Genomic DNA, 115,343 nt, shown 5'->3' on the forward strand with positions numbered 1-115,343 from the left:
GTTCTTAACTATTGCTCCAATTTCTTATGATCAAGATAAATATTTAAATCCAGAAATGGATTTTCTTAATGATGAAATTAAAGATTTATTATTTAGAAAAGTGCTTTTGGGTGTCGATGAGGCTATAAAAAATAAATCTCATATCATAGTTTTTCCAGAGTTAACTCTTTCAGAAAAAGGATTATCTAAAATTATTGATTATCTAAAGAGAAAAGGTAGTAGATTAGTTGTTATAGTTGGATTGGAATATAAAAAGAATAGATCATATATGAGAGCGAGTAATGTAACTGCTATATGTATTCCAATTAAGAGGAAATTTAACTTGTTTGGAGAATCTCATCTTATTATTAGGCAAATCAAAAACTTTCCTATGGCAGAGGAATATCAAATTCTGCATGAAAATGGGTATAATTATGAAAGTGGAAATGCATTGTACTTATTTAAGTCGTCTTCTTGGAAAAATTTTTCAATACTTACTTGTTCCGATTTTCTTTCATTGACTTTGAGGTGGTTATTACAAAGACAAATACAGACATTATTTGTTCCAGCGGCAAATATAGATACTTCTACCTATGAAGTTGTATCGGAAAGCTCAATACGTGAACTGTATTGTATCGCCGTTGTATGTAATAATCAAATGATGGGAAAGAGTTATGTTATTGCACCATATTATAATAGCTTTGACAGAACAGTTTTTTCACATACTGGAGAGACAATATCTGAATTTCATTCTTTTGGAATTAAACCTTCTGATTTTTATAAAATTCAAAAGGATTATCAAGGTAATATACCATTTCGTAAAAGAAAGGAAAAAGAAAAGAATAGCAGTGATCTCGAAAATTTTGATATTAGAGAATATAAACAACTTCCACCTGATTGGTTAAATTTATGATTGGATTATCTATTGATATTGAGACTTCGGGTTTAGATATTCTTCAATCATCTATCATAGAAATTGGTGTTGTCCAGTGGGATTTTATAGGAAATAAGCCACTTAATATGTTTAGTAAATTAGTTCGGCATGGCAAGAATGAACAAAATTTTTCATCAGAAATTGAGAAAATAACTGGAATAGCCAATTCAGATTTGAATCATTTTGGTTATAATTTAGCTGAAGTTCTATTTGAAGTAAAAGAACTTATAAAATATTCGGACTTCCTTTGTGGTCACAATGCGATTTTATTTGATCGTGAGATTTTATATAGGCTATTTCTTAATCAAATTAATTACCGACTAGAGTGTCATTGGATTGATACAATGTTCGACTTGGAAACGAATGATGAATTCGGATCACGAAAATTGCGTGATTTAATTAAAATTTTTGATATTCCTTCTTTTTTAGATCATAGGGCTTTTTTTGATGCTCTTTCTGTTATTTTACTAATTTCAAAAACTGGATTTGAACAATGTTATAAAAATTCATTATCAAATCTTATTCGTATTTCAATAGAACTTGAATACGAAAATAGAGAACAAGCAAAGAGGAAAGGTTTTTTTTGGAACAAAAATCTTAAATGCTGGGAAAAAATAATTAGAAGTCATAAAAAAAGTGGGTACATGATGTCGAATTTGAAAGAGGAGATTATTTATTTTCCATAGAAATTTGATTATTGTAATCTATTCTTAATATGAATAGCTAAAGCTAAGGTCATTTTACACAAATCGTAGTTGCGTATATTGGATTTCTAACATATTTTGAAAGGTCCTTTGACATTATGAATGGAAACTTCAAAATTGTCATTTATGTTAAAGTTAACAAACATTGACGCTAATCTGCCAAGTAGACCTCAATATAAAGTATGTGTGTCCAAATTCGTAAATTGGATAGGTCGGAGACCTATCAGTGAAGAAACGCTTCGTGAGTACTTCCAATTTTTGTTGAAGGAAATGTCTCCTGCTTCAGTTCGATTAGCAAAAACTTCAATAAAACTATGGATATTAAAAAGTCATCCTAGTCGAAATAATATTGTGTTTAAGAATGGGATTCAGATGCTTTTCCACGAATTGAAGGTTCCTAAACCAAATGTCTCTGTTACAGACTCAAAGCTTCTGACAGAAAAGGAGTTGAAACTTATGGCAAAGAAGCTCCCGAAAAAGTATTCTTTGATTCTGCGGATTTTGTATGGAACTGGTTGCAGAATTAGTGAATTGTTGTCGGTCAAAATTTCACAATGCAACGATTTGCAATCGCATATTGAAACTAAGGTCATTGGTAAGGGAGGAAAGGAAAATATTCTAATAATTTCAAAGAGCCTCTACATGAAAACTAAAGAGGTTTTCGGAGGAAGTGAATATTTATTCGAGAATTCACTGACTGGTAAACCGTACACTAGGCAAATGGTCCATCGAAATTTCAAAAGCATTGGATTAATTGAATTGAATCGACGAGTTTATCCGCATCAGACTCGTCACAGTAGAATTAGCCATTTATTGCGGCAAGGGAAGCCCTTAGATGCAGTTTCTCGATTCGCAAATCATTTTAGCAGTTCGTTCACTGCTACCGTGTATGGACAAAATAAATTAGATACAAAGGAAATTCTTAAATCGTCATATATTTAAATATTCTAAAGTATAGTATGTTTTCTCTTTCCTTTATTTAAAAATAAAGGAAGAGTGAGATAAAATAGGATCAGAATTTACACTCTAACCAAGGATATAAATTAATTATAGCTTTGTTGAAGTGTAATTTTAAAATTTTGAATGCTTTTTTTCTGCCAACACGACCGTATATATTTAACAGATGAATTCGATAATCGCTTAATTCATGGCGAATAAAATTCCTCATAATTCTCTTCAGAAATTCATCATCCGATTCTAGTGTTGCCCAATTGAAATTTCCGTTTTCAATTTGTCTGATATTGAAATGATTAACAGCCTGTTCTAAAAGAATAGATTTTTCAATCAGAGGGATCGAAATCTCAATATTTTCTACATCTTTCATTATTTTTTTTACTTTTGTATTTAATGCTTTTTTTGAACCGTCTCGCCGTTTTTTATTTTCTTCACGATACTTTAAAAAATCTTCAGAGTTCTCAATTTTAATCACATTTTCTTTATTATACAGTTTAATTGAATGTTCTGTTTTATAATTATTATTTTTAACTTCTTTGTCTGGACTGGGAAAAAACATAGAGATCATTTTTTCTGTCCAAAATCTCGACTTTTTTAATTCTTGTTTAGTTATGAAGATTTCCTTCTGTTCTTCATCTACCTTGACCCATTTTCCATGTATAAATTTGTGCAAACCAAGCCTCCTAAGATAATCATCTCCTTTAAATTATACTCCTTTTTCGAAAATTAAGAGTAAGGTTGAATATTTTGCCTGAATTTTCAAAAAAAAATTAGGAAGAAACTGAGTTCCGAAATGGTTTTGATCTCTTTTTTTTATATAACAAAGTTTGGTTAAGATTAGTAACTCCATCCCGATTCATATGTTTTCACATATAAGAATTTATCGACCAGATTAATAGTAATTTTTGCATAGATTGATTTAAGAATTACTTATATTACGATCTTGAGCATTCCAAACTTTAGTTAGCATTTGATTGAACGCAGAACTTGGTTTCACATATTTGTTGGCGATTACATGGACGAATTTTTCAATACTGCCAATCTACATGTGCAGTGGGCAGCTGATTTAACTTTTTTCTTAATTCCCTCCAATTTGGTAGATTTTTAGATAAGATCGATTTAAACTTGGCACTATGAGTTTTTTCAAAGGCATGGGTTAGTTCGTGGTAGATGATATACTCGATACAATCAATTGGCTTCTTTGCCAATTCGGTATTGAGCCAGACTTTCTTTTTTCCAGGAACATAGGAACCCCATCTCGTTTTCATTTTACGAATCCCGTATGTTATGTTTGATAAGCCCATTTTCTTTTGGGCACTAGCCATTATTTTATCGGTTTTCAATTGAAGTTCTGATTTGTAGTAGTCTTCAAATAGTTTTTTTACTTTTGGTTTTGAGATTCCTTTGGGAATAGATAGAATGATTGAAGTGGATTTTAATTGGATCGAAGGTTTCGACTTTGTTTCGACCAATTTAAGCAGGTATCTTTTTCCGAATAGATAATGAGATTCTTTGTCTAAAAATTCTCGCTTTGGCTCTCGTTCTTGTTTCTGGAGTTTTTCTCTTTGTTTTTTGATCCAACTAAGTTTCGAAATCGTGTATACTCGGACGATATCCTTACGCATGCGGAGCGGAGCAGAGATCACTACTTCTCCGTTAGGTGGATAAACGGAAAGATGGATATTCTTGATATCCTTATAGGTTACAGAAATCTCAATATTTTGAAGTGTAAACTTATCTGTATTCTGGCTGTTCGGCAATGATTTTAAAGATTCTCTCTACTTCTTCAACGTTCTTGTCCATTAAATCATAAATCGTCTTTTTTAAAACATTTTCTTTAGTTGGGTTGCCATGCCAATCATCAGGTCGATTAAAATTAATTGCCTCATGTAGTTTTAGGGCAAGCTCTAAGTTCTGATTGAGATTGTTGTAAAGAGCTACTTGACCTGGGGTTTTGAGTTGGGAAGGGGCATCGGATTGATTGCCTTTGGCTACTCTTTTTGCAAGTTCCATTACTCTTTTTAGGTAATTTTCATATGAAGTGGCTCCTTTTTTTCGTTCCATAATGATTTCTTGGAGGAGTTCACTCATTTTATTATAGAAGGCTGGGTCGAGTAGGTGGTCACGGATGATTTTTGATCGGATGTTGTTTTCAATTGTTTCGGCGGAAGCTTCTCTATTTCTTGGAGTATTGGCACTCTCTTCCTTTAAATGACTCAAACTCTCTACGAGTTCTAAAAGTGGAAGGTTTTCAAATAAGGAAATAATTTTAGATTCATCAGCTTGGATGTAATGGTCGATTAAATGTCGCATGTCTGCTTCATAAGATTTTAAATCGATTACATCACCTGATGCGATTTTGATTTCCTTACGAAGTTTCACATAGAACTCAAATTTAGTTTTGTAATAGTTTTCTTCTTTCAGAGTGTACCCAGCTTCTTCAAATTCGTTAGCAATATTGGCAAACGAACGAACGAAAGTTGCTGTGAGCTTGTAAAGATTGATTCGTAAAAATTCAGTATCTTCTAAATCCTCAGGTTTTTCTGTGTTTCCACAAAAGTAACGTCTATAAGATAAACTATCCTTTGGTGGTTCAACTGCCTCGCACAGAGTTTCCAAAGCTTCTAGATGTTCTTCTAGTTTTTCTCTTGCAGTCTTTAGGCGATCTTTTACGGCAATGGATCCATCTTCGTGACTGGTTTCATTTTCATCACTAGCAAGTTCGGAAGTATAGACCTCTATGGCATTCTCTACCTTTTTAAATAGGTCTTTATAGTCGACTATGTATCCAAAGGGTTTTGTTTCCCCATTCAAACGATTCACTCTGCAAATCGCTTGGAAGAGTCCATGGTCTTGCATATTTTTATCAATATAAAGAACTGAGCAAGCAGGTGCGTCAAAACCAGTTAACAATTTGTCTACGACAATGATGAGTTTCATGAGTGCAGGTGTCTCGATGAAAGTTTTTTTTACTTCTTCTTCGAATTGATCTGCATCTTTACCACCAAGCATCGCTGTGTACGTATTGTATATAAATTCCTTTTCAGTGTCTGTTCCTTCTCCAATGTCCTCTGTTCGAATATCACCCTTGTTTGGTGAATAGGAAGTAATGACCGCACATTTTCCTCTAAGGTTTGTATCTTGGAAGAGTTTGTAGTATTTGCATGCCTCGTAAATACTACCTGCAACTAACATCGCATTTCCGTATTGGCTACTCAGGGCGGGTCGATTGGAAAAATCGAGTAAGATGTCCGAAACAATCTTTTCCATTCGGGATTTGGAACTGAGAACTTTTTGCATGGTTCCCCATTTTTTCTTTAGTTCCTTTCGTTGGTAATCGTTTAGACCTTTGGTTTTGGCATTGAACCATTCGTCCACTTTTTCGGGACTGCTAAGTCGTTGATCGATGTCTCTTGCTTCGTACATCAAATCCAAAACTACTTCATCTCTTACTGCTTCATTAAATCGGTATTGGTGGATGTATCTTCCAAAGACTTCCTCGGAGGTTTGTTTGTCCTTTCGGAGAAGAGGAGTTCCCGTGAAGCCAATGAAGGTTGCACCTTTCAGGATGGCTTTCATCAATCGATGGAGTTTACCCGATTGGGTTCTATGTGCCTCATCAATGAAGAGAAAGATTTCTCCTTGGGTTTGTGGAGGATTCTTCTTTATGCTTTCTAAGTAGGCATCAAAGTCATCCACATTGTTTTTTCCAAATTTATGGATAAGGGAGCAAAGTAAGCGAGGAGTTGCCATCGAAAGTTGCCCAATCAAATCCTTACCACTTGTGGTACGGTAAATCTTGTCACCCGATTGTTTAAATACTTTTTCGATTTGGGTATCTAATTCATCTCGATCGGTAATGACAGCAACCCTTGCATTGGGATTGTTTTCTAGGATCCAACGAGCAAGGATCACCATTACGAGTGATTTGCCACTGCCTTGAGTATGCCAAATGATACCACTTTCCTTTCTACTGACAAAATCCTGAGCAGACTTGATTCCAAAGTACTGGTGGTAACGTGGTAGTTTTTTGATTCCACCATCAAACAAAACAAAGTCGTAAATAATTTCGAGAAATCGTTGTTTGTTGCAAAGTTTTAATAAGTATTTATCTAAAAGATTTCGTGAGTTATCTTCAATCTCTTCTTTCCAATTGAGAAAGAACTTTTCTCCTGTTCCGACTGTTCCATAACGGAGACCTTCCGTATCATTCCCTGCAAAGACAAATTGGATTGTCGTAAAAAAATCTTCGATGGCATCTTTACTTTGGTTCCGAATGTTTTGTCGGATCCCTTCAGAAACAGATGTGGTAGCCTTCTTCAATTCTAATACGGCAAGGGCAATTCCATTCACATACAAAACCAAATCAGGACGTTTTTCCGATTTGCCAACAACGGTTACTTCTTCAGCGATTCCAAAGTGGTTGTTTTCAGGATGTTCCCAATCGATGAGTATGATCGTCTCGGCATTCTCACTAGCGGATTCTTTAACTGGGATGCCGTAACGAAGTAGGGAATAGACCTCCCTGTTCCTTTCATACAGCGATTTGCCAAATTGGTTGTTGGTTTGGTGGAGGAGGTCGAGAGTTCGGGATACTTTGGTTTCCGAAATGCCTCGCCTGGATAGGAATCGGGCGAGGAGATTCGGGACAATATTTTTGTTAGATTGGTCTCGCCAATCTCCTAGATAATCATAACCCAACTCGTTTTGAAAGAGTTTTATGACTCGGTTCTGCGTTGCCCTTTCGATCTCGCCTATTTTCATACTTATTTTTCAAGTATTGAAAGATCGTCAAATAGCCGTCAAATGGAAAATTTAAAGTTGAATCTTATATAAGGTTCGTTTGGGATTGCAACTTTCATTAAAGAGCAATTTAAGATATAAACTTTTCCTAAAGTTTACATAATGTCAAGATTTCACTTCATTTTAGAAACTCATAGAAAAAATGCTTCACTTTTAGTTTCAACAATATTACTTTTCCATTGTATGGGAGTTATAGATTCTTTATGAAATCACGATTGTTTTTATTTGTATTCCTTTTTTTTAATTTACCAACAGAAGGCTCGCCATCCAACGAAAAGTGTCCCGTTGAATATAACGAAAAAGTTGTAGAAATTGACGATCAGTCTTTCATCCAGGTTTCTTCCAATTTGAATTCAACATTAATTCAGTATGAAGAAGCGGGGTTATATTCAGAAGGATTGGCACTAGTTAAAAATGGATACACTCAACAATTTATAGATCAATCTGGCAAAGTCGCAATAGATTTATCAGATAAATTCTTTTTCTTTCAAAAGCCTTTTTCCGATGGGAAGGCAGTATTCTTTAACATTGAAAATCAAAGGGGAGCTATCAATAAATCAGGCGATGTTCTTTTCTTAAAAGATTATGATCAATTAATGTCCTTTAGTGAAGGGATAGCTCCATATATGAAAGATAATAAGCTTGGTTTCATTGATGAAAAGGGAAATGAACTTACTAAGCCAATATTTGAATATGACCACAAGATTAAATTTGAGGAAGGCTTTTCTGTAATAAAATCTCGTGGAAAATACGGATTCCTAGACAAGAGAGGAAAAATAATAGGAGATATTATTTACGAAGATGCGAATCCATTCCGAGAAGGATTGGCTTCAGTAAAGCTAAATGGTAAATGGGGATTTATAAATACGAAAGGAAAATTGGTCATTCAAAACAAATTTGAAAACGCAGATTCATTTTCGAACGGTTTGTGTACAGTGAGGATAGATGGGAAGGTTGGTTATATAAATACCAATGGCGAAATCGTCATTAAACCTCAGTATACGGGTGGTCGTGATTTTTCTGGAAATGTTGCTTTTGTAAGTACAGGATTCGATTTAGGGTTAATCAACGCAAAGGGAGAAACGGTGTTTAATCCGATCTTCGATATAGACATTCGCTCAAGATTTGAAGGTGATGTAGCACCAGTACGGATAAAATCGAAATATGGAATTATAAAGAACGATGGAACTTTTGTAAGAAAGGCTGAATTTGATAACATTTCTGAGTTTTCGAATGGATTTGCTTGGTTTGAATTAAATCAGCTTTATGGCGTAATTGATAAAAATGGAAAAATAGTGATCAAAGCTCAATTTAAAAAAATGCCCAGGATGACGGCAGGATTCTTAATTGTAGAAATAAATGGTCTATACGGGTATATAAAGATTCCTGATTGTGTATAACAAGTGCTAAGTTATTCATGTGAAATCAATTCTTGCTTTTGAACTGCCTCGTCAAAGTAACTCTGAGTGCCTTCGAAATTGCTACTTTTGGTTCGTTCTTTTTGTATTTGCAATTTGATAAAAAAATCCACATTAGGACTTAACTGCGAGAAGACGTTGAGTTGGCTTTTTCTATGGTTCAAAACTTTTGTATTAGTAACGTTGGACTTAGGTTCCTGAGACAAATTGGGAACTGGGAATCTTTTACACTCTGTAGTTTCCTGCAAGTAAGGAATTTTATAATTGCAGAAAATCGGTTAAATGCAATTAAAGAAACGGAAAAGCTCGGTTATGAAGGTATATCCTTCTTATTAACTATTCCATGGCTTCGTTTTCTGCGAGGGATTTTCCTTTATCATCCTTCCATTCAGTCATCCCATTGGCATTTCTTCCCATCACAATCACAGCACCTGCCGAAGGAGAAGAAAAAAGAAAATCGTGAGTGAAGATATAGTGATCGCCTTCTACTCTTAAGGTTCCATCGGCAATCAGCTTTTCACGAAGTCTCATGTATCCTTTTGCCCATTTCTCCATAGATGGAACTAATTCCATCATTGCTTGGCTTCCTTTTTTAACTACGAAACCTTCTGTTGTGAGAAAGCCTGTTGCTTTAATGCCTTTCGTTAAAATTGTAAAGTCCTTCGACTGAGAAGATATTTTCTCGGATTCCCTTTTATCTATTCGTTCGAATAATTTGAATCCTAATGTGTGAACTGTTAGTTTGATATTTTCAAGGAACTCTTCCATCTCCGCTTGGTCTGCTTCGGATATGGATGTTTTTGCGGGCACTGTAGAATTTTCCAATTCATAGCGATTTGCCTCTTTTGCTAATTCAAAAAGCCTTTTCTCTAGATACTTTACATGAGCTTTGTTTAGGTTCTTACTAAAAACACAAACTGCTTCAATCCAGAATTCTTTAGAACCTAAATGTTGTTTGAGCCTGTCTAGGATACTCTCTGCTTCGCCAATATAAACTAAGTCTTTTTCTTCATCTTCTGGATTCTTTCCGAATAGAAAATATACACCCGTGGAATATAAATCTTCCCTATTGATGGATTCCTTGATCAGAGTTCTTGGAATTTTATATGTGATTCCATTCCAATTGGAAAGTTCCGCAGAGATCCTTCCGCTGGCGTCTCCATCAATGAGGAAGAGGGTGATCTTTTTGGGAAAGGGTTTCATGGGTTTACTGTCTCGTTAGTATTTCAAATTCGTCAAAGATAGTCTTGTAAGCTTTTTCTTTGATTTTTTTAACAAATTCGCCTCGTTTAATCCAATGATTTAAATTCCTCAGAAAGGCAAACTTCCTTTAACAAAGCATAAGCCATGGCTCTTGGAACTCTGTAAGAAGGGTGATAGAAGCTAACAAATTTCATATTCTTTTCTTTCCCAATCAGAATATCATATCCAGAGGATTTTAACTTAAGGTTCGGATATAAAAGATTCAAATACTCATCTTTTGCAATTCCAGTGATGATCACATCAGGTTCTATAATTGCGATTTGTTCTAGGATAAATTCTTTGTCTCGATTTAGATAATGTTCTAATTCTGCATCGTTTGCTGTTGAGCCTCCAGCAATTTTTTTCACATTCATGAAGGCAATTTTCCGAATTGAATCAATCAAGTTTTCTTCAGATATAGATTGCACAGGTGGAAAGTTATTCAGTATTCCGTAGCTCCATTCAGCGATTCTCCTCGAAAAGCCAAATTTTATGCCATATTTCCACCAATCTCGGTAATCCTCTTCGGATTGCTCTGGATTGTTTGATTCTTTGGTGAGTACTAAAATTTTCACCTTAGCTTTTAAATACTCTTCTTCATTTATTATTCCATCGGAAACAAAGCTATTCTTAAATTCAGGATGCGAGTTTTTCCATTTTTCGAATAAAGCGTTCAGTTTTTCTGTTTTTGACATTGTTCCTCCTTTGTTTCTAACGATTGTTTTAAGTATGAATTGATTTCAAATTTAAGAGCTGTAAAATTTTCTGTTTTAATCGAAAATTAATATTATGAGTATTTAGGTATGATTGTAGGTAATATGATAAAACTTGTTCTGCCCATTTATTCTTTTTTTCCTCATAATTTTTCTTTAAATCAGAAATGAATTTAAAATCGATATCCCCATGTTTTAAATGCACTTTCAATGATAAAAGTTCATAGGCAGGGTACATATTTGCAGATGTAATTTCATCTACTATAGGCAATAATTTATCAGAACCAATATAATCTGCAATTTTATCAATCATGCTTACAGTTATAAGAAAGGCGAAAAATCTTATCGATTTTTCTATAAATTGCCTTTTCTCATCTTCTGATAATTCCTCTTTTTCAAGTTTTAAATCCAATCTTTCAGACAACCACTGTTTATATTCTTCGGATTGCATATCTTCTAGAAGAAAATTTAGCACTCTTAAACCTAATTCTTCAGTAGATAAAACTATTTCCTTCAGCTTCTTCTTTTCATAGGAACCTGCACGATTTTTTGCAATTTGACCTAGAACTTCCATAATCTTTAAAGATTTGCTAAATTCTCGAAGTATTGGGCTTTCATTAAGATTATCAGAAAAAGGTTCATTCGCATTCTCTTCGATTTTTCGTTCAATCTTTCTGTTTTCTTCTGTAGATTTTTCGGAAAGAATGGACTTTGGTAGTTCATGTATAAGTTGAATCATGAAATCGGTTTCTGATTTTAATAATTTAGCTGGCTTTATTTTATCAAACGTTAGCAAAGAATGCAAAATTACATCGTCGATTATACTTAGATTTTGTGCGTGATGAACCGTAAAAATAATCGTAAATGCACTTTCTTTCGTATAAATTGTATCGCATAATTCTTTAATTAATTCTTTATCATTAGTTTCTGCTAAGTATTTTCCCAAAAAAAAGAAAAAAAGGTAGTGATGTTCAAACTCGATGACATTCTCTTTAATTCGAAGAATTGGGTATTCGTTGTTTCTAATTTTATTAATGATACTATCCGCAACTAAGAACCTTTCTTTGTACACTCTATTGAAATTACTTAAATTTTCACTTTCAGTATATTCCGCCTTGTGTTTGTAGATATCAAATGATAATTGAGTGAGGTAGTTAAATGCTGTATCAATTTCATCTGGTTTTAAATTTTTTCTTAAAAGGTGGGCTGTAATCAACGCTTGATAGCAATGTCCGTATGCTGTAATTTTGTAATCATTTGGCATAAATGCTTCTAATGATTGTAATATGCTGAGAATATAAAATGGATATCTAGGTACAATTTGATTTTTGCTGATTATTGTATTAACTTTATCTTCTAGTAAATCGACGTCTTTGTCTGATATTTGATTCCCTCCGATAGTTTTCCACTTCCGAATAAGGTCTTCTTGTTTATCTAACGTGAATTTTTTTATTTTGATTAATTTACAATCATCTGATAGATTATCATCCTTAAAATAAGTTAGATATTCATCAGAACTCATTAGTATTATGATTTTACTATAGTTTTGTTCGAGATAAGGCAATATATTTTTTGAAATTAAATGATGAAAGTCATCTATTATGACAACTTTGTTTTGTTGCGATTTCCATAGCTCAAAATTTCCATTATACTGTTTTTGGAATTGATCTTTGAAATATTTCTCAAAATTGATAGTTTTTTTGATCAGTTCGCCATCAAGCAAGAGTGAATAAACGTTTGATTTTGCTAATTCCAAAGCGATGTTTCTGGCTATTGTTGTCTTTCCTGAAAGTTTATCTCCTTCAAATAAATAAAATTTATTAGTATTCTTCGGATTAAAAAATAGCTCATTCCAATTCGTTATGGATTCTTCTTTCGAAGAATCAAAGTTTTCGCCCAGTAATTGGGGAAAAATGAAAATGTCATCTAAAGTTAGTTCTTTTTTATTTTCTGAAAGAAATTCTATATTCGTTAATTCTTTCTTGAAATCTTCATTTATTAAAATGGAATTTTGATATTCTGTAATTACTTTTTTAAGTTCTTCGTAGATATTAAGCCAAGCCTTCTCTTGAGTATCCCATTCTGAAACTGGCTTCGCATCTTTTGGGATAATTTGATGGGAAGAACACTTCGCATCCTTCCATGTACAGGGTTTAATTATAATTGGGATAAATTTTTTTCCCACAGATTCAATCGCATATTCCATTTCCTTAAGACATGCTTGAGAAGATAGGAAGTTTTGAGAGAGCAGACCAAGTATTATATGTGCTCCAGAAAGATTGTAATCAATCTCTTTTTTCCAGTTTTCGCCTGCGAGTATTTTTCTGTCATGCCATTCATCAATAAGATTTTCGTTTCTTAAATTGGTTAACCATTTCTCAAGTTCAATACGAAATTCTTCATCCTGATGACAATAACTGTAGAATAATTTAATTTTATACATGTAAGTTCCTTTTTATTTTTGAAAAAAATCGCATCATTGCGGAATTATTACTCACCCCCATCCCCCCTCACACCAACCTAACTTTCCCTGTCAGCAACACCTGCATTAACCCCTGTTTGATCCCCTTTGTTTTCTCCAACTTATTCTCCAATCCCTCAATCTCCTCATCTATTTCCGAATGCACCATCGCAATAGCTTCTTGTTCGGTGAGAGTGGGGGGAATCGGAATTCTGATTTGAGAAAGCTGTGTCGCTGATATATGTACTACTGCATCTCCTTGTCCTCGACTTGCTTTTTGTTTCTGAATATATGGTGTATTCAACAAATAACCAAGGAACATAGAGTTACACTTATATGGTGAAAGTATCACGATATCACCTCCAGCATATGCTTCAAATGAGTTGATATATGCTACGCATTTACCGATATCTTCTTTCGTTTCTCCAGAACCAGCGAACAAGATATCTCCACTTTGTATTTTTTTTGCGGTTTTTGCTACAGTAGTTGAAATATAGGAGTAGAAGGATTTAATATAATCTTTATGCTTTGTATAGATTTCTCCATATCGAATGCAAGGTATATCTCCTGAATTAGACTCATCTTTACGAACACCTTGACCTTTGGTAAAAACCCCCACTTCCCCCAACTTCTTCACCTCCCAATCCTCAGGAATCCTTCCCACCTCCGTATCCTTCATTCCTCCCATCCCACCAAACCCAGGCAAACGGCGTTTCCCCGTAAGCAACTCTTGCATGGCTCCTTGTTTCAGGAGTTTTTTCTTTTCGATGGTGGTTTCCAGGGAAGTGATCAGTGCATCGGTATCGGAGAGAACTTCGGCAATGGCTTCTTGTTCGGCGAGAGTGGGGGGAAGGGGGATTGTTAATAGTCTACATTCTGCTACATTAAGATGTTGCTGAGCTAAACCACCTTGTGCTCGTAGTATTTGACTTTTTGCATATTCAGAGTTAAACCAATAAGATATGTAGTTGCTACTTATATTTTTTTTAGGGCGGGAAATTAATAAATCTATACAATTGGACCCAGAATATTGTTTGGAAATTACTGCACTAGTACCTGGGTAGCCAGTTCGAACAGTTACTATATCACCTTCTAGCAGAATACTTTTCTTATTTACTTTATTACCGTAATCACTAATGGAGATTAGGTTATTTTCATCTATTTTATTTTCTTTAATATTTGCCGATCTAAAAGCAGGAATTCCATTTTCGATATAATATTTTGCAGGCTGAATAACGATGCCTACAGAAATTTTATCGCATATTCGATAATACTCTATTTCTGACCAATTTTCTTTAATCATACCTCAAACCCCATCTTCGCCAAATGCCCTTTCACCTTTTTGTCCAGTGCCTCGGTTTCTTTCTCCAAAGTTTCCAGCGGACTTTCATACCGTTCCGCAAGTTCTTTGATCCGTTTGGTCAAGGTTTGGCTAATGCGGTTCAGTTCTGATTGCACATCTTCCGAGAGTTTGGCGAACCATTTGGATTCTACCACAAGGGTTTTGATTTCCTCTTCCTTTAAGGTTTTGTATCGTTCGCTCACTTTGGTTTGTAAGTCCGTCTGTGCCTGTTTGATTTTGGAATTGAGATCCGTGACTTGGTAGGCTACGTTTAGGTATTCTTGGAGGAAGTTGATTTCTTCCTTGGCATCTTTATCCGATTGGATTTGTTTCAAGCGAGCTTGTACCGATTTAGGTGTAATGGTGTCCTTATCGGTTTTGGCATCCGAGAGAAGTCCTTCGTCTCCACCTTGTTCTTCGACCATTTCTTCTAGTTTTAAGTCCAGGCTATCTCGTTCGGACTCCAAGGTTTCGATGGATTCCTTTTCCTTGGCAAAGTAGGCTTGGATGAGGAGGGCTTTGGGAATGAGCCTTCCTTCAAACTCTTTGGATTTGCCAATGGGTTCGATTTCCTTTCCCACCTTCCAACCTTCATCCACAACCAAATACACATCATCTTGCATCACCTCAAGCCAATAGGTCATCAGATGTTGGTAGATATCATAAGCATCCACAAGAGGGGTTTTGGAAAAGGCAGTGAGAAGGCTTTCGCTAAAGTTATGGATAAACACCTTAGGTTTGGTTTTGCTCCCAATCGACTTACATGCATCGAGTCCGCTTTCTTTCCATTTGGCGAACGTGTTTTCGATTTGTTTTCCAAATTTCACAAATTCAGGATGAGAATAGATGGTAGTTTTGATCTCTTCCTTCGAACATTTGAGATCATAAAATCCTTTTCGTTTGTTGGTAGTAAAAAGAGTTTCTTTCAGTCCTTGATACACCTCCCAAAAAGGAGAGAGGGCATCCACATCCAGTTCAGGAATCCCGCCATGCAAATGAGCTTCGATGTTTTGGATGTCTTCTGGTTCACTGCTATCAATATAACGAGGGATATTGAGATTGAATTCCTTCTCTTCAATCTCTTTGAATGTCACCTTACGGCTGTATTTTGGAATTTGAATTTTATTGGTAAACACATCCACAATTTTGTGAATGTCTTGTTCCCGAAGTCGGTTTTTATTTCCATCCTTCTCAAACCCTTTCGACGCATCGACAATGAAAAGTTCCTTACGTGTTTCAGCTTCTTCCTTATTGATCACAATGATACACGCAGGGATGCCCGTTCCGTAAAACAAATTGGCAGGAAGACCAATGATCCCTTCGATATAACCTTTTTGGATCAGTTTCTTTCGAATCTCTGCCTCCGCATTCCCACGAAAGAGAACACCATGGGGGAGAATGATCGCCCCCTTTCCATTGCTTTTCAAACTACGAACCGCATGCAGTAAAAAAGCAAAATCCCCATTCTTTTGGGGAGGAATACCAAAATCCTGAAACCTCCCATAACGATCGTTTATGGGATCTATTCCATTGCTCCAGGCTTTAAAAGAAAACGGAGGATTGGCGACAAAAAAATCAAACTGTTTGAGGTCTCCTTTATCAGTAAGATACAAAGGATTGGCAAGTGTGTTCCCTTGTTTGATCTCTGCCGTTGGATTGTCATGGAGGATCATATTCATCCGTGCCAAAGAAGACGTTGCCACATCCATCTCTTGTCCATACAGAGTGATCTTACCCGCCTCAGCCGATACCTTCAGAAGCAAGGAACCAGAACCACATGTGGGGTCATAAGCCGTCTTACTAGATTTATCAGCCGAAGACACATGGATGATCTTTGCCATAATGCGACTCACTTCGGCAGGAGTATAAAATTGACCCTTACTCTTGCCACTTTCCGTAGCAAAATGCCTCATGAGATACTCGTAAGCATCTCCTAAAATATCATCACCTTCCGCCTTGTTACCCGAAAAGTCGAGGGATGGGTTTTCAAAGATTGCAATGAGATTGGTGAGACGTTGCACCATCTCTTTTCCACTGCCAAGTTTATTCACATCGTTAAAATCGGGAAAATCTGAGATTTTGTTGGCTTCTCCAAGTGGTGCGAGTATCTTTTTGTTGATGTCATCGCCAATGCTCGTTTTTCCCTTCAAGGCAACCATATCCTTAAAGGAGCTACCCTTTGGCACGGTAATGGGCGAAAAAGCTTCCCCTGCATATTTATCCGAAATGTATTTGATAAATAACATCACGAGAACATAATCCTTGTATTGTGATGCATCCATCCCGCCCCGTAGTTCGTCGCAAGATTTCCAAAGAGATGAGTATAATTCCGATTTTTTAATTGCCATATTGTCTCGCCAGAGTCTTATTTTTCTTAAAATTATGCAATTGTTTCATGCTAGCAGATGGGTGGGACAAATGTTTGGGAGATTGCATTTTTAAAAAAAATTAGCCAGGATTTGCAATAAAATAGGCTTTTGCAGACACCTAAATCATGGGACTTGTATCGAAATCTTCTACCGAGTTTTACCATCCCAAAACCCATCAATTCAGAAAAATTTCAAATTCGCATATTCAAATAGAAAGAAATGTCCCACACCCACATGATAATACCAAAGGAAATCCTATGAAATCAAAATTAAATTATCGAATCCTTCCTGTTATACTATCGCTAGGCATTTTCGCAAGTTGCAACTTCGAAAGTTATATATCGATCTCCTTTTTGGAGATCCAAAATTTGCTTCGATCAAAAGAAAAAAAGGGAATTCTTTTTCCCGCCACCATCCGTTTGGAGGTAAGCGGATCCGAAAGCTGTGAAAAAGACAAAGGCAAAATCACAGACTATGTAAATGATTATCTCATCGAGCCAGGCGAAGGAGTATGCATAAATGATTCAGACAAAATGAAAACCTACCTCCAAATCGAAGGAAAGGTAAAAATGGTAAACGACGAATCCCTCCTTCAAAATGACATCCACTTAGTTAGTTTCTCTACTTTTGAGAAAGATAAAGAGATAAAAGTCGCTCTCCATTTGAATAGCAATAGCTTCTATTCGATCTCTGCTTTCTCACAAAGGGAGTTTTGGTCTAAATTATAAGCCAAAGATTTCTCCGTTCAAATCAATATAGAAAACAATTCCTCCCAAGATTTAATGATGAACTGTCGCAGTTGTTACTTGAACGGAACTCCAAAACCATTCCGAGGAACCACCGAATTCACAAAAGGATCCTATGTAACGGTCAAACTCTCCACGATCTTTGTGGAATCCATCCTAGAGAATGGGGAGGATACAGTGGTTTCCTTCTACAAAAAAGAAAATACAAACAATCCGCAAAATGCCAACTAACAAGGAACAAAAAATGAAATTATTTAGAATCTTAGCAATCTCTCTCATCTGGCTTTCCGTCACAGGCTGTTTGGATATATTTCAAACAATTGAAATTGGGAAAGAAAATGTATTAACCAGTTTTATTAGGATTAAGGCTTATCTACCAGAAAATAAAGAAAAAGTTTTCACTCAAAATTCAACATTAGGTTTTTATGATTACCCTGATTTAAAAGTAAAAACATCAGTGAATACAAAAGACAACTAACAAGGGATGGATATCCTATATTCAATACCTTTAGCAAAATTGAAATCAGGTTTAGCAGAGAGTAAAAAAGAAATTTTACAACCTCCATTTATAGACAAAAATGGTCAGCTAATCTTTGTTTTTATGCCAGACAAAAATAAAGTTGAGAAAGGAAAAACCAAACAAGATGAAGAAATGACTGAAAAAATTCTTGGAATGTTTTCTTATAAGATCTATTTCCCATCGGAATGGAAACCAAAATCTGGAAACATTAGGTTGGTGAATTCGAATCAAAGTATGTCAATTGAAATCATCTCCACTGGAAATGGTGTTCTGATTGATTTTCCAATGCGATACGTAATTGCAGGTTCAATCCTGACCCTTTCAAAAACAGAAAATGTCGATTCCAAAGTTGCAAATGACTATATCGAAAAAATGATCAAAGAAAAGGAAGTTGCTCGAAAGAAAGAAGAGGAAGAACGAAAAAAGCAAAACGAAATTGAAAGGAAAAAACAAGAGGAATACGAACGAGAAGAAGCCAAAAGGAAAGAGGAAGAGAAAAAACAGCAAGAGCTAGATGATAAGAATGACGGGGAAGAGGAGTGAGATTTTCTTTCAAATCATAATCATTTCATAAGATTCAAACTGGGTGTATAACTCTTTGGTGGACAGATCAATGTTTTGGAATTGTTTCTGAATTTTAATGACAATTTCTGATTTGAACATCGGGAAAAAATATTGAACACGAAGATCATCCAAAAGCTGAATGCTTGATTGAATGGAATCTCGTATTTCGAAGAGGGAAGCATGCACGATAGAGCCTAAATCGTAACCATTTAGATTGATGATCTTTTTTCCATTGATTGTAACTGTAGTTTGATTTTCATCGAAGACAATCATAGAGAATAAAAGATCAAAAATGAATTTAAGTTCTCCAAATGTGGATACCAGATCATTGGTATCTTCCTCACTAAACTCATCTCGTAAAAGAATCCAGTTTGATTCTTCTATGATCTCTCTAGAATGTTTTAGATATTGCTGAAAATCAGAGGAAGGAGCAGGATCCATTTTGAAATCTTAATTTTATTTCTTTTGCCTGTATAGAATTAAAAAAGGTAAGTGAATTTTTTTGAAAAAAATAATCCAAATGCGGGACAGGATGGAAAAGGCAATCGAAAAGAGAGGTGAGGAAAACTAGATTTTACAAGTGAACTTTTTATGCTTCGAAAGTTGAAATAGAAAAATGAAAGAAACTCAGCGGAGGGAATGATTTTGAATCAGAATGAGAAGAGGTTTACTGCCATTGATTTTGAAACTGCCCAAGGATACCGATGGAGTATTTGTCAGGTGGGAATAGTAATTTATGAAGATTTCCAAATTAAGGAAGAACATGATTTTTTAGTCCAACCACCTTCCAACTACTATTGGAATTCGTTTTCGGATATCCACGGATTGACCGCTGATCATACTAAAGATAGTCCAACGTTTGACATCGTTTGGAAATTCAATGAACCATATATAGTGAATCAGATCGTTGTTGCTCACAATGGACTTTCATTCGATTTTCCTGTCTTACGAAAAACATTAGAGTTTTACCAAATCGAAGAACCAATATACGAAAAGGCTGATACTTACAGACTTTATGGAGAAAAGCTTTCCAGTCTATGCGAAAAATATGAAATTATGTTAGACCACCATAATGCTCTAAGTGATGCACGGGCATGTGGTGAACTTTATAAGAGATATCTTTTGAAGCGAAAGGATAGTGTATAATGAATGTGGGAAAAATGTTACGAAATCAATAAAATCTCTACCATCCAAGTATTGTTTGGTTGGTAAAGATTAAAACTTCTATTCTCAATATTAAATCTTGATAATCAAGATTTAAATACTACTGTAATCTATTCCTTCCTAATTTTTGAATCAATACCAGCGTAAAAAATGCATATTGATGCTAGCAATGTTGTTATACCAGCAAATGGAAAAAAGTAAATGAATTCAACTGCACTTAATGAAATAGTAATTGCTGTTGATAGCCAAATTAGAAATAACGAAATCTCTTTGTTCTTATTTAGATGATAAGATAGTATTAATAGAATTAAACTAGTATATATTAATAATATGGAAGTGATCAAACCATAACCGTAATAGTATTCTCCCATACTTCTGTTTGTTCCCATGAAGTAGAATTTATGATCTATCATGCCTCGAATGACGCTCTGTTTTAATGGGTCATCGCTTTCATCCCAAGTAGCATTTCCAAATGAATGTCCGATTAAATGAAATAGTAACAAACCTGCTGAAATTCGTAGTAAAATAATTTTTTTCATATTATTATTAATCCTTAAAAATTTTGTAATCCAATCCTGTTTCCCTCTGAATCTAAGAACAAACCAGTGTAACCAGCCTCCTCACCAAAATAGGTTTTAGGCATAAGTACTTCTCCTCCAGCATCTATTACTTTTCGTAGTATAATATCTAAATCTATTCCACCGTCTAGATAAGGTATTGTGCCTTTAGATGCTGGTGTATGATTCTCGCTTTGTACCAGTGCACCTGAGTTATGATTATCCTTTGTCGGGAAAAGTGCATATTTTGCATTACCCATTTCCATTTTTTGCAAATTGACATTCAAAATAGTTTCATAAAAATTGATAGCTCTTTGAAAATCTGAAACCGAGATTTCAATCCAATTAATTAATCTGTCCATTAATTACCTCCAAATTTATCTCTAATGGTATATTAATTGCGTTTGGATGTATTGTAAAAATGGGAACACTTAAAAATATTTGCTAAACTCATTTATTTTTTGGTAATACCGATCAGGCGAGAATCCCGTAAATTTCCGAAATTCTTTAATAAAGTGTGACTCATCGAAATAACTTTCATAAATTAGATTTCTATTCCAATTGTTTTCCTCGCCAAATTGAATCGATTTATAGTATAATTGAAATCTTTGAATGGTTGCAAATTGCTTTGGTGAGATACCAAGATTATTATGAAATAGTTTATTAATGTATCGTCTAGAGAATCCTGTGTCAGATTCCAAATCGTTTACTTTTATGATCCCATTTTGTTTTTCAATCAAATCGAGACAGTATTCAAAGATTTTATTTTCACGATTATTAATTGAGATTCTACTTAATAAGAAATTTTCTATTATTTTTATTTTATCCACTGGATCTCCGTAGTTCGATAAATTACTTATTATTCGATTCCCTTCACCTTCACCAAAAACTTCATTAAAACTATAGAGGTTATTGGAAATTACAAACAAATTTAGATCTAAAAATTTATAGCTATACAATGGGTTTAATTCAAAGCCGATTGAGCCATTTTTTTTTGAACCTTCAATTTTAGTAACTTTATCTCTTACACCAATTAGATAAATTCGATTTTCCACGCATTTCTCAGTTTTATTTTCTGATGTGGATATTAGATGACCACTATAAGGAAGCATGATTTTCAGCTTTCCATTCGGTGGTATAATACTTCCTTCTTTGCCGCCTATGCTAAATGGACTTTCATGAATCCAAATTTTATTTATGTATTTTTTAAGCTTTGGATTTGGCTCTATGAATTTTAAGATCAAGTTAATTAACCTAAAGTAATAATATTTTTTTTATATTATTTTAGCGAAATTTGATTAATCAGACTACTATTTTATTTCTTATTGAGTGGTATTTTGATCCTTTTTTATTGAAATTCAATATAATCTGTATTGGTTTATTTCGAAGTTGCTCGGAACTTTTAAAATGGTAAAAGGATAATATAAATTCCATTTAAGGAGTTAGTTTTAATTATTGATTATCTAAATAATCACATTGACCCTTGCATCCACATTTTTTTCGCCCTTGCGGTAACTGCTTTCGAGGCATATCGGCAAAATCGAAATACAGTAAGATCTGTGCTTGTATTATTGGAAAAATTGACTGATAATTCTAAAGCAAAACTTGTCTATTCCCTATATCTGGTAAACATGGGTCACTCACTAGCCATGAATGTCGTATGCAAACATGATCTAGATAAATTTTTGAAATCGGATGCGATTTAAAAAAATGTTCGAACGGAAATAGCAGTTGGGAGAAGGGGAATTTTAGGCTCAGGTTACCAGGAACCTATCATGGATAGAATTACTTTATCTGTTTCTTATACGGATATAAACAATCGTATATATACAACTAAATTTATAAATGGAAACCATAACTTTTACAAAGGTAATAAAATATAAATATGAAAGCTAATTCAAAGTCGAAACTAGGAAAAAAATTCAATGAAACTCTTGTGTTTGCTTCGGAACTGCATGCTGAACAAACAAGGAAAGGATCCGAAATTCCTTACATAACTCACTTGCTAGCAGTTGCTTCTATCATAGGTGAATGCGGAGGAACAGAAGTTGAAGTAATTGCAGGTCTCTTGCATGATTCCGTAGAAGACCAAGGCGGACAAGAAACCCTTGAACTAATTAAACAAAAATTTGGTAACGAAGTAGCCGAGATCGTTATGGAATGCTCCGATACGGACATTGTCCCAAAACCTCCCTGGAAAGAGAGAAAGACAGCCTACCTAAATCATCTGAAGGAATCGAAGAATCAATCTGTAATTCTTGTCTCCTGTGCGGACAAACTCCACAATCTTAGGAGTATAAAATCAGATCTCTCAGAAATCGGAGATTTTGTTTGGAATCGTTTCACTGCTCCAAAGGAAGAAACGATCTGGTATTATAGAGAACTTCTGAAGATTTATAAGATGAAAAATGCTCCAAAAAGGCTGACAGTGGAAATGGAAGAGATAATCGGATTTATTGAGAAATAGATTCCAGGAAGCTAACTTTTCAAATGATCTTGTAGCTTTCCTTTGATAAAATTATGAAGACAATCATCATAGTAGCAGTAGAGAAGTTTTACATTATTTAAGATACAAAGATTTAGCTTAAGTTTATCCCTTTTAATCTGTTTCCGAAACGCTCGTTTTCCACCAAAGTAATCGATCGGACGCACGTGCTGTGCTCCTTGATACTCAATTGCAAATTTAATTCCATTTATCTCAAAATAGAAATCAAGTTCGAGTCCACAGAGCCATTCAGGTCGATACCATCGTTTAATTCTTTTTGGTTCGATAACTTTTATTAGTTCTTTGTAAAGGGTGTGCTCTTGGACATTTCCTTCACCAATTCGTTTGTATCCGAGTTTTTCTCGTAGTTGGTTTTCTGATTCCCTTAAGCAGTTTTTAAGTTTTTTTCTTAAGAATAGATAGTAGAAGAATTTGCTATTCTCATACGATTCGAGTTTTGGTGCAAAGTAGTCCTCGTTCTTAACCTCAAAGATATAATGTTCAATGAGAGGTTTTTGGTAATTTGTTTTGAATTTAGGAAGATTCTTTTTTAGGATTTGTATGAATAAATCTAAATTTGAAATCACAAGATCTGAGAGTGGATAAAGATCCTTGAAATAGAATAAAAACACTCTGTAGTCTAGAGGATTCCTTTTTTTCACATTTCGTTTGAGGAATGCAAAGGCATCTATGTTCAAGCTATTGATTCCGACTTTTCCATTATTAAGGATATAGCGATAGAGATAAGATTGGAATAGCCTGTTTGAAAAAAATGGTTTTAGCACATTGAAAACATACTGGGTAAATTCTTCTCTGTGGGATAAAGGAAACTTTTTTAAATATATTTTAAATAGTTTGATTTGAATAAATTCCAATCCATTGTTCCATAATCCCATTTCTGGCGTATATTCTCCTGAACGACGCTGAAGATTTATCTCGTAAAGTTTGGATCTGAATTCTTCTTTTGTATAACAAAGTGGAAGTTCTTTTTTGTAATCTTTTTCAATGCTCTCTAGTTTTAGTTTGTCATTTAATGTATCGATAGAATTACCCTCTCTTTTATTTAATACTTTTCCGAAAAGAAATCGAAGCTTCCCTACCTTACTATTAAGCGGATTCCCTTCCTAAATCGTATTTATTTTCAATGAAATCGGAGTATTCTTGAAGTTTATTTCTGAAAGAAGTGCAACCCAGTTCATATAGGATTGACATTGAGCTAAAACCAAATCCGTTATCGTTACTCGATTGATTTAACTCTTCGGCAATCCGATCTTTATTCGCCGATTGTAGGCTTTCAATGAGTCTTAGCCATTCATCCAAAAGTTTTTTTACGAAAAGTTTAGTCTTAGGGATCAGGTCGTTTCCATCGCCGATCTCTTGCATTAGATTGTATAGTTCAAGGAATGCAGGTTCCTCAGTGTATATCATTCGTTTTGAGAAGTCTGGTTTCGGATATTTATTTAATAGTTCCTTAATTTTGATATAGATAGCTTTCTGTGATTCGGTTAGTTCTTTTTTCATTAGTGGTCTCCTAGCCTCGCTTGTTTCTTTGTTTGAAACGGGGGCAGGGATAATATCACGATGTGGAGATTTTTGTCAACTTAAAAATAGTCTGCACACTTATTATGAGAGAAAATTATAGCAAAATTTTACATCAGTATGGGATACCTAAGCTCGGCTTTTACAAATTCTAAGCTTGTAAATTATAAGTAAGGTTTAGATGATTTGGCTAATAGTAAGTTAAGTGACTTTCATATAGTTGGGAATTACCATATGTTATTAATCCAAGATTATAAAGTCAAAAAGATCGTTTTTCAGATTGTGGAAGCAAAATAAGGTCAGGAAAATCATTGGAGCTATTCTATTTCAACTAATTGTTATTTTGGATATCCATGGGAAAAGATCGAATAACTGTAAATTGGAAATCCATTAAGTATCTATTCAATGTAGAAGAATGTAAGTTCGAGAGTTTAGATGATGGCATGGGAAGGCATTACTCTACAGTATGTACTTCCTATTGTAAGATTGAAATTCAAGAACCTAGAATCATTCCTGATAAGAGTTATAAACTCTAATCATTTTCTGTCACATTGAGCAAAATGTTTTTAAGCAACTGTTTATCTTCTAATATGGCTTGATTTTTTATATTGGCTTTAATATCAATAGTACCAGAACCTTGAATTAGTTTTCCAAGAACGTTGTTTTCATTTTGTAATTTACTGTCCTTTTCTATCGATATATTCCCATCTCTCTTCAATAATAGAGCTTGACCATTATAAACCTCCTTTCCGTTAACAGAATTATGAAAATAAGAATAGACTTTATGTTCAGGAATACACTCTACCAAATACAGGTTATCAGTAATTCTTAAACCTATTCTACCGATGAATACTTGAAATCGATTAAATGGAATTATTTTCTTTCGGTCTTCTAAATATGAGACGAACTCATACTCATTCAATCTTTCTTCACTTTCCATGATACGCAAGTTTTCAATTCGCAAATACCTATTTAATTCGTTTAATAAAAAAGAGTTTATTGCTATCGATTTTTCAATAGATTTATCATTTTTTCCTACTGAATCGAGGTATAGCTTTTCAAACTTATTTGCTTTATATTTATATATTTCACTTTTCTCCTTTTCTTTCATATTTTTAATATCACCATCTGTTTTTTGCTTAAAATATGAAAACCAGTAATTAAGTCTATTGTGTATCCATAGAGGAAAAGCAAACATCATAACAAAGGGAATAAATAATCTATAATACCATTCACCATAAAGAAAACTTTTAAAAAAAAGTACTGCGTATGGATCTTGGATATTTACTATCAGATCAATTAGAATATCATAATTTAAACAAAAGAATGTAAAAATGAAAGAACCCATGAAAGGGTGACCAATTTTATCTTTCATGATATTAATAAAAGTATCGCTTGCCTCTTTAATTGCCGACATTTAGAACTCCTTTGAATATATAAAACTAGTGGATTTAAGCCTCGCTCCCACAACCTAACAGTATGTTTATTCTGTCTAGTTAATTATTGTAATATACTGACAATTGATCTTCATGGGATTCAGCTTCTGCTTTCCTGTATTTTTCTCTAGCTTAAAAATGCTACTTGGTTAGATACTCCAAAAAGAAGTCACAATGAATGGAATTGAAACAATTTAGATCTCTTGTCTATTTTCTAGAGCTACTTCGCCATATTAGACAGTTTGGTTTTGCTAAGTTTTCTTAGCCTTAAGCCTATGATTATAATCTCCTGGAAGGGATTCTCCCTTAGAAGTCTAAAGTCCTAAATCAATAAGAACTGATGGATTCACTTTAACTCTTCTCCATCCATGTTTTGATGCCTTAGCTTCGAATCCCATTGGTAATGGAGCGTAGTCATAACTTTCTCGATATACAAAGTAATAGTTTTGATTGGCTGGGATCTCCTTAGACCATATGAAGAAATATCTTTTTTACTGTAGATTAGCAGTGAAAAGTGAGTAAGAAAGGAAGTAGCGTAAGAATTGTATTCAACTTAATTTGTAAGCACTTTTATTTGTGTTACTTTAACTAGAAGAATTCGAACTAAACAAATGAATTGTACATAGAAGACATTAAGTATTTTTTCCAATAAATCTTATCAAATGAATAGTAGATTCGAGAGCAAATTGACTCAAAAATCTTGACGGAATTGATTTTCACCGTATAACATATATATCTATGTCACGTTCTGGATTAGCCGAAAAACAGTTCAAAATTGAGAAAGCAGAAAAGCCTACAGAATTGCGTGGATCTCGTTCCAAAAAGACAAGACTTTTCTCAACTTCCCCCACAAAATCCACTTCCCCAAAACTAAAAAACCCAAAATCAAGCCCAACTAAGGAACAAAGCGATAATCGACAAGGAGAGCGTTCTAACTGTGTAAAGATAAATGAAAGGCTCGCTTCTTCATGCGAAGATACTGACAAAATAAAAAAAAGAACGCATAATATATTATCTGATCCTAAGCTTAATCAGTTCTTCAAATTAAAAACCTTAACCATCCTTAACGCTCTCTATCCAAAGTCCTGTGGATGCGAGAAACCTAATCTAGTTTATCTAAAGGTGAAGGGTAGGGAATCCATCGCTAGGTGTTCTTCATGCCATAAGATGGTCTCTCTCACTGCCAACACTCCATTCCAAGGCTACAAATCGAATCTAGCCTACATCAGCTTCATCATTTGGGATATGGTGAATCAATACCCTAAGATTATGACATCAATGGAGATCAGTAGGAAACTAAATCTATCTTACAAAACTTCATACTTCCTTAAGAAGCGATTACAGGTTATCTTCTCACAGCTCAATGAATCCCTTAAGAAGAAACTCTATGAAGAGCTTCAAAACCCTGTAGAATCAGATAAAAAACCTATAGCTGTAGCTGACTCAGTAGTTCTTTACTCTTCTTCCTTACGAGCCAATAAGCATCGATCCAGAAGATACAAAACAGGAACAGCTTCTATCTATTTGAGTAACTCACTTGGAGGAGAACAGAAGGGAGTATTGGTTCACACTGTAGGGATTAATCACGGAATGAGTTTTTACAAATCGATTCCACTTAATAATCAAGAATATCTAGGGAAGGACTTAGATGAAAAGATTCCTAAGAACGTAACTCTCTACACTGATGAAGGATATACATTTATCTGGGATAGACCTAACCACAAAATGGTCAATCATTCAAGACGTTCTAATGATCCAAGGTATAACCTAAGTCGTGAAAGGTGGGTAACTAAGGAAGGTGTGAGTTCTAATGGTGCTGAAGCTCGCAATAATATACTTAAGCAGTCCTTCAGAAGTTATGGATATGTAAGTCCTAAGTGGTCACAGTTATACTTAGATGAGATAAGCTTCTTAGGGAACGTAAGGTTCTCCAGTGAATTGAGAAGTTTACTGAGTTTGGGTGAAGTGAATTTTGTGGGAGTAGGTAATAAGAGCTAACTGGTGCCCCAGGAGGGAATCGAACCCCCACTGTCGGTTCCGAAGACCGATGTTCTATCCGTTGAACTACCAGGGCATGGAGACGGGATGTATTGTCAGGATAAGGGGACCCTTTCTTCGGGCAAATGATTTTTTGGAAAAGAAAAACTCATCCTTACGATGTACCAAAAGAGTAAAATGGTCCAAAACACAAGGGACAATCGTAAGAATAAAAAAACAAAGTAGATTGGTTTGGGTTTTCCTGGAACTAAGAAGATGGTTAGGTCATTTGTTTGGAACAATTGTGAACCTGGGATTTTTTTGCGGATGGCATCAAAGTTTTTTCGAAATTCGCCCAATCGTTCTGATGGGTCCAAAGCAAAATCATTTGTGTATCTGAGTGACCCTTCGTCTCCAAAAGCATAGAAAGTTGTTTCCCAACCTAGAAAATCAAAATGGATTGGGAATGATCCGGGTGGGTTTCTTAGGAAAAAATAAATGGTTCCTCCATCATATACAAAAGAAGGGATCTGACCTTCTAACCTAATTTTTGTTTTGCTAAAACCATCTTCGTAAAAGTCGGACCAATCCCCCCACTGGAAAATTGTGCCTCGGTCATCTTTCCAAAGCAATCCTCCGAGATTTCCCAAAGTTTCTAATTCTCTTTCCCATGCCAAACGGACGTTTATTTTTTCAGCCAATGTATTTTTTTGAATGGAATGGTAACGAAGTGAGTTTTTTAAACGAATGCGAAGTTCTCGAATTTCTGTTTGGTTTGTTTCAAGCAATCGTTTTCGAATTTCAATTTCTTCTTTTTGGAATGGATCTGAAAATACAACCTCAGAAATAGTAAGTATAAATTCAGTGAATGGATCTTGAGAATCCTTCATCGCGTCTGCATAGGTATTTGATTTTGGAACCAAAAGAAAGACGAGGAACAGAAAAAAATAGATTCTCATCTCTTTGAGTATCGGCAAAATTGGGAGGAATGATGACATGTCCTATCTGCCAAGCGCACAAAAATCCTTCAGAGATAGTTTTTGAAAACGAATTTTGGATCTTAAGAAAGGCGAGCCAAAACCTCGAAGGGTATCATTACCTCGAAATCAAAGGCCATATCGAATCTTGGAACCAATTGACTTTGGAACAATTTGAGGCATATGGTCGAGCACTCCATAAGGGAACAGAAATCATAGAAACCTCACACCCCAAAAAAATATATATGACTGCCATTGCAGAGCGAGTGCCTCATTTGCATGTCCATCTTATCCCAAGGTTTGAAGGACAAACCCCCGGTATCGAACACATCGCCATGGCAACAGGACCAGGATTTCCGAAACCAATGTAAAAAGTGGTTGGATGATTGAAAAATCTTCCTACTATTTTTGCTTGTGATTTTAGACAGACATCCATCGAACCAAATCCCACGTTCTTCGATTGAAGGAATTGAGACTTTACAAGAGCGTTTTTTCCTCCTTCAACGGGAAAGTGCACACCAGAAAATTGCACATATATTTATTTTAGAAGGATTTTCTTCTTCAGGAAAAGGATCCATTTTACAGTCCCTCACCATTCGCCTTGATCCAAGAAAATTCAAGGTTTATTCTCCCTATGTGGGCCAATCAGAAGATAGAGGGTATCCATTTTTATGGAATTTTTGGAAAGTATTACCTCGTTATGGTGAATTTTTGTTTTACTTAAATACGTATTACAGTCGTTTGGCGTATCTTAGGTCTCAGAAAAAAATTGATTTAAACGAATATGATCACAGATTATTATCCATCTTAAATACGGAAAGAATTCTATCGAAAGACAAAATCATTGTTCATAAGTTTTTTCTGCATCTTTCCAAAAAAGAGCAGAAAAAACGATTGGAAGAATCCAAAAAAAAGAAAAAGGATTGGGAATTATCAGCTTACGACAAAGACCAAGGCGAACATTATAAACGTTATTTTGAAATTTATGATTCTATCTTGAGTTCCTCTCGAACAGTCGATTCTCCATGGATAGTGATCACCAGTGACAAAAAAGAAGATACAAAACTTTTAGTGTTCGAAGCGATTTTAGATCGTCTTGAAAAAACATTAAATTATGATTCCAAAACAAATTTAAAAAAGATCAACCACGGAATGGAACTCATCCCATGAAACAAACTTTGTTCAAAACAAGAATACTAAATGTAACACAATTGGATCTAAACCAGTCATTACAAAGTGAAGAATACCAAGTTTGTATGAAAGATCTCAAAAACCAAATTAGAGATCTTACTTTTTTAGCCAAAGCAAAAGATCGCCCCATACTCATCGTATTCGAAGGGTGGGATGCGGCGGGTAAGGGTGGTGCCATTCGTCGCTTAACATCTGAAATCGATCCACGTTTATTTGAAGTGCATAATATCTCTGCCCCCAATGGAGACGAAATCCAACACCATTACCTTTGGCGTTTTTGGAATCGAATCCCCAAAAAAGGCCATGTAGGAATATTTGATCGTTCTTATTATGGAAGAGTGCTCGTGGAACGAGTGGAGGGTTTTGCTACTGATGTCGAATGGTCAAGAGCCTATGAAGAAATCTTTTTATTCGAAGAACAACTCCAAAGTTTTGGTACGATCATCATTAAATTTTGGTTGCATATCAGTTCGGATGAACAACTCGCTCGATTTGAAATGAGAAAAAATGATCCTCTCAAACGTTGGAAACTCACAGAAGAAGATTGGCGTAACCGTGACAAATGGCATTTGTATGAGGATGCTGCCAATGAAATGTTCCAAAAAACAGATTCACCCAAAGCACCTTGGCATTTGGTTCCTGCAAATGATAAATACTTTGCACGGGTAATGGTTTTAGACGCTGTAAAAAAAAGGTTAGAAGAAGAATTGAGGTGAAGAATAGCTTGTGAGTAAGTTCTACTGACATTGCTATTTTAATTCAGAAGAAGTCAGAATTAAAAATTACTTATGATCAATTCTCGATTTTGAATTTGATAGTCACTTGGTTGATTCAAGGATTGTTTCGAAATTAACAATTTATCGTACCTATTAGAGATGTGGCATATTACAAGTTTGAACAAAGCAGGAGATACATTCTTGGAAAATAATTTCGTCTGATTTTTCAGGACCATTGTTTTTTTGAACTAAATAACAGTTTAGAAACGATTCTTCCTTTCTTTCAGTGGTTTTATCTTCTTCCTTTTTTTTAACACAATTGGCAAAGAAAAATATTACAAAAACAATATAGTAAAAAATGATAGTAGATTTGCTCATACAGCGCATTCGATATCCACATACAATTATATCAAAAATGATTTAAAAATTTCGCATTCACTTTTCCTTGTAATTGTATTTAATATAATACTAGAAATAAATTCTCCAATTTTCTTACTAATTTAAATAAGTTTGGTGATTATTTTTAGTATTTTGGAAGTTCTTAATCATTAATTTCCTTGACAATAGTTTCCTAGGAAACTATACTTAAAATGTGCCAAAAAAACAAAATCTAGAGCCTAGTCACTTAAAATCCCATTTAGGATATCATTTAAGAGTGGTATCCAATGCAGTTTCACATTCTTTTGCAGGGAAACTTGCAAGTTTGGACGTGACTGTTGCAGAATGGGTGATTCTAAGGGAGATGTATTCTCATGACACCAACACCTCTCCTAGTGTCGTGGCCGAAATCACAGGTCTAAGCCGAGGTGCTGTTTCCAAACTGATCGACAGACTATTGAATAAAGGACTAGTGAGTCGAGAAGAAGCAAGTGAAGATAGACGTTTCCAAGAAATCAAACTTACAAAAGAAGGAATTAAACTTGTTCCAAAACTTTCATTCATTGCTGATGAAAACGATTCCTCATTTTTTTCTTTGCTTTCTCAATCAGAAAAAGACCAACTCCGAAAGACTCTCGTGAAACTAGCCGAAGCACACAAATTAAACTTAAATCCAATTGAATAAGGTTAAAACAATGACAAACCTAACAACAAAATTAACGGAAGCACAAAAATTTGGAATGTCCATTCGTCCGAAAGTCGGTGGTTTTCCAATCCTTGCTGAGGTACTTCGCAGTGCAGGAGTGCAAAGTAACCGATGGTCACTGCCATCTTGCCAAGCTGTGTATCGAATGAAAGAAGGTTCTGTCGTACTACAAGGAACTCCTTTAGTTACTGGTGTTTTTGAGATTGGAAACTTTGATCGAGATGCACTCATTACTGCTCTTCGCACCGACCAAGAAGGCCGAAGTAGTTTCCCCGAATTTCTAAAGGCAGCTTGGGAAGCAGGAGTGATTGGTTACGATGTTGATTTCGAGACTCGTAAGGTAGTATACTATGGTATCAATGGAGATAGTTATTTAGAAGAATACACTGCTGTGACAGTTGAGACACCATAATTTTAAAGTAAAGTTGTAAAGATTTGAAGAACATTGCGGGGTTCTCCTCGCACTTCTTCTTTTGCCATATTATTTATATGGTTTTTGTTTGATTTGAAACGTATACGTTCTATCTTCTGAATGGATAAACACTTGCGCATAAAATCCTAAATCCAAAGATCGAAATTTAGAACGAAAGATCGAAGCTTCTTCGTCAAAAATTTCTTTCCGACAATCTGCGACTAAGGACTTCCATTTATCTTTAGAAACCGAATGGTATAAAAATCCATTTGCATTTGCTGGAATGATTCTTTTTTCCCAAAAAATTTCTTCCTGGAAACACAGAACCCCTTGTTTTGTTTTGATTCGAAATTCCGACTTCCACTTAGGGTTAGGAATCTGAATTTGATTTTTAGTATTATTTTCTATAAATAAAAAATAACCTTGGAACTTTTCATCTTCTTCTCTTGATAAACTCAAATAGGTAGGAAATCCATCAACGATCTGTTTCTCGGATTGAGTTGGATTTTGAAAATTGCCTGGGTTTAATGCTTTAAATCCAATGTAAAAAATAAGGATGACAAGAATCAAATCGATGAAGAGTACAATTTGTCTCCATCTAGTTTTTTTATGTTTATCACCAATTTGTTTTAAATAATCTCGAAATTCTTCAGGAGAACGTGAATGGTATCCTTTTCCCATTAGAGTAACTCCACTAACGAATTCAAAATTTGGTGTGCCGAAGGATAAGGTTCGTCCAATTGTTTGGAATGATCTAAAAACGAAAGTGCTAAGTGAGCTGCTTCTGGAATGGAGAGTTCCAAATCCAAACTCAGATAACGCGTTATGATTCCAGATAACAAATCACCTGTTCCCATGGTAGCAAGTTTTGGATTTGGAGATTCCCAAACAAAGGAAGATCCATCAGGACATACAAGTAAACTCACAAATGATTTAAGTAAAACATATACTTGGTTAGCTTTTGTGAAAGGTACAAGGGTTTCATAAGCTTCTTGGATGGAATTATGTTTTTTTCCTGTCAGTCGATTGAGTTCTCCTACATGGGGAGTGAGAAGGACTCTGTCACCTATAGGAAGTTTGGTTCCGAAACTAGGAATGGCTCCTGCATCTAAGATACAGGTTTTTCCTTTTTTTACTTCCCAAGATTCTAAATCCTTTGGATAATTCGAAAGACCAGGACCAATGAGTATGGTTTTTGTTTTTTCAAAGAAGGGATCCTGAACCATGGATAAAAAATCGGAAGTCACCACCATTTTCGATAGGTCTTTTTGCAAACCCAATTGGTTTATCTTTGGTGAAGGTGAATAAATTTTGCTAATCCCTCCACCTAACCTGGAAAAAGCATTTTCTGAAAGTAAAATAGCACCTTCCATTCCTTCGCCACCACCGTAAAACATCGCTGAACCAGCACTGTATTTATGGTCTTTGTTTTTTCGTTTTAAAACTTGAATGGCTTTTTCTGGGTCTGGCTCTAAATAATAACGGTTGGAAAAGTTTGTTTCTGTTAGGTGGGTTCTCGTTGGAAAGCCGATGGACTCGTAATATCTTGGTATCAGATTATCTTTTTCGTAAATATATCCAATATTCTCCCATTTCCTTGTGCCAAGTTCCTCAATGGAATCAGCAAAAACAAATGGTTGGCTTTTTGATTCTGAAGTTTCTAAATGATTTGGGTTCCATCCGCTGGGAGTATCCAGAGAGAGTCGATAAAAAATGACTTCACTTTCATTGATAGCATGGATCGTCTGAGTCAATTCTTGAGAAAGGGGGGATTGGAAACCAGTTCCAAGAAGAGCATCAACGAGTAAAACGGAATCAGTATCTGCAGTTTCCAAATGGGAGAGCAACTGATCCAATGTTTCAGGCAAAGCGACAAAAGACTTAACAAGGGATTCATAAAATATGCCAGCCTCATTTTTGTTAGGTGAAGATTGGAAGACTCGAACGGGGTATCCTTCTTGGAACAAGAGGTAGGCAAGTGCATACCCATCGCCACCATTTCCACCGCTCCCACAAACAATCCAAATGGATTCTGCCGTTTTCCACAAATCTTCATTCGCATGGAATACGGATAAAGCAGCCATTCCCATTAACGTTTGTTCTGAAAATCCAAGTTTGTTTTTTGCCAATGAATCTATTAATTTGGATTCATTGTTTGTAAAAAGTGGAATGAGTTTCATTTAAATCCAGCGGTACACTTCGAGTGCACCAGACCGAATGCGAACAGAATAAATGGTATCAAATGCATCGGTATACGTTTCCCTCCACTGCCCACGAGGACTGGAAAAAGGGATACGTTTGTTATTGATATGGTTTCCTTCTTTATCATGGACTTGTAAACGAACTGAGTTTCCACCATCTTCGGTTTCCCAGATGTAGAATTCTCCATTATTTCGAATGGAAAATAAAATTTCGGAAGGGTCTTGGATTTCTTTTAGTAACTCCACTTCTTTGGAGTCAAAATGGAATCGATAGATCCTTCGGAATTTAAAACGTTTGTCCTTTTTGGAATCATAACTAAAGGAACCTAAAACGTATTCTCCTTCTGGGTGAGGTAAAAGTTTGTCTAAGGTGATATCATATTCCTTTGCGTCGGCGTTTGAAAAAACTTCGAGAGTTGATTCTTTTAGATTTCCTTTTAATTCCCCTTCTTCAAAATAAGAAAGTCGCATTTCTTCTGCAATGCGGTGGTAAACAAATAATTTGTCTCCTTCTCCTGGCAAAATGTATTCAATGTAACGAAAGGGTTCGGAGTTCTTTCCTGAAGCCCCTAACATAAACTTGACGACTCCTTTTTGTGTGATTTGCACAAGAAAGGAAGGGAGTACAGTTGTCCCCTGGGTGGAAAAAGCACCACTGTACGTTTTGTACAAATTTTCTTGGCCGGGGGGAAGTTCCATACCTTTGGAAGAAATTCGGTTTTGGACCACAAGATCACCGTCTTCGTTCATGGCGACAATGCCAATCCCTCCAAATCGGAACGGGTAGTGGGGGATCCCGGCAACCGATTTAAAATCTGGATTCCCAATGGTAGCATCAAGCCTTCCATTTCGATCAAATAATTTGATGACTGCCTGTTTGTTGTCGGGTAGTGCCGAGATATTGGAAGAAGTTGGGATAGTTAAAGGAACATTGGTCAAAACTTGGTTTACCACCACACCCTCGAAGGTTTCATTCGTCGCTCCAAGTGGGATACGAAAGAGGATTTCTTCTTTGAGGTTCTCGACGCGAAACCTTAGGCAGGAAGTGGAAACGATTAGGGTGAGAAGGAAATAAAGAGTTCGCATGGTGCAACATCCATTCCCTAATTTTTTATTTACAGGACAACTCGCTTTTCCTAGCCTGTCTAGAGAGATGCTAAATTTTAGCATAAGCTTTGGTCTCTTATACAGATTCCTATGGGAATCTTTGGATATGGTTTGGTATATACCGAGGAAAACATCAGAGAACTGATTTTACGAGTTCTCGCTCCACCTCTAGCGCTTTTTTCGCTCCAAGTACAGAATCGGAAAAACCACGCCCTCATTGAGATTGAACTGGATCATCTCACAGACAAAACTGGCTCTGCTAGTTTGGAAGACTGTGAGACTGTGTCTAGGGGACTCAAAGAGGAGCTGGACCAATGGGGAGAGGAATTTGATTTCACTCTCCAAGTCTCCTCCGCAGGAGCAGAACGTGTATTACGTTTGCCGGAGGATTTAATTCGTTTCCAAGGACTTTTAGCAAAACTAGAAGTGCCGCTGGAATCAGGAAAATGGGACAAACGAGTGTATCGTTTGGGACCGGTTTCGGGGGAATCCGTTGAGCTTACGCTTTACGATCGTAAAACTCGACACAAAAAGAACCAAAAATCGGTATCTATGCCCATCGCAGAAATACGAAAGGGAAATTTGTATTTAGAAATTTAAGACTATGGCGACAAAACAAGCAACGAAAGAAACTGGGCTATTCGAAGCCATCCAACAATTCTGTCAGGACAAATCTCTTGATAGAGAACTCGTACTCGGCGTCATCCGCGACTCCCTACTTGCCGCCTATCGCAAAAAAGTCGGTTTAGAAGCGGAAACTGATGACCGTTGCCAAGTTGAATTTGGCTCTGATAATAAAAATGAAATCATCATCTCTGTGTTACGCGATGTCGTAGCAGAAAAAACAACAAACCCTCTTGAAGTTTCTTTGGAAGATGCTCAGAAGATTGATCCAAAGATTGAAGTGGGAAGCCAAATCAGAGTGTTTGAAAAACCACAAGACTTGTCTCGGGTACTTTCGAGCCAAGCCAAACAAATGGTATTCCAACGCCTCCGCGATATGGAAAAAGAATTACTCTACCAAGAGTACAAATCCAAAGAAGGGGAGCTCACACACGGTTACTTCCAACGTTGGAAAAAGGACATCATGTCCATTGATCTTGGAAAAGTAGAAGGCATCATGCTGAAAAAAGACCAAAACCCTGGGGAAAAATACCGCCAAGGTGACCGTCTGAAGGCTATCATCTCTCGTGTTGAACTGAGACCTCGTGAACCAATGCCTGTCATCACACTTTCTCGTGCTTCTGGTGACTTTGTCAAAAAACTCTTCGAGATGGAAATTCCAGAAGTGTATGATGGCATAGTGGAAATCAGAGACGTGGCACGAATCCCATCTTACAGAACGAAGGTGGTTGTTACCACGAGTAAATCTGATGTAGATCCTGTGGGTGCTTGTGTTGGGATGAAAGGGGTTCGGATCCAAGCCATTGTAAGAGAACTGGGAAACGAAAGGATCGACATTGTCCTTCATTCTGATGAACCAAGTGTTTTTATCGCCAATGCCATCTCACCTGCAAAACCTGTAGAAGTTCATGTGGACAGAAAACGTGGGGATGCCCTTGTCATTGTTCCTGATGAATCGTTATCCCTAGCCATCGGGATCAATGGTTCAAACGTTAAACTAGTTTCCCAACTTTCGGGTTTCAAAATCGATATCAAAACTGTATCACAATACAACCAAGAACTCGCATCCCCTGAGGCACGTGAGAAATTGGACCGACTTTTCAACGCCCAACAAGAAGCGATGGAAGAATCGGAAGACAATTACAACCAAAGTGGTGGGGAAGAGGAAGAAGAAGATTCTGGATACACACCTCTCTCCGAAATCCCGGGTCTCACACCTAGAATCGTTGGCCTATTAGAGGCCGGTGGGATCAAAAATGTGGAAACCCTCCTTGAGTTCAGCCAGGAAGAACTTTCGAAAATTTCCGGAATCGGAAAAACCACGGCAGAACAGATTTTACGTCTGTTACGTGAGTCGATCGAATGGGTAGAAGAGGGTTAAGTTTTAAGGCATAATATGGAAGAGCAAAAATCGATAAAAGAAACCCTCCAGCAGGGAGCCAGTGGTGACAAAACCAAGAAAAAACTTGTCATCAAAAAGAAAGCGGCCCCTTCTGATGAGAAAAAAGAATCCAGTTCAGGGTCCCAAGAGACTAAAACTGCAGCGGAAGTGAAACAACCTTCATCGCCAAGTGCAGACAAAAAAAAGGATTTAAACGAACTCATTCGGGAAGAAGCCAAACGTCAAGGTCTAGGATCTGGTCCTCAAGCGCCTTCCCAAGCATCTCCGATTGTTTCGAGACCGGAACGGAAATCGGAGCCTCTTCCGCAAACTGAAAGAGAAAAACCACAAATGGACCGAAAACCGGAATCCATCCTATCTGGCGACACATCTTCACCAAACTATCGTTCTGGTGGAGGACAAGGTGGTGGGAACCAAGGTTATTTTAGAAAAGAAGACCGCAATCCAATTGTTAGCCGACCAACAACTCCACGCCCGCAAAGGCCTGAAGGTCAAGGCGGTGGATACCAAGGGAATCGCGGACCAGGACAAGGTGGTGGATACCAAGGGAATCGTGGTCCAGGACAGGGAGGCGGTTACCAGGGGAATCGAGGTCCAGGGCAAGGTAGTCCAGGTGGATACCAAGGAAATCGTGGTCCAGGACAAGGTGGTCCAGGTGGATACCAAGGAAATCGGGGTCCGGGACAAGGTGGTCCAGGTGGATACCAAGGGAATCGGGGTCCAGGGCAAGGTGGTCCAGGCGGATACCAAGGGAATCGTGGTGCAAGACCCATTGGCCAAGGTGGACCTGGTGGTGGCAGACCTCCAGGTGATGCTCCTTTCGGCGCCCCTCCAGGAGGACTCCCTGGTGCTGGTGGTCCCGGTGGAGCCAAAAAGAAAGTTTTTGATAAAGAAAAAGGTGGAAGGGAAGAAAACGAAAACACAAAGTTTTTCAAACAATCCTTTCGCAAACAAAAAGCACAAGCTGCTGCCCTTGCCGCAGTCCCAAAAGAAATCTCTATTTTAGAAAACATCCAAGTGGGTGAGATTGCGAAAAAACTAAACCTCAAACCTGGGGAAGTGATTAGTAAACTCATGAAGATGGGAATGATGGTGACGATCAATAATGTGATCGATGCCGAAACTGCATCGATCCTTGCTGACGATTACGGCTGTAAGGTGAAAATTGTTTCCCTTTATGACGAAACGGTCATTGAAGAAGAAAAAGACGCACCTGAAGATTACATCACTCGTCCTCCAGTTGTGACCATTATGGGTCACGTTGACCATGGTAAAACCAAACTCCTCGATACGATTCGGTCGTCCCGGGTAGCAGAAGGGGAATCAGGTGGGATCACTCAGCACATCGGTGCTTACCAAGTAGAGACGGAACGCGGAAAAATTGCTTTCCTCGATACACCTGGTCACGAAGCCTTCACTTCAATGAGAGCACGTGGTGCTTCAGTTACCGATATCGTCGTGTTAGTTGTTGCCGCTGATGATGGGGTGATGCCTCAAACCATAGAAGCGATCAACCATGCCAAAGAAGCAGAAGTTCCGATCATTGTTGCGGTGAACAAAATTGATTTACCAGCAGCAAACCCAGAAAAGGTGAGACAAGAACTTTCTAACTACGGCTTACAACCAGAAGAATGGGGTGGAACTACCATCTTCTGTGATATATCAGCAAAAAGTAATATTGGAATTGATAAACTTCTTGAGATGTTAATCATCCAAGCAGAACTCCTTGATCATAAAGCCAATCCAAAACGAAAAGCAAAAGGAACCATTGTTGAAGCAAAACTCGATCCAGGTCGTGGTGCTGTGGCAACTGTTCTCATCCAGAATGGAACTCTCCGTGTGGGAGATGCCTTCGTAGCAGGAGTACACGCAGGACGTGTTCGTGCGATGTATGATGACCTAGGTCGTTCCATCAAAGAAGCAGGTCCATCCTTTCCAGCACTTGTGACAGGTCTTGATGGGGTACCTGATGCCGGGGCTCCATTTGATGTGGTCATTGATGACAAAGAAGCAAGAACCATCTCTCATAGCCGTCAAGATTATGAAAGACTTGGCCAATCGAAAAATGCAGCCACTCGTGTGACTCTCGACAATATGAGCGAGATCATCAAACAAGGTGCATTGAAAGAACTCAAAGTCATCATCAAAGCAGACGTTCGTGGTTCTACAGAAGCGGTGAAAGAAGCACTCGAAAAACTTTCGACAGCAGATGTTCGCTTAAATGTAATCCATGCGGGAACGGGTGCGATTGTTGATTCAGATATCATCTTAGCTTCAGCATCCAATGCGATTGTAATTGGTTTCCATACTCGTGCGAATCCAAAAACGGTATCTCTTGCTGAAAAAGAAAAAGTCGAAATCAAATACTACAGCATCATCTACGACGTAGTGAATGAAGTGAAAGCTTCCATGGAAGGAATGCTCGAACCTGAAAAAGTGGAAAACATCATTGGAAAAGTCGAAATACGTGACGTATTCAAAATTTCCAAAGTGGGTAACATTGCAGGTTGTATGGTGAAATCCGGTAAGGTCACCAAACAAGCACATGTTCGTGTGATTTCTAGCGAAACGGGAGAGATCACTTGGGAAGGAAAAATTAAAAACCTCAAACGTATGAAAGACGATGTAGCAGATGTTCTCACTGGTTTTGAGTGTGGTATCTTACTCGATGGTTTTAATGACTTCTCTGTTGGTGATGAGATCGAAGCATACGAGATTCGCGAGATTGCTCGTAAACTGTAAGGCGGCCTAAATGAATCCCATTCGAATGAAAAAACTCGAATCGGAGATCATTCGCCTCATCTCCTCTGCGATTTTGGAAGGCAAGGTAAAAGACCCTCGGGTCTTTTTGCCAAGTTTCCATCGGATTGAAATCAGCGAAGACTTAAAGTATGCAAAGGTTTACTTCACTGCCCTTTGTAATAATAATGAGAGAAAAAAACTAACACAAGGTCTTGTGTCGTGTGCTGGTTTTTTATCTTCCCTTGTTGGCAAAAATCTCCATTTACATACCAATCCAAAGTTTAGTTTTGTCTGGGACAATCACTACATCAAAAGTTTGGATGTGATCCGTTTGATAGATGAGTCTGCCCCAAAAACTTTATTTGAAGAACTGCACCCTAACTCCTCGGATGAGGCTTTAGAAGGTGACGGGGATACGGTAGAAGAGGATTCGCATTAATACAAAAAAGGAAAGTTCAGTGGATTGATAAGGATCCGCATGATTCACTTTAAACAGAACTAAAAAACTAGAATCACTTTTTTAAAACCTTCGAACTTGGGGGAATGGAGATTTAAATTTGATATGTTTGGAATCAAAGTTGTTTCTCTGTGAATCAAAAATCAAATCGATTTTGAAACAATTTATTTAGAAAGTTTTCGCTTATCATTGTTTTGCGACTTAAAATATGGTAAAACCAATTGAATCAGGATTTTTATTTGTCTACAAACCACCAGGGATTACGAGTTCTGATTTGGTTTTGAAAACCAAACGATTGCTCGGTCAAAAATCGGTAGGGCATACTGGAACACTCGATCGGTTTGCAGAAGGTCTCCTCATTTTACCTTGTGGGGATTACACTGCCTTTTCGCAGGTTTTCCTTGGAAAAGACAAAACCTATTTGGCAGAAGTGATCGTTGGACTTCGCACAGATTCAGGTGACCCCGATGGAATCGTGGAAGTTGATGACCGCACATCCGTTCTCCAAACCTTTCTAACTTCTTTCCCTAGGAAGAGATTAGAGGAAGAGCTGCAAACTCTTACCACACTCACTACCCAAAAAGCACCAAAAATTTCTGCCCTAAAAGTCGGGGGAAAACGCCAGTCAGATCTTTTCCGAGAAGGTACATTGGTTGAGGAAAAAGAACGTGCCATCACCATCCATGCAGTCAATGACATCCAATTTACAGCTGTTGGATTTTCGTTTCGCATCCATGTGAGTTCAGGGACTTACATCCGAAAAATTGTCTTAGACCTCTCCGAGAAATGGGGGATTCCACTCTCACTAGGAAGGCTTGTCAGAGAATCCATCGGGGACTATGGTCTAGAAGGTGCCAAACCCTTGGATCAGATCACTTCTTCGGATTTAAAAGGTTGGAAAGAAGTGTTCCCGTTACCAATCCGCATTGTAGACGAAGTGGAAAAAAAAGCAGTGATCCACGGTGGTTATATCTGGGACAAACTCCCCAAGGCAGATGAAAATGGATTTTATATCGTCGACTCAGACGAAACCACAATCCTTGCTTGGTGTTCTTACGAGGGAAAACCTAGCCATATTCCTTACCGATACAGAAAAGTATTTTTTGACCCTTCTGCAAAAATTATGTTTTCTAAATGAGTCCTTCTTAAAATCTGGACACTGTTATGATCACAAAAGAACAAAAACAGCAGATCATTGCTACTTTCGGTAGCAAACCAAACGACTCAGGTTCTGCAGAAGTACAAATCGCTCTTCTCGACTCTCGTATTAAAGACCTTACTGAACACTTCAAAGCGAACAAGAAGGACTTCCACTCTCGCCGCGGACTAATCGCAATGGTGAACCAGAGAAAGAGTTTATTGGAATACCTAAAACGTTCCAACTTAGAAAGTTATAAAAAGCTGATTGAAAAACTCGGCCTTAGGAAGTAATTCCTATGGCTACAGAGTACACTGGTGTTTGGGGTAGAGATTCTATCACCCTAGAGACCGGCAAGTGGGCGAAACAAGCTCACGGGTCGGTTGTATACAAAACCGGAAATTTGGTCCTGCTTGCCACTGTTTGTGCCGCAGAAGAACCAAAAGAAGGACAAGATTTTTTCCCACTAACTTGCGAATACACAGAGAAGGCTTACTCGGTAGGTCGTTTCCCTGGTGGTTACTTCAAACGAGAGGCAAAACCTGCCGAACACGAAGTTCTACTTTCGCGTATTCTCGATCGTCCTATCCGCCCAATGTTCCCAGAAGGTTACTTCTCTGAAGTCCAACTTCTTGTCCAAGTTTTATCCGCAGACAAACAAGTATCTGTCCAAGGCCATGCGATTAACGCAGCTTCGGCGGCACTTTCTGTTTCTTCGATTCCTTTTGCAGGCCCCATTGCTGGTGCTCGCATTGGTCGTATCGGTGGCGAATTTATTCTCAATCCTACAAACGAAGAGATCACGAAATCTGATCTGGATTTAGTGGTTGCGGGAACGAAAGATGCCATCGTTATGATTGAAGGGGAAGCAAGTGAAATCTCCAAAGATGATATGATGGCTGCCCTTCGTTTTGCACAAGAGCAATTGAAAATTGCCGTTGCCATGCAAGAAGAGTTGGCGAAGAAAAATGGAACTGTCAAAAAGGAAGTTGTTTTAAAAGCTCCTGACAAAGAACTCCATGCTAAAATTCGTGAATTCGCTTTTGATCGATTGACTGCTGCCAACAAAAATGCAGACAAAGCAAAACGTAATGACGATATCAAAGCCATTAATAAAGAAACGGTTGAACATTTTAAAACCTTACTGGCTCCTGAAGACAAAACCAAAGACATCAAACATTTTTTACATGAATTGGAATACGAAGTCGTCCGAGAACTTGTACTCGGTGAAGGAATTCGTTTTGATGGTCGTAAGACTGACGAGATTCGTAAAATTTCTTGTGAAATCGATGTACTTCCTGGACCACATGGATCTGCTGTTTTCACAAGAGGACAAACACAGTCTCTTGGGGTGATGACACTCGGAACCACTTCTGACAACCAAAGGTATGAAACACTCGAAGGTTCCAAAGAAAAGAACTTTATGTTACACTACAACTTCCCTGCGTTTTCCGTAGGTGAGGTAAGACGTAACTCTGGCCCGGGAAGGCGTGAAATTGGTCATGGAAACCTGGCAGAACGTGCCATCAAAAAAGTCCTTCCGACACAAACCGAGTTTCCATATGTGATTCGGCTTGTATCTGAAATATTAGAATCCAATGGATCTTCCTCCATGGCATCTGTTTGTTCAGGAACCTTAGCGTTAATGGCAGGTGGAGTTCCGATTTCAGGACCTGTGTCTGGGATTGCGATGGGACTTTTCAGTGATGAAAAAGGTCGTTTTGCCGTATTATCTGACATTGCTGGGATTGAAGACCACTTTGGCGATATGGACTTTAAACTAGCGGGGACCAAAAAAGGAATCACTGCCTTCCAAATGGACCTTAAAGTCAACGGACTCGGTTTGGAAGTATTACAAAAGGCCATTGAACAAGCAGAAGTGGGTCGTGACCATATCCTTGGTGAAATGAACAAAGCCATTTCTTCTGTGAAGGGAAACCTTAGCGAAAATGCTCCTCGCATTACACAAAAACAAATACCAAAAGATCGTATTGGTGAGCTCATTGGCCCAGGTGGGAAAATGATCCGTGCCATCATCGAACAATCTGGTTCTGAGATTTCTGTAGATGATTCAGGAAAGGTAACCATTGCCTCTCCAAGTGAAGAGTCGAAAGAAAAAGCCATCGCAATGATCGATGGAATCTTTGAAGAAATCGAAGTAGGAAAAATCTACGAAGGTGTCATCAAACGAATCGCTGACTTTGGTGCCTTTGTGGAAATTTTACCTGGAAAAGAAGGGCTTTGCCACATCTCCAAACTAGATGTGAAACGAGTTCAATCTGTTCGTGACATTGTTTCCGAAGGGGACAAAATCAAAGTAAAAGTGATTTCTGTTGATAAAATGGGAAAAATTGATCTTTCGAGAAAGGACGTCCTTTTAGACAACTAAACAGTCCCCAAACAATTGTTTGGGGGGAGTGAACCAAATGGCACCCGTCATTGAATGCAAACGAACTGTATTGCCAAATGGTCTTACAGTTCTTTTCCAACCTATGAAACACGCATCCTCTATGGGGGTGGGTGTTTTTTTAAAACAGGGCAGTCTCGCCGAAACCAATTCTGAACATGGTTACTTTCACTTTTTAGAGCATATGCTCTTCAAAGACACTGAAACTCGCACAAGTAAAGAAATCGCTGAGTCCATTGAACGAGTGGGTGGGATCTTAAATGGTTCTACGGGTCGAGAATACACACAATACTATGTAGTTGCCATCAAAAACCAAGCAGAGCTTGCGTTTGAAATTTTATCTGACATGTTATTCCGACCGCTATTTCGAAAAGAAGACATCCAAACGGAAAAAGGTGTCATTATGGAAGAAATGCGTTCGTATGAAGATGCCCCCGATGATTTTGTATATGATTATTACTTTCGTAATATTTTTGGAAAATCACCTTACGGTCGTGATATCATTGGTACCAAAAAATCGGTAACGGGAGTCACGGAAAATTCCATTCGAAAATTTTTTGAAAAACATTATTTCCCTAAGAATATGGTGATCTCTGTTTCTGGGAATTTCACTTGGGAGAAGGTACTCGATCTTACCAAAAAATACTTTTCGTTTGAAAATCCACATGGGAAAACTCCGACAGAACTCATCATCCCTGCACCTAAAAAAAATTATTCGAAACATTTGGAACGTCGTAAAATTGAACAGTTTCATATCATGTTAGGAGTGAATGGAAAACAAAGGGACTACCGAACAGTAACGGTTTCTGGTCTTATCTCTACCATACTCGGTGGGGGTATGGCATCACGGCTTTTCCAAAACATCCGCGAAAAGGAAGGTCTTTGTTATAGCATTTATAGTTTTCCTTCCTATTATAAAACCACCGGGCTTTTTTCCATCTCCTCTGCCACATCGAAAGAGAAGGCTGCACGTTGTGTAGAACTTATTCTGAAGGAACTTGAACTCATCACAAAACATGGTTTTTCCAAATCGGAACTAGCCGATGCCAAATCCAACCAAATGGGTTCGATCGCTATCGGTTATGAACTTCCTGAAAACCGAATGAATAATATTGGTCTACAGGAAATCTATTATGGGCAGTATTTTTCACTCGAAGACAGGATGAAGGCAATTAAGTCTGTGACTTTGGATGAAATCAATCACGCCGCCAAAGAGATGTTTGGTTTGGACAAGGTGCACCTGTCTTGTGTTGGGGATATGACAGAAAGCCAATTTGCCAAAATCCCAGTGCAATTTGGTGGTTAAAGTTTCTAATTGATTCGGTTTAAGTGAAAAATGAATCGGATGCGTTGGATTCATCGCCTTTCTGTCGATTCTGAATCAAACTCATTGATTTAGGACATTCAAAATTTAATGTTTTCCAAAAGGACTTTATGGTAGAACCACACACCCATCTCCAAATCCAAATCCTAAAAGAGGGGGCAGTTGTCCCAGAATACAAAACGGAAGGTTCTGCGGGGATGGATCTCACAGCTTGTCTAACGGAGAACCTAATTCTTCCGAAGGGAGAAGTGGTTTTTGTTCCGACGGGACTTGCCATGGCAATCCCCGAAGGGTATGAGGGGCAAATCCGTCCTCGTAGTGGGTTTTCGACAAAACACCGCATCATAATGCCCAATAGCCCAGGGACAATTGACTCGGACTACCGGGGTGAAGTCCTCATCCCACTCCTCAATTTGAGTGGAGAGGACTTTGTTTTAGAACCTGGAACCCGAGTGGCACAAATTGTTTTCCAATCCGTAGCAAAATTGACTGTGAAATTAGTTCCAAAACTCGAAGCAACGGTTCGTGGTTCAGGTGGGTTTGGCAGCACTGGAAAATAAGACATAAACAAAAAAAAAGACACTTAGCTTTTTTCGAGGAAAACCGATAGAAGCTGTAGAGGTGCCTTTTTATGATGCGATCCCTTTGGACCGGTGCTACCGGGATGATTGCCCAACAATTTCATATTGATACCGTTGCCAATAACCTGGCCAACGTAAACACCACAGGTTTTAAAAAGAACCGAGTGGACTTTGAAGACTTAGTTTACCAACACCAAGTGCTTGCGGGAACTCCAGCCACCTCTGTTTCCGAAATTCCAACTGGTGTGAATGTGGGGCATGGTGTAAAAGTTGCCGCCACACAGAAATTATTCGAGATTGGATCTTTCCAAGCCACAGGGAATAAACTAGACCTTGCGCTCACAGGTGAGATGGCTTTTTTTAAAATCCAAATGCCGGATGGAACTTTCTCGTATTCACGTGACGGATCCTTTAAAATTGATTCGAACCAACAAGTCGTTACATCTAACGGGTATTTGTTGGAACCACCAATCATCCTACCTGAAAATGCCATTTTAAATACATTAATGGTTTCTGAAGAAGGTGAGGTCACAGTAAAAATCGGAAACGACATCAGACCCACGACCATTGGCCAATTGGAACTCTACCGGTTTGTAAACCCTGCAGGTCTCCAAGCCGTGGGGAAAAACTTATTCCGTGAAACCGTTGCTTCAGGTCAAGAAATCCCAGGGATGCCATCTCAAGAAGGTTATGGGAGTGTTCTACAAGGATTTTTAGAGATGAGTAATGTTAAAATCGTAGAAGAGATGGTGAATATGATCGTTGCACAAAGGGCTTACGAATCGAATTCTAAAACCATCCAAACTTCGGATAACATGCTTTCAACGGCAATTGGTTTGAAACGTTAATGAAACTTTGGATTTCATTTCTTTTTAGTTTAATACTTTATTTGCCTTTGATGGCAAACAAAGAAGACAATCGTTTGTATCTCAAACCCAAAACTATTGTGGGTGTAGGAGAGGTGAGGTTGTCTGATTTTACCAACTGGAAAGGGAATTGGAATCCAATTATATTCCAAAATGTAAAGGCACCTTTGGTCATCCAACCAGATGATCTGACAAATCAAATCACAACACTTTATCTAAAAGAAACAGGAACCAATGTTTCTTTTACCGTGATGGGGAAAGAAGGGATTTTACTTCCAAAAACTTCAATTCTCTCTAAGAAAGAATTAGAAGTTTCACTTTGGAAAGATTTAATTGCATCCAATGAACATTCGTTAGGAGAAATGGGTGATACATTTCGGATCAGTTCCGAAAAGGAAACATTTCCAAGTATTACAGGAACATCACCAGTTTGGCGGAGTTTAGGTAGAACCCTTCATGCAGGGAAACGCCTATTCCCATTGGATTTTTATTATGAAGGGAAACTTGTCCATTCAGAGTCTGTACCTTTTCTCATTGAAGAAAAGAAAAAAGCATACTTCACAAAAAGGGAAATCCCATCAAAAACTGTTTTAACCGATGATGATGTAGAACTTCGGTATTTTTTCTCTGCTGACTCTGTGAGAGAGTACACAGACGAAAACCCTGTTGGTAAAACAGCATTAAATGGTTTTTTACCCGATACGGCGATTGAAAAAAAACAAGTGAGAACTCTCCATACCATTGAACGTGGGCAAGAAGTTGAACTTGTGTATACGGTCGGGAATCTATTACTAAAAATCAAAACAAGAGCAATGAATTCAGGGAACCGAGGGGAAGAAATTTCCCTTCTCAATTTGGCTTCCCAAAAAATGTTAAGAGCCCGGGTTCAAAGTGAAGGTGTATGCCTTTTGGAAGAGAGATAATTGATGATGGCTCCAAGTTTGAATATGTTCAAAAGAATTCTTAAAACGATTAAAATGGGATCTTTATCACATCGTATTTTCTATATTCGAAACAATCTTGTATTTAGAATTTTTGTGGCTTTCGTACTTTGTTTGGTAATCCCTCAATTGGCTCGTGGTTTTCAATCACACTTGATGATTGGTTCAACTTTACAAGCGGAATCATTATGGAAAGACAAAGACCCTTATTCTTATCCCAAAACCATCCAACCGGGGACAGTTGTCAAAGTGGTTTTAAAGAACGGGCTCCGTGTCGAATATGAATCGGAATACAAAGCAACATTTGACAATGACATCAAAACAGTTCCTGATAAAAAACTAGTCCCAGACCTACCAAATTATACAGCAAATGCAACCTATATGCGATCCAAAGTGGGAAAATCAAAATCCCAAGGAAAAGTTGTAGGGGTCATGGCAGTGCTTGTCACAGGAATTGATCCAGGTACTGGGAATTTGGAACTAGAAGGAAGCCGTGTTTTTAATTTATCAGAAGAACGAATTAACCTTCGTTTGTCGGGGACAATTTCTCCAGAAGACCTAGATAAAAATCGTTTTATCGCAAGTGACCTTATTGCTAATTTACGAGTAGAATACCAAGGTACATTAAATCCAAAAGAATTAAACGATCCGAATATCCAAATGAAACGGATCACAAATCCTGATGGAACAGTCACAGAAAAAGCTGAGATTTCAGACAAAGAAAAACAAGAAATCATTTTAAAAAATATCAAACGACTCTTAGGTGAAAGTGAGTGATTGGCATGGGAAATATTGTAACATTGGAAATCACAAACAATTGGAAAGAGTATAAATTCGGTGGGCCATATCCAAAACGGATAAGATGTTCGTCAAAACAAAGTAAGTTGAAAATGAATTATGGTGAATTGAAGTATAGCTTATCTAACATTGGTAAAACATTATTAAACCATGCTATTTTTTCTGTTTTTGTATTGGTTATGTTCTGTGTTTCCACATCTCTCCAGGCAGTGGAAACAAGACTAAAAGACCTCGTGAGAATTGATGCAGTTCGTGAAAACCAACTGACTGGATTTGGACTTGTGGTGGGTTTGAATGGAACCGGGGATACAAAAAATCCACTCACAGAAGAGGCTTTACAAAACTACCTCGCAGGCCTTGGGGTGAACACCAAGAAGAATTTACGGGATGCAAAAAACACAGCATCTGTTCTGATTACAGCCAATGTCCCTGTGAATTTAAAAGAAGGTGACAAAATCGATATTGTAGTTTCGTCACTCGGTGATGCCAGGTCTCTTGAAGGTGGGGTATTACTCCAATCTCCTCTCAAAGCGGCCAATGGCGAAACCATCGCCGTTGCATCCGGCGTACTCGTGTTTGGTGGAAAAGAGAAAAAACGAGGCGCAGACAAAAAATCTGGTTCGAATACAGCACTTGTTCCGATGGGAGCCATCTTAGAAAAATCGATCCCGAATGCCCCGATCACAAAATCCATTAAACTCACATTACTTGAAAAAGATTATACAACCATGGGTGCGATTGTGGATGCCATCACTTCGGAATTGGCAGTTGTGCCAGAAGTTGTATCTCCCACAGAAGTCCTAGTGCCACTTCCCACATCCCAAGGGACAACTGGTCCGAATGGAGAACTTGTCACGGGAGCTCCAAAGTTAGACCTAACATTTTTATCCAAATTGGAAAACCTCACGGTGAATTCCTCCCCGGTGGCGAGGGTAGTCATCAATGAAAGAACGGGAACCATCGTCATGGGAGCAAACATTGCCATAGATGAGGTTGCTATTTCCCAACATGGACTAACGATCCAAATTGCCAATCGTGACAAAGCCAGGTATTTTTTCCCCATCCAAGATGATGGAAAAGGGGAATCTGTATTTGTTTTGAAAGAGACGACTCAAGTTTCCGATGTGGTAGGAGCCTTAAACAAAGTTGGTGCTTCCACAAAGGATATTATCTCTATTTTAGAAGCTTTAAAAAAACAAGGGGCTCTCAAAGCAGAACTTGTGATTCAGTAATTCCAGGATTTGCCGATACTTTTAATAGACATAATATGGACATTCACAAAATCCAAGACTATTCGGGAAGGTTAAGCCGCTCTGCAGATGAATCCATTCTAAATAGGATGAAGTCCCTTTCTGATACACAAAAGAAGGAAGAGCCAAAACAGGGAATTTCGGAATTTCAAAACCTTCTCGAAACCCATGAAGGACTCATGGGGAAAGTGAGTTCATCCTCATTACGTGTCCCACAAAATATCCGTGAAGAGATTACAATCGATCCTTATCGGAAAAAATTGTATGATGCCTCGGTCGAATTTGAATCTGTTTTTGTGAAGATGATGTTAAAGGAAATGAAAAACACCATCCACAAGGAAAAACTCATCGATGGTGGTTATGCAGAAGAAATTTTTGAAGATATGTTATATGATGAGTATGCTAAAAATATCTCTCAAAATGAATCGATGGGGCTTGCAGAAGAGATATACAAACAAATGTCAGCTTCTCTTCCGCCTGTGAAAAAAAATCCTTATCTTTAAATCCAATCTGAGAAAGAAGTTTTACGAAGGTCTTCCTTCCATTTATCTTCTAATTTGGAAAGACTATAATTGAGTTTTGGTGACAAACTTGCTATTTCCTTAGGCGCTCCCAGTTTGAAACTGGATGTTGATTCATAAACAGCCACTAAATCAATTTGTTCTTTTAATTTCATCGGAGTGATCCGTTTATCCTGTGTTGTTTGGATCAAATTTGCATCTGTGAGTTTGTCTACAATTTGGTTTAATTCTTTTTCTGATAAAACTAAAGATTTTCTCAGTTGGGAAAGTTTGATGAGTTCACCTTTGTTTTGTTGGTATGTATAAACAAGTGTTAAAACTTGTAAGATCTTATAAAACTCATAAGACAGTGTTGAATCAATATCATCAAATGGATGTTTTGGAAGTAGGTATCTATCCGGAAATTGTAAAGTGGCTGTCACTTCAGCACCATACAAAATGATGAGTGAGATGGAATAAATAGCAAGTAAAGTGATAGGAATGGCCGCAAGTGCTTTATACACTAACATTGTTTTTTCCGTAAAGGATGTTAGGTAAATATTAATAAATCCCCAAAAGAATAAAATGAGAATTAGTCCAGTTACTGCTGCCCCAATAGAGGATGCTTTTAGTGGTACTTTGGTATTAGGAATGATATTAAAAATTAATAAGAAAAATAACCATAAGGAAAGAAGGGGTAATAAAAACTGAAAGATCGAATATAAGGAGAAAAATCGTTTCCCACCTTGGTATTTTTTCCATATGGTTTGACCATTTGAATCTTCTTCGACGCGGATGATTTTATTAAATTCGCCGACTCCGATAATACCTAACATGCCTTCGTTGGGACTTTCTGCCTCGTTTTGGTTTTCAATTTCAATGGAATCTTCAGCTTGTACCTGATCGAGACCAGTTGATTCTGAATCGTTTTTTTGTGTTGAGGTTTCTAGATTTGGATCAAGTTTCTTTTTGGATAAAAGTAACATATCAAGGATCATACCTGCTTTCCCTTTATATGCAACAGACCAATTTTCACCTTCATCTTCAGACAGTAAGATATCACCTAGTGAGGTTAGAACAAATATATCATAGTCTTGTTTTTTAGGAGAAGCAAAAACCCAAACACGTTCGTATGAGAATTTTCTATGACTAAGGTCAGTCCATGTATAACCACCGTCAGTTGTCTTGAAAATGGCACCACTATCTCCAACTAAAAATCCGATATTCCGATTCAAAAAAGAAATATCATTTAATGGTTTCTGTGAAATTTCCTGCGGGAAAAAACTAGTTCCACCATCACTTGTTTTCCATAACCTTCCCTCTCGGTCTAAAATGAACCCATCTTTTTCTGAAAAAAAACGTACACGAATTGGTGTGATGCCATCATCATGGAAACGTTTGATTTCCTTGAATGGTTTGCCTAAATCGTAACGTAATGTCCTTGTATCTTTTGTGAGAATGAATAATGTATCGTAATCAATGGCTCCAAAATCGGATACATTGATTCCTTTTAAGGAATGAACTTTCCAATTTTTACCAACATCATTGGAATATAAAAATGTTCCTTCTTCAGAGATCGTAAATAAATCATTTCCTACACTTCGAATTCTAAAAAAGTTTTCTTTTCTGATATTTGGTTTTTTGCAAGTACCCGTTTCGACAGTTTCCATATCAATACAGAGCATATTTTCAAAATCAATACTGGCTTCTGGAATAAAGGAGATTGATTTATTGAGTTCTCGCATCATACCAATATTTCCTTTTTCCCCGGCGACCCAAATTTCTCCATGTTTGGTTGCTACAATGGATTTTAAATGAGGAGAGCGAACCGAGTCAGATATAGTGTCTGTTATGTTTTTCCCAACAACAAAAAGAAGAGGACCAAAAGAGATTAGAAAAAAATAAAAAACAAATTTATTAATAAAATTCCGATGTAAATCAATATTCCAAATAATATGAAATGCCTTCTCTAACGAACGTAAGACGGCTGTTGCGGAAAATATAAAAACAACAAATCCAACTGCTCCAATTTGTGTGGCAGTTGATATGATATCTGTGAGAGTTTCTAAATAGGGAGTGATATCAAATTGGATGTTGTTACGTAAAAGATATGAATTGATTTCATCTACTAGTTCCCCTTGTCTCGTGTGGATCCCTGAGGCAACAGTGATGAGAGCAAGTGCCACAGTGAGAGTCGGGATGAGGGTCACAATCGTTGTATACGCCAAACTTGAACCAATGATGAGGCAGTCGTCTTTCATAAAACGATGGACGGAAACGAGTAAAACTCTGATTCCAATGATGAGTTTTCTTTTCCAACCAGGTTCTTCTGGGATGGTCGTCAAACGTACAAGAAGAGGTGTTTTCATCATTTCACTCATATTAATTTCCTATTGTTTAAATGCGTATAAAACGTAACTTGATGTGAGAGGGAATCCTTTTCGTTTCCATTTCGAGCGAAAATGGTAATAGGAAATGCGAAACCACTTTAAATAATCCGCCGTGGACCGAAAGGATCCTTTCGCTTTTTTTAGTTTTGCCATCAATGGAAAATCCACACCAAAGTATGATACAAAACTTCCAAATCCAAGACCAGTCAATATCTTTTTTAGGATGGTGTCCGAGTAATAAAAGACATGGCCTGGCATATAATAATGATAGGAACTTCCTTCATCTTTTGCTTGCCACCCTTCAAAATTTGCTGTTTGTATTAGGAGTAGTCCATTTGGTTTTAAGATCCGAGTTAATTCTTTAAAAAATAAATTTGGATTTTCTATATGTTCGATGACTTCCACAAGAGTGATCACATCAAAACATTCAGATGGAAATTTAGCATCATATAAGTTTCCTTGGAAGGTGGGAATATTGTTTTTATTTGCGAAACTGGCAGCATATTCAGATATTTCGACACCTTGGATGGAAAATCCTTCTTCCTTCGCCACTTCTAAAAATCCACCAAATGAAGATCCAATATCTAAAAAATGACCACTGCCTATGAATTGTTTTATATTCCGTATCCTTGCTTTCCAAACATAACGAAAGTAAGGTTTTTGTTCCCGTTCATCGATATACGTGTATTCGGCTTTGCCCTGGTAGTAATCTTTTGTATATAAATTCTCTTGGTTTGGTCTTGGGTAAAGTGATTGGAGTTTGCAAGTTTTGCATTCTACGATAGATAATCCAGAATACTTTCCAGTAGTAAGATACAATGGTTTCCAATCACATTGTTTGGTGAGAGGGCATTCTTCTCTTAAAACATCAAAATTTTTCATTATTTTTTTGCGACAAAAAACCAGTGGCAAATTCTTTCCTCTAGTTTTCCAAGAGGAGTTCTTTCTGAATAACCAATGGAAACTTCGGAAAAAATAGAAAGAAAATTCTTTAGGTCTTGTAAGCTATAAGTTTCGGCATAACCTCCGCTAAGATCCGTTAGGTTCATTGTACCTTGGTTGAGTCCTAAATGTGTATCACCATCTGCACGGATGGAACCAAGCAAATACCCACCTTGGGCCAAAGCATCATAAAGAGAATGGAGTAAGATATTGGCTTCACTACGTTTGTTATAATGAAACACACCCCAACTGACAATCACACCAAATGTATGGGGGGCGAAGGGTAATTTGGAATCAGGTGTGTAGAGCCACTTCGCCTGGGGTTCTTTTTGTTTTAAATTGTCAATTGTGGTTTTGGAATTATCACAACCGATGGTTTCATATCCAAAATTTTGTAAAAGAGAAACATGCCTACCAGAACCACATCCAAAATCCAGGGCAGTCATCGTGGGAGGTTGGATCTTTGAAAGTAAACGCACCAAATTTTCATCTGGATAACCAAGTTTTGATTTTGGTCTTTCGTAGTGTTTGTCCCAGACATTTTTCATGTATCCAAACGATCCAAAATTGAAAGATACCATTCCTTTGCCGGTATGGATTGTTTTGTTGAAATTCCATACACTGCCGTCCGTTTGTGATTACCTTCTAATGTTTCTAAATTGGTTCCAGTGGTTAACAGTTGTTTATGGAAAAAAACAGATTCAAAGGGATTTGGGACAAACGGAGCAATCTCTGCCATCTTTTTTTGTTTATTTGAAGGAAGAGTGAAAATAATTGCAGAATGAGTGATTCCTTTTTTTGGTGATTTTAAAAACTCTGGTCGCGTTTTTTCGCCGATCGTCACTGATAAAAGGTCTTTAAAGTATTCATATCCAAAATGTGCAGGTAAAAGTTGGTCTGCTAAAAATTCCCCTCCAACTTCAGGTGCTGCTTCGATTAAAATACATTCTTGGTTTTGGTTGATCTTAAATTCGGCTACGAATGGACCTGTTTTTAATTTTGAAGCCGTTACGATACATTGGCAAATCATTTTTAATTCACCTGCCATTGCGATGTGCTGGGAAGGGGCAATATGAGCCACTTCAATAAAATTAGGTATCCCAGTTGTGATTTTGTCAGTCAGGGAGATCAGATAAAATCGTTTATTGATCACAAAACCAAGTACTGTCACTTCCTCCCCAGGTGTGTATGATTCCAATAAATAAGATTCGTTTGCCTTTGACTTATTAAATTTTTTGAAATCAACTTCTGTTTCTAAAACAGTAATTCCCTTTTTACCAGAACCTTCTTTGGGTTTGGCGATGATTGGAAATTTAAATTCTATTTTTTTATCTTTTGTTTTGGATATGCCTAAATTTGGAATAGTGGCTGATACTGGAATGCCGTATTTGGAAACGACTTGTTTGAACTTTTCTTTATCTAAATATAAGTTTGTGCTGTCTCTTGAGTTTCCACGAAGTTTTAGTTTTTCTGCCAAATAGGATACAGTAAAAACAGCCTTGCCGTAAGACCTTGATCCCACTCCCAGTAATTTATACGGAAGAGGGACTTTACTCATCGCATGCAGAATTTTTCTGTATTCATGAGTAGATTCTAATATCTTAATGTCGCTCTCACTCAGACCTGGTGCCATGGGATTCGTATCCACGGCGATGACTTTCAGACCCCTACCTTTCGCAGCCCGAATGAGAGGGATCTGGTTCTCTCCTGCTCCTATGGAGAGGTAACTTCCATTCAATTGTTTCATCTACGACCCGCGTGAACCGCCTCGGCGTTGGACTCCTGTATTGCCACCGCCAGATGTTTGGTTTCTTCCAAACGTTGGTTTTGCGACAGCTGGACTTCCTTTTTTCTTTTGTGCTTCGTTTTGTGCTTTGGTTAATTCTTCTTGGTTGACTACAACAATCTTTTTGCCTTCCAATTCCTTTCCATTGAGATTTGTGATCGCTTTTTCTGCATCGGCATCTGCCATTTCAGCTGTGCCATAACCAAGCGAAACCTTTGTGAGTTTGTCTCGTTTGATTTGCAGGTGTTCAACCTTTCCATATGCGGAAAGAAGTTTCTCGAGGGCATCGTCCGTAAGGGTTTGGGGGAGGTTTCCGATAGATAACTTCATGTCCTTCTTTTTTCCTTAAAATTCCTTAAAACTTCAACTCTTTTTTGACTATGTCGCATTTTCTCTTGGGGAATTGGCAAATCTTGTCGAAGCTTAAACCAGGTAGGAACTTTATGTTACGAGGACTCTATACTGGTGCCAATGGGATGATTTCCCAACAAGTGAGAATGGATGTGGTCGCCAACAATTTGGCCAATGTGGATAAAACTGCATTTAAGAAAGATACGACTGTCTTTAAGACGTTCCCCGAAATGTTACTCCATCGTTATTCTGAAGACGGAATTGGAAAAACGCCAATGGGTTCCTTTGATACCTCTCCCGTCGTCGGTAAACTAGGGTTTGGTGCAGAAGTAAATGAAGTGTACACTCGATTTGAACAAGGGGCTGTGAAAAAAACTGACAATATTTTTGATCTGATGGTTCAAGACCAACCTGGGATGGAAAAACCTGCTTTTTTTACTGTTCTTACCAATCGAGGAGAACGACTCACTCGGAGTGGAAGTTTTGTTTTAGATAAAAATGGATTTGTTGTGACTCCCCAAGGGTTTCCTCTGCTTGGAGAAAAAGGTCCTATCCAAGTGAACCAAGGTAATTTCCTTGTCAAAGAAAATGGTGAAATTTATATCAATGCCAAACTCGGAACGGCACCGAAAGATGGAACCAACTTCAGTGAAAATCGATTCGAAGAACCCGTATTACTCGATAAATTAAAAATCCGCACTGTTGAAAATCCCCGCCACCTCGACAAAGAAGGGGATTCGTTTTACTCTGATACACCAGAATCAGGCGAACCCACAGCCTTTCCTGAACGACTCGCCCCGCAAGTGTTACAAGGTTATTTAGAAGCTTCGAATGTATCCGTTGTGACAGAGATGGTGGATATGATTGAAGTGAACCGTGCCTATGAAGCCAATTCCAAAACCATTCAAACTCAAGACAGTTTACTTGGTCGTTTATTCGAAATTATGCGATAGGAAAAAAATTAAGGCAAAAACCAGATTATTAGGAAAAGATCGTTCATTTTAATACTAAGTTATTTTGATTTGGTCTTGCCATATTCTTGTTTGTGAATATAAACTACCATTCCGATGAAACGTATATTTCGTTTTCGAAAGAAAGAGAAAACCCTATACCAAAAAAAGGGTAAGTGCTTAAATTATTTTTACAACAACTTTCCCTTTCGCACGGCCACTTTCTACGTAAGCCAAAGCCTCGTACAATTGATTAAAAGGGAATACTTTGTCCACTACCGTACGAATGGATCCTTCATTGATGAGAGAAGTGATTTCATTTAATTGAATTCCATTTGCTCTCATAAATAGGAAAGTATAATTTATCTTTAGCCTTTTGGCTTCCTTTCTCAATGACCCAAAATTAGAGGCAATTTGTACGGCAATATCAGTTTGAATTCTCCCGATTTGATTTTAGAATCCAATAAGTTGATTCCGGCTGAATGAACCTGAACCAATACATCATTTTCTTTTAAGATTGGTTCAGGTACATCCGCTAGAATCAAATTGTCTTTGTTACTAAAGTGATTGATCGTATATGCTTACATATAAACTACCTATTTGCGAACTAATATTATTTAGCATTACGCAATTTTTTTAAGATAGAACCTTCGAATAATTTATATGCATAATGTTGCATAGTAAGTATGAAGGACGCACTTGGACCCACAGGATAATTAAACTTTGGATCCTTCTCATCAATGATACTAACAACAGTTTTCACAACAGGCTCAGGGGTTGGCGAATTACTGAAGGCATTTTTAGAGAAAGCAGCTGTTTGTTTACGTAATACATCATAATCTTCAATTTGCAAATCAGAACGAACTGCGTTATTTCCTATATTTGTTTGGAAACTCATTGGTTCAACCATACTTACTTGAATGTTAAAGTCTCTTAATTCGAATCGCAAAACCTTAAAGTAACCTTCAAGTGCATGTTTGGAAGCAGCATAGTAGGCGACGTTTGGTAGTCCAATGAGTCCCAAAAAAGATCCTACCGTAATGATTTTTCCAGATTTTTGTTTCCTGAAGTAAGGTAACAACTGATTGGTGATTTTGATGGTTCCCCAAAAATTAGTTTCAAATTGTTGTTTACCTAGTTCGATCGAAGTTTCTTCCGCAAGACCTGCAACTAAATATCCTGCATTATTGATTAAAACATCAAGTTTTGGAATTTCGTTAAATAATCGTTTTCCAAAGGATTCGATGGAACTATCCGAGGTAATGTCTAATTCAATGATTTTAAAAGGGAGCTTTGAGGAATGGTTTTTGGGAATCCGGCTTGTACCGATCACGGTGTGGCCAGCCTTGTGAAGTTTGTTAGCAATCAGTAGCCCGATTCCGGAAGAAGCACCTGTAACGAGAATTGTCTGTTTCATATTTTATCCTTGCCTTGTATCCTGTAAATTGCGAATTTTGTATTATTCACTTGCAATTTACAAGTATAGTGAATGAAAGTCACTTTTAATTTGCAAGTGGAAATTTTGAAAAATATGCCATTAAATCAAAAAAGATCCGAATGTCCGATAAGTTGTTCCCTTGATATCTGGGGGGATAAGTGGTCCCTTCTGATTATCAGAGACCTTATAAATCATAAAAAATGCACTTATGGTGACTTTTTGAAATCAGGAGAAGGCATAGCGACGAATATTCTGGCATCCAGACTTCAGTTGCTCGAGGAAAATGAGCTGATTGAAAAATTAAACCATCCAGAAAGCAAAGCAAAAGTACTGTATCAGTTAACATATAAGGGTATCGATTTACTTCCTATCTTAGTGGAAATTCACCTTTGGGCTGAAAAGTATTTTGATATTCCAAAAGACCTTAAAGAAAGATTGAAAGCGGTAAAAAAAGACAAAGAAACGGCTGTTCGCACTCTGATGAAAGACCTAAAAAAAGATCTGGATTCTAGTAAAGAAAAGGAATGACGAAATAATTTCTTTCTAAATGGAATCATCAAATTTTAATCTTGCTATTGGATTTTTTTTGGTGTGAATCCCCGAAAGGTTTAGTTTTAAATTTATATTAAATTCTTTTTAAACTAACTTCGATTCTTTCCACTTTCGGGGACCGGGCTTGTCCGGGGTGCGCGTTCGCTCCCGTCTGACGTTCGTCAGACCAAGCCCTCCCATCCCTTTCACATATGAATTGTTTTGATAAGACCCATCTAACTCCTTGTTCCACCATCAATTCGATATACTGAACCTGTAATAAAACTTGATTCATCTGATGCTAAAAATGCAATGAGATTTGCTACTTCCATTGGTTTACCAAGCCTACCCATCGGAATGTTTTTTTCCATCGCCGATTTTCCACGTTCGCCCGCAACATCGAGTATGGCAGTCTCTGTCCAACCGGGACAAACTGCATTGATCCTAACACCATACTTAGCAACTTCTAAAGCACCTGTAGTTGAAAGTTCAATCACTCCCGCTTTTGCCACACAATAGGGACCAAGGGATGGGGAAGCACCAAGACCTGCAATGGAAGCAACATTGATGATGGAACCACCAATTCTATCATCTAGCATGTGCTTTGTGGCATATTTTTGGCACCAGAATACGCTTGTTAAATCCATAAGGATCAACTTGTTCCAAACTTCAGTTGTCACTTTATGCATAAATGTTGGTTTGTTAGCAATTCCAGCATTATTTACCATGATATCTAATCTTTTGTTTTGGTTTGGTAAATGGTTTGTTAAACGGATGATATCCTCTTCCTGACTCACATCGCAAGATACGAATTCTGCTGACCCTCCATTTGAAAGGATTTCATTCACAACTGCAAATCCTTCCTTCTCTTTAATGTCTGAAACTACGACATGTGCCCCTTTTTTCGCAAGTAAAAGAGAGGTTTCTTTTCCGATTCCAAGTGCAGCACCTGTGACAATTGCATTTTTTCCATTCAAACTTTGTTCCATACGTTGAGGTTTAATTTGTTTTTATTGATGGCAAGAAGATAAAAATGAATGTTAGCTGGCAGGTAGACCAACCGGTATCCTTAGGATTTTGATTTTAATGCTATAAAAGTAAGGCGAAAAAAATATTCATAATCAATAGTGATTAAATCTAAAACGTATGGTTTTGAATAAAATCGTATTACAATGAGAACAACTGGTCTACTTATGTACTATGGGATCTTAAGTTTTGACTATATTAGAAATGATGAATGAGCTTATAATTGATGAAGGATTCTCAAAAAGAAAACATAGCGATTTCCACGACCTTTTCTTTCAAAGACCATAACTTTATTATTTTATCAGGAAAAGTACGAAAAAAGAATCCGAATCATTTTTGAATCATTCCAAATACTTCCTTTCCACATCTTACTATCGTCAAACAATGGGTTATGATTTTTGATTGAACTACAATCATTGTCCCAGTCTGTTTATGGATTTTTTACAGAATTTTTTTATTACCAAACCTACTGGTGTTTACTTTGTGGAAGGGACATATAATGGATGGTTTGTTTTTTTATCCATATTTATTTCTATCCTTGCCTCTTGGATTTCTTTGTATTTATTACACCGATTTTCAGAAGTTGGAAATCGATTCTCACGTTTTGCGATTTTATTTACAGCAAGTTTATCCCTTGGGGGTGCTGTCTGGTCGATGCATTTTATCGGTATGATATCCTTTGAGTTATGTACAACTGTCACTTACGATAAGGCCATAACAACACTCTCAATCCTTCCCAGTTTTATTGCTTCATTCTTTGCACTCCAAACACTAAGTAAAAAACAAATCACTAGATTAGAATTGATATCGGTTGGAATCCTCGTTGGAGCAGGAATTGGTTTCATGCATTATATGGGAATGTCTGCCATGACAATGAAACCAAAACTGATGTATGATCCAATTTTGTTTTTGGTATCTTTATTTGTCGCCATCACACTTTCCATCTTGTCCATAATAATCCAATTTCGATTAAAAAATTCAAAGTTAAATATTCGAAGTATTTATCTTACGTTCATTAGTGGGATTGTAATGGGGACTGCCATTTCAGGTATGCATTATACTGGTATGGCGGCTGCACGATTTGTTGTTCCAATTGGTACAGAAATTGAAAATACAACAAATGACCAAGTATTCCTTGCCTTTCTTGTGGGATTTGGAAGTTTATTTGTGATTGGTTCTGCGGTAGTTACGATAGCCTTTATTAGTTATAAAGATTTGTTTCATAATTTGGTTAAAAGTGAATCAAGGTTACGAGCCATTATTGAAACAGCCGCCGATGCCATTGTTATGATTGATACAAAAGGTATCATTCAAGAATTTAATTTTACCGCAGAACGAATGTTTGGATGGAGTGCAAAAGAAATTATCGGTAAAAATGTAAAAATTCTAATGCCCAGTCCTTTTAGAGAAGAACATGATGGTTACTTATCAAATTATTTGGACACTGGAGAGGCAAAAATCATTGGAATTGGAAGGGAAACGATAGCCATCCGTAAAGATGGTACTACGTTCCCAATTCGGTTAGCAATTGGACACACTAAACTCCCTCAGGATGATATTTTTGTTGGTCTTATCAGTGATATTTCTGAACGGATTTTAATCGAACATGCATTAAAAGATAATGAAGAACAATTAAAATCATTTATACAAAATATTCCTGGAGTTGTCTACAGGTGTTTGGTAGATGAATATTGGTCTTCTATTTTTTTAAGTGATGCCATTGAGTTTTGATCTGGTTATCCTGCCAGTGAATTTTTAGAACAAAATCGAATCCGAAATTTTTCCGATATTATCCATCCTGATGACAAAGAACATGTTTCTAACATCATTCAGAATGCAATTGATACTTCAGATACATTTGTTTTAAATTACCGTATTGTACACAAATCTGGCGAAGTTCGTTGGGTTTTGGAATATGGTGGACCTGTTTATGATGAAAACAAGGAAGTGAAATTTTTAGATGGTGTGATTTTAGATAACACTGACAGGCGAATGATTGAAGAAGCTTTGATTGAATCGAAAGAGAAAGCAGAAATGGCATCGAAAACCAAATCGACTTTCTTAGCAAATATGAGTCATGAAATTAGGACACCTATGAATGCAATCATTGGATTTGCAGAAGTGTTGCTTGCAGATCCATATCCAAACCAAAACAAAAAACATTTAGAAACCATTCGTAATTCTGCAAAATCACTGTTACGTTTGTTAAATGATGTTTTAAATTCTGCAAAACTAGATCGAGGAGCGGTTGAATTAGAGATAGTAGATTTTTCTCTCCTTTCATTAATTGATCAAATATTTTCTACATTTTCCATGGAATCGAAAAGGAAGGGTTTGGAATTTACGACTCATTTTTCAAATGATTTGGCAGATTATTATAAAGGAGACAGTTTACGCATCCGCCAGATTCTAAATAATTTAATTGGGATTCAATTAAATTTACTAGAGAGGGAAAAATACAATTATTTATATCACATAATGATGGTCAGGTGCTATTCCATATCCATGATACTGGCATTGGAATTGCTGAAGATCGTATTTCTAAAATATTTGAGCCATTTACACAAGCAGATGTTTCTATGAGTCGAAAATTTGGTGGAACAGGCCTCGGAACAACAATTTCAAAACAGTTGGTTGAACTTATGGGTGGGAAAATTTGGGTAGAAAGTAAATTGGGAGAAGGAAGCGATTTCTATTTTAGTCTCCCATTACCAATAGGAAATTTAACAACGTTGGTTCAGGAAAAAGAACTTGTCCCTCTTCCCAAGCTCAATGTACTCATAGTTGATGATATAAAACAGAATGTGGAACTCATCCAATTACTCATGGAATCAAACGGTCATTTCGTGGAAATTGCACGGAACGGTCTCGAAGCTTTTCAATTATTCCAATCAAATTCTTTTGATTTAGTTCTAATGGATATCCAGATGCCTGAAATGGATGGACTCGAAGCAACAAAACAAATTCGTTCTTATGAAAACAAAAACAAACTCAAAAAAGTACCAGTGATTGCTTTATCGGCGAGTGTTTTTGATGAAGATAAACAAAGGGCAAAAATGGCAGGAATGGATGGTTTTGTTTCCAAACCAATTGATATTGATGAATTAAATCATGAAATCTCACTTTGGATCCATCCCAAAACAAATAACAATGATTCACGAGTTGCTACGGAAATTGGATTCAATGAAAAAACAAATTTGGAAATCTCAGATTTAAAATTTCGATTTCCCAATCTATTGGATTGGGAGAGGGGGATTAAAATCTATGGATCTTTGTCAAAGTATCTTAATGTGATCCATGATTTTTTAAAAGAACATACCGAAGATTTTTCAAACATATCTCAATCATTTCTCTCATTTCAAGATCCAAGTGGTTATTTTCATAAATGGAAAGGTGTAACCTCAAATCTAGGATTAATATCTGTTTTTGATCTATTAAAGAAATGGGAAAACACGAGCAGTGCAGAATTCAATCCAGAAAAAATGTTCATACAGTTGCAGGACGAATTCAAAGTTATCTTTGACACTATGGCGGAGTTGGGAATCCGAAATGCTAATCATACAAATCAATTGAATCCAACGGATGGATTGAAACGTCAAGATAAGGAAAAATACGATTCGAATGAAAGAACAATTTTAGACCAAGTAGAGCGTACAAAATCCTCAAAAATCATACAAACTCTAATACATTCTTTTCAAAAAGGAAATTTGAACCAAATTGTTTGGAATGAATTGGAACAAATCCTTTCAAACACGTATTTCAGATTGGATTTGGTTTCAATTTCTAAATGTATCGAATCATTTGATTTTGAAACATCCATTCAACTTTTAATGAAATTAAATCAAAAATTGGAGTATCATACGGATGATTCAAAACACAAAAGCTAAAATTTTAATCATCGATGATGAACCAACAAACTTACAAATTCTAAATGAAATTTTAAAAAATGATTATTCTCTTAGTTTTGCAAAAGATGCAAATAAAGGATGGGAGCTTGCCTACAGTGAAGTTCCCGATTTGATTCTATTAGATGTGATGATGCCAGAAAAAACTGGTTACGATCTCATCAAAGAATTGAAAGCAAATCAAAAAACCAAATTTATCCCGGTAATTTTTGTCACGGCATTAACAGATATAGGGGATGAAGAAAAGGGATTTCTGTTAGGTGCAGTTGATTATATCACGAAACCAGTTAGTCCTGCCATTGTCAAAGCTAGGGTCAAAACTCATTTGTCACTTGTCGATAGTGAGGAAGTTAAAATCACAAGACTACAAATTATTCAACGGTTGGGGATGGCATCAGAATATAAAGACAATGAAACGGGAATGCATGTGATTCGGATGAGTCATTATTCAAAAACCCTTGCCCTTGCAATCGGTTATAGTGAAGAGAGTGCTGATGAAATTTTAAATGCTGCTCCGATGCATGATGTTGGCAAAATCGGAATCCCTGATTCGATTATCCAAAAGCCAGGCAAACTCACTGAAGAAGAATGGCAAATTATGAAACGCCATCCAGAAATTGGGGCAGAAATCATCGGTGACCATCATTCCAGTTTATTAAGATTGGCAAAGTCCATTGCACTCACTCACCACGAAAAATTTGATGGGACAGGGTATCCGTATCAATTAAAAGGAGAGAACATTCCCATTGAAGGAAGAATCATTGCTATCGCAGATGTTTTTGATGCATTAACAACCGTAAGACCTTACAAAAAAGCTTGGGAAGTAGAGGAGGCACTTGGATATTTACAAAAAGAATCTGGTACCCATTTTGATCCAAAATTGGTAAAAGAATTTTTTAAAGTCATTCCAAAGATTTTAGAAATCAAGGCGGAATGGCCTGAAGAAATCGAAAAAAATAATTAAAGATCCATATATTAGAATCACTAAAGACTAACATAACTAATTTTGAAAGTTGTGTTAGTAAGCTTTGAAACCAGTTGGTCTTTCTCCTCGCTTGTAAAATTCAATTGCCTTTTTCTCATCCTTTAACAACCGACTTTTGGCAATGAACCTCACAAACCAAGGGATCTGACGTACATTACCTCCTGTCGAAATTGCCAATAAATATGCTTTCGCACATTTTTCGATCAACTCACAATTATAAATAGCTTTCTCTCGCGTTACGCTTGTAATTACCACTTCTTCAGAAACAAGGAAACCATTCGCACCAGACAAAAGTATAGAACTTTGTTTTAGGTTGCCATTTGCATCCAGAGGTAATTGGTTCACGCTGGCACCTAATTGCCTACACTGTTCATCAAATACAAGTGGGAGAGGGTGGTCTAAAAAGTTAAGTTTAGAACTCCAAGGGGGAATAAATCGAACAATGGCACCCACATCAGGTCGAAACGAATAAAGATCCGCATGGAAACGTATGATGGATGGTAATGTCTCGAGTTGATGATTCTCATCTAACATTGTATTTGGATTTTTAATCGAGTAGGATTGTAATATAGGTTTATTTTTTTTTCCTTCCCCTTTCACCATTAATAAGAATGTTCCTGTTCCTGGTATAAGAAATGATAAACTTGCCGATTGGTTTTGAAACAATCCCTTGGATTCCAATCGATTCCAAAGATCATGTAATTCCATTTCATCAGGAGTTTGGTTTTTTGTTTTAGGTTTTACCTTTAGTTTGTTAGATATTTGAATCATGATATGGACCTTATTTCTTTTTTCTATACTTACGTTAGGTAGATAACGCAGAGTTAATTAAATCTCCCAAAGGTTTGGGAAATTTTTCTTTTGAAGTATTTTTTTGAATCGATTCTTTTAAAAATGAAGTCGCTTCTTCTTCAATGAGACTAACACAACGGATGGCATTTTTTAATTCTTTTGCGCCGCAAACAATTCCATGATTCTTCAAAAGGTATCCGTTTTGATTGTTTGTGATTTTTTTTTGAAATGCATTTACCAGAAAAGATGTGCCGGATGGAGCATAGGAAACCATGATGAGCTTGGAACCTATTTTTTCTATTGCTTCTTTACTTTTAAGTGGTAAATCTTTTCCGAGTAAAGTGATAGCACTGGCTAGTGGTTGGTGTGTGTGTAAGCTAACATTAATATCAGGGCGATGTTTGAAAAAACTCGCATGGATACCACTTTCGGTTGTTGGTTGTTTTGTTCCTTCAACCATTGCCAGCGTATGAATGTTCAAAACACAAAGGTCTTCTGGTTTCATCGTGTAATAGTCACTGGCAGAGGGGGTTACAACCATCAGAGTATCATCCACGCGTACCGCCAAATTTCCACCGATTCCTGCTAAAAACCCGATGTCAGCTAACCGAATGCAGGCGGAAATCATTTCCTTTTGAATGGATTTGATTTTTTGCTTTTGGAGATTCATACATTTATCCTAAAAACCTAGGTTACCAAATAGTCGACAAGTGTCGACTAAAAAATATAACCCCCTCTGATCGTGGCTGATTTAAAAAACGAACTTCAAATCATAAAATCAATCGACAGAAGTTGGTAAACTAATAAGTTACATCAGGTTTTACCTTATGAAACAAGCGAATTTCCATTCAATTATATTTAGAACCAAACGAATCTTTGCTCATTGGGTTGTAAACCTCCTTGGGCCAACAGATCAATTTGTGATGCGGCATCGTATTTTAAATGGAACGTTATTTGCTGGGCTCATTGCGATGGCAGTTGGTCTTGGATCAGAATTTTTTCGAGAAGGGTTTGAAGTCGGAGGACTACTTGCCCTTTGGGCTGCCTTTGCCTTTACCATACTTTTTTATTATTTATCACGAGTGAAACGTTACTTTGAAATTTTGATTTTGCCAACATTTGTCATCAGTTCACTCACCGCTTGTTTACAAATCAAATACAGTGGTGGGATTGTCAGTGCAAATGTGATGTTACTTGCTCCAATCCTTGTTTTAAATATGTTAATACTTGGGAAAAAATGGGATTCCTTTGCAATTGTTTTTTTTGTCGTCCTTCTCTTTGCCATTAACATGGTCCAAGAATCGAATCCGAGTTGGTTTTCGGATTATTCTTCTGTAAAGGCTCGGAGTGAAGATTTCCTCATCACAGCCGTTTCCATTTTGTTACTTCTTGGTCTTATGTTACGCACTCTCAATCGATCCTATGAAGATGCCATCACAGAAGTGAGTCGTTTGAAATACCAACAGGATGGAGATTATTACCTAACTTCACTGTTGACTCGACCACTTTCAGGGATCCGTAACCGTTCGAAAACCATCAAGTTTTCATCCTATATCAAACAAAAGAAATCATTCCAATTTAAAAATAGAGAATATGAACTGGGAGGAGATATTTGTGTCACAGATCAAATTGTCTTACGAGGACGGAGTTATTGTGTGTTTGCCAATGGAGATGCAATGGGGAAATCCATGCAAGGGGCAGGAGGAGTCCTTGTGTTTGGTACCGCATTTCGTGCACTCATCGAAAGGACACATCGAGATGGAATTCTCTCTCATTATTTCCCTGAACGATGGTTACACTCTGCTTTAGATGATCTGAACAATGTCTTCGAAGGTTTTGACGGTTCGATGTCGATGTCCTTAGTTTTGGGATTAGTAGATGAAAAAACAGGATATATGTATTATATCAATGCAGAACACCCATATCCCATTCGTTACCGCGATGGGAAAGCACAGTTCCTTTCGGAGCAAGTTACGAATTTTAAACTGGGAATGCAAAAAGATAGAGCAAGGATCGAAACTTGTTGGATTCGTCCAGGGGATACCATCATATTAGGAAGTGATGGTCGTGATGATTTAGAAATCGGTTTCGATGAAACGAAAAACCGCGTAATTAATTTTGACCACACATCAATTTTAAAACAAGTGGAGGAAACGAAAGCAGAGATAGAAGATTTAGGCAAACGATTACAAACCATAGGTGAACTCACAGATGATTTATCCTTTCTTAGCATCCAATTTGTACAAATTCCTGAAAATCGCTCCAAAATGAATTCACAAAAATTCGAAGGAATCATCAAAATTCTCAAGGAAAACAGAGATTTAGAGGCCTTAGAATATTTGGAAAAGGAAATCATCACAGAGAATGAGAATCCACTCCTTTGGAAACTTTTATACCAAGTTTATAGGAAGTTGGGTCGGTATGCGCAAGCAGGGCAGGCATGTGAAACTTTTTCGATTTTGCATCCTTCTGGACTCCAAATGATTTGGAACGGGGTCATTCAATACACAAAAGCTGGAAAAATTGCAGAAGCCATCGAAATGGCCGAGAGAATCTACAGTCGTAAGCCCGAAGTCATCCCAGTTTTAAAAATTCTCATCAAACTCTACAAAAAATCAAAACAACTCGAACGTGTGGATGAATACGAAAACGCATTACAAAGATTGTATTCTTAGTTTGTTTCATGACCATTTTTGTCTCAGACCGAACATATAGGATAAAATTTGATCAGATAAGTTTTATATTGGATTAGAACTCATCGAATTATGTTTTAATTGAAAAGAAATTAGCTTTGAACTCGTTAAGAAGATAAAAATGAATTTACTTTTACGAATGCTACCTTTGTTATCGTCTTCATAGATGGAAGATTGATACTATCTTCATAAGGTTACATGTATGGAAGAAAACGAAACAATAGAAGTGCCAGTAGTAATAGAAGAACCTGCTCCTGAAGTAACAGTTGTTGCTAAAAAAGCAGCTCCTAAGAAGAAGAAAGCAGCTAAAAAGAAAGCAGCAAAGAAAAAAAGAGCTAAAAAAGCGGCTCCTAAGAAGAAAAAAGCGGCGAAAAAGAAAAAAGCTGCAAAGAAAAAAACAAAGAAAGTAGTTTCTAAAAAAAGACCTGCGAAAAAGAAAACGGCTAAGAAAAAAGCCGGCAAAAAAAAAGCAGCTAAGAAAAAAAGACGTTAAATCCCCTAAGGGATAATAGATTCAAACTTGATATTAAAATGTATCTAGTTCCATCCTATTATCCCTTAAATCGTATCAAATTGGATTTTTTAACTTTGTAATGCGAATCGCAACAATTTCATTCAAGATTCGTTTTTGTTGGAATTTGAATCCCTTTTTCTGCTAACCACTTTCGTTTACTACGTTCTCCAATCCATTTCAGAATGGGGGAGAGGGTTCCTATCAGCCATGGAAAAACGGCGACCAACCGAGAGACTAATCCGTCCGAGTAAGGTACATAAATCTCTAACGTACCTCTTTTGATCCCTAGTAGAACAGCATCTGCCACTTTTTTGGGAGATTGGACTTTATTAATCCAGTTGAGTGCAGTCCCCCCATTCAAAGCTTCATGGAGGAGCATCGGAGTATCCACTGCCGAAGGATAAATCCCTGAGACTTTGATATTTGTATGTTTTACTTCTTCATACAATGCTGTTAAAAATCCTCGCAATCCGAATTTACCAGCGGAGTAAATGGAAGAGTCAGCGAGTGCAATGATCCCTCCAACGGAGACAATCGAAACAATTGATCCTTTCCCACGTTTTAGCATCAAAGGTAAAATACCATGAATCAATTTAATAGGGCTTATCAAGTTGATCCATAGTTGCCTTTGTATATCAGTATCGGTTTGAGTGATAAATGGTCCTTCTTTTGTGTAACCGGCATTATTGATGAGAACATCAATATTCGGATACTTCTCTTTGATTGTTTCAATTAAAGATTGGATTTCATTTGGATTTGTTTGGTCACAAACAAATAACTCAGGTTTTCTCTTTAATTTAGAAACAATGGATGTCATTTTTTCCAAATTGATATCGGAAAGTAAAAGATGGTATCCAGCTTTGTCTAATTGGATGGCAATCTCGCAAGCGATGGCACCACCACCACCGGAGATGAATGCAAGTTTATGATTTCCTACATGATTCGTGTCAGTCATTTGGATACGCCTAAAATCGAACCATTGTCCAAAGAGATAGGATCATAGGTTTTCAAACGATTGAATTGTCCCGTTTTTAGTTCTGGCCAACCCATCTTTTTTTGAACTTTTGATCTGTATTTTCTATAAGCGACCTGGTTGACGTATACAGAATGTCGTCCCGAGTTCAAATACTGAATATTACCATTCAGTTTAGGTTGATCTTTTTGGATTAATTTTTCAAATTGCAGTGCAGAAGGATGATGATTTTTTTTAGCGTTTATAAAAGATGCGATTAGATTTGCCATTTCATCAAACATCTTATAAGCACCCCCATCAGTTTCCATATATCCCAAAGCATATAAATTTTCGAAGTTACGATTGAATAAAGTTAGGTATAAGTCAGGCCTTCCACTTTTCCATTCAAAGTATTTTTCATCCATATATGGGATAGACCAGTTGTAACCTGTTGCCAAGATAATCAGATCAATTTTTTCCTTTGTGCCATCTTTAAATACAACAGAATCTTTATCTAAATAATCGATATCAGATTTTGCTATCACATCTCCATGCCTTAAATAATGAATCAACTGATCATTGATAATAGGATGTGTTTCGAAAATTTTATGGTCAGGTTTTGGAAGTCCAAGTTTACTTAAGTCACCAACCAAAAACTTTAATAATTTCCCAAATACTAATTGTGAAATCCAATTTGGAATCCAGTGGGCGCCATCGCCAAAAACATCAGCTGGTTTACCCAGTATATGTTTGGGGATAAAGTGATATCCTCGTCTTACACTGATGTAAGCCTGCTCCGCATTTGTAGCAGCATCACAAGTAATATCACATCCGGAATTTCCGGCTCCCACAACAAGTAATCGTTTCCCTTTGAATAGGTTCGGAGATTTGTAATGAACACTATGTAAAATTTGACCCAAAAATGTATCTTCACCTTTCAATCTAGGTTGGTTAGGTGACCAGGTTATCCCTGTCGCACATACAATCCCTTGGAACAAATACATTTCCTTGGCATTTGTTTCCACTAACCACTTCTCACCGGATTGAGTAATTTTATTTATAAAAGTGTTAAAGCGAATATAAGGATATAAATGATACTCTTTTGCAAAATTCCTATGGTAGTTCAAAATTTGGCGGTTGGAGGGATAATCGGGATACTCATTTGGCATCGGGTAATCAAAATAATTTGAAAGATACTTGGATGAGATAAAGTGTGCACTTTCATACATAGGAGAACCAGGATTGTTGATATCCCAAATCCCACCAACTTCGTTGTGTTTTTCGAATACTACAAAAGGAATGTTTTTATCACGAAATGACCTTGCCATCGTTAATCCAGCGGGACCTGCTCCAATGATACAAAATGTATCAGACTTATCAATAATCCCTTTTTTCCCAATTCCCTCTTTTCTGTTCTGTTCCATAATTTCCATCCAATATATGATCAATGATCATATAAACGTGAGCATTGATCATATATTGATTTAAGTCAATATTTATTTAAAGTGTCCTGGAAAAAAAGATGGTAAAATTGGAGTTAGAAATTCTACTTTTCCTATGAGTTTATCTCTTAAAATCCCTGTCCAAACTAGAAGCCGAGAAAGAGTGAATCAGATTTTAAAAACAGCGAGAGAACTCATTGGTGAAAAAGGTATTGATGCAGTGAGTATGCGAGAAATTGCTCAAACGGCAGGAATTCAAATCGGTTCTTTATATCAATATTTTCCAGGAAAAAATAACTTATTACTTACAATCATGACCGAATACTATGATTTCATCTATGAGGAAACCAAACGTATTTTGGATCCAGTTCGAACGTTTGAAGAACTTGAAATTGCTTCTGAAAAAGCATTCAAGCAGTTTGTTTCTATATTCCAAAAAGACCCGGCGCTTGCAAATTTATGGGCGGGAGCAAGAGCCATTCCAGATTTGGTTTCAGAAGATAATCGTGATACTTATAGAAATGCTGAACTCATGATCAGAACAATGATTCGTTGCCTTCCAAATCTCAAAGAATCAGAACTTCGTCCTTTTGCTTTGTATTACAGTCATACATTGGGTATGATTGTAAGGTTTGTTCGTGAGATTGATAGTGAGCATGGAAAAGCTGTTTTGAAAGAAACACTTGATATTTTGAAATTAAAGCTGAGAGAATTCGATACGCTAGCCAAGAAAAAAAACAAACTTAAAAAACGATCTTAAAGTAGGAATATCAGCTTCTCTAAAATTCAAAGGATCAGCGTTAAATTTTTTGGTATTTCTTTGCCTGTTTTTTGTTTTCGGGATCTAATTCGATTGCTTCAGGGTGTAAGACAATATTCCAATACCGAACCACATACGCAATGACTCCTGCCGTAAGCACAAAAAGTAAAACATACGCCGAGATCACAGGGTGTAATAAAAAGGGGTAAGGAGCACCGAATCGTAAAAAATAAGGCAGCGACATGTACCAAATTACAGATACAGCTACAATTCCCACTCCAAATTTCCCCCACCAATTGGGCCTTCCTTGTAAGCCACGTTTTAAGTATAAAAATCCACCAAGCCAAACTCCAAGGATCTCTCTAATAAAATATACAATCAGGATCCAACGAGGAAAATCAAAATGGAGTGTCACAACAAAGAGTCCACCGAGTGTCACAAGTTTATCACAGACTGGATCGAGGTAACGTCCAAGTGTTGTTTCTTGGTGTAAGAGTCTTGCGAAAAGTCCATCCAAATAATCTGTGAATACAGCAACCAAAGCATATACGATAGAAGCGAATAGAGCATTTAAGTTAGCTGGATTTTTTGCATAATCGTATGTGCTAAAGAAAAAAAATGGTAATAACAATACACGGAAAACAGATAAAAAATTGGATAGTGTAAAGATACGATCCTGGAAAAGGTCTTTGGCTTTTTTTTCTTCGATTTGCATAGAACCAATACCAGATTCTAAAAATTCTAACCGAAGGCAAGAAAACAAATGAAAACAATGTTGACGTTTGGAGTCGAATCTATAGCTTGGTTTTTATTCCGATGGAGTTGTAGCTCAGTTGGTTAGAGTGCCTGCCTGTCACGCAGGATGTCGCGGGTTCGAGCCCCGTCAACTCCGCCATCGGGAATTTCCCCCACAGATTACTTTTTACATCATTCGATGTATTCTTCTTTTTCCTTTTTGAAAAGGATTTGATTTTCCTCTTCTAATATTCTTGCAACCTGAACAATTTTACTTCTTGCTTCGTTTATCTCTCGTAAGGTGACTCTAGGTTTCATATCCAAAAGATCCAAAATGTCTTCTGCACGGTTTTGGCTCATATTGTTTAAGAATTTTTTTCGAATTTCATCTCCTGCACCACGAATGGCAAGAGAGATAGTGGGGTCATCTGCCAATCGATTGATGAGGATTCGCATCTCTTTGTTATCAAGAGAAAGGATGTCCTCGAAGGTATATAATTTTTCTCTTACTTGGTCAGCGACATCGGGTGATGATTCTTCCAATTCGGATAGAATGGTTTCTTCAGCACCTTTTTCCATAAAGTTCAGAATGTTCGCGAGGACATGGGCGCCTCCCGCTTCTGAGTATTCTTGTTTGTCTCTCTCTTCGTATCGTTTTTTTAAGATTCGGGCAATGTTTTGGATCACATCGGGGTGAGTTTTAGAGGTGGTTGCCAACCTGACGGCGATTTTTGCCTGTTCTGGTTTGGGAAAAAGTTTAAGTACGTCAGCAGCTTTTTTGGGATCCAAGTGGGAAAGAGTCACAGCTATGATTTGTGGGGACTCTGTTCCTAACATGTTTTGTAACACACTTGGTTCTACTTGGTTTAAGAATTCAAAATCGTTTTTTGTTTCTTCTTTGTGGATTTTTTTTAAGATCACATTGGCTTTTTCGGAACCAACCGTGTGTTCAAGGAGTGACTTCGCCGTGGACAAACCTCCTGAAGTGGATTCTGATAAACCTTCAATGGTATGATGGAATTCTTTTAAAATGGTTTCCTTTTCTTCTTTTGATACCGAACGAATTTTCGACATCTCCAAAATGACTGCTTCAAGCATGGCATCATCTAGGTGTCTGAGAACATCGGCGGCTCTTTCTTTGCCAAGGGAGAGGAGGAGGAGGGCAGCTTTTCGTACGCCTGGTGTGGCGGATGTAGGGTTCTCAGGCTTCATGTGACATAATTCTCTTAGTTTCCTATGGATGTCAAAAAAAACTTCAGTAATGAGACAAAATTTTCTAAAGGTCTCATTAAGTTCGTACGATACCCTTTGTAAGTTACAAAGAGAAAGGAAAGAAACACCAGATGGACAAAGCTCACAAATTCAAAAACACACTCGAACGTTACATCCACTACCGAGGTATCGACATCGTTTTACACCTCAAAGATGGAAAGAGCATCGAACTCGATAAAAACCGCCAAATGATGGACGATGTGGTCATCGGAAATTTGGCAACGGGTGTGGTTCGAATCCCCATTGCCGACATCCAAAGTGCTGATTTTTTTGCAGCTTAATCGAAGATTCGATTAACCCACCGCAAGGAGGAGATTTGGTTTTTCCAAAAAACTCCTTAAGGTCTTTAAAAACTCTGCTCCCACAGCTCCATCGATCACCCTGTGATCGCAGGAGAGTGTGAGAGAGAGGATACGACCCGGAATAACCACTCCATTTTCCACAACCGGTTTATCTTCCACAGATCCCACCGCAAGGATGGCACTTTCTGGTTCGTTGATGATCGCAGTGAACCGACTGATCCCATACATTCCCAAATTCGAAATCGTAAAGGTCCCATTTGTAAACTCTTCTGGTTTTAGTTTCCGATCTCTTGCTTTTTTTGCGAGTTCCTTCACTTCCGAAGAAATTTGAAGGATAGACTTTCGATTCGCATCTCGGATGACGGGCGTTAGAAGGCCTCCATCAATGGAAACCGCAATTCCTACATCCACTCTTCCGAATTGTAAGATGGAGTCTCCTTGGAAACTCGCATTTACCTTGGGGTGGAGTTTTAGAGTGGCAGCAGTGGCTTTGACAATGATGTCATTCAAACTCACTTTTATAGGTGAATTTGGATTTTGTGAAATCTGAAATTCGTTGATTTCTTTGCGGAAGGATTCCAATGCCTTTGCATTCACATCCACATTCAAATAAAAATGGGGGAGGTTTTGTTTGGATTCTGTAAGTCGTTTGGCAATGGTTTTACGCATTCCATTCAAATTGACAATTTCATCGGCAACGGGGACTTCCGATCCAACTCGCATGCCCCCAGTACCTTTATTTAAGGAATCAAGGACATCTTTTTTAGTGATCCTACCTTCGGGACCTGTTCCGATCACCAGATGTAAATCAATTCCATGTTCGATGGCGATGGACTTAGCGAGTGGGGAAGCAAGTACACGGAGTGTGCCTCTTTGTTGTGATGATGTTCCATTTGTCCTTTCTGCGGTGGGAAGTGAAGGTGCCGTTTGCCCTTGGTTTGGCGAATTTGAAGCAGGGACCAAATTTTGAGATGAAGGGGAAATTTTGGTTTCGGTGGAACTGGTTTTTGTTTCACCAACCCCCGAAACCACACCTTTTTTTGAATCTCCTGGATCAATGGAGGCAGATGGGGAGGGAAAAGACTTGGCAGATGTTTGCTCAGCTCCTCCCGAAGGTTTTGGTTTCGGAAGGTTTGCGAGTAGAGCAGATATATCTTCGCCTGGTTTTCCGATCACTGCCAAAGCTTCACCTACTTTTAGTTTGGTGCCTTCTCCTTGGATGATTTTTAGTATCACTCCTGAATCATAAGCTTCCATTTCCATCACAGCTTTGTCGGTTTCGACTTCTGCGAGGATGTCACCGGGACTGATCGAATCACCTTCTTGTTTCAACCATTTCACAATGGTTCCTTCTTCCATCGTCGGGGAAAGTTGAGTCATTTCTTGTATTTTTGCCATCATAGCCTCCTTAACGTAACATCTCTCGGATGGTATCAGCCACTCGGTTGGCACTCGGCAAACTCATTCGTTCTAAGTTTGCAGCGTAAGACATGGGAACATCCATTTGTGTGACTCGTTCCACGGGATGATCAAGGTAGGAAAAAACATTCTTTTGGATGAGGTGAGAGATCTGTGCCCCAAAACCTGCAACAGGCCATCCTTCTTCTACAACCACCGCACGGTTTGTTTTTTTGACTGATTCATAGATTAGATTTTCATCTAACGGGCGTAAACTGCGTAGATCCACAATTTCCACAGAAATCCCTTCTTTTTCTAAAATGATAGCTGCTTCTTCCGCAAAACTTAAGGCTCTTGACCAGGTCACTAGAGTAATGTCTGTTCCTTTTCGTTTGATTTCACCAAGGCCAAGAGGAATGGTATATTCCTGTTCAGGGACTTCCCCCTTTGAACCATAAAGTACTTCGGATTCAATGAAAATGGTAGGGTTATTGTCTCGGATCGAAGATTTTAAAAGTCCATAAGCATCTTTTGGAGTCGCGGGACAAACTACTTTGAGTCCTGGGCAATGGGCATACCAGGATTCAAATGCTTGGGAGTGTTGTGCCGCAAGCCTCCCACCCGCACCACCGGCGCCACGAAAGACAATGGGCATAGGGAATTGGCCGCCACTCATATAATTCATTTTTGCTGCGGAGTTGATGATTTGGTCGATGGCAACAAGAGAAAAATTCCATGTCATAAATTCGATGATAGGCCTAAGCCCCACCATTGCCGATCCAACACCAATCCCTGCAAAACCATTCTCTGAAATCGGTGTATCAATCACTCTTTCTTCACCGAATTTATCGAGCATTCCTTGGGAAACTTTATAGGCACCTTGGTAATGTCCTACTTCTTCGCCCATGAGGTAGATGAGTGGGTCTTTTTCCATTTCTTCCACCATGGCCCTGTTTAATGCTTCTCGGTATGTTAAAATAGCCATTTATTTATCCTCCGCATATACGTACTTGTGGAGTTGAGAGAGTGGAGGTTCAGGTGAAGTTTCTGCAAATTGGTAAGCTTCATCAATTTGTGTTTGGATCTCTATTTCCAGTTTATCTAATTCTTCGGGTTTGATTCCACCTAACTCTAGTTCATGTCTTGCACGCATGAGAGGGTCCTTTTTTTTGTAAGCTTCCAATTCTTCTTTGGTTCTGTATTTGGCTGGATCAGACATTGAATGTCCACGGAAACGATAAGTGGATACTTCGATCAGGGTTGGGCCTTCCCCTCTGCGTGCTCTTTCCACTGCCACCTTAACGTGGTCTCTCACTTTGCGCACTTCATCCCCTTCAATATGATCTCTTGCCATATCGTATGCATGTGCTCTAATCGAAACATCCTTTACAGCAAGGGCACGATATTCAGGAGTTCCCATCGCATAATGATTGTTCTCACAAATAAAAACAACAGGAAGTTTCCAAATCGCTGCTAGGTTTAGTCCCTCATGGAAGGATCCAATATTGGCAGCGCCTTCACCAAAAAAACATATGGTGACCGAGTCTTCTTTTTTGTATTTGGATGCAAAGGCAATGCCTGCTGCAAGAGAGATGTGACCACCTACGATCCCATGTCCTCCCATAAAGTGTGCATTTTTATCAAAAAAATGCATGGAACCTCCATTCCCTTTGGAAATCCCTGTGGCTTTTCCAAAGAGTTCTGCCATAAGAGGGTTAGGGTGGAGACCTCGAGCGAGTGCATGGCCATGGTCACGGTATGTGGAAACAATATAGTCATGAGGGGTAAGAGCTGCAATCGATCCAACTCCGACAGCTTCTTGGCCAATGTATAAATGGAGGAACCCACCGATTTTCCCGACACTATAAGCTTTTGCTGCAGCTTCTTCAAACTTTCGTATTAGTACCATTTGCCTGTAGAACTCTTGTAATTCGCTCACAGATTGTGAGTCTTTGGGGATTGAAGAAACCAAATAGAACCTCCGAAACGACTAAAAAACTACACTATTTAGACAAAGAAAGAAAGCAAAAATCTTGCTCTTAAATGAAGATAAAAGACAGTTTCCCTAGGACCTTTATGAAAATTACGAGTGCTGGTATCGAATTCCTAGAATTCAATGAATTTAAAAATTTTGCGGTAGATTATGATCTGTTAGGTTCTGTTTCCCTAAGTGAACCTGTTGTGGATAAAAATGGAAACATCCTCATCAAAGAAAAAGTAGCAATCAAAGAAAATGTTCTAAAAAAATTAGAAGGGTTGGAAGGGAATTACATTCCATCCTTTAAACTTGCAATGTCGAAAGATTTGATGAAGATGTTGCGACAAGTATTATCAAAAGCAATCCTAAGTCGCATTGATGATCGTTCCAATGAATTTATCTTCCACCTTTACGAACAAAATGCGGAACGAATGGCAAGTCTCAAAGGGATCATTCAAAATTCATTTTATTCCAAATCTTTAGCTTTGTCTTTTTTCCGAATTTTACTTTCCCACAAAGAATTTTTTAACTATTTAGCTGACTTTGGACTATTAAGTCTGGGTTCCGTGATCCAAAAACAATATGGTTTTAAAATGGTAAATCGGTATAGTTTTTTAGCAGGACTTTGTGCGGATATTGCCGTTTCGAAAGAAGGATTGTACAGACAAAGTTTTTTTGGATCCTCACTAACCACAGCCGTTAGCCTAAGTATTGAAATTGCAAGAAAACTCAACCTTCCAGAAGAAGTGATCAGTGCGATTAATAATCATGGCAATTCTAATTTTGAAATTCCTGGTGTGAACCCAGTGAATGTCAATGTCGAAGATTTAAGAAAACACCAATTGAATCAAGATCTACTTTCTGGAAGTGGAATGGATGACGATGCAAGCGATGATGAAGAAGAGGCAGGTGAATTTGCAGATAATACCGCCGAAGTAACGTTAGATGCTCTGAAGATTGCACGATACATCATGGAAAATTTAAAGGTTACAACAGACAAAGAACATGTCTCTGAAAAACTGCTTGTGATGTTTACTTATAATGCAGAGAAGGGACTCTTCCGAAAAGATTTGGCTGATCCTATGATCGATCGTTTCAAAGAATTTGATCATGCCATCAAACGGATTAGAATCATTGCAGAAATTGAAAACAAATGCAAATTCCAAACTTCTGCCTGGGCCTACCCAAAACCAAAATCTTCGCAAATTGTTTGCAGGGATCGAAATTACCAATGCCCTTGGATTGTGAATGGATGGGACTTACGGATCATTGCCGCACAAGATCCCTTTGGTTATATTGGCACTGCACTTGCGGTAGGAACCTATCCTAAATGTGCTTTGGAAGAAGAACTACACGCAAAAATCAAATACACCGATTCGTAAGGCAAAAAAAAACCAACCGAGATTCGGTTGGTTTTTTTGTTATCAAACGATGAAAAAGAATTAGAAACCAGCAGGTTTCTTAATGTCTTTTGTAGCGTCTTTGATCGCGCCAGTCGCTGCTTTTTTAGCTTCTGCTTCTGCAGTTTTAACTGCTGCGTCTACTTTTTTCTCTACTTCTGTTGTTACTTTTTTCGCTGCATCTTCAACAGTTTCCATTTTTTCTTCCACAACTGGTTCTTCTTTTTTGCAGAAAGCAAGTCCGGAAGCCATAGTAACACCGAGAATTAAAACGAGTAGTTTTTTGTTCATCGAAAGTTTTCTCCTAAAAAATCTTTTAATTCAGCCAAAACTACACGAAGTCAGTTTCCATTGAAAGAAATTTCTGTATGGAAACTGAAAAATCTTGAACGGTTACTTGAGAACAAATGTAAGGAATTCTTCTACTTCCTTTTTGCTTCCAATGATGAGCGTTGTTCTTTCATGGAGGTCTTTGGGAGTTAAATCAAGGATACGTTCCCCTTTTACGGTCACAGCCATTCCTCCTGCCTGTTCTGCAATGTAAGCCATCGGAGCTGCTTCATACAATAATCTGAGTTTTCCATTTGGGTATTTGCTAGATTTTGTATCGTTTGGATAGAGAAAGATCCCACCTTTTAAGAGGTTTCTATGAAAGTCTGCCACAAGAGATCCAATGTAACGGGCTGTTTTTGGTTTTTTTCCGCCTTCAATGGATTTGATTTTTTGTAGGTAGGCTTGCACCTCGGGAGACCAATACGAAGCATTCCCTTCGTTGGCAGAATAAATGTCCCCTGATTCTGGCATTTTCATATTGGGGTGGGAGAGTAAAAATTCACCCACGCTTGGATCCAAGGTAAAACCTGAAACTCCCTTTCCCGTCGATAAAACAAGCATTGTCGATGACCCGTAAATGATGTAACCGGCACAGCGTTGCAAATGCCCTTGTTGGAGAAGGTCTTTTTCGGTGCCTGGTTCTTTTGAATTTGGTTCTAATCTTTGGTGGATGGAGAAAATAGTTCCAATGGAGACATTCGTATCGATATTGGAGGAACCGTCAAGAGGGTCAATCGCCATTGTATACTTTCCAATATTATAACCACCAGGGATCGGGATAATGTCCTCGTGTTCTTCACTGGCGAGAACGCAGAGGTGACCGCAGATCTTTAAGGATTGGTTGAAGGCATTGTCTGCATATTGGTCCAATTTCATCTGGGTTTCGCCTTGGACATTGGTGTCCTCTGTGGCGCCTAGGATATCATCGAGCAGTCCCGCTTTTCTCACTTCACGGCCAACAATTTTTGCGGCATATACCAAATGGCTAAGGAGTGCTGTAAATTCTCCCGAAGCATGTGGGATTTTGAGTTGCTCTTCTAGAATGAATTGCGATAGAGAGATGAGTTTTTTTTGTTTCGGTGTTGCGTTCACAGATTCCCCGAGGTAGTTTTTACTCCATTTTTGTGGTTGTGGGTAAGGAGCAAATCCTTTCTCCTTTTGAAACCAGGTTGAAAAACCGATACTATTGTTTAGAGACTTCATGACAGAACCAATGCACCTCAGTCCTTCTCCTTCCATGCAAATGACAGATTACCATTCCCGTCGGTTGGGACTCAGCTTTGCCAGTGTTGGTGCCCACTTAGGTTGGGTTTATTTGGGGAAGGAATTGGTATATGAGTTTGGTAGGACAAACGAAGAAGAATCCATCCGTAAGTTGGTAACCGCTTCGCTTTCGCATTGGATTCGCACAATGCCATACCTAACCCCGGCGGTCATCCATTCGTTCCAAGAAAATGGGAGGGAACTAGAACTATCCGTTGTCAGGTTACCGGAAGGTGAAGTCCCTGTTTTTGTTTTAGTGTTATTAGAAAAAGGACTGAACCTTGTCCCCCGAAACTGGGAGGACCTTTCCAACCAAGTGCTTACGTTTTGTGCCACAGGGATTTCTCTTCGGGAAAAGAACCTACTCGATTTTGAAACCATTACAGAACCCATTCGAAAACGAATGGGAAAAGCGTTTATGGGAGAAACGAAGTCTGGTGTGATTGCATTTTTCCACTTGCAAGACCTAAGCCCATTTTTCAAACCGATGGGAGTCATCAAAAGCCAAGAAATTTTAAGGGAAGTGACGGCAACCCTCCACAAAGAGACGAAGGTAAACGAGTTCAATTTCCAATTGAACCCAAGGTCCTATTTTTTATTCTGCCCAGGTGAAACCTTAGATGGAGCAAACCATCGATTTGGATCCCTCTATTTCCCTTCAAAACACTTGATCTTGGACTATAAATTGAAGATTTTTCCCATTGATGCTGAAATTTTGGCAGATGATGCCAAGTTTTCGTCCATTTTTCTTGAAAATTTCTAAAACCATTTTTACGCTGAATTGACAAAATAGGGCAGTTCACGATACCGTCAAAACTAGACCATTTTTACAAAAGGACAGTTGTTTGTCTATGACCCCACAAGTAGGGATTTATTTAAAAGAAGGGGAATCTATTGAGGCAGCGCTTCGTAGATTCAAAAGAGATTGTGCAAATGCTGGTATCATGAGCGAAATCAAACGCCGTGAATACTTTGAAAAACCAAGCGTGATCAAGAAAAAAGCTGTAGAAGCTGCAAAACGCAAACGTGACAAAAAGAAAAGATTATTCGCTAAAAAAGATAAACTTTAATCTTTAAGCCGGTTTTCCTATGACCCTGCAAGAGACGATCAATACAGATCTAAAAACGGCGTTAAAAGCCAAGGATGAAATAGTCCTCGGCACCTTACGTCTCATCAAAGCAGAAATTCAATATGAGTTAACCAAAACCGGTGCTTCTGAGTTATCGGATACTGCTGTTATGCAGATCCTCAAAACCAATTACAAACGACGTAAGGACACCGCTTTGGAATACGACAAAGCGAACCGTCCCGATCTGTCGAGTAAGGAAATTGAAGAAGCAGAAATCATCTCCCGTTATATTCCAAAAGAAGTTTCCGAAGAAGAAATAGGAAAGGCAACTGAAGAAGCCATCGTCGAGCTCAATGCAGGTGGTCCTCAGGATATGGGAAAGGTGATGGGTAAAGTAATGGCAAAATTTAAAGGACAAAATATAGACGGCTCCAAGGTATCCTCCCTCGTTAAACAAGCACTTAGCGCCCGTTAAATATAACACACTGTGAATCCTTACCAAAGTTTTAAAGAAAGAGTTCGCAGAGAAGTCTCCATTGACTCCTATATCAACCGATTTGTTCCCTTACGCCGCATGGGTAGAAACCTTGTAGGTATTTGTCCCTTCCATAATGAAAAAACCCCATCTTTTAATGTAAACGCTGAAGGTGGTTTTTACCACTGTTTTGGATGTAAAGCATCTGGAGATTTATTCCGTTTTGTGATGGATTACCAAAAGGTGGATTTTTTAAAATCTCTAGAAATCCTCTCTGAATATTCTGGAATTCCACTCGTTGAACGAACCAAAGAAGAAGAAGAGTCGGAACGAAAAAAAGAAGCACTTTACCAAATATCGCAAAAGGCCCTTGAATACTTCCAAAAAAATCTAAATACAGCTGCCGGTGAACTTGCGTTAAAGTATTTAGAGTCTCGTGGTTTGTATGCAGAAGACCTCAAAGTGTTTAAGATCGGTTTTGGATTACCAGGTTTTGGAAATTTACGAGCGGAACTCTTTAAAACAGAAGCTGAAGTTAAGTTAGGTGAACAATTAGGCTTACTCAAACGACAGGATCAAAACAAAGACCCTTATGATTTTTTTCGTAGTAGGATCATGTTTCCAGTCATCGATACAAGAGGACGAGTTGTTGCCTTTTCTGGTCGTATTCTTGGTGAATCAGAAGAAGCTAAATACATCAATAGTCCCAACTCGCTCATTTATGATAAAAGTCGCACATTTTATAATTTAAACTTAAGCCAAGATAGCATACGAAAAACAAGGGAAGCAGTGATCGTCGAAGGTGTATTTGATGCGATAGGGCTCTTCCGTAAAGGGATCGAGTTTGTGGTAGCACCACTTGGTACTGGATTTACAGAAGGCCATGTGCGGATTTTAAAAAACATGGCGGACAAAGTGTATCTTATGATGGATTCCGATAAGGCAGGCACAAAAGGTGCGTTTCGTGCTGTAAACCTTCTCTCGAAAGAGGGAGTGGTAGTTAAGGTTTGCCATATCCCAGAAGGGAAAGACCCGTTTGATTATTCTCTCCATCACAACAAACAAGAGATCCGAGATTTACTCGAAGGGGCGTTACCTGCTTCCCAATTTATGATCCGAGAGATCCTTGGGGGAACAGGTCCCACGTCACTTGCTGAAGAAAAACAAGCAGGTGTGAAAAAACTCTTTGAATTCTTAAAACCAATGGAGAAAGAAACGGACAAACAGGTCTATTTAGAAGAGGGTGCGCGCCAACTCGGACTTTCGTTTTCTTCTCTTTTTCAGGACTTTCGTGGGAAACCTGGTGTAAGTTCGACCCCTTCCGTTGTCGATACTAAGAAAGACCGCACACCAGAGAAACCGGGGAAACTGTCTCCAGTTCTTATCTGTGAGCGGAAGATGATCGCGATGCTCATCCAAAACTTAGAACTATTTAGTTTTGCTGATGACTTACTTTCACTTGAGTTTCGTGATGAGGTGTCTGCTTTTTTTTGGGACTATTTATATACGAAGTATTTGCAGAATGAGAACCTAACAGCTGCAGAAATTCTTTCGAGGGAAGAAATTCCTTCGGAATACCTGGGAATGATTGCTGAACATTTTTCGGCCGATGTATCAGTGACCCCAGCGACATTTAAAGCGATGTTTCTTTACCATGCGGATTTGTTGGATGACGCACGGATGGAAGAACTTGTCAAAGAAATGGCCAAACCTGACTTAACGATTGAAGAAAAAAACAATCTGTTGTCAGAACTTTCACTTCTGAAGAGTGAAAAAAATAAGAGATCCGTGTATCTCCGAACGATCCAAACGTTAGAAGTCTAAAGAGGATATAGGTAGAATGGAAAATCTAGCAAGCCTACCAGAAGTACAAAAGATCATCTCGATCGGAAAAGCAAATCGAGAAGTATCGTATGATGAGATCAATGAAATACTACCGGATAAAATTCTAAATTCCGAAAAGATTGATGATGTCTTCACCTTGTTACACGAGATGGGGATTGAGATTGTTGAAGAGTATTCTAAAAAATCTTTAGAAGAGTCAAGTAGCCTCACAACCACCAAAGAAGAAACGACAAAAGAAACAAAAGAGAAACCAGCACGTAAAAAAAGAGAGTCTAGTGTTTCTTCAAGTTCCGAAGATCCAATTCGACTTTATTTAAAAGAAATTGGAAAAGTATCTCTGATTTCTGGTGAGACAGAAGTATTTCTCGCCAAACGGATTGAAAAGGGTGAAAAGATTATTGAAGAAACAATTTTAAGTTCTTCGATCCTCAGGCAGAACTTTGCAAAACTAATCCCAAAAATTAAGTCCAAAAAAATCAAAGTTTATGACTTGGTGAAAGTGGACAAAATGTACGCACTCAACCAGGAGCAGGCGGACAAACTCGAAAAAGTATTTTTCGAGAATATGGAACTCATACAACAAGACGAGAAAGTTCTTAACGAATCCACAAACCGCATTCGTAAGTATTCCGAAAATTCTAAGAAGTTCAAAGAACTCAAGGAAAAAATCGATTTGTCCACAGGCAAAATTGATGAAGCCATTCGTAAAATCGGTGTTTCCCAAAAAGAAATCCAAAAGATTTCTCAAAAGATCAAATCGATGGTTTTCCGTGTTAAGGAAATTGAAAAACACTTCCTTAAAATCAAAGCCAAATACGGACATGATGTTCGTGAAATCAAAGCCCTAAACCGTTTCATCGAAAAAAATGAAAACCTAGATGAAATCGAAAAGATGATGGGATGCGACATTGATGAAGTCAGAGAAGTCATCAAAGACATTCGTAATAATGAACGTAAACTCCGTCGGATGGAACAAGAAGCAGGTTCTCCTGTTGGCGAAATCAAGGACTGGGGTGAAAAAATCATCAAAGGGGAAAGGGAAATCGCTCAAGCAAAACGAGAACTTGTGCGAGCAAACCTTCGTTTGGTGGTCTCCATTGCAAAACGTTACGCCAACCGAGGAATGCACTTCTTTGACCTGATCCAGGAAGGTAACATTGGACTCATCCGTGCTGTGGATAAGTTTGAATACAAAAAGGGGTATAAGTTTTCTACGTATGCAACTTGGTGGATCAGGCAAGCTATCACCCGTGCAATCTCTGACCAAGCTCGTACGATCCGTGTACCGGTTCACATGATCGAGCAGGTCAACAAAGTGATTCGGGAAACTCGTCTCTTCGTACAAGAATTTGGCCGAGATCCATCCAATGATGAAATTGCAGAGCGACTTGGTTGGCCTGTCCAGAAAGTGAAAGCAGTAAAAAATGTTGCCCGCGAACCAATTTCACTCGAAATCCCTGTAGGTTCAGAAGAAGATTCGGAACTTGGAGATTTTATTGAAGACAAGGAAGTGATCTCACCTCTGAACTCTGCTGCTTCATCAATCCTATCCGAACAAATTAGGCAAGTCTTACAAACACTCCCTGCACGGGAACAAAAAGTCATTCGTATGCGATTTGGTTTGGACGATGGGTATGCGCAAACACTCGAGGAAGTTGGTTATCAATTCAAAGTGACTCGTGAAAGGATTCGTCAGATTGAGGCAAAAGCTCTTCGTAGACTCCGTCACCCAAGCCGCTCGAAAAAACTGAAAGATTATATCGATTAAAGAAAATTGTTTTTTACTTGATTGGTCGATCGAAGAGATTCATGGTTTGGAAATTCCATGGATCTCTTTTTTTTTCGCAAGACGAACAAAACTTTTTTTAAACCAACATTCCCAATTGTTTCTTTTATTCAGGTATCGTCTTTCTATTTAATCCTTTTTGGATTTACCGTTTTAAACAATTGTAAAGGTACAGAAGAACAACTTGATTATGAACGCACGCAAAGTGTTGGACAAGTGAATCCCGAAGAACCTTGGCGTTTCAGTCCAGAATTTGCGATGGATGAAAAATATGGGACTGCGTTTTGTGCAAATGCAAAAGAAGTTGGGTCTGGTTTTACACTTTTTTTAGCAAATCATACCCAGTTTACCGCTTTGCAGGTGTTAAATGGATTTCATCGCGGGACTAATGACCTAAAAAACAATGATTCTATCAAAAAACTTAGGGTATCATCCTTTTGGATGGAAAAAAACGATTCCAAAAACAAATTAAAACAAGACCGATCAAAAGATATTGAACTCACCAAATCAAAGTTTGGCAAACAAGGATTACAGGTTTTGGATTTAGATTCTAAATTTGAGGGCAATGTGATTCGATTTGAGATTCTAGAAACTTTCGGAATAGGAAATACTGGACGAGTTTGTCTTTCTGAGATCCGTATGGGGGACGTGAAAAAAGAAAATTTTGTCCCTCATCCATGGGTATCCTTTGATAAAATTAAGCGGACCATTTCGCAATTTGCAAAGGCAGAACGTCATGCATATGGTTTTAAACAAATGGTTGTCGCCAATGAAAAAGGTAATATTTTGTTTTATGACCAAGGAACTATCCTTCCCGTATTTTTTAAATCTGATCAAACCTTTAGTTTTTCGGAGATGTATGGGGAAGGTGATCCCACTGGTTTTTTACCATCCATTGTAGGTACATACACAATTTTACAGTCCACGGAGGAAGGGCTTGAATTGAACTTAAGTTATTTTGATAACGGTGGCATTGAACGAAACATTTCTTGGATTTTCAAACGAGCTGAGGTTGGTGACGAAGATTATGAAAACTTCAAAACCAAATTGGGAACAAAATTTTCCGAAGTATACCAGCCTAAAACCCATTTCCTTTTTGTTTTGAAAGAAAAAGAAACGGGACGAACATTTTATCATTACGAACTACCAATTCCGAAATAAATGAAATGCATGTGGGTTTAGTTTTGTCTGCATCCATTTATTTTCGTTGTATGGGTATTAGGCGATTGTTTTCTTTAAATCCTTAATGTGTTTGAGAAGTTCATTTAAAGAAGATTTTTTTTCCGATTCCTTCCATCCAAGTTCCTTCGCGAGAATATTGTTTGTGGGAATCGCAAGTGATTCTGCAAGGTTCAAATCCAAAAAGAGAACTCTCCACCTTCTTGACAAAACATCCGATACCGAAAGGGCAAATTCCTTTTTCACAAAGTGTTTGATTTCTTCGGCAAAGTAACCAGTTCCTTTTTTGATTTCTTTTGGTTTTTTACCAAGGATGAGTGCGGTTTCTCCGCCATACGCATCCACTAATCGAACCGCAGTTTCATAAGGTAAATCATACATCGTTTGGATTTTTGCGACTAGGTGTTTGCTATACCCATCTGCTCCAGGGAATGCAAAACTTGCAGTGAAACATTTCATTTTGGACGGAAGGTTTCCAACAGAGATTAATTTATCAGTAAGGTCTTCTGCCATTTTTCGAAATGTTGACCATTTCCCACCTGACATAGTCACAAGTCCTGAATCGGAGACAAGGATCGCTTCTTCTCGGGAAATTGATTTGGTATCCTTTTTGTCACCAGTAGAAATGAGAGGTCGTAGCCCACTAAACACCGATTCGATGTCTTCTTTTGTTAACTTGGTATCTAAATAATCATTTCCCGTTTTGAGTAAAAACTCCACTTCCGATTGTAAAGGGAGTGGTTCATTTTCAATCTTTTGGATCGGGGTGTCAGTGGTTCCCAGAAGGACTTTTCCCTCCCATGGGATGACAAACACCACTCTACCGTCAGCAGTTTTGGGAATGATCATCGCTGTGCGGCAAGGTAATTTTTCTTTGTCAAAGACAAGGTGGATGCCTTGGCTCGGTGCGAGGACATTTTCCGTTTTGGGATCATCTAATTTGCGAAGGGAATCAATCCAAACTCCCGTTGTGTTAGCGACTACTTTTGCTTTGATGGAGACAACCTTTTTGGTTAAGCTATCCTTTGCCGTGACACCTATGATTTTACCATTTGCATCTTTTAAAAAATTTGTCACTTCGATCCTTGAAACAACATCGGCACCATTTTCTTTGGCGGCACGAACGGTTGTTACATTGAGTCTCGCATCATTGAACTGGGCGTCATAGTATGCGATCCCTCCTTTTAGATTTTCTTTTTTGAGGGAAGCAAAATAATCAAGAGCTGTTGCTTTAGAAATACGCTCGTGGCCAGGAACAATGGATTTTCCTGCGAGTAGGTCATACATCGTAAGTCCAATGGAATAAAAAGGTTTTTCCCACCAAACATAGGTTGGTAATACAAATTGGAGCGGTTTTACAAGGTGTGGAGCATTGATGAGAAGGCGTTTTCTTTCTGAAAGAGCTTCGTAAATTAATTTAAAATGAAATTGGGCAAGGTAACGAACCCCACCATGGATGAGTTTGGTAGAACGAGAACTGGTTCCTTGTGAGAAATCACCCTTTTCCAAAATGGCTACTTTGTAACCACGTAGGCTTGCATCGAGGGCCGTCCCCGAACCTGTGGCACCTCCACCTAAAATCAAAATATCATACTGGGTAGATTCTAATTGTTTGAGCGTTTGTTTTCTTTCATCTAGATGGTTCATAGGGGTTTTTACGTACTTTGGTGGTTGCCTATAGAGATTCTAAGGTTAGTGTTGTCAAAAGTCACCTTTTCTACCATCGAAAATTTTTGAAATTGTTATGAAAACTGAATTAGAATTGAACCAAGAATTAGCAACGATCCGCCGGGGCACTGTTGAAATCATCAGTGAAGGGGAACTTCTAGAAAAAATCAAAGCCAAACCTTCGCTTACAATCAAAGCAGGATTTGATCCCACGGCACCAGATTTACATTTAGGACATTTTGTATTACTCAGAAAATTAAAACATTTCCAAGACCTAGGGCATGAAGTTTGTTTTATGCTTGGTGATTTCACTGCTATGATTGGTGATCCAACGGGAAAATCGGAAACACGGAAACGATTATCCAAAGAAGAAGTTTTAGAAAATTCCAAAACGTACCAAACTCAAGTTTTCAAAATTTTAGATCCGAAGAAAACCAAAATCCTCTATAACTCACATTGGTGTTCCGAGATGAAATTTGAAGATGTGCTTGTGTTAACATCAAAATATACTGTCTCGCGAATGTTAGAGCGAGATGATTTTACAAAACGCCATAAAGCGGGAACTCCAATATCGATGATCGAATTTTTATACCCACTTGTGCAAGGATATGATTCGGTTGCCATGAAGTCTGACGTAGAACTAGGTGGCACTGACCAAAAATTCAATATGTTAGTTGGTCGCGACTTACAACGAGAATACGGCCAAAAACCACAAGCTGTCATCACATTGCCACTCCTTGTTGGTCTTGATGGTGTGAAAAAAATGTCCAAGTCCCTTGGCAACTATGTTGGCATCATTGAAAAACCCATCGATATGTATGGAAAAATCATGTCCATCTCTGATGAATTGATGTGGAATTATTTTGAACTACTCACAGACCTACCTCTTACAGATGTGGAAAAACGAAAGGAGGGGATTCGTTCCAAGACCCTCCATCCAAAAGAAGTGAAAACAGAACTTGCCCTCCTCATTATGGACCAACTCCATCCTAAAGAGGAAAACCGGAAGGCGATCGAGGAATGGACTGCGATCCACAACACCAAAAATAGAGCTTTGCCTGATGAAATTCCAACAGAAGTTTTGGACGAGGCAATGTTCTCGGAAAAACCACCTCTCCTTGTTTATGTATTGTCCCAATTGAAGTTCATCCCCAGTGTTTCGGAAGGGCGTAGGCTCATCCAGGCTGGAGGTTTGTATTTAGATGAGGAAAAAATTACAGATCCTACACTTGTTCTGGAGAAGGGGAAAGAATACCTCATTCGCCAAGGGAAGAAAGGAAAATTTTTAAAGATCAAAACCTAAAGGATGAGTTGGACTAGTATAGATCCTTAAGTCCCTATCCGATAATCGATACTAAGGAAAGCCATACCTACATGTCACTCGATCCGACAAACGAAGAGAAAGAAATCCAGGACATCGTCCATGAACTTTCGAAGGACATTGAAAAGGATCGGTTGTTTGCCAAAAAACTCCGTCGATTTGCCTTTATCTCTGCTCTTTCCTTTGTCGGACTGACAGTTCTCGTACTTTGTGGGTATCTACTTTTTTTAAGTTTGAGTGTGTCGAAACTCGAAACGGAAGTTAAAGAAAAAGAACGAAGTTTGCGGGAACTGGAACAATCCCTTTTCTCCCTCATGTACCAAGAACAACTCCGGGAAGAAAACGCACTGGCTGGGGATAGCGAACCGGATACTGAACTTGCCAAACAAGTAGAAGAAAATATCGAATTCCTAAAAGAGGTAAGTGCCAACACAAAAGGGCGAAATATCTTACGTGGAAATGAATCTCACAAAGAAATTGCTTTGACTTTTGATTTGGCAACAGGGGAAGAACTTCCTGTTTTATACAATTATATCAAAGAACATAAAATCAAGGTAACTTTGTTTTTATCCAATGAAAGGCCATCGGATATCAATGGATCTTTTTTTGTCAGACAAAACTTAGATTATATCAAACGAATGGCAAAAACTGGGGCCGTGGAATTTGGAAACCACACGTGGTCTCATTTTAATTACCAACGTTCTGTCACTGAAACTTCCTTAAAAAAAAGGATGGTACTCGATTATTTATCAAAATCAGTACTCGACCTTCCTCGTATGGCAGAGGAATTAAAACGAGTGGAAGATACTTTTCGTACACTCACCAAACAAGAATTAAAAAAATACTACCGACTTCCTTATGGTGCACTCAGCCAATTGATTTTAGATGCTCATGCAAGTCTTGGTTATACAGATCATATTATGTGGTCCAATAATGCAAAGGGATCACTTGACCTTCCTGATTATATTAGCAAACAATTCCTCTACAAAAAAACTTCCAAGGGAAAGAAGGAAGTGGTAAAAAACCCACATTACAAAACGGGTGAAGAAACATTAACCTTTCTCGAAAATTGGGAAAAAGCAGATCCAAAAGGAATGAATGGTGCGATCATCTTAATGCACCTTGGGGGCCCTCGTAAATTTGATAAACTGATTTACATTTTACCGACATTCATTGAACGAATGAAGGAAAAAGGGTATCAGTTTGTGACTTTATCTGAAGTTCTAAATGACAAACAAGATTAAACCTGGAAAAGTAATAAAACTTTACCAGGTTTAAGATTTAAGTTCTGAATTTTTAATCTACTTTCGTTGCTTACACAAATTGTTTTTTTCGATTTTTATACTTTAATATCACTGCATCTTTGAACGTATACAAATTCAGATAAAATACAGGCACCATAATGAGTGTGATAAAAGTTGCAAATGCAAGTCCCCAGCCAAACGCAAGAGCCATTGGAACAAGGAAAGGGTCTTTTCCTCCAATTCCATAAGCCGTTGGTAATAAACCCAGAACGGTTGTCACTGTTGTGAGCATAACGGCTCTTAATCGAATGCTACCAGCTTCCACTAATAATTCAAAGGTGGATTTAGAGGGATCCTCAATCCTGAGTTGGTTGGCACAATCCACAAGGACAATGGAGTCGTTTACGACCACCCCCGCAAGTCCAATGATCCCAAGGAATGCCAAAAAGGAAAACGGTTGTCCATGGAATAAAAAGGCAAAAATCACACCAATCACTGCAAAAGGGATGGCACTCATCACAATCAGAGGTTGTGCAAGTGATCGGAAGAGGGATGCAAGTATCATATAGATAATAAGCAGTCCCACAAGAAACGCTCTTCCAAGTGAAGCCATCGATTCTTCAGTGTCTTTGTTTTCCCCGGAGAACCGAACAGAATACCCCGGGTATTTGGCGATGATCCCTTCAGTGAGTTGTTTGGCTTCTAAATTGACTTGCCTAGATGTGGAAATTGTTTCGTCGATATTGGATGTTACTGTGAGTAGTCGTTTCCCATCCAAGTGGTTGATGGATGCACGACCTGGGTTTCGATCATAACTTGTTAATCGTGAAACGGGGATTAGGTTTCCAGTAAGGTTGTTTACATAAACTTTATTTAAGTGTGTTAGTGAGGACCTATATTCTTCAGGAAATCGAACTCTCACATCTACTTCTTCGTCGGCACGTTTGATTTTTGTTGAAACCGTTCCTTGTAAAGCAGTATTAATCGCAAGTGAAACGGATTGTACGCTCACTCCTGCAAATGAGGCAAGTGCTTCATCGACAGACACTCTGATTTCATCTTTTCCTTCGTTAAAATCATCCCCAATATCGGTAACACCTTTGATTTTGGCAAGTGCGGCTTTGTATTCTGCACCTATTTTGAGTAAGGTGGCAAAGTCATCACCTTTGATTTCAATCGCAACTGGTTTTCCAACAGGAGGTCCACCAGCAAGTTTTTCAAATTCTAAATTGACAAGTTTTCCTTTGAGGGGTAAAAACTCTGAGGGAATGGCATCGATTTGGATTTTGGCCTCTTCCTTTTTTTCCAAGTTTTCTTTTGCCAGTTTTTCTTCTAATAAAGCAAGAGCCTTTTCATTTAAAAGGTACTTAGTATTTTCTCTGACCACTTCAATGATTTTTTCTGTGGACCTTTCTCTGTTATCATCTGGTGTTAAATACACCATAACTTGTGCATAGTTTTTTCCACGTTTTGTGAAAGGATCATTTGGATCTTTTTGAATAATGCCAACTCTTGAGATGAAATTTTCAACTTCACCTTCTGGTAGTTTGGCGATTGCATTTTCAATTGCCCGGATAAACCTGTCAGTTTCTTCTAATTTTAATCCTGTTTCTGCCGTGACTCGGACTTGGAAAGTTTCGATGGCACCCGGAAAAAGTTTGAATTTACCAAATTTTGCTTGGATCGCAAGGGAAAATACAAAAAGCCCTAACAGAAGTCCCACCATTTTCCAACGATTGGAAAGTGCGAATCGTAAGAGAGGTAGGTATGTTTTTTCTTTAAATTTAACAAACCAATGAGACTCCTCTTTGACTTCTCCTTTCATATCAGTCGCTTTACTCACATCATACAAATGCGAAGGTAACATAAAGAATGCTTCAAATAAAGAACTGAGTAGGGATAAAATGACAACGAGTGGAATTGAATGGATGAACTTTCCAAAGATCCCTGTCATAAATAACATGGGTCCAAAAGCAGCAATGGTTGTCGTGACTGTGGCAGTAACGGGTGCGAGGACTTCACTTGTTCCTCGCATGGCTGCTTCAAATGGTTCTTCTCCCATTTCCAAATGCCGGTATACGTTTTCACAAATGATGATCGCATCATCCACTAAAATCCCAATAACAATGATAAGACCCATCATGGAAATTAAGTTGAGAGTAAGACCCATGTAATTCATTGCAACAAAGGTCATAGCAATCGAAATTGGAATTCCAAGAGCAGTCATGAGCGCCATACGCCATCCGAGAAATACAAATAATGATGCTGTCACAAGGATGAGTCCTGAAACAGCATTGGATGTAAGGACACCGAGTCGTCTTCTGATGTATTTGGATAAATCATTTACAAATGCATGTTTGATTGTTCCGTTAGTTGATTTGATGAATTCTTGCACCACTTTTTTTGATTCATCAACAACCGAAATGGCATCAGCTTTTTCACGTTTGATGACAGTGAGAGCAATGGCAATATTCCCATTGGATTTGTCTATGTAATCAGAATCTTCAAATCCTTCTGTGACTCGCGCAACATCTCTGATTCTAACTGACCTTCCTGCATCATTGGTTCTGATAAAAACGTTTTCTATTTCTTCTGCGGTATCGAATTCACCAACAGTCCTAACAATGATTTCTCTTGTTTTTTCATTTATGTTTCCACCTGGAAAATTAATATTCCGTAAACGTAAAGCATTGATAACTTGGGTTGATGATAGAGATAATGACCTGAGTTTGTCAGGATCTAAATCCACTTTCATTTCTCTTTCACGCCAACCACGTTTTGTAATCCGAGCAACAGATGGGATGTCCTTAAGTTTCTCTTCTAAAATCTTTGCTTTGTCTCGGAGTTCTTTTGCATTCAGGATTGCTTTGCCATCTTTTAACGTTGAAGACAAATGGATTTCAATCACAGGTTGTCTTGCTGTCGTAATCTCTGTAACAATTGGATCTTCTGCATCTGTTGGTAAATCTTGTATTCTGTCGATGGCAGACTTTAAGTCATCGACAACTTTTTGAGTATTTTTTGTATTGGGATCAATTGTGATGATGATACCCGATCGGTTCTCAAGAGAAGCCGAGCGAAATTCTTTGATGCCATCAACTTCTTTGATGGCATCTTCTAAAGGTTTGGTGACAAGTTTTTCAACATCGGCTGGAGCAGCACCAGGATAAAGCGTTGTGACACTCACAATATCAAAATTAATGTTTGGAAATGCTTCTCGATTCATTGTGGCAGCAGTAAAACCACCCACAAGAAGGATTAAGAAAGTCAAAAGGTTTACGAATAAACTTTTAGATAAAAAATACTGAACAATGGATGAACCCATGGAATCTCCTCGTGGGGGACTTACGCAACTAAAATCAAATCAAAAACTAATCTAACAATTTTCCTGCAGTATCGATGTCTTCGTTGTAACCAAATAACTTCGTACTTTTTAATCGATCTACATATAAAACTCCGAAGAGATGATCGCATTCATGTTGTAATACGATCGCTCTATATCCTTCGATGATTTCATCATGTTCCGTGAAGTTTTCATCACGCCATTTCATGCGGATTTTATTTGGTCTTTCTACATACCCACGCATTCCAGGAACAGACAAACAACCTTCCCAAAACCCGTCGCTTGGGGGGCTTAAAGGTGTTATTTCTGGATTTAAGATAATTTGGTTCGGAACTTCAGGGGTTCCAGGGTAACGTTCGTTGTCATCCTCTTGGCCAACAACGACAAGTTTCTTTAAAACTCCGATTTGTGGGGCAGCAAGTCCCACACCATCTGCATGGCGCATGGTTTCAAACATATCTCGAATCAACTTTTTGAAATCCTTGGTTTGGATTTCGGATTCAGTGACATCTTCACTCGTTTGCCTGAGGATCGGATTACCAATTTTGAGAATTTTTCGTACTGCCATAATCTAATATGGGATAGATTGAAAAAGGTCACTGAATGATCAAGTGAACTCCTAACTAATTGAAAAAGAATTTGACAGGCTGGGGTTAAAAAGTTGAAATCTCGTGAGGGATTTTGGAGACGAGGGGAATCGAACCCCCGACCTTTTGAATGCCATTCAAACGCTCTCCCAACTGAGCTACGTCCCCTTGTGCTATTCCAAGGTGAGAGACTGCGTTTGTCTGTCAACAGAATCCTAAAATGGCTAAGGAACCAAGAACTTTATGGGACAAGATACGGTAGAAGAACTCACTAAAAAATTGAAAATCCAATCGGATATCATCAAAGGGTATGAAAAAGTTCTTAGGCTCAATGAACAAGAATTAGCAAACGCAGATGAAATCATTCGAATGTATGAACAGATCATCGATTACTCACGTGTCGAATTGAGAGAAGCAAAAGAAACTGTTCAAGCCAGTACAATGGTATCCAATTTAAGCCGCGACGAACTTATGTCAGCCTTTGATAAAATCAAATCTCTCGAAGATGCCAATCGTAAACTTAGAGAAGAATCATTAAAGTTTAGCAAAGATTAAACCATTGAAACCAAATTCCCTTCCGCCGATCATCTTAAAAAATGAAGATGGCGGATTTTACCTTTCCTCCTCATCTGAACTTGATGACTTATATCATTTTATCTTAGGACAGGCGAAACGTTTTGTATCAGCAAAGTCTGCTGCATTATATTTAAGGAATAAACGTGGGAATTTGAGTCGAGTTGGGTTGGTTTTAGATAAAACTAATTCAGGAAATATCGCCAAACATGTGTTTAAGTCAAAAAAGAGTATCCTTGTTAAAAAAGGAACTTACTTAAAATCAGATGATGCACCAGTTTCTGAATCGTATATTGCATGTTATTTGGGTGATGAAATCGGAGACATGTCTCTTGGTGTTCTAGTTCTCGAAGGAATTAAACATTTTCAGAATTTTTCCGAACAAGATTTGGATTTAATTAATTATTTTAGCGCCAATTTAAATGCACTGTTTAAAGATACGGTGTTCTCGGACAAAGATCCGCAATTCTTTAATTCACTAACAACATCGATCCTTTTATTAATCGATAACGCAAATATTCATAACAACAATAATAGACTCCAATACTTTTTGGAAGAAATCATTCGAGTTGCAGTTCTGATCAATACGAGTGTTGATTTGGAACATGTGCTTGTAATGGTGATGGAATCAGCTAAATCCGTATTCCGCACGGAAGCAAGTTCCTTACTTTTGTTAGATGAAAAAAAAGAATTTTTGATTTTCCATACGGTGACTGGTGAAAAACGAGAAGAAGTTGCCAAGATTAAAGTACCTGTTGGCCAAGGAATTGCAGGTACTGTGGCTGTTACAAAACAACCAATGATCATAAACGATGCTCAAAATGATGAGCGTGTTTTTCGTGATGTTGATAAAGCGTCAAATTTTATCACAAGAAATATCCTAGCAAGTCCTCTCATTGTAGGAGACGAAGTGATCGGAGTGATAGAGGCAATCAATACTATCGATCGAAACAATTTTAGCCAAGATGATATCGATACATTCCTTTCTTTTTCGAGTGCCTGTGCTGTTGCCATCCAAAAAACGAGACTACTTGATAACCTCAATGTCACAAACCTAGAACTTAAACAAAAATTGAGTACACTTGAATCTATTTTTGATTTAGGTCAGGCGGTACTTGAATCTCATGACGAGTTAGGTCTCATGTCAAAAACTTTGAGCATTCTCACCAAAGAATTGTCATGCGAAGATGCGGGAATGGTGATTATAGAAGAAAAAAACAAAAACAGGATCCAAGTATATGCAAGGCAACTTGGGATTGTGAGGGAATCATTTTTCCCAATGTTTGAAAGTCGTTTGTTTTTAAGCCTAATGGAATCTGGGAATCCTCGGATGGCTGTAGTCACTGCACAACTGGAAGAATCCTTTTTAGAATTAGAGTTTTATACACTAAAGAAAAATTTTCTCATTTTACCCATTGCACCTCGGGGAGGGAATTTACGTGCGGCACTTTATGTAAGTGGGAAAAACTCTGCTCATTCCTTTAATGAAACTGACCTTCGAATGTTAAAAACATTATCTTCTCCACTGGCAAAAGCATATGAGAATTTAAGGCTCAACCAAGAAATTATCACAAAAAAATCGATTGAAAAAGAAATCGAAATCACAAGGAAAATCCAAAACAATATTTTACCAAATGCATTAATACAATCTCCATTATTTGATTTGGGTGTGATGTCTGTCGCCGCAAAAGAAGTGTCAGGTGACTTTTATGATTTCCACGCCTTTGGTGATGAACAGTTTTCTTTTCTAGTGGCTGATGTTTCTGGGAAAAGTTTACCGGCCGCAATTTTTATGGCGATGTCCAGTTCGATCATTCGTACACTTTCAAGGACAACCGACCTTTCTCCTTCAGAACTTCTCTTTCGTGCCAACCAATTGATCTATGAAGATAGCCAGTCTGGTATGTTTGTGACTCTGTTTCTAGTCAATTACCAACGAAAAACCCGCACTTTAAAATTTGCTTCTGCTGGGCATAATGACCAAATTTGGATCCGAGCGGATGGTAGTTTTGAACTCTTAAAAGGAAAAGGGGCCCCACTTGGTGTTGTGCCCCATACCAATTACCAAGGTGGGGAAATCCAATTAGAACCTGGGGACATTTTGGTTTTTTATACAGATGGAGCCATCGAAGAAAAAAGTCCGGATGGGGAAGAGTATGGGCTCGACCGTTTCATTGATTTTATCATCGCAAGAAGGGGTGAAACGTCTCAAAACATCGTGGAATCAGTGTATGAGAACATTCGTTCGTTCTCAAAATCGGAAGAACAATACGATGATTTTACAGTGATGGTTCTTAAATTTGCGGAGGTGACAAGTTTCGAAATGGTAAAATCCTTTGATGCAAACCCGAATGAAATTCCAAAACTCCGAGATTTTATTTCTGAACATTTAGAATCAAAAATCACAAAACCTTTTGCCTTCGATGACATCTTAATAACTTTGGATGAAGCAGCAACGAATATCGTCATGCACAGTTACAAAGACACAGAAATTGCGAATCCGAAGTTTGAATGTAAGTTTGAATTGATGGGAGATAAGTTAAAGATAGTTCTTGTCGACGAAGGAAAACCCTTCGATAGAAAAAAAGTTCCTAAACCTTCCGTAGAAGCCAATTTGAAAGGTGAACGGAAGGGGGGATTTGGCGTTTATCTCATGGAAACCCTCATGGACAAGGTGTCTTATGAATACAATGGGAAACAAAACATAACCTATTTGGAGAAAACAATCGTATGAATGAAGATAAAATTGGAATCCGTTCGGAAGAATTAGGAAACAAATTGGTTGTACATGTCCAAGGCAATTTGGATGTTCACAACACACATAAAATCGAAAAAGATTTACTCGCTCTTGTTAGTTCTTCTGGAAAGTCTGTGATTTTTAACTTGAGCGAAGTTCCTTTTATTTCTTCCGCAGGACTTCGCCTCCTTGTCACAACTCTCAGACATTGCCAAGAACAGAAAATTAGCATTTCGATCTGTGGATTACAGCCTGCAGTCGAAAAAGTTTTCGATATCATTGGCATGCAGCAGTTATTCACGATTTATCCTGATTTAGATGCAGCTTTAAAGTAAAAATCACTTTTCTAAGTGATCCTAAACAAAACATTGGAAAAAAACTTATGGAAACCATGCAGTATTCCCTAAACAACCCATTCAAAGAATCCAAGGCTCCGGCGACCCAAACCGGCATTTATGATGATGCTCTCAAACTCGGTAAAGAATTAATCGAAAAACCGTTTCTTGGTGGTGGTGAAGATCGGATCCGTGTCCAACACTCCAAAAACAGGATGACTGTTTGGGAAAGGATCAAAGTCCTCACGGATGAAGAACCAAACATCACCTACCAAAACTGGGGTCCAAATTTAGATGGTGCCTCCATTGTCACTGGAATTTTAAATATCAAAGGCCGTGATGTTGCCGTCTACGGGCATGATTTTACACTCCGTGCGGGTTCCATGGATGCAACAAACGGTAGTAAACTTGCCCGCCTCATCCAAATGGCAGGAACTCATGGAATCCCACTCATCGGGATGAACGATTCTGCAGGAGCCTATGTACCTGCGGGAGTGGGTGGACTTGATGGATACTCAGAAGCGTTCACCGCACTCCGTAAAATCAGCGGTGTCGTTCCATCGGTGATGCTCATGTTTGGGTTTAATGCCGGTGGTGGAGCCTACCTTCCACGCCAAGGGTCATTTATGATCCAATGTGATGGAACCTTTTTTGGACTGACTGGTCCTGGCGTTGTGAAGTCTGTACTTGGTGAAGATATCTCCGCCGAAGACTTAGGGGGACCAAAAGTCCACGGACAATCAGGAGTTGTGGACCTTGTGACAGGCGATGAGTTAGGATCACTTAGGACTGCCATTCGTTTATTATCTTACCTTCCAGACAATAACCATAGTTTTGCGCCTTTTTACCCAACGTCTGACCCAGTAGACCGATTCATTTACGAAGAGGACATCCTTTTCCGTAAAACGTTTAATTCCCCAACAGGGATGAACACTCCCTTCGACATCACTCTTTACTTACAACAAATCTGTGACCATGGTGAATTTTTTGAACTCCAACCACAAAGAGCGCGTAATATCGTAACTGCTTTTGGAAGGATTGGTGGTCATGTTGTTGGTTTCCTTGCCAATAACTCAGCCGTATCTTCTGGTCAGATTGACATTGGAGCCTCTCGTAAGGGAACTCGTTTTGTACGATTCTGTAACTTATACAATATCCCGATGGTATTTGCAGAAGACACCACTGGGTTTTTACCTGGCCGTGACCAAGAACATAATGGAATTGTACTCGAAGGAAGAAAACTCCTCGATTCCATCATTGACCTTCGTACACCAAGGCTCACACTCATCATCCGTAATGCGTTTGGTGGTGCTTATGCAACATTTAACTCATATTTTACAGGAGCATCCATGGTATTTGCTCTTCCAACAGCAAGGATTGCGGTAATGGGCCCTGCAGGAAAAGAGTATGTCTATAAAGATGAAATCACAAGCGTTCAAAAAGAATTTTTGGCAAATGTCAAAAAAGGTATGAGTGAAAAAGAAGCAGCCGCAACTCGTGATGCCAAACTCTTTGAAATTGGCCAACGGTATGAGAAAGAACTGATGAATCCAAAAGAAGCTTTATCTCTTGGTTCTGTATCTTCGATCATATTACCAGGTTACACTCGAAATGTCCTATCCAAAAACTTGAGTTTTCTCATGTCCAAATACAAACCGGCGGAAATGTCCGGACCTCAAAGGGAGTTTGAATAATTTCCATGTTAGATAAGAATTTAAAACGCATTCAGTTCCAAGAATCAGAGTCCGCGTGGATTCGTTCCTTCACTGTGGAATCGATCAAATGCCTCATTGTTTGTCGTGGTCCTGTTCGAAAAGAAACAATGGATGTCTTTGATGCGATTGGTGTAAAAGAATACGGAATATTACTTTCTGAAAAAGATTCCATTGTGTATCCTAAGGCACTGGCACCAGAACTTCGTAACTTTCGTTTCCCAGAAAACATCCACCGAGTTCCTGATTATATGGGAGCAGGAAAGGAAGAAAAAGAACAACGCATCCACCAAATCATTGGGATCGCAAAAGACAATGGGTACACTCATATCTTTGCCGGATACGGGTTTATGGCAGAAGATGCCGAATTCATTGAAGCCATCGAAAAAGCTGGTATCATCTTTATGGGACCAAGTTCCCATGTCGCAAAAGGGGCAGGGGCAAAAGATGAAGCAAAAAAACTAGCACGTAGCCTCAATGTTTCTGTTACCCCTGGTGTGGACAATATCACAGCTCTTGCCTTACTACGTAAAACTGGTAATTCCAAAGACGGTCTTCTAAAGGTAGCAAAAGAAAATAACTTAAACTTTCAATTTGATGAGAAAAAATCGTTGGAAGACAATGCAGAAATCCTACTGCAACTTTCTTACGAAAAAACCATCGATATCACATCCATCCCTGACTTGCAAAAAGAATCAGAAATTTTATGTGAAGACATTTGGAAGAAATATCCTGGCAAACGCATTCGCTTTAAATACATCGGTGGTGGTGGTGGAAAAGGCCAACGTGTGATCTCTTCCAAAGGAGAAATTGAATCTGCGGTAATGGAGATTTTGGCGGAATCAAAAGTAACAGCCGTAGGTTCTAACAGAAACTTCCTCATCGAACTCAATATTGAAAACACTCGCCATAATGAAATCCAAATGATTGGAAACGGGGAGTGGTCATTATCACTTGGTGGTCGTGATTGTTCCTTACAAATGCACGAACAAAAATTATTAGAGATTTCGCAAACTGTAGAACTCTTACAAAAAGAAGCTGACCTCGTTCGTTCTTCCAATCCTAAAAAAGCGGCGATCCTCGACAAAGATGTACAAACATTAAAGGATATGGAACACCAAGCAGAAGTGTTTGGAAAGGCAATTCGCCTCAATTCAGTTTCCACCTTTGAATGTATTGTGGAAGGGAATAGTTTCTTCTTTATGGAAGTAAACACTCGGATCCAGGTGGAACACCGTGTGACCGAGATGGTTTACAAAATGAAGTTCACAAATCCTAATGATCCAAATGACTTCTTTTACATCGATTCCCTTGTAGAAGCAATGGCAGTACTTTCCATCCATGGACCAAGAGTTCCAAAACCAGAACGAATTGTACGCAATGTATCTGGTGCGGAAGTACGGATCAATGCGACAAACCGTGCCCTGCAACCACATGCAGGAGGGATCATCCAAAACTGGTCGAACCCACTCCCAGAAGAGATTCGTGATGACCAAGGGATTTGTACTCGTAACCCTGATACAGGTGCCTTTGTTCACTACAACTTGGCAGGTGCTTATGACTCAAACGTGGCACTCATTGTTTCGTATGGAAATAGCCGAACCGAAAACCTAGAAATCTTAGGAAATATCCTTCGTAAAACAGAGCTTAGGGGGCAAAACTTAGAAACCAACTTACTTGTCCACTATGGTCTGATCCAGTGGATTTTGGGTAAGGACGCAATGTTCAAACCATCCACGGCATTTATGATTTCGTATTTGGCTGGGATTGGAGCCTTACAATCTGTCATCAATGATTTGGATTTGGAATACCTTTGGTCAGAAAAAACAAAGGCTGCGGATGCCGACCTAAAAAAAGTGCTAAGCAAAAAGATGACACTTGTGATCCGACCAATGGAAAGACTACTTGCGAACCCACATTTACTTGGTGGTTTTCTTGGTTATTTTGATGGAAAACTTTGGACTCGCAGTGGAAACAATGTGAGTTTCAACGAAAATCCAATCCAATTTTTAGATTCCTTGTACTATTATTTAAATTTAGATACAACGGAACAAAAAGCAAGTTCTGAAAAGATTTGGGACCATGACGAGAAATTACTCATCGAAGCAAAAGAATTTTATTCAGAGTTCTCAAAACGCACTGGACTGAAAAACTGGAAAGAAATTTCCGAAACCATAACAAAGGGAAAAAATCCTTCTAAAGAAATCTCCGATGAACTTTGGGAAAAGGTAAAAGCAAGCCACAACGGTTTCCAAGCTGGACTTGAAACCTTACTGTTACTTCCAAAAATTGGAATTAAATCCAACTTTTTTGGACTCGATGTGAATGCGGATTTGGATGGTATTGTTCCTGATGAATTCAAAAACAAAGACACAAGAGATGCGTTTATTAAAACATTAAACCCTCCTCCAAAGATGTCAGGTGACGAAATTGTAGCTCCGATGGGTGGAATGTTCTATTCCAAAGAAGCTCCAAACCTTCCACCACTTGTGAATGAAGGGGATCACTTCCAAGCAGGACAACCACTCTTTATCATTGAAGTGATGAAGATGTTTAACAAAATCCTTGCGCCTGTGAGTGGAACGGTCGTTAAAAATTTGATGGTGGATTCAGATGGAAAGATTGTCACTAAGGCACAACCTATCTTTAAAATCAAACCTGACGAAATTCTAAAGGAAGAATCTCCTGAAGACATTCGTGCAAGAAAAGTGAAGGTGACAAAGGAATTGGGGCTCGTTTAATTCAATCAAAGCCCACAATTTTTTTATAAATCTCAGTAAGTGGGAGGATGTGGTCAACACATCCTCTTTTAATTGCTTCTTTTGGCATTCCAAACACAACAGACGTCTCTTCATTTTGGGCAATGGTTTCTGCTCCTGCCTCTTTCATCTCTTGTAAACCAGCTGCTCCATCATCTCCCATTCCTGTCATGATGATGCCTCTTGCATTTTTTCCTGCCTGTCTGGCAACAGATCGAAACAAAACGTCAACAGATGGTTTGTGACGATTCACAAGTGGTCCATCTTTTATTTCTACATAATACTGTGCACCCGAACGTTTGAGAGTCATATGTTTGTTTCCTGGGGCAATAAGGGCAAGACCTCGTACCACTCTGTCGCCATCATTTGCTTCTTTGATTCGGATCTCACAAATAGAATCCAATCGTTTGGCAAAAGCCTCAGTAAATTTTTCAGGCATATGTTGTACAATCACAATGCCTGGAGTATTTTCTTTAGGGAGTTTTGTTAACACTTGTTCAAGGGCAATCGTACCACCTGTAGAGGTTCCGATCGCAATGATTTTTTCTGTTGCTTGTAAAGAGGAGAGTTCTTGTTTTTTCTCCAATTGGATTTTATATTCTTTCGTTTGAGAAGGATTTTGTAGGTGTTTGGTGCTCGCTGAAGCGGCAGCGATAACGGCATCAGTAAGTGCAATTGTACTTTCATTTAAAAAATCTTTTAAACCAATTTTTGGTTTAGTGATGATATCACAAGCACCGAGGTTCATTGCAAGAATTGCTGTTTCCGAACCTTCTGTTGTGAGGGTGGAACAAATCACAACAGGTGTCGGTCTTTCTGTCATAATTTTTTTTAAAAATGAAAGACCATCCATCCTTGGCATTTCAATATCGAGTACAATTACATCTGGCCAATCATGATTCATTTTGTCCATGGCAAAGATGGGGTCTGATGCACTCCCTAAAAAATGAAATTGAGAATCTTGTTTAAAAATCTCTGTTAGAACTTGCCTGACAACAGCTGAATCATCGATGACAAAAACTTTAATTTTTTTCATAACTCAATGTTTTTCGACCCATACCTCGCCATCCCAAACAGAAAAATAAATTTTTCTCGATTGGTTTCCGCCAACGTCTTCAGAAATGATTTTGATTTGATTGTCTTTTAGGATTTTTTTTGCAAATTCGGAATTCTTAGTTCCAATGAGACTCGTAGCATCATTTCGAAAGATTTCCTTTTCCTCATTTATAAACATATTGGATCCGCCAAAAATTTTAGCAGAGTAATCAGATGGTTTTGTATGTTTTTTTTTGATCTCTGATAGAAAATATTGAAAGGCATCAATACCATATTTATATGTTTTTTCTAATTTGAGTTCAGCAGGATAGGGGAGTAAAAAATGACACATGCCTCCGACATGTTGGGTAGGGTGCCACAATACAATGGAAACACAGGAACCTAGAAGTGTTCGAATCCGATATGGGCTATCCCCGAAGAAAATTTCTCCTGGATTCAAAAATCGATCTATGACTTCAATTGGAGGTTCCATTTAACTAATCTGTGATGTGGTTTCGTGGATCGATTGAATTTCTGATAAATCTAAAATTTGATTCATCTTTAGAATGATCACAAACTGGTTTTCTAACTTGCCTATCCCTTGGATAAAATCCAAACGAATCTTTGAGCCAAAACTAGGTGCTTCTTCGATTTGATTTTCGGGTATATCCACAACCTCATTCACTGCATCAACAAGTAAACCTACATCAATTGTTTCGTTCTCTAATTTGATTTCAGTGATGATAATACAAGTTTTTCGATTTGTTTCTGTTTTCTTTTTATAAAATCTTGTATTTAAATCAATCACAGGAACCACATTCCCACGTAAATTAATCACGCCAGGAATATATTCAGGCATCATAGGAACATGGGTGACGGATTCAAATTCGATAATCTCTTTGATGTACAAGATTCCTAACCCAAATAATTCTTTGGATAAAAGGAAGGTCAGATATTGAATGTCTTGCATCTTAAAATCCTCCCTTAGTATTTTTGAAATTTTGAGTGATCATCCAAACTTTCTTTTTTAGAGATTGGTTGTTTTGGTGGAGCATTCCTTGTCGGTTTCTTTTCCGGATGGTTTGCAACAGTAGATAATTTCCCTAATTTGAAAAAACTGATGGAAGACATAAGCCTTTCTGCTTGCGCTTGTAATTCTTCTGCGATTGCAGCTAGTTCCTCAGAAGCACTCGCCGATTGTTGGGATACTTGGTCAAGTTGGCCCATCGCTTTGTTCACTTCATTCACACCCGATGATTGTTCTTGGCTTGCAGCAGTGATTTCTTGGACAAGATCTGCTGTTTTGTTGATTGCAGGTACGATGTCTTCGATTAATTTTCCAGCTGACTCTGCAATTTGAACAGAACTACCCGCTAACGTTCCAATTTCATTGGCCGATTTTTGGGATCTTTCAGCCAGTTTTCTGACTTCAGAAGCAACAACGGCAAATCCTTTTCCATGTTCACCTGCCCTTGCTGCTTCGATCGCAGCATTTAATGCAAGTAAGTTGGTTTGGTAAGCAATGTCTTCAATGATAGAGATTTTATCTGCAATTTCTTTCATCGCAGTCACGGTGTTTTTGACAGCCTCTCCACCCTGTTTTGCATCTTTTGCTGATTTGGTTGCAATGGTATCAGTTTGTTTTGCATTTTCAGCGTTTTGATCGATCGAGGCACCCATTTCTTCTAATGATGCCGAAGTTTCTTCTACAGAGGCAGCTTGTTCACTGGCACCTTGTGATAATGTGCTCGCAGTAGATGCTACTTCATCTGCAGCGTTAACAAGGGCATCTGTATTGGTCCTAACATCATTTATGATATCTACAAGTTTTTTTGAAGTGTTATTGAATGAATCACGAAGTTTTGCAAAACCACCTTCATAATGACTTGTGATTAGTTGTGTTAAATCTCCATTTTCAAGAGCCGCAAGACCAACCACTAAATCATCCACAATCCTTGCCGTTTCGAGAGCCAATTTTTTTTGTTCTGTGATATCTGTAGCAAATTTGATCACTTTATATGGTTTTCCATTCAGATCCAGAATCGGGTTGTATGTCGCTTGTAACCAAACTTCTCTACCACCTTTTGCTATTCGTTTGTATTCTGCAGTTTGAAATTCACCTCGAGCTAAAGAGGCCCAGAATTGTTTATATTCCTCTGAATTTATATAACTTGGCTCAACAAACATTCGATGGTGTTTCCCTTCGATTTCAGAAAGGGAATAACCCATTGTATTTAAGAAAATATCGTTTGCAGATAAGATAGTTCCATCGACTAAAAATTCAATCGTTGCCTGTGCACGATTGATCGCTTCAATTTGGCTTGTAAATTCTTGGGTTCGCTTCTTATTTTCTGTGATGTCAGACGCAAATTTAATTACTTTAGTCGGAACACCACTTGCGTCTAGAATGGGTGTATAGGTTGCTTGTAGCCAAACTTCTTTTCCGTTTTTTCCAAACCGTTTGTATTCTGCGGATTGGTATTCTCCTCGGTTCAAAGCTGCCCAAAATTGTTTATAGTTTTCGGATGAATATTCCTTGGTTTCTACAAACATCCTGTGGTGTTGTCCTTTGATTTCAGCCAAAGAATAGTCCATCAAAGTTAAAAAATTCTCATTTGCCGTAATGATGGTTCCATCCATTTTGAACTCGATTGTTGCTTGTGATCTATCAACGGCTCTTGCTTGCGCATTTGATTCCGTGACATCAGCCCATTCGACAACACTTCCTAATCTTTTTCCTGATTCTGTAATGATTGGATTTGCAATTAAGTTGAATTCTCGATTTGCTATTATAATACTCGTTCGATGTTCCGCAGTGAATGTTCCCAGCAATTTTCTTTGGTGGCTTGGATCTTTATGGTATCCATCAATATTACTTCCCATTAGATTTTTTAGGGAAAAATTTCGGATTTGTTTTTGGATGTCTGCCTCTGAATTGGCGAACATTTTCTGAATCGCTTTGTTCATATAAACAACATCTAGATTCAAATCGGAAATCATTACGTTTGTAGAAACGCTATCTAATGCCGTTTTGATTTGAATGGCTTGTTTTAAAGGTTTGTTGATTTGGTTCAATAGAATGAGAAGCAAAACAAAGGAAATGAGGATAAAAACACCACTAACAATATAAATCGTATAATCGAAATGATCATTCGTTTCAATTGTTGATTGGATATCGCTTAAGTTGGAGACTAAAAAGATTTTTTGTAAGTCTTGAAGATGACTAGAATAATTTTTCCATTTTGTCGAAATTTCTGAATTTTGGATCTCTTTCTGTTTTGGATTCCCAGAGGTGTCCGTTTGTTTTAAACTATTTAAAACAGCATCGAGATATTGATTTTTTTCATTTATGGCAGATTGGAATTTTGTTTTCTCAACTTCTTTTGTGAATAATGGTGAGACCATATCAAAAGATTTGTTCAATTTCTCAATATCATAATTAATTTTTGCGATTAAGGATTCCGCGGGAGTTGGTAGAAGCAGAATGTGAGTTAAGTCTTCATGAATTGATAAACTGAGTCTTAACAAGTGGGATACAGAATCTGATTTTTGAATCCGTTCTTCCGAATTGATTGTAACGGGTATTTTTTTGGAAAATACTCCGGAACTATACAAACTAATCCATAAAGTAAATACCAATCCAATTATAAAATAACCGATTAACTTGGTGTTTGCGCTGACTGACTTCATATTATCCCCTATGGCTAAATAATTTTTGATTTTCAATTGTGATTGTTCTTTCGAATAAGGAAGGAACATCAATAATAAGAGCTACATTTCCATCACCAAGGATACTTGATCCACTCACACCTTTTACGTGACGGAATACTGAACCCATTGGTTTAATGACCGTTTGGTATTCTCCTAGGAGTTCCTCAACAACGATCCCTGCTTTTTTTTCTCCATTGCGTACGATCACAATATTTTCTCGGGAGATATCGGAACGAGAATCACATGGGTAATAATCTTTTAATCGTAAAAATGGAATCAAATTTCCTCTGAGTGCAAAAAATTGATTCGATTCAGTTTTATGATCATCTGAAAAATGCAAACATTCTAGAACCATTTCCATTGGGATGATGAAATGGCTTTTTCCGACTGCGACTAAGAAACCTTCAATGATGGCAAGTGTGAGAGGTAATCTAAGTATAAATACACTTCCTTTTGAAGGAATGGATTTTACAGTAATAGAACCACGTAAGGATTCAATGTTTTGGTATACAACATCAAGACCTACACCTCTACCGGAAACATTCGTAATTTGCGAGGCTGTGGAAAATCCGGGATGGAATAGAAGTTTGTAAACTTCTTCATCTGAATCAGGGAGTTCACCATAAACGATCCCTTTCTCGATTCCTTTCTTCCAAACTTTCTCTTTTGAAATTCCATTGCCGTCATCAGAAACTTCAATGACAACACTACCTGCTTCATGGTATGCATTCAGTCGTATTGTGCCTTGTTTTGGTTTCCCTTTTTTTTGACGTTCTTCAGGGAGTTCTAATCCGTGGTCACATGCATTTCGTACTAGATGGGTGAGTGGGTCCCCTAATTTTTCGACAATATTTCGATCGAGTTCGGTTTCGTTACCTTCTGTAATGAGGCGAATATCTTTGTGTAATTCTTTACCTAAATCCCTGACAATTCTAGAATATTTTTGAAAACTTTCTCCAATCGGCACCATTCTTAGTTTTAGAGAAATTTCTCTAACTTCATTTAACAGCCGCATGACAACTAGAGATGATTCTTGTAAATTTGGATCATCTGCATCTCCGATGAGTTGGTTCATATTGGCGCAAGATACAACAAGTTCTCCAACCCGATTGATTAAATTATCAATACGTTTTGAATCTACTTTGATAGTGCTTGATTTTAGTGATTCTTTGTTTTGTTCGGTGATTTCAGAAGAAGAATTCGGAATCCCCATGTCTGTTTGTGTGGTTGATGATGAGGCAGAGGGAACTCCCGTTTTTCTTGATTTAATTTCTTCCAGATATTCGAGTAAGCTGTTTTCGTTTAAGATATGGATCTCTTTCCAAAGATTACCTAAGAAAATTTCTTCTTCAGGAAGTTGGTTTGATAAATCAACGAGATCTTCAATCGTAAAACCAGGAGGATAAATATGTAAAAAACTATCTTCTTCGATAAAATTAAATACTTTTTGTACGGACTCTAAATCTTTTTCTGAACTGAAATTGATTTCAAAACCTAAATAATTATTTTCTGGATCATACTCATTTCCCTCAGGTAAGAATTGATCAATTGTTTTTAAAGAGATGATAGTACCAATCTTTTTCAAATACCCAATAAATGAAATTGGATCGAGTCCATGTGAGAATACATTTTGATTAGGTCGAAAGGAGATAAGATAAGATTGAATTCCGTTAGCATTCGAATCTGGCGAAAAATCGTTCGTTTTGTTAGGATTTTTAAGATTTGTTTGATCTTGGATTTCCGACGACATTTGTTTTTTTTGGGGAACTTGTGAAACATTCGCAGATAGAAATGGTTTCATCTCATCTAAGATTCGTTCTCCGAGATTTAGTTTTTCTTGTGGAATTTTTCCTTTCGTTTCATTCAAAACTAAATACAATAAATGGTCTTTTGCCTTTAAAAGGATCTCTGTCAAATGAGATTGGAATTGGATAGTATGCGAGCGCAAATCATCTAAAAGATTTTCCACAACATGTGCAAAGGAGACGGTTGCTTCGAATCCAAACATTCCAGCTGTACCTTTGATTGTGTGGACAGCTCGAAAAATAGCATTTAAATCTTCATCTGTAGGAAGTGTAGTATCTGTACGTAGTAAAATAACTTCCATATCCCTTAGGAGTTCGTCAGATTCGACTAAATACGCTTCTATAACTTCCGTTAAATCCATTAGGATACTTTCCTTGTGCCATAACGGAACTCAACTTCGTTCGCATGTTCTTTTTTTACTTTGATGCGATCTCCAAAAAAAGATACTAAACCAAGTAAATCCAATACCTTTAACACTGCTAAAGAATGATTGGTTAACTCCAAAACTTGATGGTTTGAATTTGTTGTTTTTTTTAAATAAATTAAAAACTGGATCCCTGCAGAATCAATTCTTTCAATTTCCGATAAATCGATTCTGATTTTTTTACCTTTGGGAATTTCCCATTGGTTGCTCAATTCATACCAATCTTTGATAAAAGGTACAGTCAGGTATCCTTTCCAAAAGATACCAAACCCTTCTTGTGATGATTGAATTGTTTGTTTTGGTTCCATCGTTACGGTATTAATTTAGTAATCGTATCCAATAATTCTTCAGGTGAGAAAGGTTTTGTGAGCCAAGCCTTAGCCCCTGCATCCATCCCTTGTTGTTTTTTCTCTGGTTGGGATTCGGTTGTGAGCATAATGATTGGTGTAAATTTAAACTTTGTGTTCTCCTTTACTTTTTTAATAAAACTGATCCCATCCATATTGGGCATATTCATATCAGAAACAATGAGATCAACGGTATTGGTTTCGAGTTGTTTTAGACCTTCTAACCCATCACCCGCTTCAATGAGATCAAAATTTGCATTTTTTAAGTGGACAGAGATGATCTTTCGAAAGACTGCAGAATCATCAATGATTAAGATTTTTCTATTCATTTGGTTTTCCTTTTTATGTTTGGATTGGGAGAAATACTTCTGCAATCACACAGGATGCTTTGATTTCAGTTGTATGGTCAATAGCGTTTCTAATGAAAAACATACCATTGTGTTTGTGTAATAGAAAATCCACCATCGTTAATCCAAGTCCAAGACTGAACTTTTCTTTCTGATAAAAACTTTCGACTGGCGGATGGATTCTATAAAAGGGTTCTACTAGTTTTTTTTCAGAGTGTAGTAGGTGTTTCGCATAATCATCATCGATTATATTGTTCTTTGCTGATAAACAAAAATATCCATCGACAAAGGTGACAAAGATATCAAAATTTGATTTTGTTTTTGAATACTTTATTCCGTTAGTAAAAATTTCATGTAAAATAATTTTGAAATAATTTAAGTCAACTTCTAACGTGACCGTTTGTTTGACAACGGGGAGATTAACTTTAATTTCTTTCTCTTCTAATTCATTTTCGAAATCTTTTACAATATCAGGCAATATCGCAAGTAAAGTTTCACTTGAGACTTTTTGTAATTTTAAATGAGACTGAATCGTTTCAACTGCCAAATCCAATCCTTTTAACATTGATTTGTTGTGATCTTGGTTTTCTGAGATTATGTCCCAATATTCTTTGGGGATGAGATAGTTCCCATTTTCTTCTTTTTTAATTTTTTCAATCGAGTCAATAATTGAAGTCAAAACACCAAGTCCTGAACCTTGCATTAAAGTTGTTTTCAGATTTAAAATTGAATTTAATTCAGCATTAACTTCATTGGTTTTGCGGTGTGACTCTTTGTAATTGAGCCACTCCAATTGACTTTTTAATTCTTTTGATTCTTCATCAATGAGTAGAGCTTCCATGCGTTTTAAGTAGACGTATTCTAATGTTTTTTCCAAACGATCTGCAACAATTTCTACGTGAAGGGGCTTAATTAAATAATCATAAACGCCCATTTTCATGATTTCTATGATTTCTTCTGTCTGGTCGATTGCAGTTTGTACGATAAAAACGGCCCTTGGTTCGATTTTTCGTTGTTCTGCGATGAATGTTTTGCCATCCACCACAGGCATCATCAGGTCCACCAAATAGAGGCTATACTGCTTTTTTTTGGCCATTTCCAGGGCTAGTTCGCCGTTCTCAGCAACCTCATATGCTGCGCCTATTTTTTTACAAATTCCTTCTAAAAGTACCTGATTTTCTTTTTTGTCTTCGATGATTAAAATCGGTTCTTTGGGTCTTCGGAGGTGTTCTGGTTTCAAAACACTATTTTTTGTTGGCTCGATCGGTTGCACCATATAGAATATCGGAGATTGTATTCCAGATTTCTAATTGGTTCAATACCTTTATTTAATATTTTTAGGTATCTTGAGCGTAAAAGTGGAACCTTCGCCGAGATGGGAGCTGAGTTCGATGTTTCCTCCCAATTTTTCAGCCAATCCTTGGGAAATAGAAAGACCAAGACCTGTTCCTTCTATTTTTCCATCCTCGTTTAACCGAGTGAAACTGTGAAAAATTCGGCTTTGGTCTTCTTCCGAAATGCCGGGACCAAAATCTCTGACAGTATAATGCACGTCAGATTCTGACCATTCACAATGTAATTCGACATAAGAGTGATCGCCATATTTAATAGCATTGGAAAGTAAGTTAAGGAGAATTTGTTGGATTTTTCCGCTATCTGACCGTATGTTTTCGGATTGGATTGGTGGAAAAAATCGAATTTCCATGCCTTTCGCTCGGGCTTGAGGTTGGATAAGTTCTAGAGATTGCTTTGCGATTTCTTCTGGTTTGAATTCTGAAATTTGTAGTTTTAATTGTCCCGATTCAATTTTCATTAAATTTAAAATTTCATTGATCATCTTTAAAAGACGAGTTCCACCTGAATAAATGTAATGTAAGTATTCTTTTCCCGTTAAATCATCTTCAGGTAGTTGGATGAGCTTAGAAAATCCAATGATCGAATTGAGTGGTGTACGGAGCTCATGGCTAACATGTGTTAAAAAATCGGTTTTTGCTTTGTAGGCTCGTTCTAATTCTTCTTTAGTCCGACTAAGAGCTAACGTACGTTCGAGGATTAGTGATTCTAAAGTAGATTTGTATCGATTGAGTTCTGTTAAATCCAAATCTCTTTGCACAAACAAACCCAACCAACGACTGACTGTTTGGTAGATAAGTAAATTCTCATGATGGATCACAAAATTGGGTTTGTATTTTTGGAAACCCATGATTCCTAAGAATTGTTTTTCAAATTTCACAGGAATGAGTAAAATCGTTTCAGCCTTTGATTCATCGAAATACCATTTTTCTTTTGTTAACGCATTGTCTTTCTTTAGATAAATGATTTTTCCTTTTTTTAACTTGTGAATCCATCGGTTTAATCCAACTTCTTTCCAATCAAGTGATTTGAATTTTTCTGGTAATAAAGGATATTCTGTCGATTTCCTTTCATTCACCCAAATTTCAAATTTTTGGCTCTCATCTGTTGATATATTTTTTAAGAAAAATAACGAATCCATTTCTGTGAAATACAAAAGTTGGTAAAGAGCTTGAGGTAAACTTTCGCGTATGGATGATTTTTGGATGAGGATTTGGATGGAAGAGGCGACACCTAATTCAAATCGAAGCCTCCAAGCAATTTCTTCTTCTTGTTTTTGTTTGATTGTAATATCACGGATAAAAAATTTTGAATATTGTTTGTTTTCAGAACCGTCATTAAATTCAAAATTTCCAAATGAAGTTTCTAAGATTTTCCCATCTATTTTATAAATAATTTCTGTATTAAAATCATTTTGTTTGATTTTATTTTTTAGAAAACAAGGTAAATCGAATTCGGTTTCTAGTTTTCTAAAGATTGAGTTTTTTAATAGAATTTCGTATGTTTTTTCAATGCAATTGATAACTAAAATGGCCGTACCCGAGTCATTACCCTCAAGCGAAGCCTGAAACAATGACAAAGGGTCTTCGATCATTTTAATATTGTTTTAAAAGTTCTTTCGGAAGTTTGAAGCTCATTGTATCTTCCCGGCTTTCAGGAAATAAAGATACATTTGCTTTTGGAAAATGTTTTAAGATTTCTTCAACAATTTCATCCACTAAAACTTGCGGACTGGATGCACCAGCAGTAATGCCTAAAATTTTAATTCCTGAATCAATGATATGTTTAGGATTTACATCTTCCCTTTTGGAAATTTGAAAGCTCGCCGGTCTCGTTTTTTTTGCCAATTGACAGAGTCGAACGGAATTAGATGAGTTTTCAGCACCGATCACAAGCATCGCATCAACGGACTCTAACATTTTTTGTACAGCATCTTGTCTTTCAGTGGTCGCGTAACAAATGTCATCTTTTTGCGGATGTTCTACAAAAGGAAAAATTTCTTCAATTTTTTTAACAATATTTTTTGTGTCTTCTACCGAGAGAGTGGTTTGCATTAAGTATGTAAGAGCTTTTTCCTTTGAGATTTTATCTTTCAGATTCTCTACATCTTCTGTTGACTCTACGAGAAACATTTGTGCCTCTCCCATGGTACCGATGGCTTCATCATGGCCTCTATGACCAATGTAGATGATTTGGTGTGTATCTTTGATATTTCGTGCTTTTTTGTGGACCCGGGTGACTAGGGGACAGGTAGCATCTCCAATCTTCATTTTTCGATCACTCGCTTCTTTCACGACTTCTGGAGAAACTCCATGTGCAGAGAATACGACTGTGGCACCATCAGGTACCTCACTCAGTTCACTAATGAACTGGATTCCTTTTTTTTTCATTTCTTCCACAACCCTTTGGTTATGGACGATTTCTTTTCGAACATACAGTGGGGTTTCTGGATTTTCTTGAAAAGCCTGTTCTACATAAGAAATTGCATATTTGACACCTGCACAAAAACCTCGTGGGTTAGCTAAATAAACCGTTTCTAACACGAAAAACCTACCTTTTCACTCAAGTTCATTTCCATAGAATTCTTAGGACATATTTTAGAAAAGGGGAAGTTCTATTTTTATTCAAATTTTATTTCATTTTCCCTATTATCCTCCCTACCAGAATGACCGATCCTTATCTTGAAAGGGCCAAGGATGGCCTCTTCGAAAATTCATCAATTTCTTGGGTTCAAGGTGAAAGTCTTGAGCGGTGAGAGAACGGATTCAAGGAGGAACCCGGATGATTATCAACCACAACGTAAGTGCGATCTTTGCACACAGAACTTTGAAGTCTAACGACGCGAACCTGAGCAAAGATATCGAAAAGTTGTCTTCTGGTATGCGTATTAACAAAGCCGGAGATGACGCATCTGGACTTGCAG

The 115,343-nt window shown here is 37.8% G+C and carries 106 protein-coding genes, 3 tRNA genes and 1 pseudogene (1 of these 110 running past the window's edge); 56 read left to right on the forward strand and 54 right to left on the reverse strand.

From position 1 onward, the window contains the following. From EHQ43_RS19585 to EHQ43_RS11655, 3 genes are all read left to right on the forward strand, one after another. A partial coding sequence (locus EHQ43_RS19585) for a carbon-nitrogen hydrolase family protein (protein WP_476737595.1) occupies positions 1-892 on the forward strand: 892 nt, incomplete at its 5' end. After that, a complete protein-coding gene (locus EHQ43_RS11650) occupies positions 889-1,599 on the forward strand; it encodes a 3'-5' exonuclease (RefSeq protein WP_135771288.1) in 711 nt (236 codons plus the stop codon). The genes EHQ43_RS19585 and EHQ43_RS11650, both read left to right, overlap by 4 nt. A 144-nt stretch (positions 1,600-1,743) precedes the next feature. Further along, on the forward strand, positions 1,744-2,559 hold the full coding sequence (locus EHQ43_RS11655) for a tyrosine-type recombinase/integrase (protein ID WP_208731041.1): 816 nt from the start codon (positions 1,744-1,746) through the stop codon (positions 2,557-2,559). Between the two features lie 70 nt (positions 2,560-2,629). Here EHQ43_RS11655 and EHQ43_RS11660 read toward each other — a convergent pair whose 3' ends face one another. From EHQ43_RS11660 to EHQ43_RS11670, 3 genes are all read right to left on the reverse strand, one after another. After that, positions 2,630-3,244, reverse strand: coding sequence for a hypothetical protein (locus tag EHQ43_RS11660; RefSeq protein ID WP_135771290.1), 615 nt, complete (start codon positions 3,242-3,244; stop codon positions 2,630-2,632). Between the two features lie 355 nt (positions 3,245-3,599). Beyond that, a complete protein-coding gene (locus tag EHQ43_RS11665; RefSeq protein WP_244242782.1) occupies positions 3,600-4,331 on the reverse strand; it encodes a M48 family metallopeptidase in 732 nt (243 codons plus the stop codon). Further along, complete coding sequence (locus tag EHQ43_RS11670; RefSeq protein ID WP_135771291.1) at positions 4,306-7,335, reverse strand: type I restriction endonuclease subunit R; 3,030 nt, start codon at positions 7,333-7,335, stop codon at positions 4,306-4,308. The genes EHQ43_RS11665 and EHQ43_RS11670 overlap by 26 nt, the downstream gene beginning before the upstream one ends. Positions 7,336-7,577: 242 nt before the next feature. Here EHQ43_RS11670 and EHQ43_RS11675 point away from each other — a divergent pair, with 242 nt between their 5' ends. After that, a complete protein-coding gene (locus EHQ43_RS11675) occupies positions 7,578-8,774 on the forward strand; it encodes a WG repeat-containing protein (RefSeq protein WP_135771292.1) in 1,197 nt (398 codons plus the stop codon). A gap of 354 nt (positions 8,775-9,128) precedes the next feature. On the opposite strand, the gene EHQ43_RS11680 is transcribed toward EHQ43_RS11675, so the two are convergent. From EHQ43_RS11680 to EHQ43_RS11700, 5 genes are all read right to left on the reverse strand, one after another. Then, on the reverse strand, positions 9,129-9,995 hold the full coding sequence (locus EHQ43_RS11680; protein ID WP_135771293.1) for a GIY-YIG nuclease family protein: 867 nt from the start codon (positions 9,993-9,995) through the stop codon (positions 9,129-9,131). 86 nt (positions 9,996-10,081) lie between these two features. Beyond that, complete coding sequence (locus EHQ43_RS11685) at positions 10,082-10,729, reverse strand: hypothetical protein (protein ID WP_135771294.1); 648 nt, start codon at positions 10,727-10,729, stop codon at positions 10,082-10,084. A gap of 28 nt (positions 10,730-10,757) precedes the next feature. Further along, positions 10,758-13,190, reverse strand: a complete 2,433-nt coding sequence (locus EHQ43_RS11690; RefSeq protein ID WP_135771295.1) for a TIR domain-containing protein — start codon at positions 13,188-13,190, stop codon at positions 10,758-10,760. A 67-nt stretch (positions 13,191-13,257) separates the two neighbouring features. Beyond that, on the reverse strand, positions 13,258-14,511 hold the full coding sequence (locus EHQ43_RS11695) for a restriction endonuclease subunit S (protein ID WP_135771296.1): 1,254 nt from the start codon (positions 14,509-14,511) through the stop codon (positions 13,258-13,260). Next, positions 14,508-16,898 carry a type I restriction-modification system subunit M gene (locus tag EHQ43_RS11700; protein ID WP_135771297.1) on the reverse strand — a complete coding sequence of 797 codons (2,391 nt, stop codon included), beginning with the start codon at positions 16,896-16,898 and terminating at the stop codon, positions 14,508-14,510. The genes EHQ43_RS11695 and EHQ43_RS11700 overlap by 4 nt, the downstream gene beginning before the upstream one ends. Positions 16,899-17,176: 278 nt before the next feature. Between EHQ43_RS11700 and EHQ43_RS11705 the strand changes: the two genes are divergently transcribed. From EHQ43_RS11705 to EHQ43_RS19590, 4 genes and pseudogenes are all read left to right on the forward strand, one after another. Beyond that, positions 17,177-17,647 carry a hypothetical protein gene (locus EHQ43_RS11705; protein WP_135771298.1) on the forward strand — a complete coding sequence of 157 codons (471 nt, stop codon included), beginning with the start codon at positions 17,177-17,179 and terminating at the stop codon, positions 17,645-17,647. 15 nt (positions 17,648-17,662) lie between these two features. Beyond that, positions 17,663-17,896 (forward strand): annotated as a pseudogene (locus tag EHQ43_RS19865) (DUF7424 family protein); the annotation flags it as partial. 13 nt (positions 17,897-17,909) lie between these two features. Continuing rightward, positions 17,910-18,143: a hypothetical protein gene (locus EHQ43_RS11710; protein ID WP_135771299.1), complete on the forward strand. Its 234-nt coding sequence runs from the start codon at positions 17,910-17,912 to the stop codon at positions 18,141-18,143. A 6-nt stretch (positions 18,144-18,149) separates the two neighbouring features. Then, positions 18,150-18,728, forward strand: coding sequence for a hypothetical protein (locus EHQ43_RS19590; RefSeq protein WP_208731043.1), 579 nt, complete (start codon positions 18,150-18,152; stop codon positions 18,726-18,728). A gap of 9 nt (positions 18,729-18,737) precedes the next feature. Here EHQ43_RS19590 and EHQ43_RS11720 read toward each other — a convergent pair whose 3' ends face one another. Continuing rightward, the gene (locus EHQ43_RS11720) at positions 18,738-19,190 is read right to left on the reverse strand and encodes a hypothetical protein (protein ID WP_135771301.1); all 453 of its coding nucleotides are present in this window, start codon (positions 19,188-19,190) and stop codon (positions 18,738-18,740) included. Between the two features lie 204 nt (positions 19,191-19,394). Between EHQ43_RS11720 and EHQ43_RS11725 the strand changes: the two genes are divergently transcribed. Beyond that, on the forward strand, positions 19,395-19,895 hold the full coding sequence (locus tag EHQ43_RS11725) for an exonuclease domain-containing protein (protein WP_208731045.1): 501 nt from the start codon (positions 19,395-19,397) through the stop codon (positions 19,893-19,895). 128 nt (positions 19,896-20,023) lie between these two features. Here the strand turns inward: EHQ43_RS11725 and EHQ43_RS11730 are convergent, their stop codons facing one another. The 3 genes from EHQ43_RS11730 to EHQ43_RS11740 form a co-directional block, all read right to left on the reverse strand. Further along, positions 20,024-20,452, reverse strand: a complete 429-nt coding sequence (locus EHQ43_RS11730) for an LIC_13387 family protein (RefSeq protein ID WP_135771303.1) — start codon at positions 20,450-20,452, stop codon at positions 20,024-20,026. A gap of 14 nt (positions 20,453-20,466) precedes the next feature. Then, positions 20,467-20,832 carry a VOC family protein gene (locus EHQ43_RS11735; RefSeq protein WP_135771304.1) on the reverse strand — a complete coding sequence of 122 codons (366 nt, stop codon included), beginning with the start codon at positions 20,830-20,832 and terminating at the stop codon, positions 20,467-20,469. A 69-nt stretch (positions 20,833-20,901) separates the two neighbouring features. After that, positions 20,902-21,714: a helix-turn-helix domain-containing protein gene (locus EHQ43_RS11740; protein WP_135771305.1), complete on the reverse strand. Its 813-nt coding sequence runs from the start codon at positions 21,712-21,714 to the stop codon at positions 20,902-20,904. A gap of 641 nt (positions 21,715-22,355) precedes the next feature. On the opposite strand from EHQ43_RS11740, the gene EHQ43_RS11745 reads away from it, so the two are divergent. Continuing rightward, on the forward strand, positions 22,356-22,937 hold the full coding sequence (locus EHQ43_RS11745) for an HD domain-containing protein (protein ID WP_135771306.1): 582 nt from the start codon (positions 22,356-22,358) through the stop codon (positions 22,935-22,937). Positions 22,938-22,948: 11 nt separating this feature from the next. On the opposite strand, the gene EHQ43_RS11750 is transcribed toward EHQ43_RS11745, so the two are convergent. The 3 genes from EHQ43_RS11750 to EHQ43_RS11760 all read right to left on the reverse strand — a co-directional run bounded on the left by EHQ43_RS11750 (position 22,949) and on the right by EHQ43_RS11760 (position 25,911). Next, positions 22,949-23,851, reverse strand: a complete 903-nt coding sequence (locus tag EHQ43_RS11750; protein WP_135771307.1) for a hypothetical protein — start codon at positions 23,849-23,851, stop codon at positions 22,949-22,951. Between the two features lie 211 nt (positions 23,852-24,062). Beyond that, on the reverse strand, positions 24,063-24,476 hold the full coding sequence (locus EHQ43_RS11755) for a hypothetical protein (RefSeq protein ID WP_135771308.1): 414 nt from the start codon (positions 24,474-24,476) through the stop codon (positions 24,063-24,065). A gap of 550 nt (positions 24,477-25,026) precedes the next feature. Further along, a complete protein-coding gene (locus EHQ43_RS11760) occupies positions 25,027-25,911 on the reverse strand; it encodes a hypothetical protein (protein ID WP_135771309.1) in 885 nt (294 codons plus the stop codon). A 757-nt stretch (positions 25,912-26,668) separates the two neighbouring features. Here EHQ43_RS11760 and EHQ43_RS11765 point away from each other — a divergent pair. Continuing rightward, complete coding sequence (locus tag EHQ43_RS11765; protein ID WP_135771310.1) at positions 26,669-27,928, forward strand: transposase; 1,260 nt, start codon at positions 26,669-26,671, stop codon at positions 27,926-27,928. 1 nt (position 27,929) lies between these two features. Here EHQ43_RS11765 and EHQ43_RS11770 read toward each other — a convergent pair. Beyond that, a tRNA-Arg gene (locus EHQ43_RS11770) sits at positions 27,930-28,004 on the reverse strand. 19 nt (positions 28,005-28,023) lie between these two features. After that, a complete protein-coding gene (locus EHQ43_RS11775) occupies positions 28,024-28,866 on the reverse strand; it encodes a hypothetical protein (protein ID WP_135771533.1) in 843 nt (280 codons plus the stop codon). A 32-nt stretch (positions 28,867-28,898) separates the two neighbouring features. Between EHQ43_RS11775 and EHQ43_RS11780 the strand changes: the two genes are divergently transcribed. The 3 genes from EHQ43_RS11780 to EHQ43_RS11790 are packed head-to-tail and all read left to right on the forward strand — an operon-like array spanning position 28,899 to position 30,791. Then, positions 28,899-29,255 carry an HIT family protein gene (locus EHQ43_RS11780; protein WP_135771534.1) on the forward strand — a complete coding sequence of 119 codons (357 nt, stop codon included), beginning with the start codon at positions 28,899-28,901 and terminating at the stop codon, positions 29,253-29,255. 37 nt (positions 29,256-29,292) lie between these two features. Then, positions 29,293-30,054: a polyphosphate kinase 2 family protein gene (locus EHQ43_RS11785; protein WP_135771311.1), complete on the forward strand. Its 762-nt coding sequence runs from the start codon at positions 29,293-29,295 to the stop codon at positions 30,052-30,054. Next, positions 30,051-30,791, forward strand: a complete 741-nt coding sequence (locus EHQ43_RS11790; protein ID WP_135771312.1) for a UDP-galactose-lipid carrier transferase — start codon at positions 30,051-30,053, stop codon at positions 30,789-30,791. The genes EHQ43_RS11785 and EHQ43_RS11790 overlap by 4 nt, the downstream gene beginning before the upstream one ends. A 153-nt stretch (positions 30,792-30,944) precedes the next feature. Here EHQ43_RS11790 and EHQ43_RS11795 read toward each other — a convergent pair whose 3' ends face one another. Beyond that, positions 30,945-31,169, reverse strand: a complete 225-nt coding sequence (locus EHQ43_RS11795; protein WP_135771313.1) for a hypothetical protein — start codon at positions 31,167-31,169, stop codon at positions 30,945-30,947. Positions 31,170-31,383: 214 nt separating this feature from the next. On the opposite strand from EHQ43_RS11795, the gene EHQ43_RS11800 reads away from it, so the two are divergent. Together EHQ43_RS11800 and EHQ43_RS11805 are read left to right on the forward strand one after the other, a co-directional pair. Beyond that, positions 31,384-31,854, forward strand: a complete 471-nt coding sequence (locus EHQ43_RS11800) for a MarR family winged helix-turn-helix transcriptional regulator (protein ID WP_135741809.1) — start codon at positions 31,384-31,386, stop codon at positions 31,852-31,854. Positions 31,855-31,864: 10 nt separating this feature from the next. Further along, a complete protein-coding gene (locus EHQ43_RS11805; protein WP_135771314.1) occupies positions 31,865-32,287 on the forward strand; it encodes a DUF1398 family protein in 423 nt (140 codons plus the stop codon). A 69-nt stretch (positions 32,288-32,356) separates the two neighbouring features. Here EHQ43_RS11805 and EHQ43_RS11810 read toward each other — a convergent pair whose 3' ends face one another. The 3 genes from EHQ43_RS11810 to EHQ43_RS11820 are packed head-to-tail and all read right to left on the reverse strand — an operon-like array spanning position 32,357 to position 35,574. Beyond that, the gene (locus EHQ43_RS11810; RefSeq protein WP_135741811.1) at positions 32,357-32,968 is read right to left on the reverse strand and encodes a hypothetical protein; all 612 of its coding nucleotides are present in this window, start codon (positions 32,966-32,968) and stop codon (positions 32,357-32,359) included. Beyond that, the gene (locus EHQ43_RS11815; protein ID WP_135771315.1) at positions 32,968-34,467 is read right to left on the reverse strand and encodes a bifunctional ADP-dependent NAD(P)H-hydrate dehydratase/NAD(P)H-hydrate epimerase; all 1,500 of its coding nucleotides are present in this window, start codon (positions 34,465-34,467) and stop codon (positions 32,968-32,970) included. The genes EHQ43_RS11810 and EHQ43_RS11815 overlap by 1 nt, the downstream gene beginning before the upstream one ends. Then, entirely contained in the window at positions 34,468-35,574 is a 1,107-nt protein-coding gene (locus tag EHQ43_RS11820) for an LIC_12708 family protein (RefSeq protein WP_135771316.1), read from the reverse strand. It lies immediately after the preceding gene. A gap of 111 nt (positions 35,575-35,685) precedes the next feature. Between EHQ43_RS11820 and rimP the strand changes: the two genes are divergently transcribed. The 14 genes from rimP (at position 35,686) to EHQ43_RS11890 (ending at position 50,628) form a co-directional block, all read left to right on the forward strand. Next, a complete protein-coding gene (rimP, locus tag EHQ43_RS11825) occupies positions 35,686-36,195 on the forward strand; it encodes a ribosome maturation factor RimP (RefSeq protein WP_135741814.1) in 510 nt (169 codons plus the stop codon). Between the two features lie 4 nt (positions 36,196-36,199). Beyond that, the gene (nusA, locus tag EHQ43_RS11830; protein ID WP_135741815.1) at positions 36,200-37,600 is read left to right on the forward strand and encodes a transcription termination factor NusA; all 1,401 of its coding nucleotides are present in this window, start codon (positions 36,200-36,202) and stop codon (positions 37,598-37,600) included. Positions 37,601-37,615: 15 nt separating this feature from the next. Beyond that, positions 37,616-40,363, forward strand: coding sequence for a translation initiation factor IF-2 (infB, locus tag EHQ43_RS11835; RefSeq protein WP_135771317.1), 2,748 nt, complete (start codon positions 37,616-37,618; stop codon positions 40,361-40,363). A gap of 10 nt (positions 40,364-40,373) precedes the next feature. Then, entirely contained in the window at positions 40,374-40,802 is a 429-nt protein-coding gene (gene rbfA, locus EHQ43_RS11840; RefSeq protein ID WP_135754039.1) for a 30S ribosome-binding factor RbfA, read from the forward strand. Positions 40,803-41,028: 226 nt separating this feature from the next. Continuing rightward, entirely contained in the window at positions 41,029-41,958 is a 930-nt protein-coding gene (truB, locus tag EHQ43_RS11845) for a tRNA pseudouridine(55) synthase TruB (RefSeq protein WP_135771318.1), read from the forward strand. A 26-nt stretch (positions 41,959-41,984) separates the two neighbouring features. Next, the gene (gene rpsO / locus EHQ43_RS11850; RefSeq protein WP_002973902.1) at positions 41,985-42,251 is read left to right on the forward strand and encodes a 30S ribosomal protein S15; all 267 of its coding nucleotides are present in this window, start codon (positions 41,985-41,987) and stop codon (positions 42,249-42,251) included. A 5-nt stretch (positions 42,252-42,256) separates the two neighbouring features. Next, positions 42,257-44,347 carry a polyribonucleotide nucleotidyltransferase gene (pnp, locus tag EHQ43_RS11855; RefSeq protein WP_135741819.1) on the forward strand — a complete coding sequence of 697 codons (2,091 nt, stop codon included), beginning with the start codon at positions 42,257-42,259 and terminating at the stop codon, positions 44,345-44,347. A 37-nt stretch (positions 44,348-44,384) separates the two neighbouring features. After that, positions 44,385-45,671: a M16 family metallopeptidase gene (locus tag EHQ43_RS11860; RefSeq protein WP_135771319.1), complete on the forward strand. Its 1,287-nt coding sequence runs from the start codon at positions 44,385-44,387 to the stop codon at positions 45,669-45,671. A 128-nt stretch (positions 45,672-45,799) separates the two neighbouring features. Continuing rightward, a complete protein-coding gene (dut, locus tag EHQ43_RS11865) occupies positions 45,800-46,249 on the forward strand; it encodes a dUTP diphosphatase (RefSeq protein ID WP_135754041.1) in 450 nt (149 codons plus the stop codon). A gap of 71 nt (positions 46,250-46,320) precedes the next feature. Continuing rightward, the gene (gene flgG, locus EHQ43_RS11870; protein ID WP_012388518.1) at positions 46,321-47,118 is read left to right on the forward strand and encodes a flagellar basal-body rod protein FlgG; all 798 of its coding nucleotides are present in this window, start codon (positions 46,321-46,323) and stop codon (positions 47,116-47,118) included. Further along, positions 47,118-48,059, forward strand: coding sequence for a flagellar basal body P-ring formation chaperone FlgA (flgA, locus tag EHQ43_RS11875; protein WP_135771320.1), 942 nt, complete (start codon positions 47,118-47,120; stop codon positions 48,057-48,059). Before flgG ends, flgA begins: the two co-directional genes overlap by 1 nt. Positions 48,060-48,233: 174 nt before the next feature. Further along, positions 48,234-48,854, forward strand: coding sequence for a flagellar basal body L-ring protein FlgH (locus EHQ43_RS11880; protein ID WP_244242819.1), 621 nt, complete (start codon positions 48,234-48,236; stop codon positions 48,852-48,854). 200 nt (positions 48,855-49,054) lie between these two features. Beyond that, positions 49,055-50,107: a flagellar basal body P-ring protein FlgI gene (locus tag EHQ43_RS11885; protein WP_244242820.1), complete on the forward strand. Its 1,053-nt coding sequence runs from the start codon at positions 49,055-49,057 to the stop codon at positions 50,105-50,107. A gap of 35 nt (positions 50,108-50,142) precedes the next feature. Continuing rightward, positions 50,143-50,628, forward strand: coding sequence for a rod-binding protein (locus EHQ43_RS11890; RefSeq protein WP_135741823.1), 486 nt, complete (start codon positions 50,143-50,145; stop codon positions 50,626-50,628). Here EHQ43_RS11890 and EHQ43_RS11895 read toward each other — a convergent pair. From EHQ43_RS11895 to EHQ43_RS11915, 5 genes are read right to left on the reverse strand one after another with little or no spacing between them, the layout of a single operon-like run. Further along, positions 50,625-53,006: a YhjD/YihY/BrkB family envelope integrity protein gene (locus EHQ43_RS11895; RefSeq protein ID WP_135771322.1), complete on the reverse strand. Its 2,382-nt coding sequence runs from the start codon at positions 53,004-53,006 to the stop codon at positions 50,625-50,627. The genes EHQ43_RS11890 and EHQ43_RS11895 overlap by 4 nt on opposite strands. A gap of 9 nt (positions 53,007-53,015) precedes the next feature. Then, complete coding sequence (locus tag EHQ43_RS11900; RefSeq protein WP_135771323.1) at positions 53,016-53,897, reverse strand: class I SAM-dependent methyltransferase; 882 nt, start codon at positions 53,895-53,897, stop codon at positions 53,016-53,018. After that, positions 53,897-54,505, reverse strand: coding sequence for a class I SAM-dependent methyltransferase (locus EHQ43_RS11905; RefSeq protein ID WP_135771324.1), 609 nt, complete (start codon positions 54,503-54,505; stop codon positions 53,897-53,899). Before EHQ43_RS11905 ends, EHQ43_RS11900 begins: the two co-directional genes overlap by 1 nt. Next, positions 54,502-55,704 (reverse strand): ATP-grasp domain-containing protein, encoded by a 1,203-nt coding sequence (locus EHQ43_RS11910; protein ID WP_135771325.1) that lies wholly within the window; start codon positions 55,702-55,704, stop codon positions 54,502-54,504. The genes EHQ43_RS11905 and EHQ43_RS11910 overlap by 4 nt, the downstream gene beginning before the upstream one ends. After that, positions 55,705-56,073, reverse strand: coding sequence for an RNA recognition motif domain-containing protein (locus EHQ43_RS11915; protein ID WP_135741828.1), 369 nt, complete (start codon positions 56,071-56,073; stop codon positions 55,705-55,707). Positions 56,074-56,186: 113 nt separating this feature from the next. Here EHQ43_RS11915 and EHQ43_RS11920 point away from each other — a divergent pair, with 113 nt between their 5' ends. Beyond that, positions 56,187-57,047, forward strand: a complete 861-nt coding sequence (locus EHQ43_RS11920; protein WP_135771326.1) for a flagellar hook-basal body protein — start codon at positions 56,187-56,189, stop codon at positions 57,045-57,047. Positions 57,048-57,224: 177 nt separating this feature from the next. Here EHQ43_RS11920 and EHQ43_RS19740 read toward each other — a convergent pair whose 3' ends face one another. After that, positions 57,225-57,437: a zinc-binding dehydrogenase gene (locus EHQ43_RS19740; protein ID WP_244242784.1), complete on the reverse strand. Its 213-nt coding sequence runs from the start codon at positions 57,435-57,437 to the stop codon at positions 57,225-57,227. 220 nt (positions 57,438-57,657) lie between these two features. Further along, positions 57,658-58,461, reverse strand: a complete 804-nt coding sequence (locus EHQ43_RS11930) for an SDR family NAD(P)-dependent oxidoreductase (RefSeq protein ID WP_135771327.1) — start codon at positions 58,459-58,461, stop codon at positions 57,658-57,660. A gap of 114 nt (positions 58,462-58,575) precedes the next feature. On the opposite strand from EHQ43_RS11930, the gene EHQ43_RS11935 reads away from it, so the two are divergent. Beyond that, complete coding sequence (locus EHQ43_RS11935) at positions 58,576-59,010, forward strand: winged helix-turn-helix transcriptional regulator (RefSeq protein ID WP_135742470.1); 435 nt, start codon at positions 58,576-58,578, stop codon at positions 59,008-59,010. Positions 59,011-59,249: 239 nt separating this feature from the next. Here EHQ43_RS11935 and EHQ43_RS11940 read toward each other — a convergent pair whose 3' ends face one another. After that, on the reverse strand, positions 59,250-60,002 hold the full coding sequence (locus tag EHQ43_RS11940) for an SDR family NAD(P)-dependent oxidoreductase (RefSeq protein ID WP_135771328.1): 753 nt from the start codon (positions 60,000-60,002) through the stop codon (positions 59,250-59,252). Between the two features lie 469 nt (positions 60,003-60,471). Between EHQ43_RS11940 and EHQ43_RS19745 the strand changes: the two genes are divergently transcribed. The 4 genes from EHQ43_RS19745 to EHQ43_RS11950 are packed head-to-tail and all read left to right on the forward strand — an operon-like array spanning position 60,472 to position 64,908. Further along, positions 60,472-61,770: an MHYT domain-containing protein gene (locus tag EHQ43_RS19745; protein ID WP_244242785.1), complete on the forward strand. Its 1,299-nt coding sequence runs from the start codon at positions 60,472-60,474 to the stop codon at positions 61,768-61,770. Positions 61,771-61,830: 60 nt separating this feature from the next. Further along, positions 61,831-62,622 (forward strand): sensor histidine kinase, encoded by a 792-nt coding sequence (locus EHQ43_RS19750; RefSeq protein ID WP_244242821.1) that lies wholly within the window; start codon positions 61,831-61,833, stop codon positions 62,620-62,622. Then, positions 62,529-63,926: a response regulator gene (locus tag EHQ43_RS19755; RefSeq protein ID WP_244242786.1), complete on the forward strand. Its 1,398-nt coding sequence runs from the start codon at positions 62,529-62,531 to the stop codon at positions 63,924-63,926. Before EHQ43_RS19750 ends, EHQ43_RS19755 begins: the two co-directional genes overlap by 94 nt. Continuing rightward, the gene (locus tag EHQ43_RS11950) at positions 63,904-64,908 is read left to right on the forward strand and encodes a response regulator (RefSeq protein ID WP_135771329.1); all 1,005 of its coding nucleotides are present in this window, start codon (positions 63,904-63,906) and stop codon (positions 64,906-64,908) included. The genes EHQ43_RS19755 and EHQ43_RS11950 overlap by 23 nt, the downstream gene beginning before the upstream one ends. Positions 64,909-64,962: 54 nt before the next feature. Here the strand turns inward: EHQ43_RS11950 and EHQ43_RS11955 are convergent, their stop codons facing one another. Beyond that, a complete protein-coding gene (locus tag EHQ43_RS11955; RefSeq protein ID WP_135754052.1) occupies positions 64,963-65,700 on the reverse strand; it encodes a class II aldolase/adducin head domain-containing protein in 738 nt (245 codons plus the stop codon). 34 nt (positions 65,701-65,734) lie between these two features. Next, positions 65,735-66,391, reverse strand: coding sequence for a class II aldolase/adducin family protein (locus tag EHQ43_RS11960; protein WP_135771330.1), 657 nt, complete (start codon positions 66,389-66,391; stop codon positions 65,735-65,737). A gap of 157 nt (positions 66,392-66,548) precedes the next feature. On the opposite strand from EHQ43_RS11960, the gene EHQ43_RS11965 reads away from it, so the two are divergent. After that, entirely contained in the window at positions 66,549-68,396 is a 1,848-nt protein-coding gene (locus EHQ43_RS11965; protein ID WP_135771331.1) for a SpoIIE family protein phosphatase, read from the forward strand. A gap of 220 nt (positions 68,397-68,616) precedes the next feature. Continuing rightward, positions 68,617-68,907: a hypothetical protein gene (locus tag EHQ43_RS11970; protein ID WP_135741856.1), complete on the forward strand. Its 291-nt coding sequence runs from the start codon at positions 68,617-68,619 to the stop codon at positions 68,905-68,907. A 118-nt stretch (positions 68,908-69,025) separates the two neighbouring features. Here the strand turns inward: EHQ43_RS11970 and EHQ43_RS11975 are convergent, their stop codons facing one another. Further along, positions 69,026-69,883 (reverse strand): SDR family NAD(P)-dependent oxidoreductase, encoded by an 858-nt coding sequence (locus EHQ43_RS11975; protein WP_135771332.1) that lies wholly within the window; start codon positions 69,881-69,883, stop codon positions 69,026-69,028. Continuing rightward, on the reverse strand, positions 69,880-71,304 hold the full coding sequence (locus EHQ43_RS11980; RefSeq protein ID WP_135771333.1) for a flavin-containing monooxygenase: 1,425 nt from the start codon (positions 71,302-71,304) through the stop codon (positions 69,880-69,882). The genes EHQ43_RS11975 and EHQ43_RS11980 overlap by 4 nt, the downstream gene beginning before the upstream one ends. A 133-nt stretch (positions 71,305-71,437) precedes the next feature. Between EHQ43_RS11980 and EHQ43_RS11985 the strand changes: the two genes are divergently transcribed. Next, the gene (locus tag EHQ43_RS11985; RefSeq protein ID WP_135741859.1) at positions 71,438-72,082 is read left to right on the forward strand and encodes a TetR/AcrR family transcriptional regulator; all 645 of its coding nucleotides are present in this window, start codon (positions 71,438-71,440) and stop codon (positions 72,080-72,082) included. Between the two features lie 40 nt (positions 72,083-72,122). On the opposite strand, the gene EHQ43_RS11990 is transcribed toward EHQ43_RS11985, so the two are convergent. Then, positions 72,123-72,797 (reverse strand): CDP-alcohol phosphatidyltransferase family protein, encoded by a 675-nt coding sequence (locus EHQ43_RS11990; protein ID WP_135771334.1) that lies wholly within the window; start codon positions 72,795-72,797, stop codon positions 72,123-72,125. Positions 72,798-72,900: 103 nt separating this feature from the next. On the opposite strand from EHQ43_RS11990, the gene EHQ43_RS11995 reads away from it, so the two are divergent. After that, positions 72,901-72,977, forward strand: a tRNA-Asp gene (locus tag EHQ43_RS11995). A 32-nt stretch (positions 72,978-73,009) separates the two neighbouring features. Here EHQ43_RS11995 and fliG read toward each other — a convergent pair. Then, the gene (fliG, locus tag EHQ43_RS12000) at positions 73,010-74,029 is read right to left on the reverse strand and encodes a flagellar motor switch protein FliG (protein ID WP_135741861.1); all 1,020 of its coding nucleotides are present in this window, start codon (positions 74,027-74,029) and stop codon (positions 73,010-73,012) included. Positions 74,030-74,160: 131 nt separating this feature from the next. Here fliG and EHQ43_RS12005 point away from each other — a divergent pair, with 131 nt between their 5' ends. Next, on the forward strand, positions 74,161-74,370 hold the full coding sequence (locus EHQ43_RS12005; RefSeq protein ID WP_015675889.1) for a hypothetical protein: 210 nt from the start codon (positions 74,161-74,163) through the stop codon (positions 74,368-74,370). A gap of 12 nt (positions 74,371-74,382) precedes the next feature. On the opposite strand, the gene EHQ43_RS12010 is transcribed toward EHQ43_RS12005, so the two are convergent. From EHQ43_RS12010 to pdhA, 3 genes are read right to left on the reverse strand one after another with little or no spacing between them, the layout of a single operon-like run. Continuing rightward, a complete protein-coding gene (locus EHQ43_RS12010; protein WP_135771535.1) occupies positions 74,383-75,789 on the reverse strand; it encodes a pyruvate dehydrogenase complex dihydrolipoamide acetyltransferase in 1,407 nt (468 codons plus the stop codon). Between the two features lie 10 nt (positions 75,790-75,799). Next, positions 75,800-76,774, reverse strand: a complete 975-nt coding sequence (locus tag EHQ43_RS12015; protein WP_135741862.1) for a pyruvate dehydrogenase complex E1 component subunit beta — start codon at positions 76,772-76,774, stop codon at positions 75,800-75,802. Next, on the reverse strand, positions 76,775-77,761 hold the full coding sequence (gene pdhA, locus EHQ43_RS12020; RefSeq protein ID WP_135771335.1) for a pyruvate dehydrogenase (acetyl-transferring) E1 component subunit alpha: 987 nt from the start codon (positions 77,759-77,761) through the stop codon (positions 76,775-76,777). It lies immediately after the preceding gene. 104 nt (positions 77,762-77,865) lie between these two features. Between pdhA and EHQ43_RS12025 the strand changes: the two genes are divergently transcribed. Then, positions 77,866-79,149: a hypothetical protein gene (locus EHQ43_RS12025; RefSeq protein WP_135741864.1), complete on the forward strand. Its 1,284-nt coding sequence runs from the start codon at positions 77,866-77,868 to the stop codon at positions 79,147-79,149. Positions 79,150-79,209: 60 nt separating this feature from the next. Here EHQ43_RS12025 and EHQ43_RS12030 read toward each other — a convergent pair whose 3' ends face one another. Together EHQ43_RS12030 and fbp are read right to left on the reverse strand one after the other, a co-directional pair. Further along, positions 79,210-79,458 (reverse strand): hypothetical protein, encoded by a 249-nt coding sequence (locus EHQ43_RS12030; RefSeq protein ID WP_135754059.1) that lies wholly within the window; start codon positions 79,456-79,458, stop codon positions 79,210-79,212. Positions 79,459-79,560: 102 nt separating this feature from the next. Further along, positions 79,561-80,592 carry a class 1 fructose-bisphosphatase gene (gene fbp / locus EHQ43_RS12035; RefSeq protein ID WP_135771536.1) on the reverse strand — a complete coding sequence of 344 codons (1,032 nt, stop codon included), beginning with the start codon at positions 80,590-80,592 and terminating at the stop codon, positions 79,561-79,563. A gap of 109 nt (positions 80,593-80,701) precedes the next feature. Between fbp and EHQ43_RS12040 the strand changes: the two genes are divergently transcribed. The 6 genes from EHQ43_RS12040 (at position 80,702) to EHQ43_RS12065 (ending at position 87,100) form a co-directional block, all read left to right on the forward strand. Next, positions 80,702-81,526 carry a hypothetical protein gene (locus EHQ43_RS12040; RefSeq protein ID WP_167481790.1) on the forward strand — a complete coding sequence of 275 codons (825 nt, stop codon included), beginning with the start codon at positions 80,702-80,704 and terminating at the stop codon, positions 81,524-81,526. A gap of 88 nt (positions 81,527-81,614) precedes the next feature. Continuing rightward, positions 81,615-81,833 carry a 30S ribosomal protein S21 gene (gene rpsU / locus EHQ43_RS12045; RefSeq protein ID WP_012388550.1) on the forward strand — a complete coding sequence of 73 codons (219 nt, stop codon included), beginning with the start codon at positions 81,615-81,617 and terminating at the stop codon, positions 81,831-81,833. A 19-nt stretch (positions 81,834-81,852) separates the two neighbouring features. Continuing rightward, complete coding sequence (locus EHQ43_RS12050) at positions 81,853-82,308, forward strand: GatB/YqeY domain-containing protein (RefSeq protein WP_135741866.1); 456 nt, start codon at positions 81,853-81,855, stop codon at positions 82,306-82,308. 12 nt (positions 82,309-82,320) lie between these two features. Further along, positions 82,321-84,132, forward strand: coding sequence for a DNA primase (gene dnaG / locus EHQ43_RS12055; protein ID WP_135771336.1), 1,812 nt, complete (start codon positions 82,321-82,323; stop codon positions 84,130-84,132). A gap of 16 nt (positions 84,133-84,148) precedes the next feature. Next, positions 84,149-85,921, forward strand: a complete 1,773-nt coding sequence (rpoD, locus tag EHQ43_RS12060) for an RNA polymerase sigma factor RpoD (RefSeq protein WP_012388553.1) — start codon at positions 84,149-84,151, stop codon at positions 85,919-85,921. A 57-nt stretch (positions 85,922-85,978) separates the two neighbouring features. After that, positions 85,979-87,100 carry an NADase-type glycan-binding domain-containing protein gene (locus EHQ43_RS12065; RefSeq protein WP_135754061.1) on the forward strand — a complete coding sequence of 374 codons (1,122 nt, stop codon included), beginning with the start codon at positions 85,979-85,981 and terminating at the stop codon, positions 87,098-87,100. Between the two features lie 57 nt (positions 87,101-87,157). Here the strand turns inward: EHQ43_RS12065 and EHQ43_RS12070 are convergent, their stop codons facing one another. Then, positions 87,158-88,765, reverse strand: a complete 1,608-nt coding sequence (locus EHQ43_RS12070) for a glycerol-3-phosphate dehydrogenase/oxidase (protein WP_135741869.1) — start codon at positions 88,763-88,765, stop codon at positions 87,158-87,160. Positions 88,766-88,862: 97 nt separating this feature from the next. On the opposite strand from EHQ43_RS12070, the gene tyrS reads away from it, so the two are divergent. Together tyrS and EHQ43_RS12080 are read left to right on the forward strand one after the other, a co-directional pair. Continuing rightward, complete coding sequence (tyrS, locus tag EHQ43_RS12075) at positions 88,863-90,089, forward strand: tyrosine--tRNA ligase (RefSeq protein WP_135754062.1); 1,227 nt, start codon at positions 88,863-88,865, stop codon at positions 90,087-90,089. A 71-nt stretch (positions 90,090-90,160) separates the two neighbouring features. Then, positions 90,161-91,351 (forward strand): polysaccharide deacetylase family protein, encoded by a 1,191-nt coding sequence (locus EHQ43_RS12080; protein WP_135771337.1) that lies wholly within the window; start codon positions 90,161-90,163, stop codon positions 91,349-91,351. Positions 91,352-91,421: 70 nt separating this feature from the next. Here EHQ43_RS12080 and EHQ43_RS12085 read toward each other — a convergent pair whose 3' ends face one another. From EHQ43_RS12085 to EHQ43_RS12095, 3 genes are all read right to left on the reverse strand, one after another. Next, positions 91,422-94,676: an efflux RND transporter permease subunit gene (locus EHQ43_RS12085; RefSeq protein WP_135771338.1), complete on the reverse strand. Its 3,255-nt coding sequence runs from the start codon at positions 94,674-94,676 to the stop codon at positions 91,422-91,424. Positions 94,677-94,722: 46 nt separating this feature from the next. Next, positions 94,723-95,262, reverse strand: coding sequence for a peptide deformylase (gene def, locus EHQ43_RS12090; protein ID WP_135741873.1), 540 nt, complete (start codon positions 95,260-95,262; stop codon positions 94,723-94,725). A gap of 114 nt (positions 95,263-95,376) precedes the next feature. Then, positions 95,377-95,449, reverse strand: a tRNA-Ala gene (locus EHQ43_RS12095). Between the two features lie 75 nt (positions 95,450-95,524). On the opposite strand from EHQ43_RS12095, the gene EHQ43_RS12100 reads away from it, so the two are divergent. The 5 genes from EHQ43_RS12100 to EHQ43_RS12120 are packed head-to-tail and all read left to right on the forward strand — an operon-like array spanning position 95,525 to position 103,379. Beyond that, positions 95,525-95,836 (forward strand): hypothetical protein, encoded by a 312-nt coding sequence (locus EHQ43_RS12100; protein ID WP_012388560.1) that lies wholly within the window; start codon positions 95,525-95,527, stop codon positions 95,834-95,836. A 4-nt stretch (positions 95,837-95,840) separates the two neighbouring features. Next, positions 95,841-98,588 carry a SpoIIE family protein phosphatase gene (locus EHQ43_RS12105; protein WP_135771339.1) on the forward strand — a complete coding sequence of 916 codons (2,748 nt, stop codon included), beginning with the start codon at positions 95,841-95,843 and terminating at the stop codon, positions 98,586-98,588. Next, positions 98,585-98,926 (forward strand): STAS domain-containing protein, encoded by a 342-nt coding sequence (locus tag EHQ43_RS12110; RefSeq protein WP_135741875.1) that lies wholly within the window; start codon positions 98,585-98,587, stop codon positions 98,924-98,926. The genes EHQ43_RS12105 and EHQ43_RS12110 overlap by 4 nt, the downstream gene beginning before the upstream one ends. A gap of 47 nt (positions 98,927-98,973) precedes the next feature. After that, a complete protein-coding gene (locus EHQ43_RS12115; protein ID WP_135771340.1) occupies positions 98,974-100,620 on the forward strand; it encodes an acyl-CoA carboxylase subunit beta in 1,647 nt (548 codons plus the stop codon). A 5-nt stretch (positions 100,621-100,625) separates the two neighbouring features. Next, positions 100,626-103,379, forward strand: coding sequence for an ATP-binding protein (locus EHQ43_RS12120; protein ID WP_135771341.1), 2,754 nt, complete (start codon positions 100,626-100,628; stop codon positions 103,377-103,379). Position 103,380: 1 nt separating this feature from the next. Here the strand turns inward: EHQ43_RS12120 and EHQ43_RS12125 are convergent, their stop codons facing one another. Genes EHQ43_RS12125 through ispH form a run of 10 tightly spaced genes read right to left on the reverse strand, consistent with a single transcriptional unit; the run spans position 103,381 to position 114,963 of the window. Next, on the reverse strand, positions 103,381-104,433 hold the full coding sequence (locus EHQ43_RS12125) for a protein-glutamate methylesterase/protein-glutamine glutaminase (protein WP_135771342.1): 1,053 nt from the start codon (positions 104,431-104,433) through the stop codon (positions 103,381-103,383). A 3-nt stretch (positions 104,434-104,436) separates the two neighbouring features. Beyond that, the gene (locus EHQ43_RS12130; RefSeq protein WP_135741879.1) at positions 104,437-104,925 is read right to left on the reverse strand and encodes a chemotaxis protein CheD; all 489 of its coding nucleotides are present in this window, start codon (positions 104,923-104,925) and stop codon (positions 104,437-104,439) included. Next, entirely contained in the window at positions 104,926-105,402 is a 477-nt protein-coding gene (locus tag EHQ43_RS12135) for a chemotaxis protein CheW (RefSeq protein ID WP_135741880.1), read from the reverse strand. It lies immediately after the preceding gene. 14 nt (positions 105,403-105,416) lie between these two features. After that, positions 105,417-108,122, reverse strand: coding sequence for a methyl-accepting chemotaxis protein (locus EHQ43_RS12140; protein ID WP_135771343.1), 2,706 nt, complete (start codon positions 108,120-108,122; stop codon positions 105,417-105,419). Position 108,123: 1 nt separating this feature from the next. Continuing rightward, positions 108,124-110,310 carry a chemotaxis protein CheA gene (locus EHQ43_RS12145; RefSeq protein WP_135771344.1) on the reverse strand — a complete coding sequence of 729 codons (2,187 nt, stop codon included), beginning with the start codon at positions 110,308-110,310 and terminating at the stop codon, positions 108,124-108,126. Next, entirely contained in the window at positions 110,310-110,681 is a 372-nt protein-coding gene (locus EHQ43_RS12150; protein ID WP_135771345.1) for an STAS domain-containing protein, read from the reverse strand. Before EHQ43_RS12150 ends, EHQ43_RS12145 begins: the two co-directional genes overlap by 1 nt. A 2-nt stretch (positions 110,682-110,683) precedes the next feature. Next, positions 110,684-111,049: a response regulator gene (locus tag EHQ43_RS12155; protein WP_135741884.1), complete on the reverse strand. Its 366-nt coding sequence runs from the start codon at positions 111,047-111,049 to the stop codon at positions 110,684-110,686. A gap of 13 nt (positions 111,050-111,062) precedes the next feature. After that, entirely contained in the window at positions 111,063-112,343 is a 1,281-nt protein-coding gene (locus EHQ43_RS12160) for an ATP-binding response regulator (protein WP_135771346.1), read from the reverse strand. Positions 112,344-112,391: 48 nt separating this feature from the next. Further along, the gene (locus EHQ43_RS12165) at positions 112,392-114,014 is read right to left on the reverse strand and encodes a sensor histidine kinase (protein WP_135771347.1); all 1,623 of its coding nucleotides are present in this window, start codon (positions 114,012-114,014) and stop codon (positions 112,392-112,394) included. 1 nt (position 114,015) lies between these two features. Beyond that, a complete protein-coding gene (gene ispH / locus EHQ43_RS12170; protein WP_135771348.1) occupies positions 114,016-114,963 on the reverse strand; it encodes a 4-hydroxy-3-methylbut-2-enyl diphosphate reductase in 948 nt (315 codons plus the stop codon). Positions 114,964-115,201: 238 nt separating this feature from the next. Between ispH and EHQ43_RS12175 the strand changes: the two genes are divergently transcribed. Next, on the forward strand, positions 115,202-115,343 hold the beginning of the coding sequence (locus EHQ43_RS12175) for a flagellin N-terminal helical domain-containing protein (protein WP_002974229.1). 707 nt of this gene lie beyond the right edge of the window; 142 of the gene's 849 nt are visible here — the first part of the coding sequence; it begins with the start codon at positions 115,202-115,204; its stop codon lies beyond the right edge, outside the window.

Origin of the sequence: Leptospira bouyouniensis (assembly GCF_004769525.1) — a bacterium.
Lineage (GTDB): Bacteria > Spirochaetota > Leptospiria > Leptospirales > Leptospiraceae > Leptospira_A > Leptospira_A bouyouniensis.

What these genes read in the sequence shown, in the direction of transcription:
- EHQ43_RS12165 (WP_135771347.1), bottom strand. Translation starts at nt 114,014, where the DNA reads ATGATCGAAGACCCTTTGTCATTGTTTCAGGCTTCGCTTGAGGGTAAT.
- EHQ43_RS11680 (WP_135771293.1), bottom strand. Translation starts at nt 9,995, where the DNA reads ATGAAACCCTTTCCCAAAAAGATCACCCTCTTCCTCATTGATGGAGAC.
- EHQ43_RS11695 (WP_135771296.1), bottom strand. Translation starts at nt 14,511, where the DNA reads ATGATTAAAGAAAATTGGTCAGAAATAGAGTATTATCGAATATGCGAT.
- EHQ43_RS11975 (WP_135771332.1), bottom strand. Translation starts at nt 69,883, where the DNA reads ATGACTGACACGAATCATGTAGGAAATCATAAACTTGCATTCATCTCC.
- EHQ43_RS11775 (WP_135771533.1), bottom strand. Translation starts at nt 28,866, where the DNA reads ATGAGAATCTATTTTTTTCTGTTCCTCGTCTTTCTTTTGGTTCCAAAA.
- EHQ43_RS19590 (WP_208731043.1), top strand. Translation starts at nt 18,150, where the DNA reads ATGGATATCCTATATTCAATACCTTTAGCAAAATTGAAATCAGGTTTA.
- EHQ43_RS12155 (WP_135741884.1), bottom strand. Translation starts at nt 111,049, where the DNA reads ATGAATAGAAAAATCTTAATCATTGATGATTCTGCAGTCTTTCGAAAG.
- EHQ43_RS11745 (WP_135771306.1), top strand. Translation starts at nt 22,356, where the DNA reads ATGAAAGCTAATTCAAAGTCGAAACTAGGAAAAAAATTCAATGAAACT.
- EHQ43_RS11655 (WP_208731041.1), top strand. Translation starts at nt 1,744, where the DNA reads ATGTTAAAGTTAACAAACATTGACGCTAATCTGCCAAGTAGACCTCAA.
- truB (WP_135771318.1), top strand. Translation starts at nt 41,029, where the DNA reads ATGGTAAAACCAATTGAATCAGGATTTTTATTTGTCTACAAACCACCA.
- EHQ43_RS12070 (WP_135741869.1), bottom strand. Translation starts at nt 88,765, where the DNA reads ATGAACCATCTAGATGAAAGAAAACAAACGCTCAAACAATTAGAATCT.
- rpsO (WP_002973902.1), top strand. Translation starts at nt 41,985, where the DNA reads ATGATCACAAAAGAACAAAAACAGCAGATCATTGCTACTTTCGGTAGC.
- EHQ43_RS11710 (WP_135771299.1), top strand. Translation starts at nt 17,910, where the DNA reads ATGAAATTATTTAGAATCTTAGCAATCTCTCTCATCTGGCTTTCCGTC.
- EHQ43_RS11910 (WP_135771325.1), bottom strand. Translation starts at nt 55,704, where the DNA reads ATGAAACAATTGAATGGAAGTTACCTCTCCATAGGAGCAGGAGAGAAC.
- EHQ43_RS12120 (WP_135771341.1), top strand. Translation starts at nt 100,626, where the DNA reads ATGTTAGATAAGAATTTAAAACGCATTCAGTTCCAAGAATCAGAGTCC.
- EHQ43_RS11820 (WP_135771316.1), bottom strand. Translation starts at nt 35,574, where the DNA reads ATGCGAACTCTTTATTTCCTTCTCACCCTAATCGTTTCCACTTCCTGC.
- EHQ43_RS11795 (WP_135771313.1), bottom strand. Translation starts at nt 31,169, where the DNA reads ATGAGCAAATCTACTATCATTTTTTACTATATTGTTTTTGTAATATTT.
- EHQ43_RS11970 (WP_135741856.1), top strand. Translation starts at nt 68,617, where the DNA reads ATGGAAGAAAACGAAACAATAGAAGTGCCAGTAGTAATAGAAGAACCT.
- EHQ43_RS11915 (WP_135741828.1), bottom strand. Translation starts at nt 56,073, where the DNA reads ATGAAGTTATCTATCGGAAACCTCCCCCAAACCCTTACGGACGATGCC.
- EHQ43_RS12010 (WP_135771535.1), bottom strand. Translation starts at nt 75,789, where the DNA reads ATGGCAAAAATACAAGAAATGACTCAACTTTCCCCGACGATGGAAGAA.
- tyrS (WP_135754062.1), top strand. Translation starts at nt 88,863, where the DNA reads ATGAAAACTGAATTAGAATTGAACCAAGAATTAGCAACGATCCGCCGG.
- EHQ43_RS11735 (WP_135771304.1), bottom strand. Translation starts at nt 20,832, where the DNA reads ATGGACAGATTAATTAATTGGATTGAAATCTCGGTTTCAGATTTTCAA.
- EHQ43_RS11890 (WP_135741823.1), top strand. Translation starts at nt 50,143, where the DNA reads ATGGACATTCACAAAATCCAAGACTATTCGGGAAGGTTAAGCCGCTCT.
- EHQ43_RS12115 (WP_135771340.1), top strand. Translation starts at nt 98,974, where the DNA reads ATGGAAACCATGCAGTATTCCCTAAACAACCCATTCAAAGAATCCAAG.
- EHQ43_RS11790 (WP_135771312.1), top strand. Translation starts at nt 30,051, where the DNA reads ATGAAACAAACTTTGTTCAAAACAAGAATACTAAATGTAACACAATTG.
- EHQ43_RS12005 (WP_015675889.1), top strand. Translation starts at nt 74,161, where the DNA reads ATGGACAAAGCTCACAAATTCAAAAACACACTCGAACGTTACATCCAC.
- flgG (WP_012388518.1), top strand. Translation starts at nt 46,321, where the DNA reads ATGATGCGATCCCTTTGGACCGGTGCTACCGGGATGATTGCCCAACAA.
- EHQ43_RS12025 (WP_135741864.1), top strand. Translation starts at nt 77,866, where the DNA reads ATGAAAATTACGAGTGCTGGTATCGAATTCCTAGAATTCAATGAATTT.
- EHQ43_RS11755 (WP_135771308.1), bottom strand. Translation starts at nt 24,476, where the DNA reads ATGAAAAAAGAACTAACCGAATCACAGAAAGCTATCTATATCAAAATT.
- EHQ43_RS11950 (WP_135771329.1), top strand. Translation starts at nt 63,904, where the DNA reads ATGATTCAAAACACAAAAGCTAAAATTTTAATCATCGATGATGAACCA.
- EHQ43_RS11905 (WP_135771324.1), bottom strand. Translation starts at nt 54,505, where the DNA reads ATGAAAAATGTCTGGGACAAACACTACGAAAGACCAAAATCAAAACTT.
- EHQ43_RS11980 (WP_135771333.1), bottom strand. Translation starts at nt 71,304, where the DNA reads ATGGAACAGAACAGAAAAGAGGGAATTGGGAAAAAAGGGATTATTGAT.
- EHQ43_RS11815 (WP_135771315.1), bottom strand. Translation starts at nt 34,467, where the DNA reads ATGAAACTCATTCCACTTTTTACAAACAATGAATCCAAATTAATAGAT.
- EHQ43_RS12125 (WP_135771342.1), bottom strand. Translation starts at nt 104,433, where the DNA reads ATGAAAAAAATTAAAGTTTTTGTCATCGATGATTCAGCTGTTGTCAGG.
- infB (WP_135771317.1), top strand. Translation starts at nt 37,616, where the DNA reads ATGGAAGAGCAAAAATCGATAAAAGAAACCCTCCAGCAGGGAGCCAGT.
- EHQ43_RS12085 (WP_135771338.1), bottom strand. Translation starts at nt 94,676, where the DNA reads ATGGGTTCATCCATTGTTCAGTATTTTTTATCTAAAAGTTTATTCGTA.
- EHQ43_RS11690 (WP_135771295.1), bottom strand. Translation starts at nt 13,190, where the DNA reads ATGTATAAAATTAAATTATTCTACAGTTATTGTCATCAGGATGAAGAA.
- rimP (WP_135741814.1), top strand. Translation starts at nt 35,686, where the DNA reads ATGGGAATCTTTGGATATGGTTTGGTATATACCGAGGAAAACATCAGA.
- EHQ43_RS11900 (WP_135771323.1), bottom strand. Translation starts at nt 53,897, where the DNA reads ATGAAAAATTTTGATGTTTTAAGAGAAGAATGCCCTCTCACCAAACAA.
- EHQ43_RS11895 (WP_135771322.1), bottom strand. Translation starts at nt 53,006, where the DNA reads ATGAGTGAAATGATGAAAACACCTCTTCTTGTACGTTTGACGACCATC.
- EHQ43_RS11650 (WP_135771288.1), top strand. Translation starts at nt 889, where the DNA reads ATGATTGGATTATCTATTGATATTGAGACTTCGGGTTTAGATATTCTT.
- EHQ43_RS11780 (WP_135771534.1), top strand. Translation starts at nt 28,899, where the DNA reads ATGACATGTCCTATCTGCCAAGCGCACAAAAATCCTTCAGAGATAGTT.
- EHQ43_RS11760 (WP_135771309.1), bottom strand. Translation starts at nt 25,911, where the DNA reads ATGTCGGCAATTAAAGAGGCAAGCGATACTTTTATTAATATCATGAAA.
- nusA (WP_135741815.1), top strand. Translation starts at nt 36,200, where the DNA reads ATGGCGACAAAACAAGCAACGAAAGAAACTGGGCTATTCGAAGCCATC.
- rpsU (WP_012388550.1), top strand. Translation starts at nt 81,615, where the DNA reads ATGACCCCACAAGTAGGGATTTATTTAAAAGAAGGGGAATCTATTGAG.
- EHQ43_RS11860 (WP_135771319.1), top strand. Translation starts at nt 44,385, where the DNA reads ATGGCACCCGTCATTGAATGCAAACGAACTGTATTGCCAAATGGTCTT.
- EHQ43_RS12160 (WP_135771346.1), bottom strand. Translation starts at nt 112,343, where the DNA reads ATGGTGCAACCGATCGAGCCAACAAAAAATAGTGTTTTGAAACCAGAA.
- EHQ43_RS11985 (WP_135741859.1), top strand. Translation starts at nt 71,438, where the DNA reads ATGAGTTTATCTCTTAAAATCCCTGTCCAAACTAGAAGCCGAGAAAGA.
- EHQ43_RS11720 (WP_135771301.1), bottom strand. Translation starts at nt 19,190, where the DNA reads ATGGATCCTGCTCCTTCCTCTGATTTTCAGCAATATCTAAAACATTCT.
- EHQ43_RS11700 (WP_135771297.1), bottom strand. Translation starts at nt 16,898, where the DNA reads ATGGCAATTAAAAAATCGGAATTATACTCATCTCTTTGGAAATCTTGC.
- EHQ43_RS12065 (WP_135754061.1), top strand. Translation starts at nt 85,979, where the DNA reads ATGGATCTCTTTTTTTTTCGCAAGACGAACAAAACTTTTTTTAAACCA.
- EHQ43_RS12150 (WP_135771345.1), bottom strand. Translation starts at nt 110,681, where the DNA reads ATGGAACCAAAACAAACAATTCAATCATCACAAGAAGGGTTTGGTATC.
- def (WP_135741873.1), bottom strand. Translation starts at nt 95,262, where the DNA reads ATGGCAGTACGAAAAATTCTCAAAATTGGTAATCCGATCCTCAGGCAA.
- EHQ43_RS11670 (WP_135771291.1), bottom strand. Translation starts at nt 7,335, where the DNA reads ATGAAAATAGGCGAGATCGAAAGGGCAACGCAGAACCGAGTCATAAAA.
- flgA (WP_135771320.1), top strand. Translation starts at nt 47,118, where the DNA reads ATGAAACTTTGGATTTCATTTCTTTTTAGTTTAATACTTTATTTGCCT.
- EHQ43_RS11990 (WP_135771334.1), bottom strand. Translation starts at nt 72,797, where the DNA reads ATGCAAATCGAAGAAAAAAAAGCCAAAGACCTTTTCCAGGATCGTATC.
- EHQ43_RS11955 (WP_135754052.1), bottom strand. Translation starts at nt 65,700, where the DNA reads ATGATTCAAATATCTAACAAACTAAAGGTAAAACCTAAAACAAAAAAC.
- EHQ43_RS11730 (WP_135771303.1), bottom strand. Translation starts at nt 20,452, where the DNA reads ATGAAAAAAATTATTTTACTACGAATTTCAGCAGGTTTGTTACTATTT.
- EHQ43_RS11805 (WP_135771314.1), top strand. Translation starts at nt 31,865, where the DNA reads ATGACAAACCTAACAACAAAATTAACGGAAGCACAAAAATTTGGAATG.
- EHQ43_RS12050 (WP_135741866.1), top strand. Translation starts at nt 81,853, where the DNA reads ATGACCCTGCAAGAGACGATCAATACAGATCTAAAAACGGCGTTAAAA.
- EHQ43_RS11880 (WP_244242819.1), top strand. Translation starts at nt 48,234, where the DNA reads ATGATTGGTTCAACTTTACAAGCGGAATCATTATGGAAAGACAAAGAC.
- EHQ43_RS11965 (WP_135771331.1), top strand. Translation starts at nt 66,549, where the DNA reads ATGAAACAAGCGAATTTCCATTCAATTATATTTAGAACCAAACGAATC.
- EHQ43_RS11920 (WP_135771326.1), top strand. Translation starts at nt 56,187, where the DNA reads ATGTTACGAGGACTCTATACTGGTGCCAATGGGATGATTTCCCAACAA.
- EHQ43_RS12135 (WP_135741880.1), bottom strand. Translation starts at nt 105,402, where the DNA reads ATGCAAGACATTCAATATCTGACCTTCCTTTTATCCAAAGAATTATTT.
- fliG (WP_135741861.1), bottom strand. Translation starts at nt 74,029, where the DNA reads ATGAAGCCTGAGAACCCTACATCCGCCACACCAGGCGTACGAAAAGCT.
- EHQ43_RS11765 (WP_135771310.1), top strand. Translation starts at nt 26,669, where the DNA reads ATGTCACGTTCTGGATTAGCCGAAAAACAGTTCAAAATTGAGAAAGCA.
- EHQ43_RS12100 (WP_012388560.1), top strand. Translation starts at nt 95,525, where the DNA reads ATGGGACAAGATACGGTAGAAGAACTCACTAAAAAATTGAAAATCCAA.
- EHQ43_RS11750 (WP_135771307.1), bottom strand. Translation starts at nt 23,851, where the DNA reads ATGGGATTATGGAACAATGGATTGGAATTTATTCAAATCAAACTATTT.
- EHQ43_RS12130 (WP_135741879.1), bottom strand. Translation starts at nt 104,925, where the DNA reads ATGGAACCTCCAATTGAAGTCATAGATCGATTTTTGAATCCAGGAGAA.
- EHQ43_RS11705 (WP_135771298.1), top strand. Translation starts at nt 17,177, where the DNA reads ATGAAATCAAAATTAAATTATCGAATCCTTCCTGTTATACTATCGCTA.
- EHQ43_RS11885 (WP_244242820.1), top strand. Translation starts at nt 49,055, where the DNA reads ATGTTCTGTGTTTCCACATCTCTCCAGGCAGTGGAAACAAGACTAAAA.
- EHQ43_RS12015 (WP_135741862.1), bottom strand. Translation starts at nt 76,774, where the DNA reads ATGGCTATTTTAACATACCGAGAAGCATTAAACAGGGCCATGGTGGAA.
- EHQ43_RS11930 (WP_135771327.1), bottom strand. Translation starts at nt 58,461, where the DNA reads ATGAAACAGACAATTCTCGTTACAGGTGCTTCTTCCGGAATCGGGCTA.
- EHQ43_RS12080 (WP_135771337.1), top strand. Translation starts at nt 90,161, where the DNA reads ATGTCACTCGATCCGACAAACGAAGAGAAAGAAATCCAGGACATCGTC.
- EHQ43_RS11940 (WP_135771328.1), bottom strand. Translation starts at nt 60,002, where the DNA reads ATGGAACAAAGTTTGAATGGAAAAAATGCAATTGTCACAGGTGCTGCA.
- rbfA (WP_135754039.1), top strand. Translation starts at nt 40,374, where the DNA reads ATGAATCCCATTCGAATGAAAAAACTCGAATCGGAGATCATTCGCCTC.
- EHQ43_RS11685 (WP_135771294.1), bottom strand. Translation starts at nt 10,729, where the DNA reads ATGTCAAAAACAGAAAAACTGAACGCTTTATTCGAAAAATGGAAAAAC.
- dut (WP_135754041.1), top strand. Translation starts at nt 45,800, where the DNA reads ATGGTAGAACCACACACCCATCTCCAAATCCAAATCCTAAAAGAGGGG.
- EHQ43_RS19745 (WP_244242785.1), top strand. Translation starts at nt 60,472, where the DNA reads ATGGATTTTTTACAGAATTTTTTTATTACCAAACCTACTGGTGTTTAC.
- EHQ43_RS11675 (WP_135771292.1), top strand. Translation starts at nt 7,578, where the DNA reads ATGAAATCACGATTGTTTTTATTTGTATTCCTTTTTTTTAATTTACCA.
- EHQ43_RS12140 (WP_135771343.1), bottom strand. Translation starts at nt 108,122, where the DNA reads ATGAAGTCAGTCAGCGCAAACACCAAGTTAATCGGTTATTTTATAATT.
- EHQ43_RS11935 (WP_135742470.1), top strand. Translation starts at nt 58,576, where the DNA reads ATGCCATTAAATCAAAAAAGATCCGAATGTCCGATAAGTTGTTCCCTT.
- EHQ43_RS12145 (WP_135771344.1), bottom strand. Translation starts at nt 110,310, where the DNA reads ATGGATTTAACGGAAGTTATAGAAGCGTATTTAGTCGAATCTGACGAA.
- pnp (WP_135741819.1), top strand. Translation starts at nt 42,257, where the DNA reads ATGGCTACAGAGTACACTGGTGTTTGGGGTAGAGATTCTATCACCCTA.
- EHQ43_RS12110 (WP_135741875.1), top strand. Translation starts at nt 98,585, where the DNA reads ATGAATGAAGATAAAATTGGAATCCGTTCGGAAGAATTAGGAAACAAA.
- EHQ43_RS11810 (WP_135741811.1), bottom strand. Translation starts at nt 32,968, where the DNA reads ATGGGAAAAGGATACCATTCACGTTCTCCTGAAGAATTTCGAGATTAT.
- EHQ43_RS12030 (WP_135754059.1), bottom strand. Translation starts at nt 79,458, where the DNA reads ATGAACAAAAAACTACTCGTTTTAATTCTCGGTGTTACTATGGCTTCC.
- EHQ43_RS11960 (WP_135771330.1), bottom strand. Translation starts at nt 66,391, where the DNA reads ATGAATCTCCAAAAGCAAAAAATCAAATCCATTCAAAAGGAAATGATT.
- rpoD (WP_012388553.1), top strand. Translation starts at nt 84,149, where the DNA reads ATGGAAAATCTAGCAAGCCTACCAGAAGTACAAAAGATCATCTCGATC.
- EHQ43_RS12040 (WP_167481790.1), top strand. Translation starts at nt 80,702, where the DNA reads ATGACAGAACCAATGCACCTCAGTCCTTCTCCTTCCATGCAAATGACA.